Annotated in this window: 91 protein-coding genes and 4 pseudogenes (2 of these 95 cut by a window edge); 40 read left to right on the top strand and 55 right to left on the bottom strand. The window is 67.2% G+C overall.

Annotated elements, in window-relative coordinates; translation table 11 throughout:
* The 5 genes from JQX13_RS46930 to JQX13_RS46910 form a co-directional block, all read right to left on the bottom strand.
* Nucleotides 1-75, bottom strand: the start of a protein-coding gene (locus tag JQX13_RS46930) for a DUF6900 domain-containing protein (RefSeq protein WP_203412640.1). It extends 213 nt beyond the left edge of the window; only the first 75 of its 288 coding nucleotides appear in the window; its start codon is at nucleotides 73-75; its stop codon lies beyond the left edge, outside the window.
* A gap of 28 nt (nucleotides 76-103) precedes the next feature.
* Nucleotides 104-397 (bottom strand): hypothetical protein, encoded by a 294-nt coding sequence (locus JQX13_RS46925; RefSeq protein ID WP_203405893.1) that lies wholly within the window; start codon nucleotides 395-397, stop codon nucleotides 104-106.
* Between the two features lie 108 nt (nucleotides 398-505).
* Nucleotides 506-940 carry a hypothetical protein gene (locus JQX13_RS46920; protein ID WP_203405892.1) on the bottom strand — a complete coding sequence of 145 codons (435 nt, stop codon included), beginning with the start codon at nucleotides 938-940 and terminating at the stop codon, nucleotides 506-508.
* Nucleotides 941-947: 7 nt separating this feature from the next.
* On the bottom strand, nucleotides 948-1,196 hold the full coding sequence (locus tag JQX13_RS46915) for a hypothetical protein (RefSeq protein WP_239014288.1): 249 nt from the start codon (nucleotides 1,194-1,196) through the stop codon (nucleotides 948-950).
* Nucleotides 1,197-1,687: 491 nt separating this feature from the next.
* Nucleotides 1,688-2,620 carry a hypothetical protein gene (locus JQX13_RS46910; protein ID WP_203405891.1) on the bottom strand — a complete coding sequence of 311 codons (933 nt, stop codon included), beginning with the start codon at nucleotides 2,618-2,620 and terminating at the stop codon, nucleotides 1,688-1,690.
* A 347-nt stretch (nucleotides 2,621-2,967) separates the two neighbouring features.
* Between JQX13_RS46910 and JQX13_RS54985 the strand changes: the two are divergent.
* Nucleotides 2,968-3,201: pseudogene (locus JQX13_RS54985) on the top strand (S8 family serine peptidase); the annotation flags it as partial.
* Nucleotides 3,202-3,528: 327 nt separating this feature from the next.
* On the opposite strand, the gene JQX13_RS46905 reads toward JQX13_RS54985, so the two are convergent.
* The 3 genes from JQX13_RS46905 to JQX13_RS46895 all read right to left on the bottom strand — a co-directional run bounded on the left by JQX13_RS46905 (nucleotide 3,529) and on the right by JQX13_RS46895 (nucleotide 6,459).
* The gene (locus tag JQX13_RS46905) at nucleotides 3,529-4,818 is read right to left on the bottom strand and encodes a matrixin family metalloprotease (protein WP_203405890.1); all 1,290 of its coding nucleotides are present in this window, start codon (nucleotides 4,816-4,818) and stop codon (nucleotides 3,529-3,531) included.
* A 463-nt stretch (nucleotides 4,819-5,281) separates the two neighbouring features.
* A complete protein-coding gene (locus tag JQX13_RS46900; RefSeq protein ID WP_203405889.1) occupies nucleotides 5,282-5,860 on the bottom strand; it encodes a DoxX family protein in 579 nt (192 codons plus the stop codon).
* Nucleotides 5,857-6,459 carry a TetR/AcrR family transcriptional regulator gene (locus JQX13_RS46895; protein ID WP_203405888.1) on the bottom strand — a complete coding sequence of 201 codons (603 nt, stop codon included), beginning with the start codon at nucleotides 6,457-6,459 and terminating at the stop codon, nucleotides 5,857-5,859. Before JQX13_RS46895 ends, JQX13_RS46900 begins: the two co-directional genes overlap by 4 nt.
* A gap of 273 nt (nucleotides 6,460-6,732) precedes the next feature.
* Between JQX13_RS46895 and JQX13_RS46890 the strand changes: the two genes are divergently transcribed.
* On the top strand, nucleotides 6,733-7,035 hold the full coding sequence (locus JQX13_RS46890; RefSeq protein ID WP_203405887.1) for a hypothetical protein: 303 nt from the start codon (nucleotides 6,733-6,735) through the stop codon (nucleotides 7,033-7,035).
* A 307-nt stretch (nucleotides 7,036-7,342) separates the two neighbouring features.
* Here the strand turns inward: JQX13_RS46890 and pqqE are convergent, their stop codons facing one another.
* The 6 genes from pqqE to pqqF form a co-directional block, all read right to left on the bottom strand.
* Nucleotides 7,343-8,506, bottom strand: a complete 1,164-nt coding sequence (pqqE, locus tag JQX13_RS46885; RefSeq protein WP_239014287.1) for a pyrroloquinoline quinone biosynthesis protein PqqE — start codon at nucleotides 8,504-8,506, stop codon at nucleotides 7,343-7,345.
* Nucleotides 8,478-8,753 (bottom strand): pyrroloquinoline quinone biosynthesis peptide chaperone PqqD, encoded by a 276-nt coding sequence (pqqD, locus tag JQX13_RS46880; RefSeq protein WP_203405886.1) that lies wholly within the window; start codon nucleotides 8,751-8,753, stop codon nucleotides 8,478-8,480. Before pqqD ends, pqqE begins: the two co-directional genes overlap by 29 nt.
* Nucleotides 8,750-9,505, bottom strand: a complete 756-nt coding sequence (gene pqqC / locus JQX13_RS46875; protein ID WP_203405885.1) for a pyrroloquinoline-quinone synthase PqqC — start codon at nucleotides 9,503-9,505, stop codon at nucleotides 8,750-8,752. The genes pqqD and pqqC overlap by 4 nt, the downstream gene beginning before the upstream one ends.
* An 8-nt stretch (nucleotides 9,506-9,513) precedes the next feature.
* Nucleotides 9,514-10,425, bottom strand: a complete 912-nt coding sequence (gene pqqB, locus JQX13_RS46870; protein ID WP_203405884.1) for a pyrroloquinoline quinone biosynthesis protein PqqB — start codon at nucleotides 10,423-10,425, stop codon at nucleotides 9,514-9,516.
* Between the two features lie 70 nt (nucleotides 10,426-10,495).
* A complete protein-coding gene (gene pqqA / locus JQX13_RS46865) occupies nucleotides 10,496-10,567 on the bottom strand; it encodes a pyrroloquinoline quinone precursor peptide PqqA (RefSeq protein ID WP_203412532.1) in 72 nt (23 codons plus the stop codon).
* Between the two features lie 155 nt (nucleotides 10,568-10,722).
* Entirely contained in the window at nucleotides 10,723-13,167 is a 2,445-nt protein-coding gene (gene pqqF / locus JQX13_RS46860; RefSeq protein ID WP_203405883.1) for a pyrroloquinoline quinone biosynthesis protein PqqF, read from the bottom strand.
* Between the two features lie 464 nt (nucleotides 13,168-13,631).
* Here pqqF and JQX13_RS46855 point away from each other — a divergent pair, with 464 nt between their 5' ends.
* Nucleotides 13,632-14,765, top strand: a complete 1,134-nt coding sequence (locus JQX13_RS46855) for a M12 family metallopeptidase (RefSeq protein ID WP_203405882.1) — start codon at nucleotides 13,632-13,634, stop codon at nucleotides 14,763-14,765.
* A gap of 320 nt (nucleotides 14,766-15,085) precedes the next feature.
* Here the strand turns inward: JQX13_RS46855 and JQX13_RS46850 are convergent, their stop codons facing one another.
* Both JQX13_RS46850 and JQX13_RS46845 read right to left on the bottom strand, forming a co-directional pair.
* The gene (locus JQX13_RS46850; RefSeq protein ID WP_203405881.1) at nucleotides 15,086-15,724 is read right to left on the bottom strand and encodes a hypothetical protein; all 639 of its coding nucleotides are present in this window, start codon (nucleotides 15,722-15,724) and stop codon (nucleotides 15,086-15,088) included.
* Between the two features lie 831 nt (nucleotides 15,725-16,555).
* The gene (locus JQX13_RS46845) at nucleotides 16,556-16,891 is read right to left on the bottom strand and encodes a putative quinol monooxygenase (protein ID WP_203405880.1); all 336 of its coding nucleotides are present in this window, start codon (nucleotides 16,889-16,891) and stop codon (nucleotides 16,556-16,558) included.
* A gap of 698 nt (nucleotides 16,892-17,589) precedes the next feature.
* Here JQX13_RS46845 and JQX13_RS46840 point away from each other — a divergent pair.
* Nucleotides 17,590-18,210, top strand: coding sequence for a hypothetical protein (locus JQX13_RS46840; protein WP_203405879.1), 621 nt, complete (start codon nucleotides 17,590-17,592; stop codon nucleotides 18,208-18,210).
* A gap of 242 nt (nucleotides 18,211-18,452) precedes the next feature.
* On the opposite strand, the gene JQX13_RS56690 is transcribed toward JQX13_RS46840, so the two are convergent.
* Nucleotides 18,453-18,641: a hypothetical protein gene (locus tag JQX13_RS56690; protein WP_430384127.1), complete on the bottom strand. Its 189-nt coding sequence runs from the start codon at nucleotides 18,639-18,641 to the stop codon at nucleotides 18,453-18,455.
* A 374-nt stretch (nucleotides 18,642-19,015) separates the two neighbouring features.
* Here JQX13_RS56690 and JQX13_RS46830 point away from each other — a divergent pair, with 374 nt between their 5' ends.
* A complete protein-coding gene (locus tag JQX13_RS46830; protein WP_203405878.1) occupies nucleotides 19,016-19,687 on the top strand; it encodes a dihydrofolate reductase family protein in 672 nt (223 codons plus the stop codon).
* A 306-nt stretch (nucleotides 19,688-19,993) separates the two neighbouring features.
* Here JQX13_RS46830 and JQX13_RS56685 read toward each other — a convergent pair whose 3' ends face one another.
* From JQX13_RS56685 to JQX13_RS54980, 5 genes and pseudogenes are all read right to left on the bottom strand, one after another.
* A complete protein-coding gene (locus tag JQX13_RS56685) occupies nucleotides 19,994-20,212 on the bottom strand; it encodes a CBM35 domain-containing protein (RefSeq protein WP_430384126.1) in 219 nt (72 codons plus the stop codon).
* Nucleotides 20,164-20,487, bottom strand: a complete 324-nt coding sequence (locus JQX13_RS46825) for a hypothetical protein (protein WP_239014286.1) — start codon at nucleotides 20,485-20,487, stop codon at nucleotides 20,164-20,166. Before JQX13_RS46825 ends, JQX13_RS56685 begins: the two co-directional genes overlap by 49 nt.
* A gap of 592 nt (nucleotides 20,488-21,079) precedes the next feature.
* Nucleotides 21,080-22,780: a hypothetical protein gene (locus JQX13_RS46820; protein ID WP_203405877.1), complete on the bottom strand. Its 1,701-nt coding sequence runs from the start codon at nucleotides 22,778-22,780 to the stop codon at nucleotides 21,080-21,082.
* A gap of 409 nt (nucleotides 22,781-23,189) precedes the next feature.
* Entirely contained in the window at nucleotides 23,190-24,410 is a 1,221-nt protein-coding gene (locus JQX13_RS46815; protein WP_203405876.1) for a hypothetical protein, read from the bottom strand.
* Between the two features lie 443 nt (nucleotides 24,411-24,853).
* Nucleotides 24,854-25,457: pseudogene (locus tag JQX13_RS54980) on the bottom strand (SDR family NAD(P)-dependent oxidoreductase).
* A 518-nt stretch (nucleotides 25,458-25,975) separates the two neighbouring features.
* Between JQX13_RS54980 and JQX13_RS46795 the strand changes: the two are divergent.
* Nucleotides 25,976-26,272, top strand: a complete 297-nt coding sequence (locus JQX13_RS46795) for a hypothetical protein (protein ID WP_203405873.1) — start codon at nucleotides 25,976-25,978, stop codon at nucleotides 26,270-26,272.
* A 181-nt stretch (nucleotides 26,273-26,453) separates the two neighbouring features.
* Here the strand turns inward: JQX13_RS46795 and JQX13_RS46790 are convergent, their stop codons facing one another.
* From JQX13_RS46790 to JQX13_RS46780, 3 genes are all read right to left on the bottom strand, one after another.
* Complete coding sequence (locus tag JQX13_RS46790; RefSeq protein WP_203405872.1) at nucleotides 26,454-26,672, bottom strand: hypothetical protein; 219 nt, start codon at nucleotides 26,670-26,672, stop codon at nucleotides 26,454-26,456.
* A 203-nt stretch (nucleotides 26,673-26,875) separates the two neighbouring features.
* Entirely contained in the window at nucleotides 26,876-27,571 is a 696-nt protein-coding gene (locus tag JQX13_RS46785; RefSeq protein WP_203412530.1) for a zf-TFIIB domain-containing protein, read from the bottom strand.
* 114 nt (nucleotides 27,572-27,685) lie between these two features.
* Nucleotides 27,686-27,889: a hypothetical protein gene (locus JQX13_RS46780; RefSeq protein ID WP_203405871.1), complete on the bottom strand. Its 204-nt coding sequence runs from the start codon at nucleotides 27,887-27,889 to the stop codon at nucleotides 27,686-27,688.
* Between the two features lie 331 nt (nucleotides 27,890-28,220).
* On the opposite strand from JQX13_RS46780, the gene JQX13_RS46775 reads away from it, so the two are divergent.
* Together JQX13_RS46775 and JQX13_RS46770 are read left to right on the top strand one after the other, a co-directional pair.
* Nucleotides 28,221-33,497 (top strand): trifunctional serine/threonine-protein kinase/ATP-binding protein/sensor histidine kinase, encoded by a 5,277-nt coding sequence (locus tag JQX13_RS46775; protein ID WP_203405870.1) that lies wholly within the window; start codon nucleotides 28,221-28,223, stop codon nucleotides 33,495-33,497.
* A gap of 275 nt (nucleotides 33,498-33,772) precedes the next feature.
* Nucleotides 33,773-34,996: a vanadium-dependent haloperoxidase gene (locus tag JQX13_RS46770; protein WP_203405869.1), complete on the top strand. Its 1,224-nt coding sequence runs from the start codon at nucleotides 33,773-33,775 to the stop codon at nucleotides 34,994-34,996.
* Nucleotides 34,997-35,631: 635 nt separating this feature from the next.
* On the opposite strand, the gene JQX13_RS46765 is transcribed toward JQX13_RS46770, so the two are convergent.
* Complete coding sequence (locus JQX13_RS46765; protein ID WP_203405868.1) at nucleotides 35,632-37,827, bottom strand: M3 family metallopeptidase; 2,196 nt, start codon at nucleotides 37,825-37,827, stop codon at nucleotides 35,632-35,634.
* Between the two features lie 240 nt (nucleotides 37,828-38,067).
* Between JQX13_RS46765 and JQX13_RS55750 the strand changes: the two genes are divergently transcribed.
* On the top strand, nucleotides 38,068-38,757 hold the full coding sequence (locus JQX13_RS55750) for a hypothetical protein (RefSeq protein ID WP_275424936.1): 690 nt from the start codon (nucleotides 38,068-38,070) through the stop codon (nucleotides 38,755-38,757).
* Between the two features lie 159 nt (nucleotides 38,758-38,916).
* Here the strand turns inward: JQX13_RS55750 and JQX13_RS46755 are convergent, their stop codons facing one another.
* The gene (locus JQX13_RS46755; protein ID WP_203405867.1) at nucleotides 38,917-39,723 is read right to left on the bottom strand and encodes an MOSC domain-containing protein; all 807 of its coding nucleotides are present in this window, start codon (nucleotides 39,721-39,723) and stop codon (nucleotides 38,917-38,919) included.
* Nucleotides 39,724-40,053: 330 nt separating this feature from the next.
* On the opposite strand from JQX13_RS46755, the gene JQX13_RS46750 reads away from it, so the two are divergent.
* The 10 genes and pseudogenes from JQX13_RS46750 to JQX13_RS46705 form a co-directional block, all read left to right on the top strand.
* On the top strand, nucleotides 40,054-40,791 hold the full coding sequence (locus JQX13_RS46750) for a phosphoadenylyl-sulfate reductase (RefSeq protein ID WP_203405866.1): 738 nt from the start codon (nucleotides 40,054-40,056) through the stop codon (nucleotides 40,789-40,791).
* A 17-nt stretch (nucleotides 40,792-40,808) separates the two neighbouring features.
* Nucleotides 40,809-41,672 (top strand): sulfite exporter TauE/SafE family protein, encoded by an 864-nt coding sequence (locus JQX13_RS46745; RefSeq protein WP_203405865.1) that lies wholly within the window; start codon nucleotides 40,809-40,811, stop codon nucleotides 41,670-41,672.
* Complete coding sequence (locus JQX13_RS46740; protein WP_203405864.1) at nucleotides 41,669-42,310, top strand: precorrin-2 dehydrogenase/sirohydrochlorin ferrochelatase family protein; 642 nt, start codon at nucleotides 41,669-41,671, stop codon at nucleotides 42,308-42,310. Before JQX13_RS46745 ends, JQX13_RS46740 begins: the two co-directional genes overlap by 4 nt.
* The gene (gene cobA / locus JQX13_RS46735; RefSeq protein WP_203405863.1) at nucleotides 42,307-43,110 is read left to right on the top strand and encodes a uroporphyrinogen-III C-methyltransferase; all 804 of its coding nucleotides are present in this window, start codon (nucleotides 42,307-42,309) and stop codon (nucleotides 43,108-43,110) included. Before JQX13_RS46740 ends, cobA begins: the two co-directional genes overlap by 4 nt.
* Nucleotides 43,103-44,020 (top strand): sulfate adenylyltransferase subunit CysD, encoded by a 918-nt coding sequence (gene cysD, locus JQX13_RS46730; RefSeq protein WP_203405862.1) that lies wholly within the window; start codon nucleotides 43,103-43,105, stop codon nucleotides 44,018-44,020. Before cobA ends, cysD begins: the two co-directional genes overlap by 8 nt.
* A complete protein-coding gene (locus JQX13_RS46725; protein WP_203405861.1) occupies nucleotides 44,021-45,679 on the top strand; it encodes a GTP-binding protein in 1,659 nt (552 codons plus the stop codon).
* Complete coding sequence (locus JQX13_RS46720) at nucleotides 45,676-47,505, top strand: assimilatory sulfite reductase (NADPH) flavoprotein subunit (RefSeq protein WP_203405860.1); 1,830 nt, start codon at nucleotides 45,676-45,678, stop codon at nucleotides 47,503-47,505. The genes JQX13_RS46725 and JQX13_RS46720 overlap by 4 nt, the downstream gene beginning before the upstream one ends.
* A 12-nt stretch (nucleotides 47,506-47,517) precedes the next feature.
* A complete protein-coding gene (gene cysI / locus JQX13_RS46715) occupies nucleotides 47,518-49,233 on the top strand; it encodes an assimilatory sulfite reductase (NADPH) hemoprotein subunit (RefSeq protein ID WP_203405859.1) in 1,716 nt (571 codons plus the stop codon).
* A gap of 10 nt (nucleotides 49,234-49,243) precedes the next feature.
* A complete protein-coding gene (locus JQX13_RS46710) occupies nucleotides 49,244-49,945 on the top strand; it encodes an aspartate/glutamate racemase family protein (RefSeq protein ID WP_203405858.1) in 702 nt (233 codons plus the stop codon).
* A 160-nt stretch (nucleotides 49,946-50,105) separates the two neighbouring features.
* Nucleotides 50,106-51,311, top strand: a pseudogene (locus JQX13_RS46705) (AHH domain-containing protein); the annotation flags it as partial.
* 181 nt (nucleotides 51,312-51,492) lie between these two features.
* Here the strand turns inward: JQX13_RS46705 and JQX13_RS55745 are convergent.
* Nucleotides 51,493-51,624, bottom strand: coding sequence for a hypothetical protein (locus JQX13_RS55745; protein WP_275424884.1), 132 nt, complete (start codon nucleotides 51,622-51,624; stop codon nucleotides 51,493-51,495).
* Nucleotides 51,612-52,931 (bottom strand): IS1380 family transposase, encoded by a 1,320-nt coding sequence (locus JQX13_RS46700; protein ID WP_203405856.1) that lies wholly within the window; start codon nucleotides 52,929-52,931, stop codon nucleotides 51,612-51,614. The genes JQX13_RS55745 and JQX13_RS46700 overlap by 13 nt, the downstream gene beginning before the upstream one ends.
* A gap of 122 nt (nucleotides 52,932-53,053) precedes the next feature.
* Here JQX13_RS46700 and JQX13_RS56680 point away from each other — a divergent pair.
* Nucleotides 53,054-53,203: pseudogene (locus tag JQX13_RS56680) on the top strand (AHH domain-containing protein); the annotation flags it as partial.
* A gap of 8 nt (nucleotides 53,204-53,211) precedes the next feature.
* Nucleotides 53,212-53,781, top strand: coding sequence for an imm11 family protein (locus tag JQX13_RS46695; RefSeq protein WP_239014285.1), 570 nt, complete (start codon nucleotides 53,212-53,214; stop codon nucleotides 53,779-53,781).
* A 60-nt stretch (nucleotides 53,782-53,841) separates the two neighbouring features.
* Here the strand turns inward: JQX13_RS46695 and JQX13_RS46690 are convergent, their stop codons facing one another.
* The 3 genes from JQX13_RS46690 to JQX13_RS46680 all read right to left on the bottom strand — a co-directional run bounded on the left by JQX13_RS46690 (nucleotide 53,842) and on the right by JQX13_RS46680 (nucleotide 58,213).
* On the bottom strand, nucleotides 53,842-54,864 hold the full coding sequence (locus JQX13_RS46690) for a phosphotransferase family protein (RefSeq protein WP_203405855.1): 1,023 nt from the start codon (nucleotides 54,862-54,864) through the stop codon (nucleotides 53,842-53,844).
* Between the two features lie 149 nt (nucleotides 54,865-55,013).
* Nucleotides 55,014-56,180: a trypsin-like serine protease gene (locus JQX13_RS46685; protein ID WP_203405854.1), complete on the bottom strand. Its 1,167-nt coding sequence runs from the start codon at nucleotides 56,178-56,180 to the stop codon at nucleotides 55,014-55,016.
* 347 nt (nucleotides 56,181-56,527) lie between these two features.
* Nucleotides 56,528-58,213: a catalase gene (locus JQX13_RS46680; protein WP_430384125.1), complete on the bottom strand. Its 1,686-nt coding sequence runs from the start codon at nucleotides 58,211-58,213 to the stop codon at nucleotides 56,528-56,530.
* Between the two features lie 174 nt (nucleotides 58,214-58,387).
* On the opposite strand from JQX13_RS46680, the gene JQX13_RS46675 reads away from it, so the two are divergent.
* Entirely contained in the window at nucleotides 58,388-59,266 is an 879-nt protein-coding gene (locus JQX13_RS46675) for an alpha/beta fold hydrolase (RefSeq protein ID WP_203405853.1), read from the top strand.
* Nucleotides 59,267-59,503: 237 nt separating this feature from the next.
* Here JQX13_RS46675 and JQX13_RS46670 read toward each other — a convergent pair whose 3' ends face one another.
* The 8 genes from JQX13_RS46670 to JQX13_RS46635 form a co-directional block, all read right to left on the bottom strand.
* Complete coding sequence (locus JQX13_RS46670) at nucleotides 59,504-60,736, bottom strand: carbohydrate porin (RefSeq protein ID WP_203405852.1); 1,233 nt, start codon at nucleotides 60,734-60,736, stop codon at nucleotides 59,504-59,506.
* A gap of 110 nt (nucleotides 60,737-60,846) precedes the next feature.
* Nucleotides 60,847-62,142, bottom strand: coding sequence for a lytic polysaccharide monooxygenase (locus tag JQX13_RS46665; protein ID WP_203405851.1), 1,296 nt, complete (start codon nucleotides 62,140-62,142; stop codon nucleotides 60,847-60,849).
* 38 nt (nucleotides 62,143-62,180) lie between these two features.
* Nucleotides 62,181-65,126, bottom strand: a complete 2,946-nt coding sequence (locus JQX13_RS46660) for a glycoside hydrolase family 9 protein (RefSeq protein WP_239014284.1) — start codon at nucleotides 65,124-65,126, stop codon at nucleotides 62,181-62,183.
* A gap of 220 nt (nucleotides 65,127-65,346) precedes the next feature.
* Entirely contained in the window at nucleotides 65,347-67,932 is a 2,586-nt protein-coding gene (locus JQX13_RS46655; protein ID WP_239014283.1) for a glycoside hydrolase family 48 protein, read from the bottom strand.
* Between the two features lie 680 nt (nucleotides 67,933-68,612).
* Complete coding sequence (locus JQX13_RS46650; protein ID WP_203405848.1) at nucleotides 68,613-69,701, bottom strand: ABC transporter ATP-binding protein; 1,089 nt, start codon at nucleotides 69,699-69,701, stop codon at nucleotides 68,613-68,615.
* Nucleotides 69,702-69,711: 10 nt separating this feature from the next.
* Nucleotides 69,712-70,557 (bottom strand): carbohydrate ABC transporter permease, encoded by an 846-nt coding sequence (locus tag JQX13_RS46645; protein ID WP_203405847.1) that lies wholly within the window; start codon nucleotides 70,555-70,557, stop codon nucleotides 69,712-69,714.
* Nucleotides 70,557-71,504, bottom strand: coding sequence for a carbohydrate ABC transporter permease (locus tag JQX13_RS46640; protein ID WP_203405846.1), 948 nt, complete (start codon nucleotides 71,502-71,504; stop codon nucleotides 70,557-70,559). Before JQX13_RS46640 ends, JQX13_RS46645 begins: the two co-directional genes overlap by 1 nt.
* Nucleotides 71,505-71,587: 83 nt before the next feature.
* Complete coding sequence (locus tag JQX13_RS46635) at nucleotides 71,588-72,829, bottom strand: ABC transporter substrate-binding protein (protein ID WP_203405845.1); 1,242 nt, start codon at nucleotides 72,827-72,829, stop codon at nucleotides 71,588-71,590.
* Nucleotides 72,830-73,089: 260 nt separating this feature from the next.
* Between JQX13_RS46635 and JQX13_RS46630 the strand changes: the two genes are divergently transcribed.
* Both JQX13_RS46630 and JQX13_RS46625 read left to right on the top strand, forming a co-directional pair.
* On the top strand, nucleotides 73,090-74,421 hold the full coding sequence (locus JQX13_RS46630; protein WP_203405844.1) for a GH1 family beta-glucosidase: 1,332 nt from the start codon (nucleotides 73,090-73,092) through the stop codon (nucleotides 74,419-74,421).
* A 13-nt stretch (nucleotides 74,422-74,434) separates the two neighbouring features.
* Entirely contained in the window at nucleotides 74,435-75,550 is a 1,116-nt protein-coding gene (locus JQX13_RS46625) for a LacI family DNA-binding transcriptional regulator (RefSeq protein ID WP_203405843.1), read from the top strand.
* 24 nt (nucleotides 75,551-75,574) lie between these two features.
* Here JQX13_RS46625 and JQX13_RS46620 read toward each other — a convergent pair whose 3' ends face one another.
* Nucleotides 75,575-76,453 (bottom strand): pectate lyase, encoded by an 879-nt coding sequence (locus JQX13_RS46620; protein ID WP_239014282.1) that lies wholly within the window; start codon nucleotides 76,451-76,453, stop codon nucleotides 75,575-75,577.
* A 565-nt stretch (nucleotides 76,454-77,018) separates the two neighbouring features.
* Here JQX13_RS46620 and JQX13_RS46615 point away from each other — a divergent pair.
* From JQX13_RS46615 to JQX13_RS46580, 8 genes are all read left to right on the top strand, one after another.
* A complete protein-coding gene (locus JQX13_RS46615) occupies nucleotides 77,019-80,132 on the top strand; it encodes a X2-like carbohydrate binding domain-containing protein (RefSeq protein ID WP_239014281.1) in 3,114 nt (1,037 codons plus the stop codon).
* Nucleotides 80,133-80,389: 257 nt separating this feature from the next.
* On the top strand, nucleotides 80,390-82,066 hold the full coding sequence (locus JQX13_RS46610; protein WP_203405842.1) for a sensor histidine kinase: 1,677 nt from the start codon (nucleotides 80,390-80,392) through the stop codon (nucleotides 82,064-82,066).
* Nucleotides 82,063-83,406 carry a sigma-54-dependent transcriptional regulator gene (locus JQX13_RS46605; RefSeq protein ID WP_203405841.1) on the top strand — a complete coding sequence of 448 codons (1,344 nt, stop codon included), beginning with the start codon at nucleotides 82,063-82,065 and terminating at the stop codon, nucleotides 83,404-83,406. The genes JQX13_RS46610 and JQX13_RS46605 overlap by 4 nt, the downstream gene beginning before the upstream one ends.
* 203 nt (nucleotides 83,407-83,609) lie before the next feature.
* A complete protein-coding gene (locus JQX13_RS46600) occupies nucleotides 83,610-85,157 on the top strand; it encodes a SulP family inorganic anion transporter (protein ID WP_203412524.1) in 1,548 nt (515 codons plus the stop codon).
* A gap of 1 nt (nucleotide 85,158) precedes the next feature.
* The gene (locus JQX13_RS46595; protein WP_203405840.1) at nucleotides 85,159-85,869 is read left to right on the top strand and encodes a carbonic anhydrase; all 711 of its coding nucleotides are present in this window, start codon (nucleotides 85,159-85,161) and stop codon (nucleotides 85,867-85,869) included.
* Nucleotides 85,870-85,961: 92 nt separating this feature from the next.
* Entirely contained in the window at nucleotides 85,962-86,099 is a 138-nt protein-coding gene (locus JQX13_RS46590) for a hypothetical protein (RefSeq protein ID WP_203405839.1), read from the top strand.
* A gap of 10 nt (nucleotides 86,100-86,109) precedes the next feature.
* Entirely contained in the window at nucleotides 86,110-87,027 is a 918-nt protein-coding gene (locus JQX13_RS46585; protein ID WP_203405838.1) for an aldo/keto reductase, read from the top strand.
* 47 nt (nucleotides 87,028-87,074) lie between these two features.
* Complete coding sequence (locus JQX13_RS46580; RefSeq protein ID WP_203405837.1) at nucleotides 87,075-87,578, top strand: hypothetical protein; 504 nt, start codon at nucleotides 87,075-87,077, stop codon at nucleotides 87,576-87,578.
* Between the two features lie 3 nt (nucleotides 87,579-87,581).
* Here the strand turns inward: JQX13_RS46580 and JQX13_RS46575 are convergent, their stop codons facing one another.
* The 5 genes from JQX13_RS46575 to JQX13_RS46555 form a co-directional block, all read right to left on the bottom strand.
* On the bottom strand, nucleotides 87,582-88,580 hold the full coding sequence (locus JQX13_RS46575; protein WP_203405836.1) for a hypothetical protein: 999 nt from the start codon (nucleotides 88,578-88,580) through the stop codon (nucleotides 87,582-87,584).
* A gap of 218 nt (nucleotides 88,581-88,798) precedes the next feature.
* Nucleotides 88,799-89,983, bottom strand: coding sequence for a hypothetical protein (locus JQX13_RS46570; RefSeq protein ID WP_203405835.1), 1,185 nt, complete (start codon nucleotides 89,981-89,983; stop codon nucleotides 88,799-88,801).
* Nucleotides 89,984-90,058: 75 nt separating this feature from the next.
* Entirely contained in the window at nucleotides 90,059-90,232 is a 174-nt protein-coding gene (locus tag JQX13_RS46565) for a hypothetical protein (RefSeq protein ID WP_203405834.1), read from the bottom strand.
* Between the two features lie 283 nt (nucleotides 90,233-90,515).
* A complete protein-coding gene (locus JQX13_RS46560; RefSeq protein ID WP_203405833.1) occupies nucleotides 90,516-92,039 on the bottom strand; it encodes a tannase/feruloyl esterase family alpha/beta hydrolase in 1,524 nt (507 codons plus the stop codon).
* Entirely contained in the window at nucleotides 92,036-92,518 is a 483-nt protein-coding gene (locus JQX13_RS46555) for a heme-degrading domain-containing protein (protein ID WP_203405832.1), read from the bottom strand. The genes JQX13_RS46560 and JQX13_RS46555 overlap by 4 nt, the downstream gene beginning before the upstream one ends.
* Nucleotides 92,519-92,637: 119 nt before the next feature.
* On the opposite strand from JQX13_RS46555, the gene JQX13_RS46550 reads away from it, so the two are divergent.
* The gene (locus JQX13_RS46550) at nucleotides 92,638-95,283 is read left to right on the top strand and encodes a carboxypeptidase regulatory-like domain-containing protein (RefSeq protein ID WP_203405831.1); all 2,646 of its coding nucleotides are present in this window, start codon (nucleotides 92,638-92,640) and stop codon (nucleotides 95,281-95,283) included.
* Nucleotides 95,284-95,406: 123 nt separating this feature from the next.
* On the opposite strand, the gene JQX13_RS46545 is transcribed toward JQX13_RS46550, so the two are convergent.
* From JQX13_RS46545 to JQX13_RS46525, 5 genes are all read right to left on the bottom strand, one after another.
* Nucleotides 95,407-96,126, bottom strand: coding sequence for a S8/S53 family peptidase (locus tag JQX13_RS46545; protein WP_203405830.1), 720 nt, complete (start codon nucleotides 96,124-96,126; stop codon nucleotides 95,407-95,409).
* Nucleotides 96,123-96,413: a hypothetical protein gene (locus JQX13_RS46540; RefSeq protein ID WP_203405829.1), complete on the bottom strand. Its 291-nt coding sequence runs from the start codon at nucleotides 96,411-96,413 to the stop codon at nucleotides 96,123-96,125. Before JQX13_RS46540 ends, JQX13_RS46545 begins: the two co-directional genes overlap by 4 nt.
* A 24-nt stretch (nucleotides 96,414-96,437) precedes the next feature.
* On the bottom strand, nucleotides 96,438-98,219 hold the full coding sequence (locus JQX13_RS46535) for a peptidase domain-containing ABC transporter (RefSeq protein WP_203405828.1): 1,782 nt from the start codon (nucleotides 98,217-98,219) through the stop codon (nucleotides 96,438-96,440).
* A 17-nt stretch (nucleotides 98,220-98,236) separates the two neighbouring features.
* Nucleotides 98,237-101,221 (bottom strand): DUF1611 domain-containing protein, encoded by a 2,985-nt coding sequence (locus JQX13_RS46530; RefSeq protein WP_203405827.1) that lies wholly within the window; start codon nucleotides 101,219-101,221, stop codon nucleotides 98,237-98,239.
* Between the two features lie 166 nt (nucleotides 101,222-101,387).
* Nucleotides 101,388-101,606, bottom strand: coding sequence for a hypothetical protein (locus JQX13_RS46525; RefSeq protein WP_203405826.1), 219 nt, complete (start codon nucleotides 101,604-101,606; stop codon nucleotides 101,388-101,390).
* A 152-nt stretch (nucleotides 101,607-101,758) separates the two neighbouring features.
* Here JQX13_RS46525 and JQX13_RS46520 point away from each other — a divergent pair, with 152 nt between their 5' ends.
* Both JQX13_RS46520 and JQX13_RS46515 read left to right on the top strand, forming a co-directional pair.
* On the top strand, nucleotides 101,759-102,397 hold the full coding sequence (locus JQX13_RS46520; RefSeq protein ID WP_203405825.1) for a LysE family translocator: 639 nt from the start codon (nucleotides 101,759-101,761) through the stop codon (nucleotides 102,395-102,397).
* 112 nt (nucleotides 102,398-102,509) lie between these two features.
* Nucleotides 102,510-103,970: a lectin-like protein gene (locus JQX13_RS46515; protein ID WP_239014280.1), complete on the top strand. Its 1,461-nt coding sequence runs from the start codon at nucleotides 102,510-102,512 to the stop codon at nucleotides 103,968-103,970.
* A gap of 56 nt (nucleotides 103,971-104,026) precedes the next feature.
* Here the strand turns inward: JQX13_RS46515 and JQX13_RS46510 are convergent, their stop codons facing one another.
* Entirely contained in the window at nucleotides 104,027-104,440 is a 414-nt protein-coding gene (locus tag JQX13_RS46510) for a lysyl oxidase family protein (protein WP_239014279.1), read from the bottom strand.
* Between the two features lie 177 nt (nucleotides 104,441-104,617).
* On the opposite strand from JQX13_RS46510, the gene JQX13_RS46505 reads away from it, so the two are divergent.
* From JQX13_RS46505 to JQX13_RS46490, 4 genes are all read left to right on the top strand, one after another.
* Entirely contained in the window at nucleotides 104,618-105,922 is a 1,305-nt protein-coding gene (locus tag JQX13_RS46505; RefSeq protein WP_203405823.1) for an Ig-like domain-containing protein, read from the top strand.
* A 158-nt stretch (nucleotides 105,923-106,080) separates the two neighbouring features.
* A complete protein-coding gene (locus JQX13_RS46500) occupies nucleotides 106,081-106,617 on the top strand; it encodes a YceI family protein (RefSeq protein ID WP_203405822.1) in 537 nt (178 codons plus the stop codon).
* Nucleotides 106,618-106,647: 30 nt separating this feature from the next.
* Nucleotides 106,648-107,817, top strand: coding sequence for a porin (locus JQX13_RS46495; protein ID WP_203405821.1), 1,170 nt, complete (start codon nucleotides 106,648-106,650; stop codon nucleotides 107,815-107,817).
* Nucleotides 107,818-107,834: 17 nt separating this feature from the next.
* A complete protein-coding gene (locus tag JQX13_RS46490; RefSeq protein ID WP_203405820.1) occupies nucleotides 107,835-108,338 on the top strand; it encodes a thrombospondin type 3 repeat-containing protein in 504 nt (167 codons plus the stop codon).
* A gap of 48 nt (nucleotides 108,339-108,386) precedes the next feature.
* On the opposite strand, the gene JQX13_RS46485 is transcribed toward JQX13_RS46490, so the two are convergent.
* Together JQX13_RS46485 and JQX13_RS46480 are read right to left on the bottom strand one after the other, a co-directional pair.
* Nucleotides 108,387-109,826, bottom strand: a complete 1,440-nt coding sequence (locus tag JQX13_RS46485) for a hypothetical protein (protein WP_203405819.1) — start codon at nucleotides 109,824-109,826, stop codon at nucleotides 108,387-108,389.
* A gap of 67 nt (nucleotides 109,827-109,893) precedes the next feature.
* A complete protein-coding gene (locus JQX13_RS46480; RefSeq protein ID WP_203405818.1) occupies nucleotides 109,894-110,721 on the bottom strand; it encodes a hypothetical protein in 828 nt (275 codons plus the stop codon).
* Nucleotides 110,722-111,366: 645 nt separating this feature from the next.
* On the opposite strand from JQX13_RS46480, the gene JQX13_RS46475 reads away from it, so the two are divergent.
* Entirely contained in the window at nucleotides 111,367-115,245 is a 3,879-nt protein-coding gene (locus tag JQX13_RS46475; RefSeq protein WP_239014278.1) for a serine/threonine-protein kinase PknK, read from the top strand.
* Here JQX13_RS46475 and JQX13_RS46470 read toward each other — a convergent pair.
* A protein-coding gene (locus JQX13_RS46470; protein WP_203405816.1) for an OPT/YSL family transporter crosses the window boundary here: on the bottom strand, nucleotides 115,226-115,343 show its 3' end. 1,691 nt of this gene lie beyond the right edge of the window; the window shows 118 of its 1,809 coding nt (coding positions 1,692-1,809); its start codon lies beyond the right edge, outside the window; its stop codon occupies nucleotides 115,226-115,228. The two genes, JQX13_RS46475 and JQX13_RS46470, sit on opposite strands and share 20 nt — an antisense overlap.

Here is a 115,343-nt window from a genome sequence, read left to right as displayed (position 1 = left end):
TGGCGTGTGGCGCATGGGGTGTTTCGTCATGGCTTCCGTCCGCGCGCCTTCCGGGGTGAGGCGCGCGAGGGGCATACACGCTCTACTTCGGGCGCATGGCAAGTCATTGCGCGCCTGTCTTCAAACCCGTGAAGCACTCCAAGTCGACGGCGCGCGGGGCGACGTGGACGAAGCTGGTGCTGCCGTCCGCGCGAAGGGGCGCGACGTCAACGCAGTCCTCGGCGGTGACGCCGCCCAGTCGCGCCAGCGTGGCGTCCTCATTCACGTAGAAGTCCTCCGCGTCGACGTCGACGTCTGGCCGGACTGCGCCGCGAAGCACCGCGAAAATGCAGACTTTCGCGCCCTGGAGGCCGGGAATTTCGTCGCCGAGGTAGGTGGTAATGGTGCCAATAACCATGAGTGCGTCTCCTTGCTGGGGTGGCGCTGCGTGCAAGGACATACACGCTCTCCTCGGCCGCAATAGCAACTCGGCGGAGTGCGAATTGCGCCTCGAAGTCGCGCCCGGCTATTCGGAGGGTGCGCCTGGGTTGGGGGTTTTCTCTACATGGGGTGCCTCTATTCGCAGTCCTTTCGGAAACCAGCGCGCCAGGACGCCCCGGGGGACGGGGCGCGGGAGGACGGTGCCAGCGAGGGCCTTGGCCCGCGGGGCCGGAATGACGCGGCCCCGCTGCACCAACTCAGCATGGAGGTGGTTGACGAGGAGGCGGTGCAGGTGGCCGAAGCTGCCCGGCGCCAGGTGCGCCCCCTCTTCTTCGCCGGAGCGAATGAGGAATTCGGTGGAGCGGCACTGGGTGCATGGCGGCAGCGGGAGAATGTCCGCGTCGACGTGCCCGTCACGGGCGACGCCAACCTCCAACGACTTCAGCGAGAGGCGGTTGTCGCTACCGCACCGGGCGCAGCGCTGGAGGGCTTCTTCCTGGGTGACTTCGTGAATGGCCATGGTGTTCTCACACAACGGCGGTGTAGGTGCCGAACCAGTAAGCGGCGCCGAGGGCTGGCACAGTCTGGAAGCTGTAGAAGGCGAAGCCGTCCCTGTCCGGAAGGAAGAGGGTGGGGTTTCCGACGAAGCTGCCGCTGTTGGCCGAGGGCGAAAACGTAATGGAGGAGGGCGTCGCGGGAAGGCGGTTGCGGAAAGTCACCGAGCCGCCTCCAGCCATGTCGCTGTGTGCGACGGTGTCGCTGTTGGAGTACTGCATACCGAGTCGCCCCACCTCCCGAATGCTGCCCGTCAACTCGAAGGCGGAGAGCATAGGAAGGATTGAAGGCCTGTTGAGAGGTGGTGGACTGGAGCGGAGGAGCCGAGCAGGGCCGCTGACGGGGCCGCCCGAGCAGTGAGCCCGGCCGGTGGACAGGCCGCGCAGCCCGTTGGGGTACACGCCGGCCCTGGCCGCGCTCCCAGGAGGTGCGCGGCAGGGACCTGGCTCTCTTGGCTGGGGTGGCTCGAGCCTCAACACCACGCGGCGCAGCAGCCCGGCCTGGTCCAAACGGGGTGTGCGCTCCTTCCTCGGCTCCTCCTCCGTCGCGGCAATGGCTGGGCTCTCCTCCTCCAGCCCCGGCTCCGCCCCTGCTCGCGGGAGAGCTGGTCCCCTGAATGAACCAGACCATCGAGAGTCCCGCGCTGGATTATCCGGGGGTCCCGGCGGCGAAGGGACCCACTCCGGAGGCGTGAGCCGGGAAGCGGCGGGGCTCAGCGCCGGGCGCGGCGGCGCATCAACCCCAGCGCGCCGAGCAGGGCCAGGCTCCACGCCGAGAAGGCGGGGCCACTGGCGGCCGAGCAGCGGACGCCTTCCATCTCCGCCGAGGCCTTCCCATCGAGGCTCCACTGCACGGTGCTGGAGTCCTCGCAGTCCGTCGCGCCATCGTACTGGATGACGGCGGTGTGACCGCCCGATTTGACGGTGGTGCTGCCCGAGGCCGCCTCGGAGTCGCACACCGAGCCATCCACCACCTCCGCCTTCGTCTCCACCTCGATCACACCGGACTGGCTGTCGCCGATGCGGCCCGAGCCGTTCCAGGTCTGCCTTCCATCGCCGAAGGAGGTGTCCGCCCCGTCGACGTTCCCCTTGTACTCCCAGGCCGAGGTGGCGGAGATGGGCGTGCAGGAACTCTCCGACTGCCCGGAGGCCTCCAGGCGGATGTCGATCTCGAAGTCCCTCTTCGACTTGCTGCCGGTCATCTTGCTGGTGCCGTGGAAGATGAGCTTGGTCTTGCCGCCCGAGGCTTCACAGGCGGTGATCGCCTTCTGATAGCCGAAACCGTCATAGGTGATGAGGGCGGTCCCGGTGTCCTCGCCCTCGCCCACCTGCTCCATCGAGCCGAACCACTCCACCCCGTTCGTGTCGGTGCAGCCTCCGGTGAAGCGCGTGGTGTTGCCGTCCTTCGCCACGACCGGGCAGTTGGGATCCTGTCCGTTCGAACCACCCAGCAGGCCCACGAGCGCCACCGCGACGTTGGCACTGGCGTAGATGTTGGGCGCGCTGGCCCTCTGCGCCCACAACTTCACATCGGCCTCGGAGGAGAGGGAGGCCGCCTTGTACTTGTTGAGCGCTTCGGCCGCCGTGCCGCCACATCCCACCCACAGCCCGGACATCGCCACTACCGCCAGCAAACGTGAACGCATGCAGTCTCCTTCCCTGGAGATCATCCGGGGTTGCAATGAGATGGTCCGCAACCCTAGCCGGGAGGGAAGGTGATCCGGAAGGAGGGCGGGAATAGCAGCAATCTCCCGACATTCGGGCCCGGGGGTCTGGTCCGGCGAGCACTGAACCTGAGATGATTCGCCGACGGACCATCGAACGACCCACAGGGGGTTCCCATGCGCAGCCGGCTGTGCACCATCGTCCCTCTCGCCGCCTCGTGGTTCATCGCGGGATGTGAGCAACACCCGGAGATGGCCCCCTCGGAGGGCACCTCCTCCCAGAAGCTGCGGCTCGCGCAACCGGCCCGGGCCGTCCAGGACCGCTACACACGGGCGCCGGGGTGCTCGCGTACATCATCGACACCGGTATTCTCTCCACCCACGTCGAGTTCACGGGCCGGATCCGCCCTGGCTTCGACGCCATCGGGGATGGGCTCGGCACGGAGGACTGCCGCGGGCATGGAACCCACGTGGCCGGCACGGTGGGCGGCAGCACCGTGGGTGTCGCCAAGGACGTGCTGCTCCACCCCGTGCGCGTCCTCAACTGCGAGGGCGAGGGAACCCCCGAGAAGGTGTCAAAGGAGTCGAAACGAGGGAGCCTGCCGCAGTTGCTGGGGCCAGCACGGCGGCTGTTCCGGTGGTTCAACTGGACGAAGCGCTGGAGCAAGCGGGGAAGAGAGGAAATGGAGGCGGGGGAGGGGAGATTCGCCGAGGAATGGGCCGAGCCGGTGGAGTTGGAAAGAGAGCCCCTGCCGTGCTGGGAGGGATTGGGGCAGGAGGAAAGTTCTTTGACACCCCCTCGCGGACACGTCCACCCCGCAGAACGTACACGCGCCTCCGCGGCCAGGAGCCGGGAGGCGCGCTTGGTTCAGCTTGTCATCAGACCGCGCTCAGTACGGATAGCGCTCCGCCACCGCCTGCATGTCGCAGGTCGTGATGTTGGCCGCACACGCGGTGGGGTTGTAATACATGATCGAGTTGCAATCCTTGTGGTGATTGAGACCGAGGACGTGCCCGATCTCGTGGGTCGAGACCGTCTTCCCGTAGTGCCAGCCCGAGTAGTAGTAGGTGTTCAACTTGATGGTGGCGTTCGCAATGCAGGTAGAGCTGGCGGCGTTGTAGGTCGCGTACCCGTACCAACCGTTGGCGCCGTAATTGGCCTCGTACACCATGACGTCGGACGTGCCGCTGGAGCGCCAGTAGAGATACAGGCTGTTGTTGTAGTTGTTGTACATCCACTCGTTCATGCCGTCGCCGACGGGCCACTTCGAGCTGGAGTAGTCCGTGAAGGTGATGTTCGTGGGCTTGCGGCACCACTTGTGGGCGAAGTACGGAACCCCGCACCAGCTCTGGGCGGACGGCCCCTGCGAGGGGCGCTCATCCAACATGGCCAGCTTGGGCAGGTCGGGACCCAGGTACTGGACGGCCTTCGCGCGGGACGCGACCCGCTCGAGCAGCGCGCTGACCGGCTTGCCGGCGTATCCCTCGGTCGCGGCGGCGTGACGCTGCGAGCCCGCGTCCTGGATGAGGCCGTCCTTCACCTGGAACTGGCCCAGCGGGCCGCCGGTCACGGAGTAGATGCCCTCCATGGAGCGCGTGGCCAGGGGCGCGGTGCCCCCCTGCGGGACGAGGAAGAAGACCGCCTGCGCGCCCACCGCCGGCAGCGAGCTGTCCTGCGGCGCGATCGTGCATCCGTCGGAGAGCAGACCGCCCGGGAACATGATCTCCACGGTGGAGCCCTGCGCCACCGTGCCGCCCGAGGCGGTCTTGAGCTCCTGCGAGGAGCGCGCGATGTCGCCGATCCGCACGGTCGCGATGGTCACCGGAAGGTCGGAGTAGATGCCGCTCTCCGGTCCGGTGGGCTGCCCCTCCACCTTGGACTGCGCCCAGGCGCGGACGACGTCGTAGCGCGTGGACTCCACCCGGCCGCTGACGATCAACGCCGAGTGGTCGGTCAGGTCATCGATCGAACCGTCCCGGCGGATCCAGTCCATCTCCATCGTGTGCTCCGTTCCCTCGGCGTGCGCCTGGGCGGGCACCGGCGTCCCGGGCACCCACGCCGTCGCGTGAGCGTCCTCGGAAGCGGGAGCGGGCGCTTCGTCGGAACCGGGCTTGGCACATCCAGCCAGGCCCAGGAGGGCGAATGGAACGACCCAGGAACGCGTCAGTTTCTTGGTCACGATCATCTCCGCGGGGTGAACGCCGGAACTCAGCGCCAGCGTGGGTTCTCCTAAAAGACGAGAAAACGAGGCGCCTGTCCCACGCGGAGCCGAAAAAAAATGTGCGGGGGGTAGCCACGACGAAAAAAGGTGCTCGCGGCGGAACCTGGCGCTCACCGCGTCCATGGACAGGATTCTCGAAGCACTTCGTGGACTGGGTCCGTTCGGGTGCCCTCCGTGCGCTCGGCGAGCTGGAGGAGGAAGCCTGGGGACCGCTGCGGCACGCATTGGAGTCGAACCACTCGGAGCGGCCCTGGACACGCTCGGCGAGGAGCTGCGTCAGCGGCAGCGCCCGCTGCCGGACGGCACGACGCACCTGCTCTTCACCGGGCTGGAACTTTTACGGCGTGTGGCGTCCCTGGTGAAGGGAGCACCAGGGGTGCAGGCGATTGTGGAGCACCTGGGCTTGCCCACGAGGCGATGCTTACAGGTTGCCTGACACCTTCTCGGACACCTTCTCGGGGCGCCGGGCGAGTGCGCGCGACAGCACGGCGTCGAGGGAGAAGCGTCCCGGCCCCGTAAGCAGCAGCAGCACGGAGATGGCCGTGAAGAGCGTTGCCAGCTCGGAGGAACCGGAGCCCACGGCCGCCGCGCTGCGACCTCCCGCGCGCACGAGCCAGGTGGGCAGGCCCGCGAAGGGAATGCCGAGCCCTGGAGGAACCCCGCCCACACTGAGCCGGATGAAGGGGTCGCCGACGGCGAGGTGGCCGATGACGATTCCGACGAGCATGGTCACCACCACGCCCAGCGTGGCCAGTGGGGTGACGAGACCCAGCATCCAGGCGATACCCCCCCCGAACTCCGCCACCGCTGCGAGCAACTGGAGCACGCCGGGCACCGGGCTGTCCGGTCCCATCCAGCTGGTCGCGGTGAGCATCTTGGGAGCGCCGTGAAGGGTCATGGCGCCGCCGGCCAGCAACCTCAACACGAGCAGGCCCGTGGATGTGGGGCCGTCCACGGTGTGACGGCCGAGGAGAAGCTGCGAAACGTTGCGAGACGTCATGTGTCCTCCGGGTCCTTGCTATCGAGCATGGCCAACGCCATGCGCATGGCCGAGCGGACCAGCCCGGCCTCGGGTTCCGTCTTCCCCACCACGCTCATGCCCTGCACCAGGACGATGAGGTGCTGGGCGAGCGCCTTCGCGTCCCGGGCCGGGTCGATCTCCCCGTGCTCCTGGGCAGCCCTGACGGTGGCCTCGAGAATGGCCGCCATCTTCGCGTAGCGGCGGCCCACCAGGGCGCGCACCTCGGGGTCCTGGGGCGCCACCTCCGCGGCCGTATTGGCCAGGAGACAGCCGCGATGGTGGCTCGCGCCCGTGCAGTCCTTCATGCGCTTGCGCAGGTAGCGCTCGATGCCCGCCCGTGGGGTGGGGCCCTCCGCGAGCAGTTCCTCCAGATCCCGGGCGCTCAGGTCCGCATAGCGCTCGAGCGCCGCGAGGAACAGCGCCCGCTTGTCCCCGAAGGCCGCGTACAGACTTCCCCGGAGCAGGCCCGTGCCCTCCTCCAGGTCCCGCACCGAGAGCGCGTGGTAGCCCGTCTCCCAGAACTGCTTCATCGCACGCTCGAGGACCTCGTCTTCCTCGAAGGTCTTGGGTCTTCCCATGGAGCCTCCCGCGGCCCTGATTCTTGAACGGCCGTTTAAGTAATGATTTTTGTACGGACGGTCAAGTACATGTTGGAGCCCGGGCAGTGCTCCTGAGAGATCCTCCCATCACATCTCGGGTGTCCACGGAACCGGCTACTCCAGCCATACCTTCCCCTCCTTTGGGCGGGGATGGGCTAGCCGCTGAGGATGTTCCAGGAGGAGGGCTTCTATTTCGGCTCCTCCACCTTCGCGGCAGAGGACGGGCTCTCCTCCTCCGGCTCCGGGAAGGTGTTGAACATCAACGACCAGAACATCACCGACGCTCAGATGCGCGCCATTTCAGCCAAGACGATGGTCATCGTGGGTGATGCGGATGGCGTGAAGCTGGAACACGCGGTGGCGATGTTCAAGCTGCGGGGCGGAGGCGATGAGGAGGCGGCCGCGACTGGGATTCTCACGAAGGTTCCTGCGGCGCGGTTGGTGATCCTCCCCGCGACCTCTCCTATTGGGATCTCGGGGGAGGCGAAGGTACTCGAATCGATGGTGACGCCTTTCTTGGAGGACGCGCCTCCCGCCAACCCCTCTCTTTGGTAGTCAAGGCGAAGGCTGAGCTTGTCTCTGGCCGGTGGGCGTTCAATTGTCCACGAGAGATCGCACCCCACCGTGACGGGCGAACGTCTCGCAAAACCCGGCCCAGCTGTAGTAAGCCCTCCGGGGCCGACCCACGGTTCGGCGAAGTCGGTGACGGCCTGAACCCTCCCCTCATTTTCGCAAGTGCCCGAAATTACTGGGGTCTTTTACAATCCGCCTGGTTTATAACCCCTTGAAATCATTGGGCTTCGTCGAAATGAGGGGAGGGTTCAGGGTGACGGCGCCAACGGCCTGGGCGGCGCTGAAGGATTCAGCCCTTCTTGGTGATGAGGCGCGAGTTTCGTTCATTACGAAATGTCAGTTGTCCTATGCCCGCAGTGGCGGTTCCGGCTTCTTCGCGGGCCTTGAGAATGATGTCGTGGCGTGGAGACTTGCCGCACACCGGATCGGTGTTGCTGGCATCGCCCGTCAGCATGAAGGCCTGGCAACGGCAGCCGCCGAAGTCTTTTTCCTTTTCGTCACAGGAACGGCACGGCTCGGGCATCCACTCGTAGCCGCGGAAGCGATTGAAGCCGAAGGAGTCGTACCAGATGTGGTGCAGGCTGTGATCGCGCACATTGGGGAACGCCACCGGCAGCTGGCGCGCGCCATGGCACGGCAGCGCGGTGCCGTCCGGGGTGACGGTCAGGAACATGCTGCCCCAGCCTTTCATGCAGGCCTTGGGCCGCTCTTCGTAATAGTCGGGAGTGACGAAGATCAGCTTGACCGGGTTGCCCTCGGCGGCGAGCCTGGCGCGATATTCGTTGGTGATGCGTTCGGCGCGCTCGAGCTGTTCGCGGGTCGGCAGCAGGCCGACGCGGTTGAGCTGGGCCCAGCCGTAGAACTGACAGGTGGCCAGCTCGACGAAATCCGCCTCCAGCGCCACGCACAACTCGATGATGCGATCGATGTGATCGATGTTGTGCCGGTGGGTGACGAAGTTCAGCACCATGGGGTAGCCATGGGCCTTGACCATGCGCGCCATCTCGAGCTTCTGGGCGAAGGCTTTCTTCGACCCGGCGAGCATGTTGTTGACCTGCTCGTCGCTGGCCTGGAAGGAAATCTGGATGTGGTCCAGCCCCGCGTCCTTGAAGGCGCGGATCTTCTGTTCGGTCAGGCCGATGCCGGAGGTGATCAGGTTGGTGTAGTAACCCAGGCGCCGGGCCTCGCCGATCAGTTCGGCCAGGTCCTGGCGTACCAGGGGTTCGCCACCGGAGAAGCCCAGCTGCGCCGCGCCCATCTCGCGGCCCTGGCGCAGCACGGAAAACCACTCTGCGGTGGTCAGCTCCTTGCCCTGGGCGGCGAAGTCCAGGGGGTTGGAGCAGTAGGGGCACTGCAGTGGGCAGCGGTAGGTGAGCTCGGCGAGCAGCCAGAGTGGCAGGCCGACGGCGGGCTTCGGCGGGACTTCAGCCAAGTTCGATCCAGTGCTTTGCACGGGCGACCTCCATGAATTGCTCGACGTCTTCACCGAGCTCGGGGACGCCGGGGTACCGCTGGTCCAGCTCGTCGATGATCGCCTGCACGGAGCGGGCGCCGTTGATCAGACCGCCGATGGCGGCGGCGCTCTCGTTGAGCTTGATCATTCCTTCAGGATAGAGCAGGACGTGACCTTTCTGGGCCGGCTCGTACTGGAACCGATAGCCGAGACGCCAGCGGGGCGTCAGGTTGCGATCGAAACTCATAGGGCGATCCCCTTGTGCCAGGCGCGCTGGTCGGTGACGGTGTGGTAGGGCGGGCGGTTCAGCTCGTAGGCCATGCTCATGGCATCGAGCATGGTCCAGAGGATATCCAGCTTGAACTGCAGGATCTCCAGCATGCGCTGCTGGCCCTCGTAGGTGGTGTAGTGGGCGAGGGTGATCGCCAGGCCGTGCTCGACGTCGCGCCGGGCCTGGCCCAGGCGGGTGCGGAAGTACTCGTAGCCGGCCGGATCGATCCATGGGTAGTGCCGCGGCCAGGTGTCCAGGCGCGACTGGTGGATCTGCGGGGCGAACAGCTCGGTCAGCGAGCTGCTGGCCGCTTCCTGCCAGCTGGCGCGGCGGGCGAAGTTGACGTAGGCGTCGACCGCGAAGCGCACGCCGGGCAGCACCAGTTCCTGGGAGCGCAGCTGGTCGGGCTCCAGGCCCACGGCCTGGCCGAGGCGGAGCCACGCCTCGATGCCGCCGTCCTGGCCAGGGGCGCCGTCGTGGTCGAGCAGGCGCTGGATCCACTCGCGGCGGATCTCGCGGTCCGGGCAGTTGGCCAGGATCGCGGCATCCTTCATCGGGATGTTGACCTGGTAGTAGAAGCGGTTGGCGACCCAGCCCTGGATCTGCTCGCGGGTCGCGCAGCCTTCGTACATCGCCACGTGATAGGGGTGGTGGATGTGGTAGTAGGCGCCCTTGGCGCGCAGGGCCTGTTCGAATTCGGCGCGGGTCAGCGGTGTCTTGTCGCTCATGGTTGCTCCTACAGCTCGATGCTCATGCCGTCGAAGGCGACTTCCACGCCCCGGCGCTCGAGCTCGGCACGCTCGGGCGAGTCTTCGTCGAGGATGGGGTTGGTGTTGTTGATGTGGATCAGCACCTTGCGCGGCTTCTCGAATCCGTCGAGCAGTTCCAGCATGCCGCCGGGACCGTTCTGGCACAGGTGGCCCATCTCGCGGCCGGTACGGGTACCGACGCCGCGGCGCTGCATCTCGTCATCCGACCACAGCGTGCCGTCGACCAGCAGGCAGTCGGCGTCGGCCATGTGCTGCTCGAGCGCGTTGTCGACCTGGTACAGGCCAGGCGCATAGAACAGCTTGCCGCCAGTGCGCAGGTCCTCGACCACCAGGCCCAGGTTGTCGCCCGGGTGCGGGTCGAAACGGTGCGGCGAATAGGGCGGCGCGGCGCTGCGCAGCGGGAAGGGGGTGAACTTCAGGTTCGGGCAGGCTTCGATGGTGAAGCTACCTTCGAGCTCGATGCGGTTCCACTGAAGGCCACCGTTCCAGTGGCTGAGCATCTTGAACAGCGGGAAGCCCGTGGTCAGATCCTGGTGGACCATGTCGGTGCACCAGACCTGATGCGGGCAGCCTTCGCGCAGGCTCAAGAGGCCGGTGGTGTGGTCGATCTGGCTGTCGAGCAGGATGATCGCATTGATCCCGGTGTCGCGCAGGGCCCTGGCCGGTTGCATCGGTGCGAAGGACTGCAATTGAGCGCGGATGTCGGGCGAGGCGTTGCACAGGATCCAGTGCACGCCGTCATCGGACAGGGCAATGGAGGACTGGGTGCGGGCCTGGGCGCGCAGGGTACCGTCGCGGTAGCCCTTACAGTTGGCGCAGTTGCAGTTCCACTGTGGGAAACCGCCGCCAGCGGCGGAACCTAGAATCTGAATGTACATGACCACTCAATCGTGCGGCGGCTGAAACAACAACGCCCCGGCTGACCGAGGCGTTGTACTGCGGGGCTGCTCAGCGGTTGTCGGCGTACATGGTGACTTCGAAGCCGATGCGCAGGTCGGTGTAAGCAGGCTTGGTCCACATAGGAGTTGCTCCTTCTGAGGGTGGTTGCAAATCCGGTCTTCACATTCAGGCCAGCTCCAGGTGGAGATGTCCTGATGCTTGGGCCGTATGTTACTAGATTTCCCACGTAGCGGACTCAAATCTTATTGATGATCCTTATGTATTCCTGGCAAGAGTCAGACTGCCTCATACCAGGACGCACCCGGGCAAGGCCCGGTCGCCAGCGCGGTCCAGCTCACCTGACTGTCCAAAAGCCGATGAGTCGCCTCGACCAGCGTCGGCCCATCCAGTTGACCGACCCATTCTCTCAACATGTTGGAATAGCCCGACGAATGGCCGGCCAATCTTCCTTGCCACTGCATCTCGAGTCGCTGCGTCAGCCCGAGGTTGCCGCCGTCGAGGCTGTCGGCCAGCGCCACGCATTGCTCGCGCAGGCTTGTCCCCGGCCATTGCGCGAGGCGCTCGGGCAGGGCCTCGAGGAATTCGGCGATGTGCCCCCACAAGGCCGCGCAGTCGCTGCCGGGCGACTGCACCCCGAACATCAGTCCGGGGCGGCCGGCCAGCTGGCGGAATGCGCTGAACACCGCATAGCCCAACTGGAGCTCGGTTCGCAGGCGCTGGTAGAATGGCGCCTGGATCAACTGGGCGAGTGCGCGCCAGGCCACCTCGTCCTGGATCGACAGGCTCGGCGCCGGACACCACAGCAGCAGTGCATGCTCGTCCGAACCGCAGGCCACCTGGCTCCAGCTGGCTCGGTCTGGCAGTGTGGACGGCTGGCGGAGATCGTTCGAGGCGCTGCCCGGCAAGCGCGCGGCCACGGCGTCGAGGGCGAGCCGGTCGGTATCGTCGAAACCCAGCACCAGACCATCCCAGCGCGCCTGCTGCCACAGCCGTTGCAGCGCTTCGGGGTGCAGCTCGCTGCTGTCGTTGCGAGCCGGGCGGTGGTGGCCCAGGCCATGCTCGGGCCACAGGGCGATCAGCTCGCGGATCGGTACCTGCTGGCGCGGTGGTGGGCTGGCCTGGCGCCAGCTCTCCGGTGTCGGGCGTTGCAGTGATTCCACTGCCTGTTCGAGGATCGCCGGGATCGGCTCTCGTACGCCGCACAGGCGCAATTGCCAGTCCGGACCCAGGCGTGAGAATTCCAGTTGCACGCCAGCCTGGCGGGCTTCTTCGCCGAGCCGGCGCAGGCTGGCGTCGAGCATGTGCCACAGCGCGGCGTGATGCCGGTTGGCCAGGCGCCAGCGCAGGTGCACGGCGCCATCCAGGCCGCGATTCGGTTCGGGCTCGCCCTGCGCCAGGGCCGCGATTCGCGGGCTGGCCTGGGTCGGCCGACACTGGCCGCGCAGGAAACGGTTGCGCGGCGGCAGGCGCCAGGGACCGAATGGCGGCAGCCGGGGCGGTTCGTCCAGCGCCTTGGCGCCGGGAGCGAGCAGTGACTGGGGCGTGAAACGTTCGAGCAATGCCCGCAGGGCCGGGACGGCTTCGTCCGGCAGTTCCGAAGGTTGTCCATGGGCCAGGCGCCGGGCCAGCTCCAGCGCCCCCTCGGTCTGCGACTGGCGGCTGCGCAGCAGGCGATACTCCTCGCGCAGGGGCTCCCAATCGGCATGGGACTGGAAGTACTCCAGCCAGTCGAAGCACAGTGCCTGGGCCGCCGCCCGGGATTGCTGTCCGGCTTCGGTCAGCTGCACTTCGAAGTTGACCAGGGCCTGGTCGGCGTACTGGTACAGCGGACTCAGCGACAGGCTCTGGGCCCAGCCCAGGCGTCGCAGTTCGGCCAGCAGGCCGCCGGGATGGGCGGATCCGGCCCACAGTTCCAGGAAACGCAGCGCCTCGTCCGTGCCGGGCGGCAGGCCGTCGCAGGCGAACAGCAGGTTGAGCCGCCGCGGGTCACTGGCCGGCGGCGCCTCGCCCGGGTCGCCCAGCAGCGTTTCCACAGGCGCATTGGCGCTGCGCGGGCCCGCGGCCAGTGCGGCATCGGCGTCCCTGGCCAGCCCCGCGAGAATCCGCGGCGGCTGCGGCCCGATCAGTTGCAAGGTCATCTGCCCGGTGCGGTAGTAGCGCTGATGGAAGTCGTGCAGCGCCTGTTGGAACTCGGGGCTCTCCACCATCAGGCTGTCGCGGTTGCCGGCATGGCAGGCGCGCAGCGGATGGCGGGCCGAGACCCCGCCGGCCAGGCTGAACAGGTGCTGGGCCTGGGCATCGCGCGACCAGGCGATGAACTCGGCATGCAGCACTTCGCGCTCGCGTTGCTGGTCTTCGATGGCCAGGCGCGGCCGGGCTAGCATGTCGCACAGCCGCTCCAGGCCCTCGCCGAACACCGCCTGGGGCAACTCGAAGAAATAGTCGGTGGTGCGTTCGCTGGTGCGCGCGTTGACCTGTCCACCATGGCGCTGGACGAAGGCCATCAACCCTTGTTCGCGCGGGAAGCGCTCCGTGCCGAGGAACACCAGGTGCTCGAGGAAGTGCGCCAGCCCCGGCCACTGCGCGTCGACGTCGTGGCTGCCGGCCTCGACCCGCAGCCAGGCGGCGGCACGACGCAGGCGGGGCTCATGGCGCAGGCGCACGCGCAGACCATGGGCGAGGACAAGGCTTTCGCGGCCCTGGTCGCTGGATTCGGTCATGGTGGTTCCCGGCTGAAATGGATCGACTTCGACGAAGCGTCAGGCAAGCCCGATCCTACACGGCCACAACCTGCAGAGGGGACCGGGTTCATCCCGGCCCCATCGCGCCGGATCGATCGCCACGCGGTACAGCGCGATGGACGAGGTGGAGCCGATCAGTGCGGAGCCCTTCCACTGATACCCGGCCCGAGCATTTCAAGAGGAACCCGAAGCCATGGGGGTATGCCGCCACGCGTCAGGACTTCCTCACAGGCCCTCCAGACAGCCAGGCCCATTTTCAGTCTCAAGTAAAAATTTTCCAAGAAATCAAATAAAAAATTATAACGTTTCTGGCGGAATAAGCGATTATTGCTCGTTTAACCCGATTTCGTCGGTTGTTGCCTCTGTGGTGACAAATGGTTCGAGAAGGTGCGTGGCCTGCTCTCGAGGCGACGCGCCGAACCGCACAACCAGAAGGAGGCGAAATGTTCAATCGTGCAATGCGTCACACGGCTTTTCTTGCCTTGGGTTTGTTGAGCACCGCGTGTGGAGATCAGGCGGCAACGGAGCACGAGAGCGAGTTGGAAAACGACGCCGTGTACAACTCACAGTACCCGAAAGGCCAGTCCTTTCAGGTGCGGCTGGCCGGCCTGAAAGAGCCCGTTACGGCGGTGCTCAAGGGCGACTATGCCTTTGTCGGCGACCAGGTGATCGGCCAGGTCTCTGGCACGCAGGTGCTCAGCGTGGACAAGCAGGTGCTGTTGACGCTGGATGGTGAAGCGCGAGTCAGGGCCATGGGCTCAGGCATCGTCAACGCCAACGGTCAGAAGTGGCCAGGGGGTGTGATTCCGTACGAGATCGATCCCGCCGCGTCGGCGGCAACACGTGCGGCCTTCGAGGGCGCCAAGGCCGACTACGACGCGAAGACCTCCATCCGCTGGGTTCCCCGAACCAACCAGGCCGATTACGTTCGGATCATCACCGGCGACGGGTGTTGGAGCTACGTCGGCAAGATCGGAGGACGGCAGGATTTGTCGCTGGGCAACGGCTGCGGCGTGAACCCCGCCCGGCACGAGCTCGGCCACGCTGTCGGGTTGGCGCATGAGCAGGTGCGCCAAGACCGCGATACATGGGTCACCGTCAACGCGGGCGGCAGCCAGAACGCCATTGACTGGGGATCGGCGGGCACGCCCATCGGAGCATACGACTTCGAGTCGATGATGCACTACCGCAATTACTTCGTGAATGGCCGTTGGGATTACGTTCCCAAGAATGGCTTTCCGCCGGAGTGGGTTGGCAACGATCGCGTCAACACCTTTACCGCTGGCGACCTCGAGGCCATCCGCGCCATCTACGGCGGCACGACCACTGGAGTCTGCTTCTACTCTGACATCGACTACAAGGGCGAGAGCTTCTGCGCGACCAGCGACAGCTCCTGGGTCGGGACGCAATGGAACGACCGCATCTCCTCGGTCAAGGTGAGCCCCGGCTTCGAGTTCACCTTGTTCAACGACATCAATTTCGGCGGAGGTGGTCTGGGGTGTGGTTGTGACATCCCGAACCTGGTGCAGCACAACTTCAACGATCTCACCTCTTCGTTCCGGATCAAGCGGAAGTAACAAGACCATTTGTCCAAGCCCGGGCCGCTGAGCGGCCCGGGGATTCACAGGACGTCCGGCGAAGGAATCGGTGAACCTCCCGCCAGAGTAGGGGATGGTGCGGTTCTCGCCAATCACCTCGATGGTGCCGCTCGCGGGCAGGCCGGGCGGCAGGGTGAAGGTGTACGTCCCGCTGGCGAACTGCCACTTCTGCATGGCGAAGACGTAGGCGGCGTTGTCGCGGTACTTGAGCATCGTGCTCAGGTTCGGGTTGAACTGCCACACGTAGGACTGTGTGTTGAGCACCCACGCGAGCGACTTCACCTCGGCGTTGATCTTCTTCACCCGGTCACGCGTGGCCTGGTAGGCGGCGCGTGTGTCATTGAGCACGTCCGGGGTCGACGGGTTCGCGATGGAGTCAGAGAAGACGTGCGAGAAGTATGCGAGGAGGCTCGCCTCGTGGATGAGCGTGGACCACACCGCGCCCCCGATCTGGTTGGCGTTGATGACGCTCCCGGTGCCACTCCGCCGAGCTCGACGAAGACGCCCAGGGGGATTCGCGGGACGCCGTTGTTGCCGTAGGACGCGCCAGCGCGCATGTTGGCCATCAGGACTTCGCCGTAGTTCGCCGCGCGGCGCACCTCACCGGCGGGAATGTCGAACCAGTTGACCGCCTCGGCGCCGATGTTCTCGTCCGTGTAGAAGTAGATGTCCCCGGTGGCCACGCCGAGCCGCCACTTCGCCCGCGGGTCCGGCCCGTCCGCGCCGGAGCGGAACGTGGCCCGCTCCTCGTCCGACTGCCACATCAGCGCGCCCTTGCCGACGTTGGCGTAGATGAGGGCGTTCGGGTTGTTCAACTGCTCGTACGGAGTGTTGTAGACGGAGTAGCCGCAGGCGCGCGGCTGGTCCGGCACGCAGGTGTCGTACACCGCGTCGTTGACGTAGCCGGTCCACGGATTCCAGCCCGGGCCGCCCCACATGTCCACCTCGTCGTGGAAGGTCGTGCCGACCGACTCACCGCCCAGTCCGGTGCCGGCGAGGTTCCAGATGCCCCCGAGAAGGTGTCAAAGGAGTCGAAACGCGGGACTCGAGTCGGAAGGAGACGGGGTGTGGACGGTGGAAGCCTCCCGTTTCAAATGCTTCCGGGGACCTGCGAGTTGGCGCGCGAGGTGCATTCGGCCTGACGGAGCGCAAGAAGGGGGAAGGGGATGGGCTGGCCGCTGAGGATGTTCCAGGAGGAGGGCTACTACTTCGTCACGTCCAGGTGCTACCAGGGGCGGCTGTTGCCGCGCCCCAATGCGGAGGTGAATGAAGTGGTGGGAGGAGTGCTGGCGCGAGCCGTCCATCAGAGGGCCGACACCGTCCGGCTATATGCCTTCACCTTCGCCTCCAATCACTTCCACCTGAGTGGCCGGGTCTCACGAGCCTGCCGCGGTTGCTGGGGCCAGCACGAAGGCTGTTCCGGTGGTTCGACTGGACGAAGCGCTGGAGCAAGCGGGGAAGGGAGGACATGGAGGAGGGGGAGGGGAGATTCGCCGAGGAATGGGCCGAGCCGGTGGAGTTGGAAAGAGAGCCCCTGCCGTGCTGGGGGGATTGGGGCAGGAGGAAAGGCAGCGTGCGGTGCGGGGTTGGGTGGAGGAGGTGGAAGCCGAGGCCAGAAACCGGGGCACGCCCATGTTGGGGGGCGCATGCTTCCAAGAGGCAGGCGTTGAAGGAACTGCGCGAGCAGTACCGGGCCGTCGTCGCGGCATTTCGAGAGGCGGCGGCGCGTGGAGGCGGGGGGGACTTCTGTTGAGGCCGCTCGGGCGACGTCACAACGGCAAATTGACTGCAATTCCCTCGCGGCCGGAAATCCACTCGCGCAAGTATTGGTTGAGCTCCCCGTAGAATGACACCGACACCAGATCAGCCACCGCAAAGAGTTCGCGGAGCAGTGAATCCACATGGTTGTTATGCGTTTCGGCCGCGTCAGCGTCGACGTACTCCTCAATTATCGAATAATGACCGGGCTTCTGCGTGACGAACCACTGGTAGCGCAACGTTCCCGGCTCGGTCGCAGCGGCGGATGCCAATGCCCGCGCCACCCGCAGGAACTCCGCCTCCCCGTCGGTCCGTGCTCTGAACTCACATAGCACCAGAAGACTCATACGATTCTCCTCCGCAGGCCGCGCTTTGAGGGCCGGTTTTCGTCCTACCACTCGGCAGGCTAGAAGTCGTTCAATAACCTGCTGCGCGCCGCGATGGCGAGCAGAAGTTGCTAGCCGGGCCCCACGGTCAAGAGTTCTGCCCGTCAGTGCTCTTCGGTGGACGGAAGACGCTTCTACGAATTGCGCCAACTGCGTGGCGTCCAACTGCACCGACTGCGCTTCGGCGTCCACCGGAGGCAGCCGGAAGCGATACAAGGTGTTTGACACCTTATCGGAGGCTTCCTTTCCTGACTGAGCACGAGCGGGGTTTCACATCTTGGTCACCGGTGCCGAGATGGTGTCAAAGGATTCGAACGCGGGACTCAAGTCACGCAACGAGACTCGGCATGGACGGGGGGCCCACGGGTCCTCGTCAGTCTCTATAAGGCGCTCGGCGGGGGATGGCTGGCGAGCACGCGGTCCCCGGGGACGAGCGCGGGCGGGTAGGGGCTTGCCCCGGTTGGCACTCCCGCCCTTCATGTTGTTGCCTTGCGACTACTTCAACGGCAGCACCATCGACGTGGATGGCGGCCTCAACTTCTGAGGTGCCACCCGGGGCCTGTCCGGCGCAGTGAGGGCAGCCCTCCCTCGGTTCCCCACCGCTCCGGAGTGCTGGCATCATTCCCGCTGGCACTCCCGCCCCGTCCGCCGAGCACCGCATGGACCAGACCATCCACCCGGGGAACCTGCACCTCATCCACTCCACGGGGCTGCGCGAGGCCGCCGCCCAGGCGCTGGCGTCCGGGCGTGCCGTCCGGCGCTACGTGTGCCCGGCCGTCGTCGAGCTCCATGGCTTCGTGGAGACGCTGGTGGTCGGCGGCAACTGGGCGGCGCAGGCCAGCGATGTCGACCCCGTGGTCCGGTGGGGGCTCTGGGACGCGGGCGCGGAGACGCTGCGCCTGGATGGCGGAGCGCTGGTGTTGGGTCTCCGGGGAGAGTGCGTCGCCACGACCCGAGTGGAGGAAGCGCCGGTGGCGGGTGTCCAGGAGGAGCGCCGCGATGCGCTCTCGGCGCGGGTCTCGACGGAGGACGAGGTGCGAGCCCTCGTGTCCCGCTCGCGTGATCTCCTGGAGTTGTTCTTCGCGCTGCGCCAGAACTTCGCGCTCGTCGCCAGCCTGAGCGTGGAGCAGCGCCGGCGGCTCCTGCCGACGTTCGGTGACAGCGAGCCTCCCTGGAACATGGAGGGCGTCTGGAGCTGGGACACGTCCCAGGTCATCGTGCACCTGGGAGAGGGCCGTGACGGCCTGCAGCTGGTGGGCCGGCAGCACTGGGAGCACTGACGGCTCACCCCCGAGATGGCTACCATGCTCCACCTCGGGCGTGTTCCAGCTCGACTTCCATGCTCCCTCCGAGTGGTGCGGGTAGGCGGACTGGACCCTACCAGGGCGCGTCGCCCTTCAGCGCCGTGGGGGGTGAAGGAGGCGCATGAGAAGGGTGGGGGAGCAGTTCACTCTCATCGAGTGTGAAGGGGCTCGAGGGTCGGTGAGGGGCCCTTGGCTCACACTCCGCCCTCGTCACTGATTCAGGCGGCGGACTCGCCTCTTGCTGCTTCGGCTCCGCTCCCGCCGCTGGAGGGTGCCCTGGAGTCCTCCCGTCCGAGAATCTGGTCGCTCTCCTGCATCTGCCGCGGGGTCAGTGGTCCGAATTCCAGGGCACGGGCATTTTCCTCCGCCTGTGCCACCGTGCGGAAGCCCGGAATCGGCAGGATCACCGGGCTGTGTGCCCACAGCCCGGCCAGTGCGCCCTGGGCAAGGGTTGGGCTGACCGTCCTGAAGGTACTTCATCCATGCCATGTTGGCACTGCGGATGTCGGTGGAGTCAAAGCGTGCTCCTCTGGCGTATTGTCCGGTCAGCAGACCCATCGCCAGAGGACCCCGGCTGATGCTGGCCATTCAGTGATTCGAGGGTGTCCAGCACATCCTCCACCTGATCCGCGGGATGGCCGCCCACATGGAACTGAAACAGGTCGACCTCGCCCTCAACAGGGCTCCCTTCCCGCCTATACTCTCGCCAAGACGTTGATGTGGGAACATGTCGGATCGGAAGCAGGCCGTTCGTCCTAGGCTCAAACAAGGAGAGTGACCCATGCGGAAGATTATCGTCGGCGCCATGGTTTCCATGGATGGCGTCATGCAAGCGCCCGGCGGGCCGACCGAGGATCCGACCAAGGGCTTCAAGTTCGGCGGCTGGGTGATGCCCTATTTCGATCAAGAGTTCGGCGAAGAGCTCGACCGCGTCTTCAAGGAGAAATTCGACCTCCTGCTCGGCCGCAAGACCTACGAGATTTTCGCCGCGTACTGGCCCTACTACGAAGAAGACGCTCCCCATGGCGGCATCGCCAAGCTGTTCAAGGGCATCAAGAAGTACGCGGTTTCGCGCTCAGGCGCGGTCGATACGAGCTGGGCGGGCTCAGTGCTCCTGCGCGACATCGCCGACGTGAAGCGCCTGAAGCAGGAAGATGGCCCGAACCTCGTCACCCAGGGCAGTACCGAACTCGTCCACGCGCTGCTCGCCAATGACCTGGTCGACGCTATGAGCATCTTCACGGTGCCGGTCGTGCTTGGCGGCGGCAAAAAGCTGTTCGCCGACGGCTCGGCGCCGCATTCGTTCAAGCTGACCAGGTCCCGCGTCTCTCCAAAAGGCCTGATCGTCGGCCATTACGAGCGAGAGGGTGAGATCAAGATTGGCGACACTTCGCTCGATTCCCCCAGCGAACGTGAGATTGCCCGCCAGGAGCGCATGAAGCGCGAGGGCTAAAGGTTTGCCGACGCCGTCGATCCGGTGAGCACCAGAAGCGCGTCGAAGCCGTGGATGGTGCGCACCAGGTCGGCGTCGAGGGCTTTGTGGCGCTGGCCGAACACGAGCGGCCGGAACGGACGCAGATCGATCTATCAGCGTGAACGCGTCGGGATGAGCGGCGGCCATCAGCGGCCCCATGCCTTCGTCCGTATACGTGCCGGCGTTTGCCGGCCGGTACATCCATGCGCTCGGGTCGAACTGCGCATGCTGCGAACCGGCGCCGCTTCGATCATCTGCGCGCGGAAGCGAATGCTTGATCGGATCTCACATGCGGTGCACTAGTGAGACCGTCTTGGCCGAGCCGCTGCCGTTGCTGTACTTCAGGGTCGCGGAGTAGGTGCCCGCCGTGCTGACCTGCAAGGTGAACGCGGTGGTCGCTCCGGAGTTCCAGTACCCAGCGACGAACCCGCACCCGGAGTAGCCCGGGTGGTCGTTCAGGGCGATCGCGCCCGAGGACAGCGCCGCGTCCTCCGCCTCGAGCACGATCGTCGGGGGGGAGTGGGGGGAGTGCTCGGGGTGCCGTCGACCACGACCGTCCGCGCCACCCCGGCCGCGACGCGCACCGCGGTGTACGGACCGTAGACGTCGGCACCCGTCGTCCACCCCTCACCGGTGGCGGCCTTGAGCGCCGCGAGGTCGCCGTAGCGGGTGGGGGCGGTCCCGTTGATCCGAGCCGCCGTGCCCGCCGTGGCGTTGACCTTCACGATGTAGTGGGTGAGCGCCGGGCTGAAGCTGCCGGTCTTCGCCTGGGTCTCCACGGTGACGGAGGTGCTCGTGCGCTGCGCGGTGATGCGCTGACAGCTCGCTCACGCGGCCTGGGTGCAACGAATGGCGGCCCCGGAGACGGTGTCCGAGACGGTGTCCCCGGAGACGGGGAGACGGTGTCAAAGGACTCGAAACGAGGGACGAGATCGCCCGGTGCACGCATGAGGTACGCCAGCACCCGCCGCATTCCTCCGCACCTCGGGCAGGAGAAGAGGTCCACTGCGAGCCTCTTGGGAGCAACCCCGCCCAATCCAGCCTCCGGGCGCGCTGACGCTTCCGGCACATGGCCCGAGCTGCCGCGGCCGGATTCAGGGCAAACCGACGTCGCTTTCGGGAATCACGATCGGCTTCTCCGAATCGAACAAAGCGCACCCCTGCGACGACCTGCGGGCCTCGCTCACCTTCGGCGCGGAAATCGAGTCCCTTGATGCGAAGTGGGCAGGAGCGCGTAGTGGACGTGGGCAGTCCCAGGTGCTCCACAATATGGCGCGTACCCCACCGGGTGCCGTCACGACGGCATCGACACACCGCCACCAGTCCCCTACCGCTCACCCCATGGGAGGGCGGCCTGGGCAGGCGTGTCCCTCAAGGGGCTGCGCGGCCTCTCCACCAACCGGGCTCACTGCTCGGACGGCCCCTGTTGAAAGCCCGGGTTGGCGGAGGGCTCCACACGCCCGTGAAGGTGGTGTTTCCGAGGTACAGCCGCTTCACGTCCATCCAGCCCAGGGTGTCGTTGTGCGCCGGGTGGGAGACCGCGCCGAAACGCAGGACGAGGTTCCCGACGTAGTCGATCCGCCCGAAAGTGAACTCGAGCTCGTTGGTGCTCGCCGAGTAGAGGGACTGCTGGGGCGATCCACCGAGCCCCAGCTCGTACCAGACGGCGCCTGGAGCGCGGGTCCAGCGCGCGGTCAGGGCCGAGCCGGTCGGACGCGAAGACGGGCCGTCCAGGGTCAGGTCGAAGTCCCCCGGCGGCGTCAGCGTGCGGCAGAGCACCTCGCCCCCGCGCATCACGCGCAGCTCCACGGTCGCATCGATCATGGGCTCCCCCTCGAAGAACGCGTAGATGGATTCGTGAAAGGCGCCCACCTCGCTCCTATATGGCACGCTCCACTCGCCGAGCCGCACCCTCGCATCCGTCACCTGCACCCCCTCGTCCTTGACCACGACGCGCACCTCGCCCCATTCGCCGGCGTAGCTGTCCCACGGATGGTGCTCGAACACCCCCTCCACCGTGAGCCCGCTCCCCTCGGTCACCGTGTCACACCGCGTAAAGGAGATGGGCACCTCGCGCACCCGCCGCACGGCCAGACCGCCGCTCTCCTCGGCCACCCCGACGCGCAGCACCGCGGCCCCCTCGTGCGCCCGAGGTGTGAGCAGCAGCGCTCGCTCCCCCGTCACCCCGGAGGCGAGCACCTGGTCTCCAGCGAGCACACTCACCTCATAGCGGGATGCACCCTGGGACTGAGTCCACCTCGCCTGCACGGCCTCACCGGGGCTGTAGCTCATGGGCGTGGTGGGCCAGGTCACCTGGAAGTCCGCCGGCACCACCACGGTGTTGACGACCTCCTCGTCACCCTGCCGCGCCTTCACCGTGACGAGGCCGCTGTCGAGCAGCGCCGAGGCATCCTCCAGGTGGAGCGTGTAGCGCTCCAGCGCGGCGTCGTACGTCGCACTCCGGCCGCCCACCGTCACCTGCGCGGCTTCCACGCTCCTACCGTCCCGGCGCACCTCGAGTGACACCTCCGCCCATGCCTCGAGGAAGAGGAGCTCGCCTCCGAGCGTGAGCACGCCCTCGACGGGCTCCTCACCGGGCAGACCGCACGGGGACCGTTCCGCGGTGTCGTCCCACGACGCTTCGCAGACGAACGCGTCGAGCAACGGGTCGTCGTGCAGTGCCATCGGGATGGGAGTGGTGGGGGGCACCACGCCGGACATGAGGTTGTCGGCGATGCGAACCAGGTTGAAGCCCTGCTTCAGCCCCGTCGCGGGAGATTGCACGGAGTCGAGGTAGACCACCATGAAGGCGGGCAGCCGGGTCCAGTCGAGCGACGCCCCCAACACACGGTCTACCGGAGTGCCGTCCGCGGGGATGGTGTCCAGCAGGGCATTGCCATTGCGATCGCTGTAGGCGAGCAGGATGCCCACCGCGCCCTTGCCCTGCATGCCGTCGCCGAGCTGCACCATCGCCTCGGCCGGCGGCGCGCTCGTCACGTCGAAGGAGTAGTCCGCGGGGAAGCCGCCCGAGTACGCGACATCCTCGGTGACGATGCCGACGGGCCCGGTCATCCGTCCGGAAGTATCGGAGAGCAAGGCGGGGTACCACGCGAGCGCGAGACGGACAGGACCTGGCACCTCCGTGCCCGGCGTCGGCGCCAGTTGCCCATGGAGTGTGGCCAGTGGTTTCTCGGTGGGCGGTGGTTTCTCGACAGGTGGCGGCTGGGACTGCAGTCCTCCGCTTCCACATGCGGAGGAAAGAACGAGGAGTGCGAGCAGCAGGAGGTCACGGGGACGGCGGGGTACGGCGGTCATGAAATGCTCCGGTTCAAGAAAGGCCCCGGAGGTGCGGGGCGCTCGTGTCTTGAAGACCGGGCGCCCCCTTTTTTTTGGGAACTGCCTCTTTCAGCTGCCCGAAGTCGAGCCCGGCGAGCCACGCCTCGCCGACCTACAGAGGATCCGCCCGGGTGACCCCGGAGCCTCAGCGGATATCGGAGAACAGGGCGGAGAGGAGATCGCTTCCGCGCAGCTCGCGCCAGGCACTCGAGAGCTCCGCGGGCCGGGCCTCGGGCCCCGCCGTGGCCAGAAAATCGCCCTCGGTCTTGCCCGAGAACAGCGCGCGCAGGGCCACGCCCGCCGCGGGCGTCATCTCGAACCCCAGGTCCCCTCCCATCGCCGCGCTGAGGCGGGAGAGGAGGACGCGGGTCTTCTCCAGCGGCTCCTCCTCGGGAAATCGCTGCCGCATGGCCTCGAGGAACCGGCCCCGTTGCGTGCAGAAGAAGAGCAGGGCGGCCAGATAACGCAGGTCCGGCTCCCGGGCGATCGCGCACTTCGCGCGGGTGATGCGATTGACCCGCTTCACGTCGCGCAGCACCGGGAGCAGGGTGTCGAGCACCTCCTCCTGCGCCGGGTAGACTTCGTTCAGGAGCTCCGCGAAGCCCTGCCAGTCATTCTGGAACATGGACCTGGACTCGAGCAGCAGATGCGTGAAGGTCAGGGGATCCGCGGTCCGCAGCCCCGCCCGCAGTTGCGCTCGCATTCGAGCCGGCTCCACCAGGCCCATCATCTGCAGGAGCTGGACCCGGCGCCGCAACGGGTGCGCACAGAAGCCCAGGGGCAGGTAGGAGAGCCCCGGCATCTTGTAGCTGTGCTGCGGACCCGACTCCGGGACCTCGGCGCGAATCAACAGCGTCACGGTGGGATGATCCAGGTGCAGGACGCTGTGGAGGAAGCGCTCCCCAGCGGCGAGGGGCTGGATGTCGCCGGGCTTCATGAAACGCAACGACTCCAGGCGGAGCTGGCCCTGGATGAGCCGCGGATGGAGGACGCGGCCCTTCTCGAACGTGTAGATGCCCTGGAGGCTCGTCCCCTGGAGGACGGTGAAGGCGCCGCAGAAGGCGTGCTGGTGGATGTCGGTATCACCCTCCAGCCAATAATAGACATCGATGTGGAAGCCCCGGCCGCGAAACACCGTCACGGGCGGATTGCCGAAATGGGCGGCGATGTCCATCTGCTGCGGAAGCGCGTCCGTGCCATGCACCCACTCGACGACGTCCATCGCCGAGAGGTGCTCGGCCGGCCGGCACGCCTCCAGCGCCCGGACAGCGGTCTCCTGGAAGGCGGCGAGGTCGAGCTCCGACCGGCGCCAATCGCGTTCGACCCATTCGCCAAGACGTTGAAGGAATTGAGCGACCTGTTCCATTTCGACTCCGGGCCGTCAGGGAGATGACGGCGAGCACCCTCATCCAAGAACCCACGTGCGGGGATGCCCGCTCGCGCGGGCACCCTCGCGGAAAAGATCCTGCTCAGCCGCGAGGCCCCAGCGGACCCCGCGGCTTCGGCGTCACATCGTCCACTACCAGGGGGTCCCCACCGGCGCCGTCGGAGGCCCCGGAGGCCCCGGGTGGCCCGCGTGCATCGGGGGGACGTCGCCGCGAACGTCGTCCACGGTAATCACTTTCTTCCTGGGCTCTTTCTGCGTCCCGACCTTCTGCTGTGCTTCGTGCATCATGGACCTCCCATGGGTTTGCGGGGTGTTGACACGACCCGGCAATGCGAAGGACCCCGGGCTCTTCGCCGCCGTACTCTCGAAGCGTCCGTCTGAGCTCGATGAACCGGAGCCCGCTCCCTCAGCGGTATTGCGCCTCACATGCCCATGCCGCCGTCCACCGGCAGGCCGATCCCCGTGATGAACCGCGAGGCATCCGAGGCGAGGAACACGGCGGCATCCGCCATGTCCGGCACCTCGCCGAGCCGGCCCAGCGGGGTCTGGCCAACGACGTCGCGGACGGCCGCTTCCATGCTCGGCGCGAGCCCGAGCTTCACCATGCACTCGGCGAGCCCGGCGCCCATCGCCGTGGGGACGAGCCCGGGGTAGATGCACTTGACGCGTACGCCGTAGCCGAGCTTGCCGGACTCCTGCGCGGCGATGCGGGTCATGCGGTCCACGGCCGACTTTGAGGCCGAGTGCCACTCCCACCACGTTGACGTCCAGCATGCGGCGCAGGTGCTCGGGGTCGATGTCCGCGACGAGCGCGGAGATCTCGATGCCCGCGTTGTTGACGAGGACGTCCAATCCTCCGAACTCCTCGAGGGTGCACGCGATGCCGTGCTCTCAGTCCGCCTCGGACGTCACGTTGAGCTTCACGAAGGCGGCCCAGGCCCCCTCCTTGCGCAGGGCGTCCACCGTGGCGAGCCCCTCCTGTTCGAGCAGGTCGGCCACCATCACGTCCGCGCCCGCGCGTGCCATCGCCCCGGCGATGCCGGCTCCCAGGCCGCGCGCCCCGCCGGTGACCAGTACCCTGCGACCTTCCAAGCTGTAGCTCGTCATTGCATCCTCTTGCGGCACGGGGTGACGACACCCATTCACATGTCGTGCTCGAAATGCGTTTGGAGTCAGCAATGTCGATGCCACCGGACCCGCTCGGAGGGGGCGAGGAGCCCCGAGCAAAACCAGCCCTGTCCGGGTCCGACGCGGCGGTTCTTGACGCGTCAGCCATGTCATTTGGCGCGTCAGCGTGTCGCTTGACGTGTCACGAGGTCGCGCTCACCGGATGCCGCATCCCGGCGTGAGGGCGCTCGCCTGCTCCCGTGCGTCCCCATTTGCGCGGCACGCGCCTCGCGGCCCAGACTGCGGCCTCGGAGGAAACTCATGGTCGTGAACCAACAGGCCACCCAGGTTGCGGCTTCGGCCGAGCGGGTGTGGAAGCTTTTTGCTACGTCTCGGCAATGGAGTTCGAAGGTCAAGGGCTCGGCATGGTGCGTACCATGCGCACGGAAGGCCATCTGGGCGTGGCCTACGTGAAGGAGCGCTGCGACCACTACGACGAAGCGAACATGGAGATGATGTATCAGATCATCGATACGGGCGGCCTCGTGCCGTTCGCCGATTACCGTGGCTTCGCGAAGGTGATTCGCGCCGGCTCCGAGGCCTGCATCGTGATGCTGCGTTCGACCTTCATCCCCGTGGACATGTCCGAAGCGGAGGCGAAGAAGATCTCGGAGAGGAACTTCGAGCTCTTCTTCCAGAACGTGAAGGCCGCGGTCGCGGCGAGCGAAGTCTGACGCGGAGACAGGCACCCATGGGTGCCTGCCTGGCGGGCCACGTCGACACTCACCTGGAAGAGGTTGCTGGCGATGCCCTTCTTGGCGAACCGGCTCCCCGGGGTGACACCCACCATCCACAGGTCCTTCACCTGTCCCTGTTGGAGGCCCGGACGTTGCCTCTCGTACTCCTCATCGATGCTCACCAGCGCGTCGACGATGGGGGTGAACCGGGGACTCCATCCGGGAAACCCGTCGGGAGTGGGGCCTTGAAGTCCCGGTTGATGAAGACGCCCGCGCGCTCATCCGGGCTGTCCTCGGGGACGGCAATGACTGACAGTCCGTTCGTGGTGCACTCGGGGATGAAGTAGGCGGCGAAGTCGAACCAGTCCTTCTCCGTCGGCCCCAGTGCCTGCCCCATCGGCTCATGGAAGAAGCTCGCTCCCAGCAACTGGTTGATGGAGGGGGCATGCTCCTCTCCGGCGATGCGGTAGCTGAATCCATTCTCCCGGTGAATCCCACGGGAACGCTTGGTGAACCTCCTCGCTCACGGCTGAAGCGAGGGCTTCGGGCGGCGCCACTGCCCCCCGGAACAGGACTCCGCTACCGGGGACCAGTTCGAATTCATCGCCGTGAACCCAGTACCTTCGAGAAGAACCAGACCAGGGCGGACTCCAGCTGCTGGGTTCTCTTCTTCTTCGAAAAGTACTGTTCGTTCTCGGTGATGTAGGGGTCCCAGAGGCTGGAGGGAAGGAAGGTGTCGTCGGTGTCCGGGTCATACGGGGTGAGCTTGACCTCCACCGGGCTCGCCTCCGAGGGAGCGCAGCTCCCACACCAGGTCTTGTCCTGCCACGCGAAGGCATGTGCCGGCTTCAGCACCCGGCGACAGCCGGCACAGGGCTTCATTTCCAGGTCCTGCTTCAGCCCGTCCGGTTCCTCATCGTGAGCCTGTGGCCCTGCGTCCCGGGCTCGAGCCACCACGCGCTGGAGCTGCTCCAACTCTCCGGCATCCAGGCCCACGCCTCCGCACCGGGTGCAGACATCCACGGGCACCCCGAGCACCGGTGTCACCGAAAGCGGCCCGATGCCACACTCCGGACAGTGGGGTGCTTCCTCTCCGCACGCGGGACAGCTCGAGGCGAGCTCCACCAGCTCGGCCTGGCAGTGTTTGCACTGTCCGGCTCTTCCCCGGGCCCGCCGCACCAGCTCCTCGCCCGTCGCCCCCCCCGCCAATCTGGCCAGCGAGCTGCGCTCCAGCCACACCGCCTGACACGAGCCACATCGCTCTCGCAGGAGCCCTCCGAGGAGGGTGGTTCGCATGGAGCTACGACAGAAGGGACAGGTGCTCATTCGGAAGCTCCGGCGAGAACAGCGAGGCGGAGCGAGTCTATCCCGTTTCTCCTCCTCGGCTGGCACACGCCCGCCCGGACCCACTCAGGCCACCGGGTAGCCCTTGGCCTTCCGCGCGAGTCCGCCGTGCGCATCGAGCATCCGCTCGCGCCAGGCGAAGAGGGGAGCCTCGGGATCGAGCGCGACGCGTCGCAGCCGGCACGGCTCGCCGAGCTCCTGGCGGGCCTCAAGGAGGGGTGAGCCCGAAGCGACTGCTCTTTTCCTCGACCGGGCGTATCGAACCTCCACTCCGTCGTCCCGTCGATCCTGCCGATGAAGTCATGGTCCGCGAGGTCCGCGACCGAGGTGGGTGTACCCAGCGCTTTGAGATAGGAGGGGCTGGCGCAAAGCCATACTTCCAGCGGCGGCAGACGGCGTGCACCTGGAGCGCATGGGCTGTTGCACTCACCGTGAATTCCCCGTGGGACACTCGTCGGCCATGGTCGCCCTGTCCCTGCCGTGCTGGGCCCCCGCTCAGGGGCCCGCCGCGCAAGCCGCGTTCCGGTTCCGGCTCCGCACCCGTGCGAGAGCGGCTCTTGCACTTCAAGGAATCGCGCCTGAAACGGTAGACTTCTCCTAGATGCTGAACATCCCTGGTTATACCCTGCTCGGAGTGCTCAAGACCACGGGCACGAGCCTGCTGTTCCGGGCGGTACGTGATGCCGATGGCTTGCGGCTCATCCTCAAGACGCCGCTGGTTTCAGCTCCTGGTCCCCGTGAGTGCGAGAACTACCTCCGCGAGTTCGGCATCCTGCAGCGGCTCCAGGACGTGCGCGGCGTCATCCGCGCCCACGCATGTGAGCAGCTCCAGGGCCGGCCGGTGCTCCTCCTGGAGGACGTAGACGGCACGCCGCTGTCCGAGTCCACCGGCGAGCCGCTCGAGGTGACCCGGGCCGTGGACCTCGCCATCGCCGTGGCCTCGACGGTCGCGGAGCTGCATCGCCGCGGCATCGTCCACAAGGATCTCAAGCCCTCCAACATCATCCTCACGCCCTCGGGGGAGACGCGCCTCATCGACTTCGGCACCGCCAGCCTCCAGCTCGTCGAGCACGTGGACGTGACGCAAGCCCCCCTGGTCGAAGGCACATTGGCCTACATGTCCCCGGAGCAGACCGGGCGGATGAACCGCTCGGTGGACTACCGCACCGACCTCTATTCCCTGGGGATCACGCTCTACGAGCTGCTGGCGGGCCAGCGGCCCTTCCACGGCCGCGACGCGCTCGAGTGGTTCCACGCCCACATGGCGCAGGCCCCGCTGCCCCTGTCGGCACGGGTGAAGAATCTGCCGCCCGTCCTGTCCGCCATCGTGATGAAGCTCCTGGCCAAGGTCGCCGAGGAGCGCTACCAGAGCGCCGAGGGCCTGAAGGCCGATCTCGAGCGATGCCGGGAGGGCCTGAGCCGGGGTGTGAGCGAGGACTTCGTGCCAGGCCGGCACGACTACCCCAGCCGCTTCCAGCTCCCCCAGCGGCTCTATGGGCGCGACAGCCACGCCAAGGTCCTGCTCCAGGCCTTCGAGCGCGTCGCCGAGCGCGGCCGCTCGGAGCTCGTCCTGGTCAGTGGCTACTCGGGGATCGGCAAGTCCTCGGTGGTCAACGAGCTGCACAAGCCCGTGGTGAGGCAGCGGTCCTTCCTGCTCAGCGGCAAGTTCGACCAGTTCCAGCAGGACATCCCCTACGCCACCGTGGCGAGGGCCATTCAGGGGCTGGCGCGGCAGCTGCTCGGAGGCACCGATGAGGAGTTGGCGCGGTGGCGTCAGGACCTGAGCGACGCCTGGGAGGGCCAGGGCCAGGTCCTGGTGGACATCGCCCCGCAGCTCGAGCTCGTCACGGGCAGACAGGCGCCCGTCCAGGAGCTGCCGCCCTCCCTGGCCCAACAGCGCTTCCATCGGGTGCTCTGCCGGTTCTTTGGCGTCTTCGCCACGTCCGGGCATCCGCTGGTGTTCTTCATGGATGATCTCCAGTGGGCCGATCTGGCCAGCTTCCAGCTGCTCCAGCATCTACTGACCCACCCGGAGACACCGCCGCTCCTGCTGATCGCCGCCTATCGCGACAACGAGGTCCATTCCACCCATCCGCTGACGCAGACGCTGGAGCAGCTACGCCAGGCGGGTGCGCGGATGGCCCACGTCCAGCTCGAGCCGCTGAGCCTCGAGGATGTCCGGCAGCTCGTCACGGACACGCTCCCCGGCGCGAGCGCGGAGCTCGTCGGGCCGCTGGCGGCGCTGGCCCGTGAGAAGACCGGAGGCAACCCCTTCTTCCTCCTGCAGTTCCTGCAGACGCTCCACCAGGACGGGCTGTTGGTGCGCACGCCCGAGGGCCCCTGGCGCTGGGATGCGCAGGGCGCCCAGGCGAAGGGCTACTCCGACAACGTCGTCGACTTCATGGTGGCCAGGCTGCGCCAGTTCCCCTCACGAACGCAGCACCTGCTGCGGCTGGCGGCATGCGTGGGAAATACCTTCTCGCTGCGGACCTTGCTCCTCATCTCGGGAGTGGAGGATCCGGGCGAGGTGGAGCAGGGCCTCGAGCTGGCGCTCCAGGAGGGGGTGCTGGCCACCACCGGCCCGGAGCAGTACCGCTTCCTCCACGACCGCATCCACCAGGCGGCCCACGCCCTCATCCCCGAGGACCAACGAAAGGCCGTCCACCTGCGCGTGGGCCGTCTGCTGCTGGCGAGCCTGTCGCCGGAGGAGGTGCGCAAGAACCTCTTCGAGGTGGTGGGGCAGCTCAATACCGGCGCGGAGCTGCTCACCGAGCCCGAGGAGCGCCTGCGCGTCGCACGCCTGAACGCCGAGGCTGGCGCGAGGGCCAAGGCGTCGACCGCATACCGCTCGGCCATTACCTATCTGGTGATGGGCTTCCAGCTCCTCCCCGGAGATCCCTGGGCGGTGGATCACGCGCTGGCCTTCAAGCTCCGGCTGGATCACGCGAGTTGCGAGTTCATGAGCGGCAACGCCGCCCAGGCGCGCCGCATGGTGGAGGAGCTCCGAGGCCGGACGCGCACTCCGGCGGAGATGGCCGCGCTCTACCGGCTGAAGTGCGACCTCCACGTTGCCGCCGGCGAGAACCAGGTGGCCGTCGCCAGCCTCCTGGAGGGCCTGTCGATGATGGGAATGCCGCTCTCCCCGCGGCCCTCCTGGGAGGAAGTAGTGGCCGCCCACGAGGAGGTGGGGGCGCTGTTGGGGGAGAGGTCCATCTCCAGCCTTGTCGAGCTGCCCCGCCTGAGCGATCCCGTCAAGGAGGCGGTGATGAGCCTCCTGGTGGCACTGTACTCGCCGGCGCTCAACACGGACCCTCACCTGCACCTGCTCCACCTGTGCAAGTTGGTCTGTCTCAGCATCCGGCATGGCAACACGCCGGCCTCCGTCCACGGGTACTCCTCGTATGGGATGGTGCTGGGGCTTGCCTTCAAGCGTTACCGGGAGAGCCTGGCCTTTGGCCAGCTCGCCTGTGCGCTCGCCGAGCGCTACGACGCGGTCGCGCTCCGGGCAAGGGCGTTCTTCGGCATGGGGATGATCAGCCACTGGCTCCAGCCCATCTCCGACTCCCTGGGCTTCCTGCGCGGGGCCTTCCAGTACGCGCTCCAGGCCAGCGATTTCCTGGTCGCCGGCTTCTGCTGCACGCACATCGTCTCGCAGCGGCTCACCCTGGGGCACTCCCTGGAGGAGGTCTATCAGGAGTCGATCGCGCGGATGGACTTCGTGCGGATGAGCGGCTTCGTGGACGTGCGGGACGTCGTCCACATCTACCAGCGTTTCACTCAGCAGCTCCGGGGGCGCACCGTCTCGTTCCAGTCACTGAACGGAGATGACTTCACCGAGGAGGCCTTCGAAGCCAGGCTGACGCCGGAGCGCACGAGCATCGCCCGGTGCCTGTACTGGCTCCTCAAGATGCAGTCGCGCTTCATGGGCGGGGCGTACGACGAGGCGCGGGAGGCTGCGGACAGGGCCGCCCAGCTGAGCTGGTCGTTGCTGGGCCGCATCCAGCTCCTGCAGTTCCACTTCTTCCATGCCCTGACCCTGGCCGCCTGCTACGGGAAGATGGCGCCGGAGTCGAGGGGCACCGCCCTCGAGGCCATCCGTGGGCACCATGCGCGGCTCTCGGAGTGGACGGGCCATTGCCCCGAGAACTTCCGCGCGCTCGAGCGAATGGTGTCCGCGGAGCTGGCCCGCCTCCAGGGTCATGACGTCGAGGCCCTCCGCGCCTACGAAGAGGCCATCCAGGCTGCCCGCGAGCAGGGACGCATCCATGACCTGGCCCTGGCCAGCGAGCTGGCGGCCCGCTTCTGGACCGAGCGCGCAGTGCCCACCATCGCCGAGGCCTACGCCCGCAAGGCCCGGGAGGCCTACCTGCGTTGGGGCGCCTTGGGCAAGGTCCAGCACCTGGATGCCCAATGGCCGCCCCCGCCCGCCCTCTCGCCCGAGGAGGCGACCACCACGGACACGAACTCCGCGCACATCGACGCGCTCACCGTGGTGAAGGCCCAGCAAGCCATCTCAGGGGAGATCGTCCTGGACAGGCTGGGGGACACGCTGCTGCGGGTGGCCATCGAGAACGCCGGCGCCCAGCGGGGCGCCCTGCTGCTCCCGCAGGGTGACGCTCTCTCGGTGGTGGCCCTCGCGGACTCCTCGCTGGATGAGTCCGCCGGCCCGCGGGACGAGCGCCTGCCGTGGACCCTCATCTCCTACGTCCGGCGCACACGGGAGCACGTGCTCATCGGCGATGCCTCCCAGCCCCACCCGTTCTCCGCCGATGCGTGGCTCCAGCGCGGCGGGGCTCGCTCGGTGCTGTGCCTTCCCCTGGTGCGCCAGGAGGAGTTCCGGGGGGTGCTCTACCTGGAGAACAGCCTGGCCAGCAACGCCTTCACCCCCGCGCGCACCTCCCTGCTCGGACACCTCGCCTCCCAGGCCACCATCTCCATCGAGAACGCGCGGCTGTACACCGATCTCCAGCGTGCCGAGTCCGCCCTGCGCCGCGCCAACGACGAGTTGGAGAAGCGGGTGGAGGAGCGCACACGGGAGCTCCGGCACGCCCAGACCCAGCTGGTGGACACGGCGCGCGCGGCGGGTATGGCCGAGGTGGCCACCAACGTGCTCCACAACGTGGGCAACGTCCTCACCAGCGCCATCATCAACGTCCAGGTCCTGACCCAGACGGTGAGAGCCTCGCGCATGCGGCGGGTGAAGCAGGTCTCCTCGATGTTCGAACAGCACCAGGGCGCCCTCTCCGACTTCCTCACCCGCGATCCCCGCGGCACCCAGCTGCCGGGTTACCTCTCGGTCCTCGCCGACGAGCTGCTCCACGAGCACGCGGCGCTGCAGGAGGGCCTGGACGCGATGAACAAGCACATCGACCACGTGCGGGCCATCGTCCAGGTGCAGCAGACCTACGCCCGCAGCACGATGGTCACCGAGGAGTGCGATCTGTCGAGCCTCGTCAAGGACGCATTGAGCATCCAGCTGCCCGCGCTCAAACGCCATGGCGTCAACATCGTCCAGGAGCTGTCCACATTACCCGAGGTGCGTGTGGACAAGCACAAGGTGTTGCAGATCCTGATCAACCTCATCAGCAACGCCAGGAACGCGATGGCCTCGGTCCCCACCAGTCAGCGCAACCTGCACGTGCGGCTCGATGCCGTGGACGACATGGCGCGCATCCAGGTGGTGGACAGCGGCATGGGCATCGCACCGGAGTTGCGCGCGCGGCTCTTCACCCAGGGGTTCACCACCCGCGAGGGGGGCCATGGTCTGGGCCTGCACTCGAGCTCGTTGGCTGCGCGAATGCTGGGCGGGCAGCTCACGCTGGAGAGTGAAGGGCCGGGGAGGGGGGCAACGGCCACACTGAAGTTGCCGCTGGCATAGCGGTGTGACGCGGTCCCGGGAAGTTGCGGCCCTCCGGATAACACTGTCATCATGGCGCGGGATCAGCGGAGGCTGGCGAGGGCTCCTGTCCGGGTCCTCCTCGCCAGCTCGCGCGCGGAGTTTCGCCGCGCTGGCTGTCTCATGAACACATGGCTCTGGGAGGAACGCCAATGACGCACGTCGTGGCTGCATGGGGAAGAGTTTGGGAACAAAGGCCTCGAGGGAAACCTCGTCACCGCCAGGGAGCCCTGGCTGCGGTGCTTCTCGTGGGGCTCATGGTCGCCGCGCCATGCGCGGCCCATGCCAACGTGGTCGCCGAATGGAACCACCTGATGTTGAGGCTCGAGCCGACGCCGCGGTTCACGCCACACACGCGCGGCGCGGCCCTGATGCACGTCGCGATGCATGACGCGCTCAACTCCATTCCCGGCTCGCGGCGATACACCACCTATCTGCCCCCCGTGCCCGCCTCCGCCGGTGCGTCCCCCGAGGCCGCGGCCTCCGCCGCCGCGCATTGGACCCTGCGCCGCTACACCCAGACGGTCCACCCGGAGAACACCGCGCTGCTCGGGCAGATCGAGACGCTCTATACCACCTCCCTCGCGTCCATTCCGGACGGTCCCGCGAAGGAGGAGGGCATCCGGGTCGGCGAGGCGGCGGCGGAGCAACTCTGGACGGTGCGCGCCAATGATGGCTGGAACAACCCGGACAATCTCCAGTACACCTTTCCCGCTCCCGCGCCCGGTGTCTGGCGGCCCGTGCCGCCCTGGCCGTCCAACAACCTCCCGCCCTTCTTCTGGTGGAACCGGGTGACGCCCTGGACGCTGATCCAGGCCTCGCAGTTCATGTCGCCCCCTCCTCTGGACATCACCAGCGAGCGGTTCCAGAGGGACGTCGCGGAGACCCGGGCTTATGGTGACATCCAGAGCACGGTTCGCACCGCGGACCAGTCCCTCGCCGCGCATTGGTGGGGCACGTGTGTGGAGAGCAACTTCGGCTCGCCCGGCCTGATCGCCCAGCAGCTCGTCCTGGATCATGGCACCGGGTTGTACGAGAGCGCTCGCATCTTCGCGATCCTCGCGCTCGTGCAGGCTGACGCGATCATCTCCAACATCGAGAACAAGAACAGGTGGAACTTCTGGCGCCCCATCACGGTGATTCGTGAGAACGGCGATGTGAGCTGGACGCCCTTCCTCACCACCCCTCCGAATCAGGAGTATCCGGCGGGCCATCCCATGGTCAGCGGCGCCGGGGTGTACGTGCTCGCGAAGTTCTTCCCTGGCCGGCTGAAGCAGCCCTTGCGTGTCACGAGCGCGTCCTGCGGCACCCGGACCTTCCTCCACGTCTCGGATGCCGTCGATGAGGTGGTGAGCGCTCGGGTCTGGGGCGGCATGCACTTCCGCCACTCGGGAGAGGTGGGGGCGGGTCTCGGCAAGAAGATCGCCCACTGGGTGTACAAGCGTTATCTGCTCCCGCTCGACGAGCCCCACTTGCCGTAACGCGGCTCCTGCTCCCCCTCCGCTCTGCTTTCACGAAAACGACCCGTGTCAGGCGGGCCCGACGTAGGCTTCCGGGCCAGGAGGGGGAGCTGTCGATGCGCGGTCCCTCATCCACCCAACGCAGGGCAGGGCTCGTGCCCGTGCCGGGACGTGTGGGCTCCATCGGGGTGCTCGTGTTCGTGGCGGTGCTCGGCGCGGCGGGCTGCGGCGAAGACGTGCCACCGCTGGACGTACCCGAAGACGCCGCCCGATTCCGCCCACGACCCCGCCGACCGCACCCTGCGGGTGTGCGGTCCGGGCACCGAGGGGGGCACCCTCCCTTTCGGCACACGCCTGCTCAGGCTGCGCTCCCCTCAGGGGAGAGGCAGAGGGCTTGGGCCTGTGGGCAACCGCGGCCCTGCTCTCAACACCACGCGAGCTGAGGTGGCCCCTGCGCCGGGGACCGCTTCGCAGGCCGCGTGGGTCGTTCCAAGTGCTTGCGCCGGTACTCCCACTCGCGCTCCCCCACCTGCCCCTCCCCAGCCATACCTCGCCGGGATGACGAACCCGAGGAAAATCAAGGCGATAGCGGGTAACAGCGCGTCCTGCTTGGGGTTTTCTATCGCCTCGTCTACGGGTTCGAATCCCGTCGGGGCTCAGTTCGCCTTCTTGTTCTTCACCGGGACCGGGAAGCCGCGCTTGCGCATCAACGCGTCGGTGCCGGCCTCCTTGCCGCGGAAGGAGCGATAGGCCTCGGCGGGATCCACCGTGTTGCCCACCGAGAAGACGTTCTTGCGCAGCCGCTCGGCCACGTCCCGGTCATAGGCGCCCTTGCCCTCGGTGAAGGCCTCGTAGGCGTCGGCCGTGAGCGTGTCGGACCAGAGATAGCTGTAGTAGCCCGCCGAGTACCCGTCGCCCGCGAAGACGTGGCCGAACTGCGGCGTGCGATGCCGCATGACGATCTCCTTCGGCATCCCGAGCGCTCCCAGCGTGTCGCGCTCGAAGGCATCCGGATCGATCGTCTTGTCGCCCGCCAGGTGCAGCTTCATGTCCACCAGGGCGCTCGACAGGTACTCGACCGTGCCGAAGCCCTGGTTGAAGGTGGCGGCCTTCTCGATCTTCGCCACCAGCGCCGCCGGGATGGGCTTGCCCGTCTGATAATGCACGGCGTACGTGTTCAGTACCTCGGGCGTGGAGAGCCAGTGCTCCAGCAGCTGCGAGGGGAACTCCACGTAGTCACGCGCCACCGACGTGCCCGAGAGCGTCGGGTACGTCACGTTGGAGGCCAGGCCGTGCAGTGCGTGGCCGAACTCGTGGAACAGGGTCTGGGCGTCGGTCCAGCTGATCAGCACCGGCTCGCCCGGCTTGCCCTTCATGAAGTTGGAGTTGTTGGAGACGATGGTGGAGATGTCGCCCTTGAACCGCTCCTGGTTCCGGTAGGCGTTCATCCACGCGCCGGAGCGCTTGCCGGGCCGCGCATACGGATCGAAGTACCACAGGCCCACGTGCTTGCCGCTCGTCTTGTCCTTCACCTCCCAGACGCGCACGTCGGGGTGGAAGACCGGCACGTTGCTCACCGGCGTGAACGAGAAGCCGAACAGCTCGCCTGCCACCCAGAACATGCCCTCGCGCAGCTTCTCGAGCTGCAGGTACGGCTTCACCTCGTTCTCGTCGAGGTCGTACTTCGCCTTGCGGACCTTCTCCGCGTAGTAGCGGTAGTCCCAGGGCTCGATCTTCAGCTTCGCGCCCTCCTTGTTGGCGATCGCCTGCATGTCGGCGACCTCCTCGCGGACGCGGGCCACGGCGGGAGTCCACACCGCCTCCATCAGCGCCATGGCGCGCTCGGGCGTCTTGGCCATGGTGTTCTCGAGCCGCCAGTGGGCATGCGTCGCGTAGCCCAGCAGCTTCGCCCGCTCGGCGCGCAGCTTGAGGATCTCGGTGATGAGCTTGTTGTTGTCGCGGGCGTCGCCGTTGTCACCCCGGTTGACGTAGTTGCGCCAGACCTTCTCCCGCAGGTCCCGGCGGGACGAGTACGTCAGGAACGGCTCCATGGAGGAGCGCGTGTTGGTGATGACCCACTTGCCCGGCATGCCGCGCGACTCGGCGGCGGCCGCGGCACCGGTGCGGACGGACTCGGGCAGGCCGGCCAGGTCCGCCTCCGACTCGAGGACGACGACATGGTTCTCCTCGTCGGCCAGCACGTTCTGGCTGAAGTCGGTGTAGAGCGAGGCGAGGCGCTGGTTGATGTCCGCCAGGCGCTTCTTCGCCGCCGCGTCGAGCTTCGCGCCCGAGCGCACGAGGCCCGTGTAGTGGACCCAGACGAGCCGCTGCTGCTCGGGGGTCAGCTTCGCCTTGTCGGGCGAGGTGTAGACCGCCTCGACGCGCTGGAAGAGCTTCTCGTTCTGGGCAATCTCATCGGCGAAGGCCGCGAGCCTGGGGGCCATCTCCCGCTCGATGACCTGGAACTCGGGCCCGTTCATGGACGAGCTCCAGATGCCGAAGATCGTGCTCACGTCGTTGTAGGTCCGGCCGGCATCCTCCAGCGCGACGATGGTGTTCTCGAAGGTCGGCGCGTCCGGGTTGTTGGCGATCGCGGCGATCTCCCGGCGGTTCTCCTCGATGGAGGCCTCGAGCGCGGGCTTGAAGTGCTCGACCTTGACCTGGTCGAACGCGGGCACGCCGCCGTACGGGCCGGACCACCGGGCCAGCAACGGGTTCGTGGCCTTGGGGGCGGGCGCGCTGGACGCGGTGGGCTGGTTGTCGCCCGTCGTGCGGACCTCCTGGGTGGTCGTCGCGCACGAGGCGGACACGAGCGCGGCCACACCCGCGCCGGTGAAGAGGAGCTTACGCATGCGGTGATATCTCCAGAGGAGAGGGGAATACGGAGGGGTGGGAGCCTGGAGGGGAACGATCCCGGAGTCGAATGACGGAATCTCCCTGCTCCCACGAGCATTTCTACCCGGAACCTCGCGCTGGCCCGCCTGCCCGCTCCTCACTTTGGCCCCAAATGATGTCGCGTTGCGTCACGGTCTGTTGACGGAGTTGACGCGATGCGTTACCTCTCCATGCGTCCAGCAGAGGAGAGAGCAATCATGGCGAAGAACAAGAATGCGAAGAGCGAGGCGTCCAACCAGGAGAACGCGGCCCAGGCGAAGACCGAGACGGTGACGGTCGAGGTCGTGGCGAAGGCCGATGCGCCGGTGGCCGAGAATGCGGCCGAGCCCGTGAAGACCGAGGCGGTCAGCGTGACGGTGGAGGCGCCGGTGGCCGAGAATGCGGCCGAGCCCGCGAAGGCCGAGCCCGCGAATGTCGAGGCACCTGTGGTGGAGAAGGTGGCCGAGGCGGTGAAGGCCGAGGCGGCGAAGGCGGAGACGGTGGTGACCGAGACCGCCGGCCAGGTGGCGTCATTTGTGAAGGTTCAGCTGGAGCACGCGCAAAAGCAGATCGAGCAGCTCGAGGCGGAGGCGCAGAAGGCCTTTCAGACGCTGGTGTCGCGGGGCCGTGAGTCCGGCCGCGAGGTGCTGCAGCGGCTGAACGTGAACGAGCTGCGCGAGAAGCCGGCGGTGAAGGAGCTGGAGAAGAAGGCGACGTGGGTGGGCGGCGAGGTCCGCCAGCGCCTCACGGTGCTGCAGAGCCGGATGGTGAAGGTGGTGGGCGGCGTGGCGAGCCAGTCGCAGGTGGAGGCCATCAACCGCGAGCTGGATCGCCTGACGCGGAAGATCGACTCGATCATCTCCACGAAGAAGCCGGAGCAGCAGCAGCAGGAGACGCCGAAGGCGTAGTGGGACTCCACGTGCCCTGGCGTCACGCCTCGCGCGAGCGGCTGCCGTGACGCCGGGCGTAGGCCTGGGTGAGCTCCGCACCCAGGTACAGGCCGATGGCGAACCTGCCCAGGCTGAAGAGCAGGGACGTCACGGCCGCCCCGAGCCACACACCCCGAGCTACTCGAGGATCTCCACCGCGTCGCCCACGCGGATCTCCCCCGGACGCCGCACGATGATGTTCTGACCGAACATCACCCCATTCGTGGGCCCGACGCGCCGGTAGGTGGCGAGGGTGCGCAGGGGCTCCTGCTGGGGATCGGCCCGGGTCGTCTCGGGGTCCACGGTGGTGAAGACGCAGCGGGCGCACGGTTTGACCGCGGCCAGCTCGACGGTGCCGATGCGCAGCCGCTTCCAGCCGTCCTCGGCGAACGCCCCACAGCCCTCCACCACGAGGTTGGGACGGAACCGGCTCATGGGCACGGGCTGGGAGAGGCGCTGGTTCAGATCGGCCAGCGAGGCCTCGGAGATGAGCAGCAACGGGAAGCCATCGGCGAAGCCGACCCGGTCCTCCGGGGTGGCGTACTTCGGGTCCACCGGGCGCTCCATCCGCGCGTCCACGTACACGAGCCGTGCGGGCTCTCCGAGGTACTCGGAGAGCCACCGGTCGGCGTCGGCGTCGGCGCGAGCAGCCGAGCAGGTGTCATCCCAGACGGTGACGTCGAGCCGGGGCGCGCTGGCGGGCGGGACGGGGACCCCGAGCTCCGGCATGCCCGGAGCCGACAGGTGCAGCCCCGAGGGCCCGGGCACGGCCTTCAGCCGCACGAGGGCGGGCAGCTCGCGTCCGGTCATGCAGGAGCCATCCGAGCGCACCGCCATCCACCGGCGGTCATGCTGGATTCCGAGCGGCTCCACCGTGGCCTGGGTCAGCGGGAGACCCGCGCACGACTTGAGGGGATAGATGGTGAGGGAGGTGAGGGTCGGCACACCGCGTGTTCTGCCCCATTCGGCCTGGAGTGCACCAGCCGTCATTTCACCGGCTCGACACTCCCGGGGCTGCAGGTGGGCGAGCGTCCCAGGTCGGCATCCGCCATATTGGCATCTCGTCCACCTTGACGGATGGACCGCACCAGCGTTAGTAGTAACCCCACGATGACGCTCCCCTGAGTGGGAGCGTGTGACAACACCTTCTCGCGCTGTCCCTGACTCGTGCGGCCCGCTTCTCGATGGAGAGGCTCGGGTCGTTGCGCTTTCCCCTCGGCAGGTGCGGCCCGCCCTCGCGAGAGGTGCTGGGCCGTTTTCTTTCACGGAATCGCCATGTCTCACTCTTCATCGCTGTCGCTCGCTGTCCCGCAGGAAGAGTTGGGTGCCGCCTCGAAGGAGCTGCTGGAGGCTCCCGCGGAGGAGGTGCTCGCCTGGGTCGAGCGGCGGTTCGGCTCGCGCGCGGCCATTGCCTCCAGCTTCGGTGCCGAGGACATGGTCCTCATCGATCTCGCCCGCACGCATGCTCCGAGCGTGCGCCTGTTCACCCTCGATACCGGCCGGCTTCCACCGGAGACATACGAGGTGATGGACGTGGTGCGCCGCCGCTACGGCATCGAGATCGAGACGTTCTTCCCGGAGCGCGCCCGCGTCGAGGCGCTCGAGTCCAGCAAGGGCTACTTCTCGTTCAAGCAGAGCATCGAGGCGCGCAAGGAGTGCTGCGCCATCCGCAAGGTGGAGCCGCTCGGGCGCGCGCTGGCGGGACGGGAGGCCTGGGTGACCGGGCTGCGGCGTGAGCAGTCCGTCACCCGCACGGAGGTGCAGACGGTCGCGGTCGATGCCGAGCACGGGCTCATCAAGGTGAACCCGCTCGCGCGGTGGAGCACCCGGGAGGTGTGGGCGTACATCAAGGCCCACGGCGTCCCCTACAACGTGCTGCACGACCGGGGTTACCCCTCCATCGGGTGCGCGCCCTGCACGCGCGCGGTGAAGCCCTACGAGGACGAGCGCGCCGGCCGCTGGTGGTGGGAGTCCCCCGAGAACCGCGAGTGCGGATTGCACGTCCGCCGTTAGCCCCCTGAGGAGAGCCCATGCCTTCCTTCACGCCCGCGGAGCTCACCCTGTTCCTGACCGCCTTGCTGGCGGCGCTCGTCAATGGAGCACTGGGCTACGGCTTCTCCTCCATCACCGTGCCGGTGGCGCTCGGGTTCGTGGCCAACCGGGTGCTCAACCCGGCCCTCGTCCTGCTGGAGCTGGTGCTCAACCTCGCCTCCCTGTTCCTGAACCGGCGATCGCTCCCCGCGGTCTGGCGGCGCATGCTGCCGTTGATGGTCGGCCTCCTGCCGGGCGTCATCGTGGGCGGGCTGTTCCTCACGATGGTCGCGGCCGTGGTGCTCAAGGCGGCCACCTATGCCGTCCTGCTGCCGCTCATCCTCCTCCAGGCCGCGGGGGTGCGCTGGCCCATCCGCAACGAGCGGACCATCGGGGTTCCCTTCGGCCTGGGGCTCGGGCTGCTGTACTCGACCACCACCATCTCCGGTCCTCCGCTCGCCCTGCTGCTCAACAACCAGGGCTTTGCCCAGGACGAGTTCCGTGCGGCCATCGCCCTCATCCGTGTGGCAGAATCGAGCCTCACCCTGGTGACGTACCTCTTCCTCGGACTGTATGGCTCGTCGAGTCTCGGCCTCTTCTGGCTGTTGCTGCCCGCCGTCGTGATCGGACTGCCCCTGGGGCGCGTGCTGTTGCGGCGCGTCAGCAAGGATGCCTTCCGCCGGCTGTGCATGGGCGTGGACGCGGCGCTCGTCAGCGTGGGACTCGGGTTCGCGCTCCAGCAGCTCGGTTGGATCGACCGCGCGGTGAGCTACGCGGTGACGGCGGCGATCGGCGGCTTCATCGTCGGCTCCGCCTGGCAGCGCTTCCTCCTGCTGCGAAAGAATCAGGTGACGTCGTCGTGAGCACGCATGTGGATTTCCCCGTCTGCCTGCGCCTGCGGGGCAAGCGGGTCCTCCTGGTCGGAGCGGGCACCATCGCCGACGAACGGAGCCAGCAGCTGGTGGACGCGGGTGCTCGGGTGCGTGTGGTGGCCCCCGGCATCGGCACGACGATCCGCCGCCTCGCGGAGGAGGGCCGGCTGGAGCTGCTCGAACGCGCCTATGTCCCGGGTGACGTGCGGGGGCACGACGTGGTGTTCGTGGCCACGGATGATCGGCGGGTGAGCCAGGCGGTGGCGGACGATGCGCGCGCGCTCGGCATCTGGGTGAACGCGGCGGACATCCCCGAGCTGTGCGACTTCACGCTGCCGTCCGTGGGGCGGCGTGGCCCCATCGTGGTGGCGGTCTCCACCTCCGGGCAGTCGCCCGCGCTGGCGCGTCAGCTGCGGCGGCGGTTCCTGGATCAGGTGGGCCCCGGGCATGTCCAGCTGGCCCGGCTCAGCGGATGGCTCCGCAAGCGGCTGCCCTGTGGCTCCGAGCGGATGCGGCTGCTGAAGCAGCTGGTGGAGGGCGAGGCCGGGGAGCTGTTGGCGCGAGGTCAGCGCAGGGCCGCCTGGGCCCGGGTGCGCTCCGCGCTCGAAACTTTTGGAGAGACGAGATGAGCAAGCAGCACGTCAACGGAAAGGTGTACCTGGTGGGGGCCGGGCCTGGAGATCCCGGTCTGCTCACGCTGCGCGCGGCCCAGCTGCTCGCGAGCGCGGATGCGGTGGTCTACGACCGGCTCATCCACCCCGAGGTATTGAAGCACGCCCGGCCCCGGGCCCGGCTCCTGTTCGTCGGCAAGGAGGGAGGGGGCGAGTCGGTGCGGCAGGAGGAGATCAACGCGCTGCTCATCTCCCAGGCGCGGCTCGGCCGCTCGGTGGTGCGGCTCAAGGGTGGGGACCCGTTCGTCTTCGGCCGTGGCGGCGAGGAGGCCCTGGCGCTGGAGGAGGCGGGCATCGCCTACGAGGTGGTGCCGGGCGTCTCCAGCGGCGTGGCGGCGCCCGCGGCGGCGGGGATTCCCGTCACCCACCGGGGCGTGTCGGGCTCGGTGACGTTCGCCACGGGGCACCGGGCCGGGAAGGAGCCGGACTGGGCGCACCTGGCCGGGGCGGAGACGCTCGTGCTGTTCATGGCGGGCGGCAGGCTGGAGGAGGCGACGCTGGCGCTCATCGCGGCGGGACGCGCTCCGAGCACTCCGGCGGCCATCGTGGAGGCGGGCACCTGGGAGCACCAGCGGGTGCTCGAGGCCCCGCTCGCGGACATCGCCGCGCGCGCCCGTGAGGCTTCTGTCGGCTCGCCGGCCCTGTTGGTGGTGGGCGAAGTCGTTTCCCTGCGCTCCCAGCTCCGCTCGCTGGTCGAGTCGCGACCCGTGGTATCCGAGCGCGAGCAATTCCTGAAGGCGGAGGCTGGCCATGAGTGAGACCCTGTCCGCACGACTCTCCCACCTCGCGGTGCTCGAGGCGGAGAGCATCCACATCATCCGAGAGACGGCGGCCGAGTTCGCCAATCCGGTGATGCTCTACAGCATCGGCAAGGACTCGCAGGTGCTGCTGCACCTGGCCCGGAAGGCCTTCCATCCGGCGCCCCTGCCGTTCCCTCTCCTCCACGTGGACACCACCTGGAAGTTCCGGGCGATGTATGAGTTCCGCGATTCGTTCACGGCGAAGCACGGGCTGAAGTTGATCGTGCACCAGAACAAGAAGGCGCTCTCCGAGGGCATCAACCCCTTCGACCACGGCAGCCAGAAGTACACGCACGCGATGAAGACGCAGTCGCTGCTCGAGGCGCTCTCGCTGCACGGCTTCGACGCGGCCTTCGGTGGCGCCCGGCGTGACGAGGAGAAGTCCCGCGCCAAGGAGCGCGTCTACTCCTTCCGGGATCGTCACGGGCAGTGGGAGCCGCGCAAGCAGCGGCCCGAGCTGTGGAACCTCTACAACGGCCGGATCGACGCGGGCGAGAGCATGCGTGTCTTCCCTCTCTCCAACTGGACCGAGCTCGACGTGTGGCACTACGTCCTCAAGGAGCGCATCCCGGTCGTCCCTCTGTACTTCGCCGCCGAGCGCCCGGTGGTGAACCGCAACGGCCAGTGGATCATGGTGGACGACGAGCGCATGCGCCTGCGGCCGGGCGAGCGGCCCACGCCGAAGCGGGTGCGCTTCCGCACGTTGGGTTGTTACCCGTTGAGTGGCGCGATCGAGTCCTCCGCCGAGACGGTCGAGGACGTCATCACCGAGATGCTGGAGGCCCGCGTGTCCGAGCGTCAGGGCCGCCTGATTGATCACGACGAAGAAGGCTCGATGGAGCTCAAGAAGCGCGAGGGGTACTTCTAGATGACCGCCGCACTGCAGCTTCAGGACAAGAAAGACCTCCAGCGGTTCCTCTCCGAGCACTACGAGAAGGAGCTGCTCCGGTTGGTGGTGGTGGGCTCGGTGGACGATGGGAAGTCCACGCTGATCGGCCGGCTCCTCTACGAGTGCAATGGCCTCTTCGAGGACCAGGTGGCCGCGGTGAAGCGCGCCAGCGCGGGTGAGGAGATCGACTTCTCGCTCTTCACCGACGGGCTGCGCGCCGAGCGCGAGCAGGGCATCACCATCGACGTGGCCTACCGGTACTTCTCCACGCGCCGGCGCAAGGTGATCGTCGCCGACACGCCAGGACACCTGCAGTACACGCGCAACATGGCCACCGGCGCCTCCACGGCCGACGCGGCGGTCATCCTGGTGGACGCGCGCCTGGGCATCCTCCCGCAGACGCGGCGGCACGCGTACATCGCCTCGCTGCTGGGGATTCCCTACCTCGCGGTGTCCATCAACAAGATGGACCTGATGGACTTCGACCACGGCGTCTACGAGCGCCTCACCACGGAGTTCAATGCGTTCGCCCGTACGCTGGGCTTCGAGCAGGTCCGCTACTTCCCCATCAGCGCGCGCGGGGGCGACAACATCACCCAGCCGAGCGCCCGCACGCCGTGGCACGACGGCGAGACGCTGCTCGGGTGGTTGGAGTCGCTGCCGCACCAGCGCCGGTTGGATGGCGCGGCCCTGCGCTTCCCCGTCCAGTACGTGCTGCGGCCGAACCTGGACTACCGCGGGTTCGCCGGGCAGCTCGCCTCGGGCACGGTGCGCGTGGGCGACGAGGTGGTCGTCTTCCCCTCGAAGCGGCGCACGCACATCGCCGCCATCGACACCTTCGATGGCAGCCTCCCGGAGGCCAGCGCGCCGTCGTCGGTGACCCTGCGTCTGGCCGACGAGGTGGACGTCAGCCGGGGTGACATGATCGCCCATGCCGAGCAGCCGCCCGTGGCGCTCCAGGATCTGGAGGCCATGCTGGTGTGGTTCGGCGAGGAGCGCCTGGACACCTCGCGCCGCTACCTGGTGAAGCACACCTCGAAGTACGTCCCGGCCCACATCGAGCAGGTGCTCTGGCGCAAGGACCTGGAGGCGCTCTCCGAGGTCCCCGCCGAGTCCCTGTCGCTCAATGACATCGGCAAGGTGCGGATCGTCTGCAAGCGCCCGCTGATCTGCGATCCCTACCAGGACAACCGGAAGACCGGTGCCTTCATCGTCGTGGACCCGCTCACCAACGACACGGTCGCGGCGGGGATGATCCTCGGGGCCGCGGGCGGGCAGGGCGAAGGGGAGACGAAGTCCCTCATCTCCGCCGAGGAGCGGCGCGCGCGCCTGGGGCAGTCGGGCGCGGTCATCCTCCTGGCGGGCACTCCGGAGGTGCCGGAGTCGGCGCGGCGCCTGGAGCGGGCCCTGTTCGATCAGGGCCGGCACGTGGTCACCGTTCGCGGCGACGCGGAGGCCGCCCTGGCGCTGGCCGGGGCGGGGCTGCTCGCCATCCTCTACACCCCCGTTCCGCAGGCGCGGCTGGCGCTACGTGATCAGCTGCGCGGCACCGGTATTCCCTCGGTCGAGCTGGATCCCACCCACGACCTGGAGCGCCAGGTGAAGCAGATCCTGGACGCTCAGGAGACGACGTCGTGACACCTTCCGTGAATCCCTCCGCCGTTCCCTCGCTGGCCGCGTCGCTCGGCGAGGAGAAGGGCGCGCTGGTGCAGCGCCTCTCCGAGGGGCTCGACGCCCCGTCGCTCACCTGGTTGAGCGGGTACTTCGCCGGGCTCGCGGCCCGGCAGTTGCCCGGCTCCGTCCAGGCCGCCGCGCCCTCCGTGGCGGCGCAGGCCACGCCCCAGGGCTCGTTGACGATCGTCTATGGCACCCAGACCGGGAACAGCCGGCTGCTCGCCGAGCGCCTCAAGCAGCGGGCCGAGGCCGCCGGGCTCGCCGTGCGCTGCGTGCGTGCCAGTGAGTACCCCACGCGCGAGCTGAAGAACGAGCGGCTCCTCTACGTGGTGATCAGCACCCAGGGAGATGGAGATCCGCCCGACGACGCGCGCGGCTTCGTCGATTTCGTGCTGGGCAAGCGCGCTCCGGCGCTCGGACAACTCCGGTTCGCGGTGCTGGGCCTGGGCGATTCGAGCTACCCCAAGTTCTGCGAGATCGGCCGCGTCCTCGACGAGCGCTTCGCCGAGCTCGGGGCCACGCGGCTGTTCGCGCGCGCCGAGTGCGACGTGGACTTCGAGCCGGTGGCCGAGCCGTGGCTCGGTCAGGCCCTGGAGCACGCGAAGAAGGAGCTCGAACCGCAGACCTCGCTGGCGACCGTCACGCCGCTGCGAACGGTGCCGGTCACGCCCACCTTCAGCCGCGAGAATCCCTATCCGTCCCAGGTGCTGGCCAACCAGCGCATCACCGGGCGCGGGGCCATCAAGGACGTCCGCCACCTGGAGCTGTCGCTGGAGGGCTCGGGCCTGACGTACGAGCCGGGCGATGCCCTCGGAGTGGTGCCGCGGAATCCGCCGGAGCTGGTCGCGGCGGTGCTCTCCGAGCTGCGGCTCGATGGCGCCACCGAGGTCACGCGCGAAGGGCGCATCCTGCCGTTGAAGCGCTGGCTGTCGGAGGGGTTGGAGATCACCCGTCTGAGCCGTCCCTTCCTGGCGAGCCACGCCGCGCGCTCCGGAAACGCGGAGCTCCAGCGCCTGCTCACGCCGGAGGGCGCCGAGGGCCTGCGGGCACTGCTCGCCAGCCATCAGGTCATTGATCTGCTCCGCCAGTACCCCGCGGCATGGGGCGCGGAGGAGCTGGTGGGCGCGCTGCGCCGCCTGACGCCGCGGCTCTACTCCATCGCCTCCAGCCAGAAGCGGGTAGGGGAGGAGGTCCACCTCACGGTGAGCCTGGTGGAGTACGAGGCCTTCGGCTTCCGTCACGTGGGGACCGCCTCGAACTACCTGGCCACGCGCGAGGCCGGCCAGGAGCTGGTGGACGTCTTCATCGAGGCCAACGAGCGGTTCCGCCTCCCGAAGGATCCGAGCCGCGACGTCATCATGATCGGCCCCGGCACGGGCGTGGCGCCGTTCCGCGCGTTCGTGCAGGAGCGCGCCGAAGTGGGAGCGAGTGGCCGCAACTGGCTCTTCTTCGGTGAGCAGCACTTCCGCACCCAGTTCCTCTACCAGCTGGAGTGGCAGGAGGCCGTCAAGAAGGGTGAGCTGCACCGGCTCGACGTCGCCTTCTCACGCGACCAGGGCCAGAAGGTCTACGTCCAGCACCGCCTGCGCGAGAAGGGGCGTGAGCTCTACGACTGGCTGCAGGGCGGCGCCCACCTCTACGTCTGCGGCGATGCCACGCGCATGGCGCCGGACGTCCACGAAGCCCTGATCGACATCATCGCGACCCACGGCGGCAAGAGCCGCGAGGACGCGAAGGCCCACCTCGAATCCCTGCGCGAGCAGCAGCGTTATCTGCGCGACGTCTACTGAGTGAGGAGCTCCATGAGCACCAAGAATCCGACGACTCCGCCCCTGAGCGAGGTGGAGCACATCAAGGCGCGCAGCCGCCTCCTGCGGGGCACCCTGGCCGAGAGCCTCGCCGATCCGCTCACGGGCGCCATCGCCCCGGCGGACACCCAGCTGATCAAGTTCCACGGCAGCTACCAGCAGGACGACCGGGACATCCGCGAGGAGCGCCGGCAGCAGAAGCTCGAGCCGGCCTACAGCTTCATGATCCGCACCCGCCTGCCGGGCGGCGTGTGCACCCCGAAGCAGTGGCTCGCATTGGACGAGCTCGCCCGCACCCACGCCAATGGGACGCTGCGGCTGACCACGCGGCAGGCCTTCCAGCTGCACGGCGTGCTGAAGACGGACCTGAAGCGCACCATCGCGGGCATCAACGCCACGCTGCTCGACACCATCGCCGCCTGCGGCGACGTCAACCGCAACGTGATGTGCAACCCGAACCCGGTGGAGTCACGCGCACACGAGGTGGTGCACCAGTGGTCCGTGCGTCTCTCCGAGCACCTGCGTCCCAAGACGCGTGCCTATTATGAGATCTGGCTGGACGAGGAGAAGGTCGCGGGCGTCGAGGAGGAGGAGCCCATCTACGGCCCCACCTACCTGCCCCGGAAGTTCAAGGCGGCCATCGTGGTCCCGCCCCTCAATGACGTGGATGTGTATTCGCAGGACCTGGGCTTCATCGCCATCCTGGAGGCGGGAGAGGTGGTGGGCTTCAACGTCGCGGTGGGCGGAGGCATGGGCGCCACGCACGGTGACAACGCGACCTTCCCCCGGCTCGCGGACGTGATTGGCTTCATCCGCCCCGAGCAACTGCTCGAGGTCGCGGAGAACGTGGTGAAGGTCCAGCGCGACTTCGGCGATCGCACCAATCGCAAGCACGCGCGCCTGAAGTACACCATCGAGGATCGGGGCATCGCCTGGTTCGTGTCCGAGCTGGAGAAGCGGCTCGGCTATACGTTGCAGCCCGCGCGCCCGGTCGTCTTCGAGCACAACGGCGACCGCTTCGGGTGGATCCAGGGGCACGATGGGTGTTGGAGCCTGACGCTCTTCATCGAGAGCGGCCGGGTGGCGGACCGTGAGGACCATCGGCTGCTGACGGGACTGCGGGAGGTGGCCCGGGTGCACAAGGGAGACTTCCGACTCACGCCCAACCAGAACCTGATCATCGCGGGCATCGCGCCGGAGGATCGCCCGGCCATCGAGGCGCTGCTCGAGACGCACGGCATCACCCGGACCCAGCGCGCGAGCCCGCTGCGCAAGAACGCGCTGGCCTGCGTGGCCCTGCCGACGTGCGCCCTGGCCATGGCCGAGGCCGAGCGCTACCTGCCGGACCTGGTGGGACTGTTGGAGACGCGCCTGGCGGCCCACGGGCTGGAGAAGGAGAACATCCTGCTGCGCATCACCGGCTGCCCGAACGGGTGCGCCCGGCCCTACCTCGCGGAGATCGCCCTCGTGGGGAAGGCACCCGGCCGCTATAACCTGTTCCTCGGGGGAGACAAGCGGGGTCAGCGCCTCAACCGGCTATACCGCGAGAACATCGACGAGGCGGGCATCCTGGCGGCGCTCGAGCCCCTGTTCGCCGCGTACGCACGCGACAGGCAACCCGGGGAAGGGTTTGGTGACTTCACCGTGCGCACCGGCCATGTTGCCCCGCCGCCGGGTGCCGAGCGAGGTACTCCCTCCGCCCGGGCCTGAACGCGTCCCCATGCCCCAGCACGTCGGCATCGTTGCCTGCTCCGCCGAAGGCGCGGCGCTTTGTTATCGGACCCTCTGCGTGGAAGGTGCGCGGCTTCTCGGCGCGCACGCCCATCCCGAGATCTCGATGCACACGCACTCGCTCGCCGAGTACGTGAAATGCATCGACCGGGGTGATTGGCAGGGAGTGGGGGAGTTGATGCTCTCCTCCGCGAACAAGCTCGCGAAAGCCGGTGCCGACTTCCTGATCTGCCCCGACAACACCATCCACCAGGCGCTTGCTGACGTCGAGTCGCGCTCACCGCTGCCCTGGTTGCACATCGCCGAGGTCGTCGCCGCACAGGCCGTGGAGAGCGGATTCCGGCGCATCGGACTGACGGGAACTCGCTGGCTCGTCGAGAGCGAGATCTATCCGGACAAGCTCACGGCGCGCGGACTGGAATATGTGCGCCCGACTACCGCCGAACGCGAGGAAGTCAATCGCATCATCATGGATGAGTTGGTTTACGGCGTCCTCGAGCCCGAGGCGGTTGCTTGCTTTCAGCGAGTCATCAAACGGATGAAGGATGAGGGCTGCGACGCCGTCGTTCTCGGCTGCACCGAGATTCCGTTGATCATGAACGATTCGAACTCTCCGCTGCCGACGCTCGACTCCACACGCCTGCTCGCGCGGGCGGCGCTGCGCCGGGCGGTGGAGAGTTCAGCACCGTAGGTGTCGCTGCCGCTCCAGTCCTCCCGGCGGGTGCCCCGCTCGAGCGTCATCCAGGTAGGGCCACCCTCATGGGAGGTGGCCGGTTCTGGTTCTCCGGCCCTGAGGGGAAGGACAATGACCGTCGACGTCTTTGGATGTTCGAGAGACGTAGGCGCTGATCATGCACTTGCGTGTCATTCTCGTCCTCTGCCTGCTTCTGGTGCCGCTCGCGGGGCGGGCCGCCCCGGACGAGGTCGAAGCGAGGCTCCCGGTGTTGGAGCCCGTGGGGGTGAGCAGGTACCAGGGAGATGAGGGTCTCGGTCTGAGACTTGGCTTCAAGGCGCTGAGTCCCGACCCGGCTCTGACTCTGTTGCGGTTGGAAGACGCTCGGGTGGTGGTGGATGCCCTGGAGGAGGAGTTCCAGCTGGAGGAGAGGAGAGCAGGGCGGCGGCTGGTCGGGAAAGCCCACCCGGAGGCGATGGTGGTGGGCCTGTTGACCCTGTCGCCGCCGGATGCCCGGCCCTCGGACCTGGAGAGACGTGTGCGCGAGGCCTACGAGGTGCTGTACGGGCCCTCTCTGGTTGAGCTGCCAGCGTCACTGGAGAGCGCCAGATGGTTCCAGGCCTTGAAGCTCTCGCCTCGTTACATGGGAGACGGTGTGCGCGAGGCAGCAGTGGAGATGTTCAGCTCTCCGGCTGTGGTGCTTTCGGTGGGCATGTCGATGATGCTCTACATGATGGCGTGGGCGGCGCCCGAGCCCGTTTTCTCGAAAGCTTTCGCGGCAGCGGTGTCGCTGGGGCTGTTGATGACGTACACGGCGGCGGAACTCTACAACGTGGGGCTGGCCTGCCTGAACCTGTACCGGGAGGCGGAAGCGGCGAGGACGCAGGCGCAGTTGGAGGTGGTAGCCGGTCGTTTTGGGAAGGCGATAGGGGAAGTTGGACTACGGGTGCTGGTGACGATAGCGGGAGCGAAGCTGGCCAAGGGGCTGCCGGAGGTACCCAGGGGAGGGCTCTGGGCGCGACTGTCACCTCCGCGCTTCGCTTTCGCGGGAGGGCGAGGAGGTTTCAAGGTGGGGACAGGGGCTCGCGCGCAGGTGCACGTGGCGAACGGCACGGTGGTGTTCATGGGCGTGTCGGCGAACACGATTGCCTCGGCGGTGTCCTCGGCTCGGACGACGGGAGCCTGTGCCGGGTCGAAGGAGGATGACAACCATGCCCACCACCTGTGTACCAACAAGAATGACAAGTCCGAGAGCAATGGAGGCCCTTGGACACCTGTGTTCGAGGAACTTTTCGAAAAGGCGGGGATGAGTCTCAATGATCCGGAGAACATCGTCTATCTGCGAGGCCACAAGGGACCTCATCCCAAGGAGTACCACAGTGATCCCACCATATTCGCGACGACTGGCTCAAGACATGCATGAAGGCTGAGGTCGAGCGCGTTGGGTTGAGTTATCGGGCACAAGGCAGAGGAAGCCCGCCCCGGGGCAGCGGGTAGCAAGCAGGAGGAGATGGAGAGGGGAGTGGGGAGAGTGCGACACGTGAGCTGCAATTGACTCCAGGCAGCTACGTGATTTGCGCTGTGCTCAGCGAGCCCAGCTTCGTCCACAGCTTCTGCCAGAGGCTGGCCGACTCCCGGCCAATGACCAGCACCACTCTTCTGGCGTGTAACAGCACCCGCGCGGCTACTTTGAGCACCCGCTCGCGCACACGGAGCAGCCCCAGCCCTCGCCCGTGGCCTGCTCCATCAGCACGCGCGCGGCGTGCACCAGGTTGTAGGCCAGGGCATTGAGCAACAGGCGTACCTCGTTGTTGGCGAAGGCGTCGATGGACACCGCGCGCTGGACGGGCGGCTGCCCCCGGTACTTGGACTTGGGCCGTCTGGCCGAGGAGAGCGCCGGGGCCAGCACGTCCATGAGCTCTCCGAAGTGGCCCTCCGCCGTGCCGCGTTGGCGGTAGTGCTCCAGCAGCGCCTGTGCCGGCATCTGCTCCTTGCTCCAGCTCGTCACCAGCCAGAAGGCGTGCGGGAAGAGCTCGTCCTTCCTCTCCAGCACTACCAACACCACGCGCCGCGCACGGCTCCAGCCCTGCGCCTGGTACTCCCATTCGTACAGGTGGGTGCCCGGCTCCCCCAGCGGCACTCCCGAATTCATGAAGCGCGGCAGCGCCGCCTCCCGCTGCAACACGCTGGTGTTGCGCACGCGCGCCACGTAGGGCGTGCCTCGCTCCTCCAGCTTCGCCAGCAGCTTCTCCTCGGGAAAGCCCGCGTCGAAGCGCACCGCCGCCACCTCACACACCTCCTTCTCCACTCGCCCCAGCAACTCGTCGATGAATTCCAGCGCTCCATTGGCGCTGTGCACGTTTCCCTCGCGCAACCTCACGTCCAGCAGGTCTCCCGTCTCGGCGAGACTGGCGACAATCGGGTGGTACATGCGTACTCCGTAGTGCCCGTTGTACGCGCTGCCCTCCTGGTGCCCATGCACCTCCACCGGCAACCCGTCCACGTCCACCGTCACCTGCTTGAGCTTCTGGCCCTTGGGCTGCTGCGCCCTCAGCCTCCGCCCCGTCTGCCACACCAGCGCCTCGTGCAGCACCTTCCGGTTTTCCTCTCGCGCCAACATGGCCGTCAGCCGCGACAAGGTGGGCTGTGAGGCCAACCCCTCCGCTCCCCCCTCTTTCCCCCTCAGCGGCACGCTGCTCTTGCTGTCCGACACCGCCAACCTCAACGCCGCGTCCCTCCTGAGCGCGTCCGCGTCGTCGTGGTCTCTCCACCCTTGCCCCAACAGCAGAAGGTCCGTGCGCACCAACTCCCTCAGCGAGTGGGTTATCCGCTTCTCGTCTCGCGTGTCCGTCAACATCTCCCCCAGCCAGCGCGTCAGCCCCAACCGCTCGTCCACCTCCCTCAGCAGCACCGCACCTGCCTCCGACGTCAACCGCTCCGCCCTCGCCTCCAGCTTCACGGAGCCGTTGAACTCCAGCCCGAAGTCGTTGAGGATTTCACCCATGACGCGCCTCCTGCCTTGTGGTGGTGGATGTCTGAACAACACCCCTCTACCACTCGGGAGGTCAGGCGCGTCACCCTCCTTTTCCGGTCATCCTCCTGCACCTCTCGTGAATAAGGCGGGGTGATATCTTCGAACGAGTGAGCAGTGCTGTTGTGCACTGTAGGAGTCGGGCCAAGTGTCGAGCCATGCTCGTGGACGAGCTCAGTAAGATTGCAGGGGAAGTGTGTACGCCGGGCTCCAAGCTCAACAAGCTCGCCACCAGAAAGCCATGACAGCACAAATGAAGTATTACAAGCTATCCGATGACAAGTATGTGCCGGGGCGGTGGTATCTGAGGATGCCTCTCGATGATGAAGAGGGACGGGAAGAACTGTTCGACGTCTGGCGATTCAACGAGGGACGGGTCCTGAGCATCGAGCGGCCGATTCGGATAACCGTGAAGCCGGCGGGCATTGCGATCGAATTCTCTCATGCCCTGGGGATTCCCATCGTCCACCGTCGTGTGGTCTCGCTCTTCGAGCGTCTGGGCCTTCAGAAGGAAGTCCAGTTCATTCCTGTAGAGGTGGAGGGGCAGACGGAGCCCTGGTTCATCCTCAATGCCCTGCGAATCATCCGATGCATCGACGATGCCCGATGTAAGGAGGTTCTCTATTGGCTGCCGGAGGACAACCGTCCGGACAAACAGGGCCAATACCGGAATGTTCGGGGGTTGAAGGTGGACCCGGCGAAGATAGGCGATGCCAACATCTTCCGACCCTGGGGCTGGCAGGTTGTCCTCATCGTCTCCGAACACATCAAGCGGGGCATGGAGGAGGAGGGCATCACCGGCGTTGAATTCCTCGAGGTATGAGGCCACTCGTCTTGGGCATACAGTCGACTGGCCGGAGCTGGTGCTCCTCTCGCGCTGGGGTCATCCCCGTCCGCGAGCGGCGAGCTGCTTCAGCTCGCCCCTCAGTTTGAACAGGCAGTACTGGCGGATGGCCATGTACTTCAGGCCCGAGTACCCGCGGGGCACCCCCTCGATGACCATGATGAGGCAGAGGTAGGCGCGGTAGAGGTTGAGCCGGTGCCGCACCCCCTCGGTGAAGACCAGGGGAGTGCCCGTGGCCTCCTGGTACCCTCGCAGGAAATCCTGCTCCTGTTCCGCGTCCCGGAAGAGGGCCGTGGACACCAGCTCCGCGATGGGGTCACCCCAGAAGGCGCGCTCCCCATCGATGAGGGCCTCGATGCGAGGGACTCCCTCCACACGGTGGACGAAGACGTTGCCGTCCCAGAGGTCGAAGTGCGTGAGAACGGGCTCCTTCACCTGTTCGAGCACTCTTGCCCCGGCCTGGAACAGAGCGAGGATCTCTCGCGTCGGCAGAGGCAGGCGCACCTCGAGCCGCTCGGCATCCTGGAGGAGACGGTCGACCATGGCGAGGAACGCCTCGCGCCAGGTGGCCGCCTGGGTACCAGTCCCGTGCTGTGGATAACCGAAGAAGCGGCCCCGGATGGCCCCCAGTCGCCCGACCAGCTCCCCGAGCTCGGCCTGGAGGCGTGCCCGCTCCCCGTCGGTCAGCTCCTTCTTCATCTTCTCCAGCGGGGCGCCCCGCAGCCGCTCCATGAAGAAGTAGTCGCTGCCGATGCGCGAGCGCGAGAAGTCGTGGGCCAACACGCGGGGCACGGGGCAGGTCGTCTCCTTCGCGACGCGCTCGTAGAACTCGACCTCCGTTCGCATGAGGTCCCGCTCGTATGTCAGCAGGGGCTGGCCCGGTGGGGGCGCCACCTTCAGGACGACGGGGGCCTGTCCCTCCAACTCCAGCGCATACGCGGCGTTGAACATCCCATCCGTGAGCTCCTCGGCGGAGCGCACCCGTGAACTCGAACCAAAGGCGTGGTGCACGAGTGACTCGAGTTCCTCCCGCCGCAGCGTCACTTTCGTCCGACTACGCATCGTGCATCTCCCGTGGGCCGACGAGCGAGCCGTGTGGTTTTTCATCTCGGCTCGTCGGGCGCAAGGGGCACGAACCCATCGTCCTCACGAGATTCCGCCGCGGGGGCCGGGGCGAGCCGGCGCACCCGTGGGGTGGATGGCTTCGCTTCTCAGTAGGAGGTCGCGTGCACCCTCACGCCGGAGAAGTCGGAGTAGCCCTGGACCGAGATGAACCAGGTGCCCGCCGCCGGGTTGGGGATGCTGCAGGTCTCGTTGTTGCCGCCCGAGTACGGCCGGCAGGTGAAGCTGCTCTCCGTCGGCTGGGCGCCGTGCTGGATGTAGAGGTCGGCGTCACCCGTGCCGCCGGAGATGTGCACGTTGAACACCTTGAGGCCAGACGGAATGCTCACCCGGTAGTGCTTCCAATCGCCCGCGCTGCCCGACTGATTGGTCGTGTTGAGGCGGATGGTGGGCCTCTTGTTCAGGAAGGAGGAGATCCACGGCTGGAAGGACGAGACGCGCGCGTACATGCCGGGGAACTCGGGCTCGGCGCATCCGTAGCCCCAGCTCACCACGCCCGCGAGAATCTTCTCGCTGCCCTTGCTCACGATGAGCGGGCCGCCGCTGTCACCCTGGCACGAGTCCTTGCCGCCCACGCCCATGACGCCCGCGGCGAGCTGATCCTCGGAGAGGGTCAAGCCGTAGGCGGCGCCGGCCTCCTCGTTGGAGACGAGGGGCACGTCGACGGCCTGCAGCGTATCCGGCGGTGAGCCATTGGCGGCGAGGTCGCCCCAGCCCGTCACGGTGGAGAGGATGCCCGCGGCCGTCAGGCCCGCCGCCTCATCTTCCGGGGTCGCCAGCGCGATGGGCGCCACGCTGCCATTGAGCTTGAGCGGCTTGGACAGGTGCAGCAGTGCCACGTCCTTGCCCTGGCTCACGGTCTCGTAGCCCGGGAAGGGGATGACGTCGTCGACGGTGCGGACCTGTCCCTCGGTGATGATGGTGCTGAGCTGGGTGCCGCCCGCGGCGATGCGGACGCTGCTCGGGCTCCTCACGGAGAAGGAACCGCTCTGGTCCACGCAGTGCTGAGCGGTGAGGATCCAGCTCTCGTTCAGGATGGAGCCGCCGCAGAAGTGGAAGCCTGACGCGAGTTGGAAGGAGATCTGCCAGGGATGGGTGGAGATGCTCGTGTCGCTACCACCGACGATCTCCTGGCCCTGCGAGCCGAGGGACTGCTGCTGGGGAGCGAGGGACTCCTCGGGACCACAGCCTACGAGCAGGGCCGTGCTGGCGGTGCCGAGCAGGAAGAACTTTCGAACGAAGTGACGCTGCGACATGGGGGGACTCTCCTCTTACGGGGGTGAGCATCCGGGTGGGTTCGCCCGGTCGAAACGTGCTCCTCGCGGAGCACGAACGGATTCACGAGAGAAATGCCGAACCCGCCGACATCTTCGTCGGTTGATGACTGCTCATGCCAGTCAGGGGTCCCGCCTCGAGTCGCAACCCACCATGCAACTCTTTCTCTCGGTCAGGAACGCAGAACAGATAAACGTTCCCCTCTCAGGTTGTCAAGCCAGTCTCAACAAGACTCTCGCTCATGCTCGAGGCATCTCGGATTCTCATGCAATGAGGTTGCAAGTGGCCTCGCGAGAATTGGACGACATGCCTGTACGAGTGCTTCGCTTCAGGGCTTCCCGGAAGGCTCATTGCCCGAGGCCCTGGGCGAGGTGAGGGAGTCGCCTTTCGGGTCGGGGCCGCCGGTTGGAGGCCGGAGGTCCTCCGGCGGGATGCGATCCTTCAGCGAGGCGGGGAGGGTGCTTGGAACGGAGAGCCCCAACCCCGTGGCCACCCGTCTGCCGTATTCCTGATCGCACTGGCTGAAGTGCCAGAGCATGCGCTCCTGGATTTCCCGCGTGCAGCCCTTCAGCGCGTCGACGAGGTTGTGGATGAGATCATCGCGCTCCCAGTCCTCGAACTTGCGGAAGCGCTCACCGGCCTGGCGGTAGTTGTTCTGCCGGTCGATCTTCTGCTTCACCAGATTGCCCGCGACGTAGGGCGTGTGGTCCGGGCCGTCCTGCCGGGCCTCCCTCAGCCCGCCCAGGCTCGAGGGCTCGTAGTTGACGTGCGGGTTGCGGGTGCGCTCGGTCTCCTCCGTGTATGCCATCAGCCCCGCCTGCTGGTTGCTGGCCACCGGCCGCTTCGGCGCGTTGATGGGCAGTTCCAGGTAGTTGACTCCCACCCGGTAGCGCTGGGTGTCCGAGTACGAGAACGTCCGGCCCTGCAGGAGTTTGTCGTCCGAGAAGTCCAGGCCGTCCACCAGCACGCCCGTGCCGAAGGCGGCCTGCTCCACTTCCGCGAAGAATTCCACCGGATTGCGGTCCAGCACCATCCGCCCCACGGGTCGCAGTGGGAACGAGTCCTCGGGCCAGAGCTTGGTCGCGTCCAGCGGATCGAAGTCGAGCTCCGGGTGCTCCCCATCACTCATCATCTGCACGCAGAACTCCCACTCTGGGAACTCGCCCCTCTCGATGGCCTCGTACAGGTCCTGCGTGGCGTGGTTGAAGTTCTTCGCCTGGATCTCCTCGGCCTGGGATTGGAGGAGGTTCTTCACGCCCTGCTTGGGCACCCAGTGGTACTTGACCAGGACGGCCTCGCCCCGAGCGTCGACCCATTTGTAGGTGTTGACGCCCGAGCCCTCCATGAAGCGGTAGCTGGCGGGGATGCCCCAGGGGCTGAAGAGGAACGTGATCATGTGCATCGCCTCGGGCGAGAGGCTGATGAAGTCGAAGATGCGCCGGGCATCCTGCCGGTTCGTGACAGGGTCCGGCTTGAAGGCATGGACGAGGTCCGGGAACTTCATCGCGTCGCGGATGAAGAAGACCTTGAGGTTGTTGCCCACCAGATCCCAGTTGCCGTCCTCCGTGTAGAACTTGACCGCGAAGCCACGCGGATCTCGCAGCGTCTCGGGGGAGTGGCCGCCGTGGATGACGGAGGAGAGGCGAACGAAGACCGGTGTGCGCTTGCCCTTCTGTTGGAACAGCTTCGCGCGCGTGTATTTCGAGATGGGCTCGTCACCCACCGTCCCGTAGGCCTCGAAATAGCCGTATGCCCCGGTGCCCCGGGCATGCACCACGCGCTCGGGGATGCGCTCCCGGTCGAAGTGGGTGATCTTCTCGAGGAAGTGGTAGTTCTCCAGCGTGGTCGGACCGCGCGCTCCCACGGAACGCACGCTCTGGTTGTTGGAAACGGGGTGCCCCTGTCGGGTGGTCAGGATGCTCTCCTTCGCGTCCTTCGCCCCGTCGTTCACCGTGCCGTGCCCCGTCCCCATCGCGAGCTGCTTCAGCAAGGCCGCGTCCGTCTTCCTGTTCATCGAGTCTCCCCTTGGTGACTCCCGCGGAGTGCACCATTCGCGGCGAGGGGGCGGGAAACCATCGGTCCGAGGTGCATGGAGCCAGAACCCGACACGGATTCCGCGAAAGCGTCCGCCACTCGTCATGGAGAAAAGTGACACCCTCGCACCCGATGAATATGCGAGGCTGATCGCATGGAACGCTTCGTCAAGGTCGCCGAGGGGATCTCGCTCTGGGTGGAGTCACGAGGTCCAGAGGATGCGCCCACTGTCTTGCTCATCATGGGGGCCAATGCCTCGGGGCTGGCCTGGCCCGATGCTTTCGTTGACCTCCTGGCCCGGAAATACCGGGTCATCCGTTATGACCACCGGGATACCGGTGCGTCCACCTGGGCTTTCGACACGAAGCCCTATCCCCTGCACCGGCTGGCCGAGGACGCGCTGGCCGTCCTCGATGCATTCGGCATTGGCCGCGCGCACGTCGTGGGCCTGTCCGTGGGGGGCTTCCTCACCCAATGGCTCATGGTCGAGCATCCCTCGCGTCTGCTCAGCGCGACGGTCATCGGAGCGGCCGCTCTCCAGGGGACGCCCGCCCTCGAGGACGGGACGCAACAGGCTCCCATCGATCCGGAGCTGCTCGAGTTCTGGAGCCACATGTTCGAGCCGCGCGACCTCGAGGCGGAGATCGAATGGCGGGTGGAGAACTGGCGCCGGCTCAACGGGCGGGTGATCCCCTTCGATGCCGAGGAATTCCGTTCGCTGGAGCGGCGCATCATCGCCCACGCCGGCCGTCACGACAATCCGGGAGCCCACGCGCGAGCCGACTACTCCGCGCTGGCTCGTGGGGCGGAGCTCGTCCGCTCCACCGTACCCACGCTCGTCATCGCCACCCCGGAGGATCCCACCAATCCCGCGTCCAATTCACGGCACCTGGCGGCGAACCTGCCGCGCTCGACGCTCGTGACCATCGAAGGAATGGGGCACGCGATTCCGCACGCGGTCGTGCCCCGGCTCGCGGCGGCGATCCTGGACCACCTCGAGGCCGTGGAAACGGAGGCCTCGAGAGTTTCGTGAGGCCTTATCTCCGAGTGGGAGGGTCGCCAGCCAGCGGACCATGTCCATCGCGCTGAGGACGCCCACCACCATGCGTTCCTCCGCGAGCATCTCCTCGCCGACGCAGTAGAGGTCCCGGGTCATCAGTTCGTCCACGCGGGTTTGGTCGAGCAGTGGAGGGAACAGGGGCTCGTCCGCCTCGCCAGGAGGGGGTGTAGGGACTCCTCTCTTGGTGTGGCAACGGATGCGCTGGGCGGCTCACCACCAGGCTTCGGCCTGGAGACCCACCGAGGTGCCAGCCCTCTGGTCACCAAACACCTGACGCAGACGCGACGTCGGGTCGAAGCTCAAGCGAGCCGCCTCGTCCCAGATGGCGTGCGTGACGAATAGACGGACCGTCGGGCGGGAGCTGGCCTGATCGCCCGCGGACACCGCCGTCGCCAGGGTGAGCTTGGTCATGTTGCGGGTGTGCCCACCGTTGTCCGGCTTGACCACGTCATGGCCAGCCTCGGCCAGCACGCGGAAGGGACCGATGACATGCGTGTCGGAGCGGACGCCGATGCCAAACCACTTGTTGCCAGCGTTACCAGCGGCCTTGTTGATGCGGTACTCGGCCAGGCCCTCGATGATGGTGCCACCCAGGGAAGCCGACTGCTGAAGCACGACGCGGCTGTTGCGCGTGGTGCCGTACCAATCCATCTTCAAGCCGACGAGCGTGTTGCCCCCGAACAGGACGCCGTTCAGGGTCTGGTAGAGACCCACGGCCAGTCCATTCGCTTCCTGGGCCGGAGAGTCGGAGGACACCTGGTCATCGCTCCGGAGCTGCACGGACGGAGTGACGTACATGGCGAGCTCGCCGCCGGGCAGGTCCTTGATGCCAGTCAGTCGTACGGGCACGCTGATGCGGTTGTTGTTGGCACTCCCGCGAGGGTTCAGCATGGCGGCCACGCTGAGCTTGCCCACGACGACGTTCATGTCCTCGATGCCCGCACCATCGCCATCGTTGATCTCGAGGAACTGGTCGTTGATGCCGGTCTGGAGACGGTTGTAGAAGCGCCGGCCCACCCAGATCTTGCCATTGCCGAGCGCCGCGATGTTGGTCCCATAGGCATAGACCTGACCGAAGCGGGCCACGAGCTCGTCCGTACCGCTATCGGGAATGACCACCCCTGAGTTGTAGGTTTGAAACTCCTTGCCTCCCCAGGCGCGATAGATTCCGGGCATGAAGTGCACATGCCAGTCAGAGCCCGAAGCCGAGACGAGCCTGGCATTGAGGCTCGGCTCGATGACGTAGTCACACTCGTTACCCAGACGCCATTTGGTGTCGGCACCGGGCAGGCCGGCGCAAACTTGCGTACCACCCCGAACGTTGATGCCAGTCCCGGCGCGCATGTAGCCCGAGAAGATGATGGGGATGGGAAGCGGGTCGGCATGCGCCGTCATGGCGGCACAGGTGGCGGTGATGGCCGCGAGCAGGGCTTTGTTCGTCATCAGGGTTCTCTTCACTGGCTGTAGGGGATTCACGTCTGTTCTGGGGAGCCACGGCTCCGGGGTGGGCGCGGTGCGGCAGGGAGCACCCACCCCGGAGTGTTGCCCTCAACTCAAGGAGTGGAGCAGAGGGTTCCGTTGAGGGTGAAGGCGGACGGTGCCGGCAGGTTGGACCCCGACGCGTTCGCGTTGAACCCGAAGGTGACCGAGCCGTTCGGCGGGATGGTTCCGCTCCAGGCCTCGTTCTCGGCGGTCACCGTGGTGCCCTGCTGGGAGAGCTTCGCGCTCCAGCCGTTGGTGACCGTCTGGCCATCCGTGTAGTCCCACTGCAGCTTCCAACCGGAGATCGTGCTGGAGCCGGTGTTGGTGATCTGGATGTTGCCGGTGAACCCACCGAACCACTTGTTGGGCTCGCTGTAGGCCACCTCGCAGTTCCCGGCGGGCGGGGTCTCGGCCGTGGTGAAGGTGACAGCGGGAGACGCGGGAGAGCGGTTGCCAGCGGCGTCACGAGCGACCACGTAGAAGGTGTACGAGGTCGAGGGCGTGAGGCCCGTGAGGCTGGTGGAGGTTCCGGTGGGCGAGGCCACCAGCTCACCGGAAGCGCCGTTCGCCCGGTACACCTCGTAGCCGGTCACGCCCATGTTGTCGCGCGCGGCGGACCAGCTCAGCTGGGCGGTCGTGCCCGTCACGCCGCTCGCGGTCGGCGCCCCGGGTGCGGTGGGCGCCTCGTCGTCCGGCGCCCCGCTGTCGAAGACCACGTCGGAGCAGTTGTAGAAGGCCTCCGGGCTGTCCGAGCGCTCCCAGATGGAATAGATGATGTGCTGGCCGCTCTTGCCAGTCGGCAACTGCGCGCTCCACGTGTACTCGGGACCCTCGGGACCGCTTCCGTTGATGGGGGGGTTGGTGACCGTGTTGAACAGCTCGAGGTCGGACCACTTCAGGGGCTGGCTCGGATCCCACCCATCTTTGGTCACGTACTGGTACCAGGTGCCGGGGTGCGGTGCCCACGCGTTGTACCGGATGGTGATGGTGGTACCGGCCTGCAGTGGGGTCGCTGGCCAGTCCGGGTGGACCATGTTGTAGGCATCGAAGAGCGGGGTGGGGCCGCACAGCTTCCCATCCGGGATGATCTCCTGGTGCCGGCCGGCCGCGTTGCTGATGAGGTTCCCGAACCAGTTCCAGAGCGGATTCTTGCCACCCTCGGCCACGGCGGCGACGCAGGCCGGGTTGGTGGGCTGGAGGTCACCGCCATTCCCGCCGGCCTTGCCATCCAGGTAGCAGGCATAGGTCCTGGTGGCGGGGTAGGTCATCCCTCCGTGGGCAGATGCGTCCTGGAGCGGCAGCACCGCTCCCAGGGTGGTCAATCCGATGACAGCGGCACACGAAACACCATTGCTTCGCTTTTGCATGGCTATCCCTCCTTGGTGCTCAATGCGTGAGTGCTGCTCTACGGCTCGGTGCCCCAGGCCAGGACGCCGCTGCGGTACACGGTCATCTTGCTGGACGTGGAGAACGAGGTCTTGGTCGGGTCGAACGAGTAGTCATTCGTCTCGTCGAAGTTGGACCAGTTGCTCTTGTTGAACCGGATCTGGATTTCACCCGTGTCGCGGCCCCCGGCAAGCGAGCCGGCTCCCGCGGTGAAGCCGAACTCGATGTAGTGCGTGGCGCCCGTCTTCGGAGCGGACATCTGAACCACGGTGGAGGTGATGTTCGCGCAGTTCAGGGTGGCGTAGTCACACGCGACCTGGATCTGCTCTCCGGAATCCGGTGTGAAGTAGTAACGGACCTTCAGCTCGCTCAGGGGGACGCTGGTGGTTCCACCATTGGCGACCTTGAAGTGGGGCCGGACCTGGTTGTTGGTCGGCGTGTTGCCATCACCATCGCGGTATTGGACCGAGAGGCTGGACGCTGGCGCCTGCTGCGTGGTCGCGGAGGCCTGCGAGGACGCGGAGGACTCATTGCCGGACGTGTCGACGGCCGTGAGCTTGTAATAGTAGGTCGTCGAGGCGTTCAGCCCGCTGTCGGAGTAGGAGGCGGCCGTGATGCCGCTGGCGATCCGGTTGGACGCGGAGGGCGTGAAGCCGCTGGTCGTGGAGCGGTAGAGGTTGTAGCCCTTCAGATCGGCCTCGGCGTTTGCGGCCCAGGTCAGCTGGATCTGGCTGGAGCTGGCCGCGGTTGCGCTCAGGCTCGTCGGAGCCGCGGGCGGTACGCTGTCCGGGGCGGACGTGGTCGCGGAGGCCTGCGAGGACGCGGAGGACTCATTGCCAGACGTGTCGACGGCCGTGAGCTTGTAGTAGTAGGTCGTCGAGGCGCTCAGCCCGGTATCGGCGTAGGCGGTAGTCGTGAGGCCGGTGGCGATCCGGTTGGACGCGGAGGGCGTGAAGCCGCTGGTCGTGGAGCGGTAGAGGTTGTAGCTCGCCAGATCCGGCTCCGTGTTCGCGCTCCACTGGAGGTTGAGCCGCGACGGATTGGACGCGGCGGCCAACAGACCGACCGGAGACGCGGGAGGGATCGTGTCGGTCGAGACGGGACCGGGCTCGGTGCCGAAGACCCGGACGCCGTTGTCATAGACGGGGATGTACGGGGTCTTCGCCGCGGACGAGGTCAGGTTCTTGTAGGACGGGTCGTTGGTCGGATCCCAGGGCGAGCCCACCGCGTTGGCGATACGGAACTGGACTTCCTTGCGGTACGCGGACTGCCCTCCGGGGTAGATCAGGGTGCCGGTGAAGTCGGCCGTGACGTAGTAGATGTTTCCAGACCACTGCTTGAGTGGCAGGACCCTGGCCCCCTGGTGGTAGTTCGTGGTGACCGTCAGATCCGAAGGAGAGCCCCCGGCGGCGATGACCTCGGAGAGATCGACGAAGTACCGGAAGGAGAGCTTGTCGCCCACGCGAGCCGGCCAGCCGGAGATGTTGTGGAGGTACGCCCGGATCTCCGTGAAGTTGGAGCTGGATACGTTGATGCCAGCCTCCACGTAGAACTCATCCGTGTTCGGCGTCTCCCGCTTCGGGAAGGTCGGGTCCGGCGTACCGCCGTAGAGGAGGTACATCTTGGCCAGCGCACCGGTGAAGGCCGCGTTGTAGTCCGTGGCGACCTCGTTCGAGACGTAGTTGGTCCGGTCATCCACATACGCATCCGACGCGTCCGGGCCCCCCACCAGCGCGCCGTACAGGATGTGCCGACTCTCGGCCGGGCTGGAGAGGGAGTCGGCCCAGGCGCCGTGCGCCGTGCGGTGGTGCGGGTTGCGGGGTGGGTTCACACCGAAGCCCACCACGTAACTCGAGTTCCGCGGGTTCTCTCCGAGCATGTAGCGGATCTGCCGGGAGGCGAAGTCGCGGTAACGCGTGGACCTGGCCGGATCGCTGGCGGCGATGTCGTCGGAGTAGACGAACGCGAGGAACGAAGCGTTCGCGGTGTAGCGGAGGCTGCCCCACTGATCCAACCAGGCCAGCCCGCCAGGGGTATAGCGGACCCGCTCGTTGTTGTAGCCGGTGGTCCAGTAATCCAGGTTCCGCTCCATGGAGGACTTGTAGATGTCCTTCCCCGTCAGACGGGCGAGCAGGAGCTGGGCACCGAAATGCTTGTCATCCCAGTTCTGCGTCCACTTGTAGCTCCAGTAGGACGTCTGCCCCTCGGAGCCCCAGTTGGCGGTGTAGCTCTCGGCCTTCGTCAGGTAGCTGCTCTCGTTGGTGGCCAGGTACAACCAGGCGCCAGCCCAACTCAGCTCGTCCCAGTAGCCGCTCCAGGAGTTGTAATAGGACTGAACGTCCTTGATGCAGTCGGAGTACTTGCCCCGGTACGTGTCCGCGAAGGCGAAGAGCTGCTTCGCATGCGTCAGCAGGGTGGCCGAGTAGGCCGGATCGGAGGCCCTGAACACGATGGACGAGGCGGCCATGGCGGCAGCCGTCTCACCGGCCAGATCGGAGCCGGGACAGGATGCATCGATCTTGAATGCGGGCCGGGCCATCTGCATCACCTCGGCCGGTCCCCACCAGGCGTGATCCGGGCCTCCCGCCCCGACCTGACCATACAGCTCGTTCGGAGCGGTATGCGCCTTGATGAAGTAGTCGTTGACCCAGCGGAGGTTGTCCAGAATGGCATCCAGCTGTCCGCTCTGCTGGAATCCCTCCTCGTACTCGTAGACGGACCAGGCCAGCAGCGTCGCGCTGGCGGCCATGGGGAGGCCGAACTTCACGTGATCACCCGCGTCGTACCAGCCGCCGGTCAGATCCTTGCCCACGTCGGCTCCGTCCTGCAGGCCGGAATCTCCTCGCCAGCTCACCCGGTTGGTGGCGGGCAGGGGACCTGAGCGCTGGGCCTCGTAGAACCAGATGGACTTCTGCAGGGCCTCCGCGTAGTTGAACGTCTGCGCCTGCGCAACCAGAGGGCTCACGACCGACGACAAGCCCATCAGGAGTGCGGCGGGTGTTGCCAGTAAATGCTTGCGCATCTCGGGTCAGCTCCTTCGATGTGTTCGTTGAGTGAGGGCCTGGGAGGCCTGGATCATCCGCGCGGCGGAGCGCGATCCGCGCCCCGCCGCCGTGCACGACGAGAAAATGCAGCTCGACGGTCCCCATGCCCCGTCGAGCTGCATTCAGCTCACTTCACACAGCTCACTTCACATTGATGGTGCAGTTCTGCCCTTCCACGCGAGCACCGCTGGGCACCGGCTTCGCGCCGCTGTAGTTCGCCACGAAGCCGGCCTCGATGCTGCTGCCGGGCTGGACCGTGGAGTTGCCCTGGGGCGTCACCTCGAGCGAGCGGCCCGTCTTCGTGAAGACTCCGTTCCAGTAGTTGTTGATGGTGAAGTCGTTGGTGGCCGTCCAGCTGACCTTCCAGTTCGTCAGGGGCTGCGTCCCATCGTTCTGTAGGATGACCCGTCCGACATGACCGGAGCCCCAGTCATTGCTGGTATCCACGGTCAGCGTGCAGGTCGGGGGAGGCGCGATGTCATTGTCGATCTCCGTCGCGTTGACCGACACCGCCGGGAGGCCGCTCGCCGTCAGCTTGAACTGCGCGGTCCCGTTGAGCTCATCCGCGTCCTCCACCGCACCGAGGGTGACGGTCTGACCCACGTTCCAGTTCGCGGGCGTGAAGGTCAGCGTGGACCCGGACGACACGAACAGATCCGCGTCACCGGAGGCCTTGGCCACGGAGACCGTGACATTGCTCGTCGGCGCCGCGGACAGGCTCACCGTGAAGCTCGCGGACGCGCCCTCGGGCACGCTGACGTCGCTCGAGGAGGTCACGATGCCCGCGGGAGGCGGGGTGGTGCCTCCATCCAGCAGCCGCGCGTAGTCCGCCATGGCCATGGCGATGTCCGCCTGGGCCCAGAAGCGGTGGTAGGTGAACTCGGGCACCGGGCCGCCGTTCAGGAAGCTCTGAACCTTCGGCCAATCCGGATCCTGCCGGTACTTCGGACGCAGGCTGATGAACGTCGCGTTCGAGTCGATCGTCGCACCCTGCGCGTTCGTTCCCGTCCAGCCCGACGGGATGAAGACGCCGTCGCCCGTCGTCGGGTTGTAGGTGTCGTCGAAGCGCTTGTAGTCCTCACGCTTCTCGGGCACGGCCACGCCCTTCGGGGTCTGGTAGTTCGCCCACATCCGGTCGAGCAGTTCCTTGGCCAGGGTCTTGGCGCTCGTGTTGCCGGACTTGGCCGCGTAGAAGATCAGCGTACGCGCGTAGGCCGCGGTCACACCGACGTCGTTGGTGTAGTCCAGGACCGTCACGTGCAGGTTGCTGTTGCTGCCCGGGTTGGCCGGGTTCCAGGTGTCCGGCTCACCCGTCCACTGCAGGGTGCTCGGAACCTGGAACTTGCCGTCCGCGGTGAGCGTGGTGTGCTGGGACGCCCAGGCCACCCACTTGTCGAGCATCTTCTTGGCCTTGGCGTCACCCGTGACGTAGTAGTACTCCGCCACGCGCTGCACGGACCACGCCTGGAAACCGAACCACTGGTTGCTCGCGGGGTCGTGGTAGACGGGGCGCCAGTCGTAGTACATGCCGTAGAAGGACGACGCGCTCTCCGGCTGAGCGTAACGGCCCTTCCAGCTGTTCGTGGCGCCGCCCGCGAAGCCACCCTCGGCCGACTGCAACCACGTGTAGAACTCGATCTGCCGCTGCAAGCTCGTCGCCCAGTCGGCGGCGCCGGTCGCGGACTGGGGCCGCAGGAACGACGCGTTGCTCAGGACGTAGGCCGCCATCGGATTCTGGTACCCGAAGTGGCTGTGGCTCGAGCCGATACGCCAGGCCCAACCACCACTCGTGTCAATGGCACCACCCCACGAGTAGTACCACGACAGCAGGTAATGCATGCTGTCCTTGCCAGTGCCCGCGGGGCAGGCGGTCTCTCCAATGCACTGTCCGATACGCTTGAAGTACTTGTCGAACATCGCGTAGCGGAGATAGTCGCCCATCTTGGCCGCCTTCTTCATCACGTCAGCGACCTGGCTCTCCTTGCCCTGCTCCTTCGCCCAGGTGTAGGCCCAGTACGCGGCCTGAACGGCGCGGGCATCCGCGTCCGGCGCGTTGGTGTAGCGCCACTGGCGGGAGTAGTTGGCGTCTCCCGTGAAGAGGCTCATGAAGCCCTGTCCCGGCTTGCCCCAGGTGAAGGTATCGCACGAGGGATGCGGAACCGTCTCCCACACGGACTCCTGTGAGCCGCGCTGGAAGGTGTTGATGTACGACGGAGAGGTCGTGCCATCTCCGCACCGGCCGTAGCCATACCAGTTGTCCACGTCCAGCAACCAGTGCATGCCATAGATGTCGCTGGTGCCATACGTGGCCTTCAGCTCACCCGCGATGGGATCGCTTCCGACCGCCACATCCGCGCGCAGCGGGGAAGGGTACTGGCTCGGCAGATCCCACTCACCGGCATACGTGGCCGGCTTGCTCGCCTGGTAGAACGAGTTGGTCGGCTGATCCGCCTGGGACGGGATGATGTACTTCTCCATGTTGGCCCAGGCGGCGTTGAAGGGCGCCCAGTCGCCCGTCACATGGCCATACTCCGCCTCCAGCCACAGCCAGTAGCTGTAGGCCTCCGAGGTGGTCTCGTGCCCATGGTCCGGAGCCTCGACCATCAGGGTCTCGACGGAGTGATAGGGCACGCCCTTGGGACTGAAGTACCCGTTCGCCGGGTCCTTGATCTTGTTGTACTGCTCGAGGAACCGCTGCGTATAGGTGGACTCTCCAGCGAGAGCCACGGCCAGGGGGCGCGCTGGCTTGTTGTGCGTTGCGGCAATGGCTTGCGCGGGGGCGGCAACCGCTACCGTCAGACAGAGAGCCTGCGTCACAGCTGATTTGAGAGAACGCAAGAACATCACTTCCTCCTCGGGGTTGACTGCGCGAACGACGAACGACTGTCTGCTCCCCACTTGCCTCCAGCGCTTCCAGAAGCCATGACGAGATGACTATCGAGGTGCCAGCCTTTCAGACGGTGTCCGAAGACACCGTTTCTGCTGGAAGCGCTCGGTCCCTGGAGAGGATCGTGTTGGAGGTTCAGGCGGGAATCAGAGGGGTGGAGATGAGCACGACTGTCGGGGTGACTCAGGGCTCCGCTGATTCTTCTGGTACACCAATCAATTCTGAGATGCAAGCGAATACGGTTTTTCCATGTTCATGGATATGTATGAGAAAAAGCGAAGGAGGAACGACCGCGGGAAGCACAAACACCACCAAACCCGTCCTGGGTTGGTGGTGTTCGCCAATGATGAGGGTTGTGGAAGACGGTCCGCTCGAGCCGCTGCTGGCGGTGCTCCTCGCGTGACCCCGCGTCAGAGCTTCGCGCCTGGCTGTCCGTCAGAGCGCGGGGCTTGCCCTGGCGCTCGTCGCTCCTGAGCTGCTCACGCGGCCTGCCCGGAGCGGCAGGCAGGCCGCGGAGACTTCACGAGATCAGCCGACGACCGTTGTCCGGCGAGAAAAGAGAGACCCGCCGGCCATCGATCCGGATGGGGAGTGGCGCATTGCGTTCGACCTTCTCGTCGGTCGACAGGCGGGCCGTGATCTCGTTACCGCCGAGCGTCATCCGCACGAACATGTCGGGGCCCGTCGGCTCCGACATCAGAGGCACTGCCTGAATCGTGCCGGCGCCGCCCCTCTCGGCGCGCTGAACGTGCTCGGGCCGCAGGCCCAACACGATGGGGCGTCCCTCCTTCAGCTCCGAAGCGCTGTCCAGCCCGGGCAGGGGGATGACCGCGTCGTGGCAGGCAATCGCCGGGCAATCGCCGCTCCGGGTCAGGCGCCCGTCGAGGAAGTTCATGGTCGGTGCGCCGACGAAGGATGCGACGAAGCGGTTGGCGGGTTGCTCGTAGATGACCTCCGGCCTGTCGCATTGCTGGATGCGGCCCTGGTCGAGCACGACGATGCGCGTGGCCATCGTCATCGCCTCGATCTGGTCATGCGTGACATAGACCATGGTGCGGCCGACCCGCTCATGCAGCTTCTTGAGCTCGACACGCATGTCGGCGCGCAGCTTGGCGTCGAGGTTGCTGAGCGGCTCGTCGAAGAGGAAGACCGACGGTTCGCGTACCAACGCGCGGCCGATGGCGACACGCTGCTGCTGGCCTCCGGACAGATTGGCCGGCCGACGATCCAGGAGGTGCTCGATGCGCAGCAGGCGTGCCACGTCATCGACCTTTCGGTCCATCTCCTCCTTGGGCGTCCCGCGCATCTTCAAGCCGAAGCTGATGTTCTTGCGCACCGACATGGTCGGGTAGAGCGCATAGGACTGGAACACCATGGCGATGTCGCGCTCGTCTGGCTCGAGCCCCGTCACGTCTCGGCCGCCAATGAGGATACGGCCGCTCGTCACCGGCTCGAGGCCCGCGATCATGTTGAGCAGCGTGGACTTGCCGCAGCCCGACGGCCCGAGCAACACCAGGAATTCGCCGTCCTCGATCTGCAGATCGATGTCATCGATGATGACCTGCGAACCATATGCCTTGCGGACGGATTCGAGTCTGACTCCATGCATTGCCAGGTCCTCAGCCCTTGACGGCGCCGGCTGCGATGCCGCGAACGAAGAGACGGCCGGAGAAGAGATAGACGAGCACGGTTGGAAGTGCCGTCAGCATGGTCGCGGCCATGTTGAGGTTGTATTCCTGCTCACCGAACTGCGAGCCGACCAGGTTGTTCAGCGCCACGGTCACCGGCTGGCTCTCCGGGCTGCTGAAGGTCAAGCCCAGCAGGAAGTCGTTCCAGATGTAGGTGAACTGAAGGATCATCGCGACGGCGAAGACCGGCAGTGACAGCGGCAACATCACGTACCAGAAGATCGCGAGGAAGCCGGCACCGTCGATCCGCGCGGCCTTGAGCAGATCCTGCGGCACCGACTGGAAGAAGTTGCGGAACAACAGCGTGACGAAGGCCAGGCCCCAGATGACGTGGACCAACACGAGTCCGGGCACCGAGCCGAACAGGCCGAGCTCCCGGATCATCACGATCATCGGGTAGAGCGTCACCTGGGGCGGAATGAAGAGGCCGACGAGGATCGCGCCGAACAGGATATTGGCGTAGGGGACACGCCACAGGCTGAGTGCGTAGCCCGTCAACGCGCCCAGCCCGACCGACAGGAAGAGCGACGGCAGGACGATCACGAAGGAGTTGGCGAACTGTCCCGAGAGCCCCTCACAGGAAGCACCAATGCAGGCGCTGCCCCAGGCCTTTCCCCAGGCGGCCAGTGTCGGGGCCTGAGGCAACGCGAACAAGCTGCCGTCGCGGATCTCGTCCATCGGCTTCAGCGAGGTCGAGACCATGATCAGGATCGGCGCCAGCATCGCCAGTGTGGCGGAGGTCAGCAGAAGATAGAGAACGAGCCGCTGGTAGCGCATCAAGCCTCCTTCCGCGGCGTGCGGAGCTCGTAATAGACGTACGGGGAGACGACCGCCGCGATGGTGCAGAGCATCATGAAGGCACCAGCGGCGCCCAGCCCCAGCTCCTGGCGATTGAGGATGTGATCGACCACGAACCGCGCCGGCAGATCGGAGGAGAAGCCGGGACCACCACCGGTCAGCGCCACGACGAGATCGAAGGACTTGAGGACCAGCGCGGACAGCAGAACGAACACGGAGAAGAACACCGGCCTCAACATCGGCGTGATGATGTTGGTGTAGACGCGCCAGGTGGGGATGCCATCGACCCGTGTCGCCTTCCAGATATTGGGGTCGATGCCGCGCAGGCCCGCGAGGAAGAGCGCCATGCACAACCCGACCTGTTGCCAGATGCCAGCGATGGCCAGCGTGTAGATCGCGCGGTCGGGCCGGACGATCCAGTTGAAGACGAAATCCGTCCAACCGAGATCACGCACCGCGTCCTGGATGCCGAGCGTCGGGTTGAGCAGCCATTGCCAGATGGCACCGGTGACGATGAACGACATCGACAACGGCAGCATGAACACGGTGCGGAACAGGCTCTCGCCCCGGGTGATGCGGTCGAGCATGATGGCGAGCGCATAACCAATCACGGTGCAGCCCAGGATGAACAGCGTGCCGTGGATGGCCAGGTTCTCCATCGCCGTCCACCACCGGTCGTTGGCGAACAGGCGCTTGTATTGATCGAGCCCGACGAAGTTGTAGACCGGCAGCAGCCGGGACCGCGTCATCGAGATGAGGATCGTCCAGCCGACGAAGACATAGAAACATACGACCGTGATGAGCGCGGCTGGAATGAGCGCGATCCTGGCCGCCGTGCTGGACGACAGGCGAGAGCGCCTACCGGCCGGAGAGCTCTCCGCGCGCGGCATCGTCACCGCGGACGGCTGTTGTTGTGCGTTCATCATGAGATGGTCCGTCCGCCGTTGAATGCCAGGGGTAGGGGAGGGCGGTCTCCGGGGTGGGACTCATCCACCCCGGCGACGCTGTCTCACTTCGCGCTCGCGATCGTCTTGATGAAGAGCGCGCGTCCCTGCTCGGGCGTCATCGTCCGGGTGTTCCAGAACTGGGAGATCGCATCATCGATGGCGCCAGAGACCGCGCTCGGCAGGCCGAACAGGCCGGAGCTCGCCAGCTGCGCCTTCGGGTCCTTGAGCGTCTCCATTCCCAGTCTGGCGCAGACGTCGAAGGAGTCGCTGGGCACGTCGGTCCGGACGGGAATGGAGCCCTTGCTCTTGTTGAAGGCGATCTGGACCGCCGGGTCCATGATGATGTTCGCCATCAGCTTCTGGGCCTCGCGGCTCGCCTTGTCCTTCGCGTTGGAGAAGGCGAACGCGTCGATGGTCATGATGTAGCCCTTGTCCTTGGCCGGGGCGAGCGCGCAGCCAACGGCCGTTCCGGGCTCGATTCCAGCCGCCACCAGCTCACCCTTGGCCCAATCCCCCATGAACTGGAAGGCCGCCGTGCCCTTCATCACCATGTTGGCCGCGATGTTCCACTTGCGGCCCGGGCTGCCCTCGTCGACGAACTCGCGCAGTGCCGCGACGGTCTTGAAGACCTCGAGCATGGTGGCGGACCTCATCGCCGCGTCGTCGAGCTGGCCGTAGACCTTGAGGTAGTGGTCACGGCCGCCCACACCGAGCAGGACGGAGTTGAAGAGGATCCGCTCCTGCCACGGCTCGCCACCGAGCGCGATCGGGGTGATTCCAGCCGCCTTGAGCGCCTTCGCGGCCGTGATGAACTCCGGCCACGTCTTCGGCACCTGGACCTTGGCCTTCTCGAGGGCGGCGGTGTTGTAGAACATCCAGTTCTCGCCGTGGATGTTGAGCGGCGCGGCGATGTACTTGCCGTCGTACTTGGCGACCTTGGCGATGAGGGGCGGCAGCACGGCGTCCCACTTGCCCGTGGTGGCCGCGTCCTGGACGTCGCCAACGAGCCCCTGTTCGGCCAGCTCCTCGAGCTGCTTGCCAATCGAGAACATGAAGACGGTGGGCGGCTTGCCTCCAATCATGCGATTGACGACCGCGGCGCGGGCATTGTCGCCACCTGCCACCGGAGTGTCCTTCCAGGTGCCACCCTTCGCCTTGTAGGCGGCGCGCACCTTGTCGAGCGCGGCTGATTCACCTCCCGACGTCCACCAATGCAGCACCTCGGCCGTCTGGGCCTGGGCCGCGGCCGAGAAACCGAGCAGTACGGCGGAAACCAGCCCCACGGATGCATTGAGCGCTCGCATTACGATCCTCCCCGTTGGTATAAGACTCAGAAATCGTAACGTTTCGATTCCACGATTCGTCCCACAGATAGACTCGGCAGTCAACGCCGTTCTCGCGGGTTTCTCGTCGAAAGAATGAGTCGGGGAAATAAAATGACAACGTTACGATTCTCGGGGCGGTTGGCGACGCGATGCGGCAAGGAAATGACCACGACGCGGCGCGGCAAAGACAGACAGTGACGCGGTGCGGTAGGAATGAAGACGGTGTTCTGGAGATGACAATGCGTTTTCCTGAAGGCTTTGTGTGGGGGGTCTCGACCTCCAGCTACCAGATTGAAGGCGGGGCCCCGGACGACGGACGGGGTCGAAGCATCTGGGACACCTATTGCGCGACGCCCGGCAAGGTCGCCAACGGAGACACGGGCGAGGTCGCGTGCGACCACTACCACCGCTATGCCGAGGACCTCGACCTGATGCGCGACCTGGGCGCGAAGGTCTACCGCTTCTCCATCATGTGGCCGCGGGTGTTTCCAGAAGGGGGCGGCGCGCTCAACGCCAAGGGGCTCGACTTCTACGATCGCATCGTCGATGGCCTGCTCGAGCGCGGCATGCGCGCGTGGCCGTGCCTCTACCACTGGGATCTGCCGCAGGCGCTGCAGGACCGCGGCGGCTGGGCCAATCGCGACATCGCGGGTTGGTTCGCGGAGTACACGGCCGTGGTGGCCAAACGGCTCGGAGATCGCGTCGAGAACTGGGTGACCTTCAACGAGCCGAGCGTCTCGGCCTGGGTCGGTTACGAGGAGGGACGCCACGCGCCGGGGCTGACGGATCCCCGCGCCGCCGTTCGCGCCGCGCACCATCTCAACCTGGCGCATGGGCGGGCCGTCGCGGTGCTGCGCGACCTGACGCCCAGGGCGGGCGTGGGGACCGTGGTACCGATCCACAAGGCCCGGCCGCTCCCTCAGTTCAAGGAGCGCGATGGCCACCTGGCGGCGCTCTTCGAGGACAAGTGGAACGGCGTCTTCCTCGACCCGATCTACCGCGGACGCTACCCTGACTCGGTCGTGGAGCGCTTCGCCGAGCACGTGCGCGACGGTGACCTCGAGGAGATCCACCGGCCGATCGATTTCCTGGGCGTCAACCACTACTTCCCGAGCTACATCAAGGCCTGCCCGAACGGTGCCTGGCCCTTCATGCATGCCGACCCGCCGCTCTACTTCCGCCGGACCGAGATGAACTGGGCGATAGACGGCCACGCCTTCTACGAGGTCCTCAAAATCGTCCAGGAGCGCTGCGGCAACCCGCCGGTCTATGTGACGGAGAACGGTGGTGCCTTCATCGACGTGGTCGGCGCGGATGGCCGGGTTGACGATCAAGACCGTATCGCCTATTACCGGGAATATCTGGCCGGACTGCAACGCGCTGTTTCGGAGGGAGCGGATGTCCGTGGCTTCATGCCCTGGTCGCTGCTCGACAACTTCGAGTGGGCGCATGGGTATGGAAAGCGCTTCGGCCTCGTGCATGTGGATTACCGCACCCAGAAACGGACACCGAAGGCTTCCTTCGACTTCATGCGGGAAGTGATCGCCGCGAACGCCTTGCCAGGCATCTAGACTCGGATTCGACGTGAGCGCCAAACGCAGCAAGCGCCAGGAGAACGACGGGGTCGCTCGGACGGCCGGGGCTCGAGCGAACCTCAGGACGTTGGCGACACATCTGGGCCTGTCGATCAGCACCGTTTCCCGGGCGCTGAAGGACGGTCCGGAGGTGAGGCCGGAGACGATCCAGCGGGTGAAGGAGGCCGCCGCCAGGTTCGGCTACGTGCCGAACATTGGCGGCATCCACCTTCGCACGGGCCGGACGTTCAAGGTCTGCTCCATCCTCTACGCGCCCGAGGTTGGCGACTACGGAGAGCCGGGCTTCCTGGCGCAGGTGGAGACCCTGTCGAACGGCATCGAGCCCGCGGGCTACAACCTGATCGTCCTGGCTCAGACCGGCCAGCAGACGCCGCTGGATCCGGTCCGCAAGATCTACGATCAGCGGCTCGCCGATGCCGTCGTCTTCTCGCGCACCACGCCCATGGATGAACGGGCCAGGTTCTGCCTGGAGAAGGACTTCCCGTTCGTGAGCTTCGGGCGCACCGAGCTGCAGACGCCGCACGCCTTCGTCGACCACGACGACGAGTACGCGGTGTTCGATGCGGTCATGACCCTGGCGCGCGGTGGGCACCGGAGGATCGTGCTGCTCAACCCGTCCGGAGGGTTCAACTATGTCGGCCTGCGCCTGCGCGGTTATCGGCGGGCGCTGGCCGAAGCCGGACTGCCCTGGGACGAGTCCCTGGTCTACCATGGCGACCTTTCGGTGCGGGGAACCCGCGAGGCGATCAAGCTGCTTCTGGAGCGCGTTCCCTCGGTCACGGCGATCGTCTGTGGAAACCAGATGTCGATCGTGGGCACGCTGGAGGGGCTGCTCGAAAGCGGGAGGGACACCAAGAAGGACGGCCTGAGCGTGGTCGGTTTTGGTGGCATGCCGTTCCTCACGCTCTCCGAGCAGCATGTCACCTATTACTACCAGCCACAGTCGCGCGTCGGTACGGTGCTGGCCAGCCATCTGAAAGCGCTCCTGAATGGCCAGCCAGCCGAGAACCTGCAGACGGTTCTGCCCTATGCGCGGATCGATGACCTGCGGCTGTTCCGCACACAGGACGAGGTCGATCTGACCCGGATGACTCCGCGGACGTGAGGGCCTCCCCTCACCCCGCTGTCATCACCAGCTCAGCACGTCGGTCTGCTTCACGCGGCAGGTCGCGGTGTTCCACTGGCTCTTGCCGTTGTTGACCTTCTGCGACTCGCCGTTGTGATTGGTGACGCCGATCCACTCCGTGCAGATCTTCGGCTTGTCCTTCGAGGCGTTGTAGCCGCCCTTGACGAAGAGGTTGGTGAGCGTGACGGTGTCCCCGTAGTTCTGGTTCGCGCCGGCGAGGGCCGACTTGATGCCCTCGACCTTGACATTGTCGATGATGAGGTTGCGCGGGCCGCCATTGTTCGTGCAGTCACCGCAGGAGCGCCAGAGCTTCCCGAAGTCGCTGATGTAGGAGTTCTTGATGATGGTCTTGGAATTGCCCTTGGCGTTGTGCTGGAAGACCTTGTCGCTGGCGTGCAGGGCGATGACGTGGTTGAGCGTCATGGTCGCCCCGTCCTTGGTGAGCGTCGCGGCGTCCTCGCAGATGTCCTCCCAGTAGACGTGGTCGAGCGTGCAGCTGCCCAGGCAGACGATGCCGTTGCCGCCGGCCTTCCCACCCGCGATGATGAGGTTCTTGACGGTGACGCCGTCCTCGACCTCGAACACCGTCTTCTGGCCCTCACCGTCGCACGAGGCGGTGTTGTTCACGCCGATCTTCTTGTTGGCGAAATCGTAGACGTTCGAGCCGCCGTTGGCGGCGTTCTTCAACCGGGTCGTGCTGGTCCGGATCTCTCCAGAAGAGCCGTTGCTGGGCGTCGGGATCGTGGTGGAAATGGTCTCCAGCGCGCTGGCCTCCTCGGCCAGGAGCTCCTCCTCCGTCATTCCTCCATTCAGGCATCCGCTTCCGAAGACACTCACTGCGAGCAACAGGGTAGGCGTACGCAGAGTCTTGTGGGTGAGCATGCTTCACTTCTCCTTGCCTGTTCGGCGATGGGAACTCGTGCCGCATCCGGCCAATCTTTTTCTTATGCAATGAGGACCGCGGTCCCCTGGCCGAGGCGGGTATTTCATTCGCGGCATTCTTTATAATGGGTCAAAGCTGGAATTCAATGAGGACCAGAAGTCTCCTTGAACTTCGTATATTCGTATATCCGTAGAATCGCGTAGTTGGAGATTCAGTTCCTTGAATGGGATTCTGAATCCCGGTCGATGGGTGATTCAGGAGATGGGGTGCGCGGGCGCATTCCTTGGTTCTGGCTGTGAACCTACAATCGCAGTGCAATCAATGCGGTAGGCCGAAGTGATTCGGCACGTCGTGCCACGAAGAGATTGTCTTCAGTCTCTTTTCCCTGGATTTTACAGATTATCCGTCTCAACATGTAATGGCTGGATACCCTGCTGGCGGGGTCTTTGCTGTAGGTGTATCGAGCGAGCCTGCTCATCAGGGAGCCGTTCACCGCCAATCCAGCATCCTCGTGGCGGCGGATTGCTGATGAGAGACATGGCAAGGATGTGGTGAAGCGAAGCAGTGGTGGTTTTGTTTTCGCACGTCAACCTGACGGTGGGGGTCACGGCTGTGTGTAAGAGATATCTCAATGGACGCAGTGTTGCTTTGGTGCTGGCTGTCGTCGTCAGCTCGATTCTGGCGGCTGCCGTGCCGGAGGCGCAGGCGGCGCCAGGTGCCGCATACACCTGGCGCAACGTCGTCACGGGCGGTGGTGGCGGTTTCATCCCGGGGATCGTCTTCAATACGAAAGAGAAGGATCTGATCTACGCCCGAACCGATATTGGCGGCGCGTACCGCTGGGATGCGGCGACCTCCAGCTGGATTCCGCTCTCCGATTCGACGGGCTGGGTGGATTGGAACAAGAACGGCGTGGATGCCCTGGCGACCGACCCGGTCGAGCCGAACCGCGTCTACATGGCGACCGGCACCTATACGAACGATTGGGATACGAACGGCCAGATCATGCGTTCGACCGACAAGGGCGATACGTGGCAGGTGACCCCGCTCCCATTCAAGGTCGGCGGCAATATGCCCGGGCGCTCCATGGGTGAGCGTCTGGTGATCGATCCGAACAAGAACAACATCCTCTTCTTCGGCGCCCGGAGCGGCAACGGACTTTGGAGGAGCACGGACTACGGCGCGACCTGGACCAAGGTCACCAGCTTCCCCAACCCCGGTACCTATGTTCAAGACCCCACCAACTCCTACGGGAACGACATCGTGGGGCTGGCCTGGATCACGTTCGACCCGCGAACGGGTTCAGCTGGCAGCGCGACGCAGACGATCTACGTCGGCGTAGCGGACAAGGAGAACAACGTGTTCCGAAGCACGGATGGTGGTGCCACCTGGGCGGCGGTTCCCGGACAGCCCGTGGGCTATCTGCCGCACCATGGGGAGCTGTCCTCCAATGGCAACCTCTACATCTCCTATAGCGATGGCGTCGGCCCCTACGATGGCACCCAGGGAGACGTGTGGAAGTTCAATACGGCGACGGGCGTCTGGACGAACATCAGCCCCGTTCCGAGCAGCAGCTCCGACAACTATTTCGGCTACGGCGGCCTTGCCGTCGATGCGCGGAACCCGAACACGATCATGGTCGCCACCCTGAACTCCTGGTGGCCGGATGCCATCATCTTCCGGAGCACGGACGGCGGTGCGACCTGGAGCCGGATCTGGGACTGGGATGGCTACCCGAGCCGGAAGCTTCGGTATACGCATGACATTTCGGCCGCGCCCTGGCTGACGATGGGCATCGAGCCCATCCCGCCGACTCCCTCTCCCAAGCTGGGTTGGATGATAGGAGATCTCGAGATCGACCCGTTCAACTCCAACCGGATGATGTACGGGACGGGCGCGACCCTGTACGGCACGAACAACCTGACGGACTGGGATGTCGGCGGCACGGTGAAGATCTCCGTCATGGCCAGGGGAATCGAGGAAACGGCCGTCATGGAGTTGATCAGTCCGCCGTCCGGTGCGCCGCTCATCAGCGCGCTGGGCGATATCTCCGGCTTCCGTCATGACGACCTGACGACGCCTCCCGCCAAGACGATGTCCGTCCCGCAGTGGAGCACGACGTACGGCATCGACTACGCGGAGCTCAACCCGGGCTTCATGGTTCGTGTCGGGATGGCGGATTACGCGTCGGACTCCAATGCCAGGTCGGTGGGCCTTTCCCATGATGGAGGCGCGAACTGGTACAAGGCCTCCTCCGAGCCGACGGGAACGAAAGGCGGAGGTACGGTGGCGGTCGCGGCCGATGGCACCTCCATCGTGTGGAGCACGTCGGATGTCGGGGTGTACTACTCGAAGTCGGGCGGCAATGGCTGGACGGCCAGTGCCGGTATTCCGGCGGGTGCGAAGATCGCCTCCGACCGCGTGAACCCGAACAAGTTCTACGCCTACTCGGCCGGAAGGTTCTATGTCAGCACGAACGGTGGCGCCACATTCACCCTGACGGGCGCGGCGGGTCTTCCCAGCAGCGGAGCCGCTTCACTCAAGGCCGTACCAGGCCGCGAGGGCGACGTCTGGTTCGCTGGCGGCAATGAGAATCCCGGGCCCCATGGCCTGTGGCACTCGACCGATTCCGGCACGAGCTTCACGAAGCTGGCGAACGTGCAGGAGGCCGATGGAGTCGGTTTCGGCAAAGCGGCGCCGGGACAGAGCTACATGGCGTTGTACGTCATCGCGAAGATCGACGGGGTGCGCGGCTTCTTCCGTTCGGATGATGCGGGAGCTTCCTGGGTGAGGATCAACGACGATCAGCATCAGTATGCGAGAGTCACGACCATCACCGGGGATCCGAGAGTGTACGGCCGCGTGTACGTGGGCACGAACGGCCGCGGTATCGTCTATGGCGAGCCGGCCGGCGGTGAGCCGCCGCCGCCGGTCAATCAGTCGACCATCACTCCGACGAGTGCCTCTTTCGACAAGAAGACGGACAAGCAGGCCGACCTTCCGGTGACGATGACGCTGAATGGGAACACGCTGGTCCGCATCAGCAATGGCGCGGCGACGCTCGTGGCCGGTACGGATTACACCGTCTCTGGCTCGACCGTCATCCTTTCGAAGCGCTATCTGGCCAACCAGCCTGTCGGGACGACGAACCTGACCTTCCATTTCAGCGCGGGCTCATCTCCCGTTCTGGCCGTCACCGTGACCGATACGACCTCCACTGGCTCGGGGAATCTCAAGGTGCAGATGTACAATGGGTCCACCGCGGCGTCCCTCAATTCCATCAACCCGAGATTCAAGCTCGTCAATACCGGAACGAGCGCTGTAGCGCTTTCCACGGTCAAGCTCCGGTATTACTACTCCATCGATGGGGAGAAGGAGCAGAGCTTCTTCTGTGATTGGTCCCAGGTTGGTGGTTCGAATGTGACCGGGACCTTCGTCAAGATGACGACGCCAACGCCCGATGCCGATCATTATCTCGAGATCGGTTTCACGAGCGGAGCAGGCGGTCTCGCGGCCGGGCAGAGCATCGACGTTCAGGTGAGGTTCGCGAAGTCCGACTGGAGCAACTATACGCAGACGGGTGATTACTCCTTTGCTCCGACCGGCACGGCCTATTCGGACTGGAGGAAAGCACCCGCGTACATCTCCGGCAGCCTCCAGTGGGGCCTCGAGCCCTGACGGCGCATACGTGAAACAAGGGGGCCGGGGCCCTGTTTCAGGCCTCGGCCGTCTCCTCGCTCAGCTGCGCCAGCATCGCCGCGTCCATGGCGCGCAGCTCGTTGCGCTCGAAACCATGGAGGGCGGTGAGCCATGCTGGCCGACCGGGCGTCGCTCACTTCTGGTGAAACCCGAGCACCGGGGACCTCCGGACGCCCCCCGGCAGCGGCTCGCGGAAAGAAGCCATCCGGCCGCCTGTTTGGCGCATGATGCGCCCCATGTCGTCACGGCCGCCCCCTCCGTCCGTTCCATCCCAGTCTGTCGCGCTCGGGGAACTTGCTCGCGCGCAGCGGCGTGCCGGCCGCTCCGCCATGCTGGGGCTGGCGCTGCTCGGTATGGCGGCGTTCGCCAGTCCCCTGCTCGCCTACCGTGAGGACCTGCAGAACGCCCGTGAGGAAGTGCTCGGGAGCCTCTCCAGTCAGGCCCGGGTGCAGGCCGAGGCGTTGGGTGTGCACCTGGGCCTGTTGGAGGCGGAGCTGCGCCGTCTGGCCGAGAACCCTCAGCTCACTCCCGAGGATGGCTCCTCCGGCCCGGAGATGGCCGTGTTGGACAGCGCCTTCCACCACTCGCACCTCTTCTCGGAGGGGGTGGCACTGCTCTCCCCCTCGGGACGCCGTGTGTGGAGCGACCCGCCCCAGATGTCACTGGGAGACTCGCCCCTGCATACCCGGCCCTGGTTCCGCCGGGTGCTGGCGGAAGGTGTGTCGGACATCAGCCTGCTGGAGGGAAAGGACGGGCCGCTGGTGGTGGCGGTGCCCATCCTCCGCGCCGGGGAGGTGGTGGGCCTGTTGGTAGGCGAGCTGCGGGCGGGAGCTCGTCCGCTGCCGGGCGTCCAGCCGGGGGGCGCGGACATGACGCTGTTGCTGGATGAAGGCGGACAGCTGCTGCTGCCCGTTCCCTCGCCGCGCTTCGCGTGGACTCCGGAGCGCGCCGCGCGCATGCACCTGCTGGCCGAGGCTCCCGGTCCCCTCATCCTGGATGGCAAGCGCATGCTGGGCGCGGCGGCTCCGGTTCCGACACCGGAAGGTGTCAGCGGCATGTTGCTGGCCGTGCTCGAGGACGAGGAGCGGGACATCGAGCGCCTGCGCCACCGCTTCCTCGGGCAATTCCTCTTCCATGTCGCCCTGCTGGGCAGCACCCTGCTGATCTTCACCTTCCTGCTGCGGCGCTCGTACCATTCGTTGATGGCCGCGGAGGAGCGGCTGCGGCACCAGGAGACGATGGCCGCGCTGGGCTCGGCCAGTCAGCTCATCGCCCACGAGGTGAAGAACGCCCTCAACGGCATCCAGGCGGCCCTCTCCCTGTTGCGGCCCGCCGCCTCCGCGGGGGAGGTGGCCTTGCCGGCCCTGCGTGCCCAGGTGCAACGGCTGGGGCATCTGGCGCGCTCGCTGCTGTCCTTCGGCACCCCACCGCGTTCCGCCGCCATGCGCCACGCCTGCGAGCTGCGCCTGCTCGTGGAGGAGGCCCTGCAGCCGGTGCGCCTGCTGCCAGAGGCGGAGGACGTGCACCTGGAGGTGTCGCTGGCGGAGGGCATCACCGTGCAGGCGGACCCGGCGCTGCTGGTGTCCGCCATCGACAACCTGCTGCGCAACGCGGTGGAGGCGGGCGCGGTGGCGCGCGACACGGGCCTGCGTCCCTCCCCGTGGGTACGGGTGACCCTCTCGCGCGAGGCCGGGGAGGCCGTGGTTCGGGTGGAGGACAACGCGGGTGGGGTGGACCCGAACCTGGAACCCCGTTTGTGGGAGCCCTTCGCCACCGCGCGCGCCAAGGGCGTGGGTCTGGGGTTGCCCATGGCCCGTGCTGCCGTCGAGGCCCACGGCGGGAGCCTCACCTATACCCGATTGCCCGATGGCAGCCGCTTCACCCTTCGGCTGCCCCTGGAGAGCACCACATGAGTTCCTCCCTGCTCCTGGTGGACGACGATCGCACCTTCTCCTCGCTCGCCGCTTCCGTGCTGACGCAGCAGGGCTTCCGGGTGCGGACGGCCCGCTCGCTGCACGAGACGCGCATGGCCCTCGCCCGCGAGGCGCCGGATCTGATCATCCTCGACCGCCGGCTGCCGGATGGCGACGGGCTCTCCTTCCTTCCCGAGCTGCGCGCCCAGGTTCCCGGCACCGTGGTGCTGATGGTGACGGCGCACGGGGACATCGCCAGCGCGGTGGAGGCCATCAAGGCGGGTGCTCGCGACTACCTGTCCAAGCCGGTGGAACTGGACGACCTGGTGCTGCGCGCGCGCCGGGCCGCCGAGGACGCGCAACTCCAGGAGCGGTTGCGCCGGGCCGAGAGCGCGCTGGAGGGCCGGCGGCGTCTGTTGGTGCCCCGCTCGCCCGCCATGCAGAACACCCTGCGGATGCTCGAGCGCATCGCCACCTCGCCCCGCAGCCCCGTCCTCCTGCTGGGGGAGACGGGCGTGGGCAAGGAGGTCATCGCCCGTCACCTGCACCTGCTGCGCGAGGAGCAGGGGCCCTTCGTCCACGTCAACTGCGCGGCCCTGCCGGACACCATGGTGGAGAGCGAGCTGTTCGGCCACGAGCGGGGCGCCTTCACCGACGCGCGCACCGCCCGGCGGGGTCTGGTGGAGGTGGCCAACGGCGGTCTGCTCTTCCTCGATGAGGTGGGCGAGCTGCCGCTGCCGCTGCAGGCCAAGCTGCTCACCTTCCTGGACAAGGGCGCCTTCCGGCGGCTGGGCGGCAGCACCGAGCTGACCAGCAGCGCGCGCGTGGTGGCCGCCACCAACCGCAACCTCAACGAGGAGGTGGCCGCCGGCCGTTTCCGCGAGGACCTCTACTTCCGCCTGAGCGTCTTCAAGGTGGAGGTGCCCCCGCTCCGGGTGCGGCGCGAGGACGTGCTGCCGCTGGCCGAGTCGCTGGTGGTCGAGCTGTGCGCGGAGTTGGGCCGCCGCCCGGTGGGCTTCTCCGCCGCCGCGCGCGAGCGGCTCGAGCGCTACCCCTTCCCCGGCAACGTGCGCGAGCTGCGCAACGTCCTCGAGCGCGCCCTGGTGCTGGAGACCGGCCCCGCCCTGGAGTTGGAGGCGCTCGCGTCGGGCACCCCGGGTTCCGCCTCTCCATCCGACCCCAATGCCTTCGTGGTATCCGGCCCCCCGCTCCCCCTGGAAGAGGTGGAGCGCCGGTATGTCCGGCATGTCCTCGAGCGCCTGGAGGGGCGCCGCATGGATGCCGCCCGTGCCCTCGGCATCTCCTATCCCACCTTCCTGCGTCGGCTGGGTGAAGAGTAGGGAATAAAGGGGAATTCAAGAATTTTTAAGTCCCTGACGCGCCGCTTCAAAATTCTTTAAGTCCTCCTCGGACGTCCTCGACCCTCGTCAGAGGGAAGCCGGGCTCCATCCCCCCGGCACGCTCCTTGCCAAGCGAAGGGCGAACCGCGCCGCGCCCCCGGAAGGAGTCGCGACGCTTTCGTTACGTGGAGGCTGAGAGAGTGATGAAGTCCAATGAGCAGAAGGCCGGCTCCGCCGGCTCGCTCCAGGACGTGCTGGCCAGGGATGTGCCTGCCTCCCTGGTGGTCTTCCTGGTGGCCCTGCCCTTGTGCATGGGCATCTCCCTGGCCTCGGGCGCTCCCATCATGTCTGGCCTCATCGCCGGCGTGGTGGGCGGTCTGGTGGTCGGGGCGTTTGGTGGTGCGCCGCTCCTGGTGAGTGGCCCGGCGGCGGGTCTGGCGGTGATGGTGTTCGGCTTCATCCAGGAGCTGGGCTTCGCCGCCACCTGTGCCGCGGTGGCCGCCGCGGGTTTGGTGCAGGTCGCGCTCGGTGTGCTGAAGGTGGCGCGCACGTCGCTGGCCATCTCCCCGGCCGTCATCCACGGCATGCTCGCGGGCATCGGCATCCTCATCGTGCTGGGCCAGCTGCACATCGTGCTGGGCGGCGCTCCGCAGTCCAACGCCTGGGCGAACCTGCGCGAGCTGCCGCAGCAGATCTCCGACCTGCACGGTCCCGCGACGATCCTCGGACTGCTCACCATCGGCGTGCTGGTGCTGTGGCATGTGATGCCCAACAGCCGTCTCAAGCGGGTGCCCGGACCGCTGGTGGCGGTGGTGCTCGCCTCGGCGGCCGCCGCGATCTGGGATGCGGACGTGAAGCGGGTGGATCTGAACGGTGATTTGTTCAGCAGCCTCCAGCTTCCCTCGCTGCCCCAGGGCAACTGGGGCGCCTTCCTGACGGCGGTGTTCTCCCTGGCCCTGGTGGCCAGCGCCGAGTCGCTGCTGAGCGCGGTGGCCACCGACAAGCTGCACACGGGCGCGCGCGCCAACCTGGACAAGGAACTGGTCGCGCAGGGTCTGGCCAACACCGTCTCGGGTCTGGTGGGGGGTCTGCCCATCACCGGCGTCATCGTGCGCAGCGCCGCCAACATCGCCGCGGGCGCCAAGACGCGCGCGTCCGCCGTGCTGCACGGCGTGTGGATGTTGCTCTTCGTGTCCCTGCTGGGCTCGTGGTTGGGGCTGGTGCCCCTCACCGTGCTGGCCGGTCTGCTCGTCTTCGTGGGCGGCAAGCTGGTGGACGCGCACCACATCCGGGAGCTGCGCCGGCGCGGGGAGCTGCCCGTGTATCTGGTGACGGTGGCCGGTGTGGTGGGTGTCAACCTGCTGGCCGGTATTGGCATGGGCCTGGCGCTGGCCGTGCTGCGCCTGCTGTGGCAGCTGGGCCAGGTGCAGGTGCAGGTGCGCCGGGAGGGCGAGGTGCACCAGGTGCGCGTGGGCGGTGCCCTCACCTTCGTGGGCGTCCCCAAGCTGTCCACCGCGCTCGCCCAGGTGCCCGCGGGCGCCCAGGTGGAGCTGGATCTCGCGGTGGAGTCGATGGACCACTCCGGCTACGAGGCGCTGGAGAGCTGGTGCCAGACGCACCGCAAGACGGGCGGCAAGGTGTGGATGGAGCCGCTCGAGGATGTCTGGACGCGCAAGGGCGCCATCGCCTCGTCGAAGTCCGCTGTTCCCGTTTCGTCTGCCCCCACTGCTCTCACCTCGGAAGGTGCGTGAAATGAAGAAGCTCATTCAAGGTCTACTCGATTTCCAGCGTCACGGACTTCCCGCCTATCGCTCCACCTTCGCGCGTCTGGCCCATGGGCAGTCGCCGGATTGCCTCTTCATCGGGTGCTCCGACAGCCGCGTGGTGCCCAACCTCGTCGTGTCCACCCACCCGGGTGACCTCTTCGTCACGCGCAACGTGGGCAACATGGTGGCGCCCTCGGACTCGGCCGGCCAGTCGCTGGGCGATCGGTCCGAGGCGGCGGCGGTGGAGTACGCCCTGCTGCATCTGCCGGTGGTGGATGTGGTGGTGTGCGGGCACTCCGGCTGCGGCGCCATGAAGGCGGTGCTGGCGGGGTACAACGATCAGCGGACCCCCAACCTCGGCAGCTGGCTGGCGCTCGGCCGGCCCGCCCTGGAGGCGCTCGAGCGCGGCGGCGGAAAGCTGGGCGAGGGGTTGCCCCCGGCGGATCGGCTCAGCCAGCTCAACGTGCTGCAGCAGCTCGAGCACCTGCGCACCTATCCCCTGGTGCGCGAGCGCGTGGAGGCCGGCACGTTGCGGCTGCACGGCTGGTGGTTCGACATCGGCCGCGCGCAGGTGCATGTCTACCGTCCGGACCTCGAGCGCTTCACCCCCATCGATGAGCAGGAGGGGGAGCGGCTGCTCGCGGAGCTGAGGGACAACGACGGCTCGGGGTCGTCGTTGTCCACCTCGGCCGCCTGACGGCTTCCTGGCGGCGGCCCCGTTCATGGGGGCCGCCGCGGTGGCGTCGAGCTCGAGGGCCATGGGAGATCCGATAGAACGGGCGCGGCACCGTGGCGGAGATCGAACGTCTGACGGGCCTGGACTTCGGCCCCCTGCGCCATCACGACACGAACGGAGCGGACGGCGGCGAGTCCCGCGCCAGGGCGTGGCTCATCCAGGGCTACGAGGACTTCACGGCGGTGATCTAGGGTAGGGCGCATGAGCATTCCCATGCGCGTGAGGATGGCGCCCTCGGGCCCCGAGGTCTCCCGGGTGGCCTACGGCTTGTGGCGGTTGATGGCCGTGCCCGGTGGCGCCGAGGTCCAGCAGGTGCTGGCCAGGATCCAGACCTGTCTGGATCACGGCATCACCACCTTCGACCATGCCGACATCTACGGCGGTTACCAGTGCGAGGCCGCGTTCGGCGCCGCGCTGCGGGCCCACCCCGGACTGCGTCAGAAGATGGAGCTGGTGACCAAGTGCGGCATCATGCTGGTGAACCCGGCGCGACCGAACAACCGGCTCAAGCACTACGACTACTCGCGGCGGCACATCGTCGAGTCCGTGGAGAGCTCGCTGCGCAACCTGGCCACGGACCATCTCGACGTCCTGCTCCTGCACCGGCCGAGCCCGATGTTGGATCCAGATGAAGTCGCCGAGGCGCTGCAACAGTTGGTGGGGCAGGGGAAGGTGCGCCACCTGGGCGTGTCCAACTTCACCCCGTCCCAGTTCGACATGTTGGCCTCCCGGTTGACGGTGTCCCTGGTGACGAATCAGGTGGAGATACACCCACTTCGGCTGGCGGCCTTCCAGGATGGGACGCTCGACCAATGCATGCGGGCGCGGATCTCCCCCATGGCCTGGTCGCCGCTGGCCGGGGGGCGGCTGGCGACGGGGCAGGGCGAGGCCGAGACGCGGGTGCGCGCGGTACTGGCGGAGCTGGCGCGCCGGTACGGAGCGGATCAGGAGCAGTTCCTCCTCGCCTGGCTGTTGCGGCATCCGTCCCGGATCATCCCGGTCGTGGGCACCAACCGGCTCGAGCGCATCACCTCGGCCGCGGGTGCGCTCTCGCTGGAGATGGAGCTGCAGGACTGGTTCGCGATCTGGAGCGCGGCCCTGGGCTCCGAGGTTCCGTGACGCAGACGGGGATTCCGGTGCAGACTCGCGCCACCGAGGAGGCTTCCATGGATGCATTGAACGCCTTGAAAAAGGGTCTCTGGACCCTGCCGTTCGAACAGCGCAAGGAGATCTACCGGGACCTGCGTCAGGTGCTCGGCCTCTCCGAGCAGGAGCCGCTCCTTCCCCTGCCCGAGCCCGCCCTCCGCGCCTGGTGCCAGCGCTTCGCCGCGCTCCTGGCCCCGAAGCTGGCCCAGCACCCGGCCACGCGGAACATGGCCGACACCACGCGCATCGAGTCGATGCTCCTGGCCTACGGCCAGCGGCCCGACGACGCCTTCTTCGAGTCCCATGTGGTCGCGGGCAACCGGCTCCTGAACGGCGGGTTGCCCGGGCTCTACCTGCATGTCCTGCTCAATGGCGCCGGCGTTCCCACCGCCCGGCAGGCGGCGCGCGAGGTTCTCACGCCCGAGCAGGCCGCGCTCATCGAGGAGCGCTACTCGGGCCTGATGCTGCTCCGCCACGCGCTGCTGCAGGAGGTGGCGCTGGGCACGGGGGGAGTTGTCTCCTGACCCTCAGGCCAGGTCCTTCATGTGGACTTCCAGGTGGGAGCTGTTGGTCCCGAGCGTGCTCGCGTCATCGGTGGGGATGACGTAGCCCTCGTCGGCGCCCACATGCTTCCGGTAGAAGTCCACCACGCTCGGGTCCTGAACGTTGGACGTGGTGGTCTTCTTGATGCCGTAGACCGTGCCGTCCGCCGTCCTGGCCTTGACCGAGTCGGGGGCCGACGCCAGGAGGCTCTCCTCCGTGCCGGACTTCTTGCCGCCGCCCTCGGGAGCGATGGTCATGGCGGCATTGGCGCCCTCGATGTAGCTCACGTCGTAGTACGTCTGGCCAAAGCCTCCGTCGAACTTGACCTCGCCGAGCGTGGCCGCCGCTCCATCGCCAGACGTGCTGCGGAAGTTGCCGGACCAGCCCTCGGGGAACTCCAGCGTCTTCTTCTCACCAGGCTTCAGTGTCACGGAGTCGATCGCCTTCTCACCGGCGTTGGGCGTGAACTGGATGGTCATCGGCGATTTGCCATCGTTGGTGAAGGTCATCGTGTTGCCGTTCTTCGACGACCCGCCAGCCGGAGCGACTCCCTCCGCCTTCGCGGCCGGAGCTCCCTGTGCGGCCGGTGCCTGGGGCGCCGCCGCTGCCGCCGGTGCCTGGAAACCAGGGGCATCGCCGCCAATCTCAGGCACTCCGCCGCCCAGGCCTCCCAGCGGCGAATCCAGGCCCGACAGGCCCTGAACACCCGCGCCACCCTCGCCGCCCAGCAGGCTCGTGGCCATGGACAGCACCTGATCCATCTGCGCGAGCACCTGCGCCAGCACCTCGAGGCCCACCGCCTTCTTCAGGTCCGTCGGAGCGTCGAAGCCATCGGTCGCGAACAGCTGCCGCAGGGGATTGCTCCGCTGCGTGTCCTGGAGGTCCGGCAGGCAGCCCCTGGCCGGGGTGGAAAGCGGCTCGAGGCTGGAGGTGCGCGGGCTGCACGTGGAAACGGGCGACCTGGAAACGGGCGAGAGAGACATGATGGGCGTTCCTCGGAAATGAAGTGGAGGTCAGGGACCGTGTGTCGGGGGCACGTACGGCCAAGGAGCAGGAGGTGTGCCAGCGTCTCACCCCCTGTGTTTCGTCCCGAAAGGGGGCCCGTCCTGGTGACAGCGGTCACTTCTTGAGGCCTCGGAGCTGGTGACTGCCGTCATCCCCTGGTGACTGTTGTCACCACCTCCGGGACCCCACGGGGCGCTCAGACGAAGAGCAGCTCGACGGCCTGGAGCCGCAGGAGCTGGCGCGCCAGTTCCTGCACCTGCTCCACCTCGGCCTGTCCCAGGAGCTTGCGGCTCGCATTCTTCAGGTCCGTGGAGGCGAGCAGGAGGAGCTGGCACAGCTGCCGGTTGGTGAGCCGGGGATTGAGGCGGCGCAGGTGGGCGACGAGCGTGCCGAGCTGGGGCACCGTCAGGCCGGCGACCATGACCTGTTGGGTCGAGCCCTCCTCGGCGCTGAGCCCCACCGCGAGCAGCCGCGGATCCACCAGCAGCGACTGGGAGAAGTCCTTCTCGTGGGCGATCCCGAGCCGGGCGAGCTCGGCCAGCAGGGGTCCGGTGTCGTGGCCCGGCACGATGGGCAGCACGTTCACCGCCTCATAGCGCTGGAGCACCGCCTCGTACTGCTGCCGTATCTCCTGGCCCGGGCGGCTGGCCTGGAAGTCGACGAAGGCCTGGTGTACCTCGGCCATCACCGCCTGCAGCAGCGAGGCCTCATCCAGTGCCGGATCGAGGCCCAACATCCGCGCCAGGTGGGCCCGGCCCTCGGCGGTGGCACCCGGCTCCTTCCACAGCTCGTGGGTGATGGAGCTCTCGCTGAGCACCAGGCTCAGGTTGACGACGCCCAAACGGCCGGGATTCTTGAGGAATTGGCTCAGCCGGGCGTGGACGTCCTTCATGCCGGCGAGGAGACGATCCATCACCGCGGCGCGCAGCTTCGCGCGGCTCTCCAGGGCCTGGCGCTCGGCGCCGGAGTCCTCGCGGCCCACCACCTTCCGCTCCCGGGAGAGCTCGGGCGCCGCCGCCATGGACGCCGCGCGCTGAGGGACACCCTGGCCTTGCTGGGGGGGAGGAAGGGGCGCCTCTCCCTGGATGAGCTCAAGCCGGGCCCGGGCCTGGGGCTCGTTCTTGTCCGGCATCCCGTCGAATCCACCCGCCCGCGCTCCGACGGAGCCGCCCGCCTCCATTCCCTCCTGGCGCTGCGCGCCCCTGGCCCCGCCGCTCTTGCCCGCTCCACCGGACTTCGCCGAGGAGGAGCCCCCGGCCGAGGAGGACTTGCCGCCGGATTCGGACTTCGAGGACTCCCGCCGTGGCTGCTCCTGGGGTCCGCGAACCGACGCGCCCGGCCGTGGAATCATCGCCTGTGCCTGTGCCAACCGGACGCTCATGAGGGATGCCCTTTACGTGGTGAGTACGGCATCCGGTCATTGCACGGGGTGTGCCAGCCGGCGGGGGCTGATCGCCTACTTGTCCGCCTCGCGGGCCTCGGCCTTGCCCGCTTTCGGGCGCCCGGCCTCCGGCTTCTTCTCCTCCTTCAGCGTGCCCAGGCTCGTGCTCCACCACTCCGGGCAGAAGATCAGGAAGAGGCCGCCAAACGCCAGCATGCCCAGTAACGACACCACGAGGACTTCTTCCATTCGTTCCTCCGTACCGCGGTTCTCGATATCAAATCCAAAAAAGAGGGGGCGCCCAAAGAGGGAGGACAGCCTGTCCAGGACGAACAGGCTGTCCGGAGCCCCTATTCAGGAGGTGGAGGCCTGGCAGGCTTCTCGCAGGGTCACGAGGGCGCGGACGTCATGGGCCTTGAGGTCGATGTGCTCGAGGGTGTCTCGGAGCAGTTCGGTCTCGAGGGGAGCCATTGCTGTTCGCCGCCAGAGCGACCGGTGGAACGTCCCGGGGGGGCCTTGACAACCCGGCGTGTCAGGGGTCGACGCAGGTGAAGCTGTCGGCCGAGTTGATGTCTCCGGTGCCCTTGTACCTGGGATAGCGCGGGTACTTGCACAGGGGCCTGGAGAGGACGCTCTCACCTGTCTGGGGATCGAGCTTCGTCGCCACCAGCTTCGCCTGCGAAGGAGCAACGCCCTTCTCGACCCAGTTCTCCAGGGCGGTGAGCAGATCCACCGTGTCGGCGCCGGCTCCACCCGCGCAGTGATTGACCCCCGGGGCGGGGAAGTACTCGACGAACGCATCCGCCGCGGCCTGCCCGCCCGCGCTCTGGACCACGCCCTCGTAATACGCCGCTGTTCCCTTCTGGCTGATGGCCGCATCGGTGCCACCGTGCCAGAGAATCAACTTCCCACCGCGCGCCTGGAACCGTCCCAGGTCCGTGCTGTTGGCCGACACCAGCGCGGACATCTCGTTGATCCGTGGCAGCCAGTCGTTGGGCTCGAAGGTCAGCGGGTCGTAGTTCGGATCCCGGGTAATGAGGTATTTGACCAGGCCGCTCCCGAAGAGGCCTCCAGCGGAGGCCGTGGCGTTCCCATTTCCCGTGAACCACGCGGCCCAACCTTCCGGATCGGCCTCTCCTCCGGCGGGCCATCCCGGATAGAGGGTCGTGCCATTGAGGCTCGTGGGGGAGTAGATCGTCTTCGCGGAGGCCACCTGCTCGGCCGTCAGACAGTCATTCTGCTCGGCCCCGGCGCATTGGAGGACAGCGGGATCGAACTGGCAGGCCGCGGGATGGGAGATGATGCCGTCCGCGACGCCATCCTTCGCATCACACGCATCGAGGACCGCCTTGCCCAGGACCTGGAGCTTCGCGGAGGGAAGACTGGCACCGGGCCTCATGAGCTGCCGGGTGTTCCGGTTGTGGGCAATCAGCAACTCCACGAAGTCGTAGGCGGGGGCCCGGGCGATGATTCCATCGAAGTCCTCCGGCCACCGCTGCGCTTCGATCAGCGCCTCACGGCCGCCATTGGAGCACCCCTCGAACCAGGTCTTCGCGGAGCTCTTGCCGTAATTCTCCTGGATGATCGCTTTCGCGATGGGAAGCACGCGGTGGATGGAGAGGTACGCGTAGTCGTCGAGCTTCTGGGGATCCAGGGCGAAGGAGGCGTCCAGGACATCACCCGTATGTCCGCCATTGGAGGCGATGGCGGCATAGCCTTTCGCCGTGTAGACGTCCGTGCTGGGAATGGAGCCGTCGAAGCCGCCGCCTCCGGCGTAGACCGTCTTCTCGTTCCACTCAGAGGGCAGACGCACCTCGAAGTCGAGGGCGGGCGGAAGCGTGCCCGTGACCTTGCAGTACTCGGGCAACTGGCCGGATGCGGCGACGAGCTCGGCCCCGGTGATTCGTGCCTCCTCGAGGGTCCTTCCACGGAAGCTCTCGCACCGGGACTGGGGCGCCGGCTCGGGAGTGGTACTGCATCCTCCGAGCGTGAGCAGCAATGCCGCCGCCGAAATACTCCAGGGAATCGTGTAGCGCACAGGGGAAGTGGATGTCATGACATTGTCTCCTTCGCGCGGCTCGTCAGCCATTCGCGCAGCACTCCGACTACCAGGGCGTGGTCCTCCTCCTGCACGAGTCCTGACACCGTGATGCTTCCGACACAGCCGGTGCCCCGTAGCAACAGAGGGAAGCTTCCGCCATGGTCCGCGTACTCGGCCGGATCGATGTGTGGCTTGTCGGACAGGCTCGTTCCCTTGGCGGCGTAGTAGCGGCCCATGTAGTACGAGCTGTGCCAGAAACGGCTCACGGTGTTCTTCTTGCGCCGTACCCAATCATGGTTGTCGGGGCGGCTACCAGGGAGGGCGCACTGCAGGACGGTGAGCCCCGCGAGCGTCACGTCGATCACCACGGGCAGCCGGTCGCGCCGGGCCCGATCGAGCAACTTCAAACCCAGCGTGAGTGCATCCTCCTGACTCAGCTGATCGAACTGCAATTCGGATTCTTCCGCCAGCAACTGCTCGAGAGCTCCGGACACGATTCCTCCTGGGGCGCTCAGGATAGGGGTAAAGGCGCCGAGGCATGGACCGCTTTTGTCGCGAGAGCGGGTAACGTTCGGCCCGGCTCACGTCACTCCCGGCTCGAGGAATCGCGGACATGCGCAGGCGCATCATCGTGGCAATGGTCCTGGTGGGAGTGGGACTCGCGCTTCTCTGGTTCTCACATTCCGGAGGGCCACGTGCCACGGAGGGCAATGCCGGGGAAGTCTCGGCCGCGCGGCCGCGGGGGCCGGTGTCGCAGCCGGAGGAGCCCGGGCAGGTGGGCGCGCGGGGCCATGCGAACGCGAGCGGCACGCCGTCCCTGGCCCAGGCCCCCACCGGAGTGGACGGGATTCTGGAGGTGGAGGTGCTCGCGGGCGAGCGGCCGTGGCCCGGCGCCAACGTCCGGCTCTACTGGCACGCGGAGGGAGCGCCCCTCCGCGGGGACAACGCCTGGCGCCTGGCGGGCTCTGGCACCACGGATGAGCGAGGACGTGTCCGGCTCGCGGCACGGCCTGGCGCCTATCTGGTGGCGGTGCGCGCCAGGGGCCATGCACCCCTGCTGCGCGACGTGGTGCGTCCCCATGGAGAGGCGCGGACGACCCTGCGTCTCATGCTGGAGAAAGGCCACTCCCTTTCCGGCCACACGGTGGTGCACGGCACGAATGAACCGCTGCCGTTGGTGGAGCTCGTCTTCACGGCCCACGGTCGCCAGCAGGAGCCCTGGCCGCGCGCCGAAGCTCCCGCCGAGGAGCGCGTGTACGTCACGAGTGACGAAAGGGGGAACTTCCAGGTGGACGGGCTCGCCCCCGGTGGCTACCTGCTGGAGGCCCGGACGCCAGGGCACGCGCGAGCGGTACTGAGCCACGTGGAGGTGCCCGCGGAGGGGCCGCTGACGGTGTCGCTCCGGGGGGCGGGCGTCATCGAGGGTTTCGTCGTGGACGCGCGGGGCCGCCCGGCGGCGGACGCCGAGGTGATGGTGCGTGGAGACCCGGCCCAGGTGGTCACCACCGGCGCGGAGGGGGGCTTTTCCGTCGAGGTGGAGCCCGGAGCTCACACCCTCTCCGCGCGGCGCGGCGAGGAAGCGGGCTCGCTGGACTCGCCGGTCGTCGTGAACGCGGGAAGGACGGTGCGCGACGTGCGGATACGGCTCGGCCAGGGGGGGGTGCTGGAGGGCCGCGTGGTGGAGCGGGCCTCGGGGGGCCCGGTGGTGGGCGCCCGCGTCGAGGTCGGCCCCCAGGGTGGCTCAGGGGACTCCGGCCGCGCCCTCACGGACGGCGAGGGCCACTTCTCGGTGGGTGGGCTCGCTCCTGGCAGCTACGACGTGAGGGTGAGCGCCTCGGGCTTCTCGCCGACGCTGCGGCGCGGACTGACGGTGACCTCGGGCGAGCGCTTCCCCGTCAGTCTCGTGCTCGAGGGCACCGGCTCGGTGGAGGGCTTCGTGCGGGATGGGGCCGGACGGCCGGTGCCGGGCGCGCGGGTGATGGGCGTCAACCGTTGGGACGGTGGCGCGGACACCTCTCCGGTCGAGTCTCGTACCGATGCACGGGGACACTACCGGCTCCAGGGACTCGCCGTGGGCCGCATGTATCTCACCGCCCGCCGGGAGGGCTCGACGCTGGGGGTCCGCCAGCCAGTGGAGGTGATGGAGATTGGCACGGCCCGGGTGGACTTCACGCTGGAGGGGACGGGCACCGTGGAGGGCGTGGTGCGAGCGATCCGGGGTCCGCTCCCCTCCGAGCCGCTGGATGTGACGGCCCTCGCGCAGGGGGGGCTCGGCTCCGGCGCGCCGGACATCGGCCGGGTCGAGGTCGGGACGAATGGAAGCTTCCGGATGGAGCTCCCGCCGGGAACCTACGGTCTGCTGCTCACGGCGCGCCGGGGCCTCGGCTCCGGCGGACAGCAACAGGTCCAGGTGGAGGAGGGGAGGACGGTGCGGGTCGAGCTGACCTGGGAGGAGAAGCACGGCGCGAATGAGATCCGGGGCATCGTCCTCGAGCCGGACGGCACACCCTCTCCAGGGGCCTTCGTCACCCTGGCCTCCGGGGATGGCCGGGGTGTTCCGTGGATGATGGCTCCCGCGGATGACGAGGGCCGTTTCGCCATCGGTGCCCCGCGTGTGGCGGACGCGGCCACGCGCGGCCTGAATGTGAGCGCGCGCAATGGCGGGCGCGCGAGCGAGGTGCGGCGCGTGAAGCCCGGCGAGCAGGAGGTGGTGGTGAAGCTGCGGCCCGCGGCTTCGATCCGGGGCAGGGTGGTGGGGACTGGCGAGCCCGTGAGGGGCTTCACCCTCGGCCTCCAGGTCCAGGAGGGATTCCTGCCCCAGGGCCATGGCCCCTGGGAGTTCCCGGGAGATCGCTTCGAGCTGAGGGAAGTACCGGCCGAGCCCCTGAAGCTGGTGGTGCGGACGGCGGACGGCTCGAGCGGCGAGGCCCTGGTCTCCCCCGGCACCGGTTCGACGGCCGAGGTGGAGATTCCCCTGCGGGCCACGGCGGTCGTGCAGGGGCGGGTGGTGGATGCGACCACGAAGGCCCCTCTGGCCGGTGTGCTCGTCTTCATCGAAGGGGAGGTGCCCTTGAAGCCCGACGACGGGACGAGCGCCGATGGACGGTTCTTCGTCGGGGGCGTGCGCGCGGGCGAACGAATCCTGGTCATCATCGGGGGGCAGTCCAGGGTACGCGCGAGCCGTCCGGTGAAGCTGAAGGAGGGCGAAGTGCTCGACGTGGGGGACATCCCGCTGGGGGCCGGATCCGTACCTCCGTGAATGTCCCCTCTCCCTCTGGGAGAGGGCTAGGGTGAGGGTATGTCCCTCCCAATGTGGTCCCCTGGGAATCGGGACATGGGGCGATCCTGGACGAGGTGAGCACAGCCACGGTGACGACTACCCTCACCCCCCGCCCTCTCCCAGAGGGAGAGGGAGCTTGCGTCGCCAACCGGGTGGGCAGCCGTCACGCAAGACGCCGGCCACTGCCACCGCGCAGGCGAAGCTGGTCGTCATGGGCGCCTCGCACCAGCTTCCTCCCATGTAGAGCTTCACCCCGCGCTCCCGCACGACATGGTCGACCTTCACCTCGGAGCCAACCCTGTCCATGAGCGTTGGATCCCCCACCGCCACCACCGACTCCAACTGCGCGGGCAGCGTGGGCACTCCACCCGCGGCGCAAGCGATGATGGCCCCCCGCGCCACCGCGCGATCGATCACCTCGCGCATCGGAGCTTCCAGCGCACGATGGGTCGTGCCGAGGCTCAGGTTGAGCAACTCCACGCCCACCTCGTCGAGCATCCACCGCAAGGCCTCCACGAGGCACAGCGAGTACCCACGCACCTCCTGGTCGAAGATGCGTGCCACGTAGAGCTCGACGTCCGGCCAGGGGCGGACCCGGTCATAGAGGATGCTCAGGACGGCGGTGCCGTGTCCGTGCTCGTCTTGCAGGTCCAACTCTCGCGCTCCGTCCCGCCACGCCTCCAGCTCGTCCCGGTCATAGCTGCGCGTCTCCAGCACCTGCGCGTCCAGGTCGAGCGTGAAGCGAGCCCCACCCGCGAGGCCGAGCGCATGCTCGCGCAGGAACTTCACCTCCACACCGCTGTCGATGATCCCCACCTTCATGGGGCCGCTCCTTCGGACCCCAGGGGTGTCCACAGCCCGAGCTGCCGAGCCACATAGGCGCCCAGGGTCATCGACTCCATCCGCGTCGCGCCCTCTGCCTGGACGGGCACGTCCAGCCGGACGAAAGAGCCCGCGAGGAGCAGCGCCGTGCAGAGCCCTCCGACGAGCAGGGCCGTGAGCATGCCGATCCGCTTCACGACGAAGACGCCCGGATGATCGGGATCCTCCAACAACGGAAGCCGAGGGGGGCTCGGAAGCTCGATGAGGCGCGGGGGCTCGTTCGCCATGACAGGTCGCTCCAGGGCGCCGCGCTAGGCGGCATCCGCCTCACCCACGCCCGCGCGATACAGACGCTGGTAGGGGACACAGCGCGCCAGCAGCTCCGGATGAGACCCCTGGCCCACCAGCTGGCCTCCGGCGAGCATCCACACCTCATCGGCCAGCGGCGCGTTGGCCAGCCGATGGGTGATGAACAGCACCGTCTGTCTCCGCTCTCGAGCCCGTGCGAGAAGCCCGCGGACGACGGCGGCCTCGGTCTCCACGTCGAGCTGGGAGGTGGCCTCGTCCAGCAGAAGCACTGGCGCGTCGCGCAGCACCGCCCGAGCTAGCGCCAGGCGTTGCCGCTGTCCACCGGAGATGCTCGCTCCCGCCTCGGCCACCGGGGTGTCGTAGCCCTTTGGCAGCGAGGCGACGAGCGGCTCCAGCCCGCACAGCCGTACCACGCGCTCGACTTCCTCTGCTGGCACGGGCGGAAGGCCCAGGGTGAGGTTCTCGCGCAGGGTGCCGTGGAACAGCTCCACGTCCTGCCACACCACGGCGAGCTGCCGGCGCAACTCGGAGAGCTCCAGCGCACGTGCGTCGCGTCCGTCGTACAGCACGCGCCCACGGCCGGGCTCCTCCAGCCGGGTCAGCAGCCGCGCCAGCGTCGTCTTCCCCGAGCCGCTCGGCCCGACGATGGTCACCACCGCTCCGGGCTCGATGCGCGCGCTCACCTCGCGCAGCACCTCCTCGCCGGGCGAGTACGCGAACGACACGCCCTCCAGCTCCACTCCACCGCGCAGCCGCCTCGAGATGGGGGCCGGTGGACCCAGGGCCTTCGAGGGCTCCTGCTCCGGCGGCTCCTCCAGGTACTCGAAGAAGCGCCGCAGGTGGATGCCACTCCGCTGCATGCTGGTGACGAAGGAGACGACCTCGATCACCGGACCGCGGAGATACGCGGCATAGGCGACGAAGGCCATGTAGCCACCGAGGCTCATCTCTCCCGCGAGGATGAGCCGCCAGCCCAACCACGTGAAGAGCGCGGTCTGGGCCGCCTCCACCGCGCGCTCGAACAGCCGGAGCAGTCCATCCACCCCGTGCGCCCGCAGGTGCGCCCGCAGCAACGACCTCATCTGCTCCGCCGCGCGCTGATACATGAGCGGCTCGAGCGCCAGCACCTTGCTCGTGCGGCTCTGCCGCAAGACCTCCATCTGGAGGGCGTTGATCGACGTGTACGCACCCACCACGTCCTGCCACGCCCGGCCCATGGCGCGCCCGATGACGAGCGGCACCAGCACGACGAGCGGCAGAGTGGCGAGCGCCGCCATCGCCAGCTTCCAGTGGAGGGAAGCCAACGTGAAGGGGATGATCAGCAGGTAGGCGCCCTGCGAGAAGACGAGCCGCACCAGTCCCACCACGAGCGCCAGGCCGGCCTTCGCGTCATCGAAGCGGCTGGTGATCTCCCCCACCTGCCGCTGGGTGAAGAAGCGGTCCGGCAGGTGCTGCACGTGGTTGAAGAGGTAGAGGACTGCGGAGCTCTCCAACTTGATGTTCAAGTAGGACGAGTAGTAGCCCAGCAGCGTCTCCGCGAAGACGGATGCCAGGGCCGCCGCGAAGATGCCCGCCACCAGGACCTCGAGCAGGCCCACGTCCCGCGTGGCGGCGACATGGTCGAACAACAGCTTGGTGAGGTAGGGGGGGACCAGACTGAGGAGGGTGATGACGGGGCCGAGCATCGCGCCACGGGCCAGCGCTCCCCAGGCGGGGCGCAGCAACCGCACGAGCGCGGCGAGGTACCGCGCCGACTGCCCCAGCCCGGGAGAGGACTCCTGCATCGCGCCCACCTTCTCCATCACAGGTGCGAGAGCACGGCCCGAGCGAGCGCGTCCGCTTCCTCGGGGATGGCATGGACACGCAGGCCGGTGTGCTGCTCCAGCCGGTGTCGCGCTCCCTCCAGCACCTCGTCCCGGACGCCCAGGAACCAGGTCTCGGTCCACCGGCTGCCGTGGAGCTTGCGCCCGCCCATCATCGCCAGACCCACCACCGTGCAGGGCACACCGTGCTCCCGGGCCAGCGTCTCCAGGTACTCACGCGTCGCCAGCACATCCTCCGCCTGGGTGTCCACGGAGACGGTCAACACCACCAGCCGAGGCAGGAACGTCTCGTAGATGAGGGTGGAGGCGTTGGCCCGGCGATCACCTCCGGGCGGCGTGTAGAGCAGCCCGTTCTGCCCGCCGGTGATGACCAGCTCGCAGCCCTCGGCCAGCTCCGACATGAGCCGCCGCTCGAACGCCAGACGTTGGGCGGGCTCCACGCGCAACACGCGCGAGTAGCCGGTGTCCGCGCCCAGCAGGATGCCCGTCGGCTCCGTGGAGTGGTGGCGCACGCGCACGTGCCGGGCCAGTGCCTCGCGCAGGTAGAGCTGCGTGGTGAACTTGCCCTGCACCGTGTCCGTGCCGAAGACGCCCAGCAGGTTGCGCGGCCGGTAGTCCACCGGGGCCTGGGAGGCCAGCGCGTCCTGCTCGGGCACGGCCACCCGGTAGAAGAGCGCCGGGTCCACGTCCAGCCCGTCGAACAGGTCGTAATACAGGATGTCGTCGTACAGCGAGACCACCGGCAGCTTCCGGCGCGTGGCCACCTCCAGCAACGCGCGGACGTGAGGCACCTCGGACTCGAAGTTGAGCGAGCAGGTGAAGATCACCGCGCCGAAGTCATGCCGGGTGATGTCCGCCGGATCGCTGCTGACCGGCACGGACATCGCCCCGGCCTGGATGTACGTGCCCGCGTCCTGGAGCGAGACGGTGTCGTCGAAGACGACCACGGGTGGGGCCAGGGCCTGCTCGCGGAAGCGCAGCAGCGCGTACCCTTCCTTGTTGTACTTGAAGACCGCGGCCCGCCGACCCTCGAGCACTCCCATCAGCGCCTCGCGCGTATACGCATGGCGGCTGCGCTGCGAGGGCGCCGTCTTGATCGGCAGACGCTCGTCCCCCTCCCAGATCTCCCCCAGCTTCCGGTAGAGCACCTCCGGGTCGTACTTGGGGTAGGCGCGAGCGTCCTGGGCGATGAGCAGGGGCACGCCGTAGTCCGGCATCTGGAAGGTGTGCTGGCGCTCCGAGCCCTCCACGCGCAGCGCGTAGCGGCCCTGCGGGTGCAGCAGGAAGTACTGGAAGCAGACGCGCAGGCCCTCGACGTCGAGCACCTCGGGCTCGAGGGTGATCTCCCGGCGCCGCTCCATGCGCTCGTCCTCGCGCGACAGCCGGCGAAGCTGGAAGAGCGGCGCGGACCCGTCTCCCGGCTTCATCACGTGGATGAGCAGACACTTGAACGGGTCCACCGGGAAGGCGGCGAGCAGCTCGGGCGTGAAGGAGGGCAGGCGCGAGACGACGTCCGCGTAGCGGGCCAGGAACAGCGAGCGAGCCCGCTCCCGCTGCGTGGGATCCGGCATCATGAAGAGCAGGTCGCTGCCGCCGAGGACCTCGAAGCGGCGCCACAGCTCCAGGGCCTCTTCGCCCACCGGCTCCGGCAGGTGGGCCTCCACGAGCTTGATGAGCGCGTACATCCAGCAGTTGCCCGGCGTCAGCCAGTGCTCGCTGTAGAAGTCCCGTCCCCACGTCGAATAGTAGAGCCGCGGCAGGGGAGGCGGCGGCGATGGCGCGGCGGTGACGGTGCCCTCACGAGGCAGCGAGGGCTGCATCACCCCCTCGAGCCACTCGATGCCCTCGTGCCACCAGTGACCGAACAGCTCGGTGTCGAAGGCCAGCACGAACGTCTGCCCGTCCTGGACGAGCGCACGGCGGGACTCGAGCAGCTCCCAGAACGCGCGCACGTGCTGGGGTACCTGGGCGCGCGCCGCCTCCACGTCATAGAGCGCCTTGTGTCCCAGCCCCACGTCCCGGCCACTCACCGCGTGGTACTTGAGACCCGTCCACACGTGCCCCCGCTTGTGGGCGGGCACGGGCACGCCGAGCTCGTCGAAGTATTCGGGCACGACGTCGAAGCCCACGTCCCGGAAGAACTCGCGGTAGACGGGATGCGCCGGGAAGGTGGACTCGGGTGACTTCCACAGGTGCAGGCCGATCCGGTAGTCGTGGACGAGCACCTCCAGATCCCCGTGGCGGTACACCCCGCTGGGGTCATTTGGCTGATAGGCGCCGATTCCATGCAGGCTCAGCGCGGTGCGACGGACGCCGTGGCGCGTCAGCAGGCGCTCGAGCCCGGGCTGGAAGGCGCACTCCGGCAGCCAGAAGCCGTCCGGCTCTCGCCCGAAGACGGCCTCGAAGTCCTCGACACCCCGAGCCACGAGTCGATCCGCGGTGGCGGGCTCGAAGAAGGGGAGGAAGTTGTGCTGAGGGGAGGACGTCCAGAGCTGCACCCCCGGCAACCGCGAGCGCCCGAGCTGGCCGAGCACATCGCGCAGGCGGTGCTCCCGAAGGAAGGCCAGACTGTCCTCCACGCGCCGCAGGTACATGCCCGAGGTGCGGTGGAGCCGGTGCAGCGCCTCGTCGGTGATCGGCTGGGGGTACTTCTCGTAGCGGTTGTAGAGCTCCAACCGGGAGGTGCGCTCCAGCTCGCGCGTGGCGATGCGCCCCAGCAGTTGCAGGTAGCGCGTGTAGCGCTCCTCGCAGGCGAGGAGCTGCTGCACCAGGCACGGGGTGAAGGACATCACCAGCGTGCCGGAGAAGCGCTGGGGCTCCCAGCGCGACAACATCCGCAAGAGCGGGATGTACGTCTCCGTCAGGGCCTCGAAGAGCCAGTTCTCCGGCTCATCGAAGAGGGGTCCCTCGCTCAGCACCTGGGGCATGTGGGTGTTGAGGAGGAGGACGAGTCTCGTGTTCATTCCGGTGCCGCGGGACGGAGAGCTCCGAGCGAGTGGCGTGACGCCTCAGCGCAGGGTGCAGTCGGCGTTGATGGTCCGGTGGGCATCCTCGGGAGCGGGAACGGTGCCGTCCTCGCAGATGCGGTGGTTGGGGTTGTAGATGTCCTGCCAGGCCGTCCCACCGTGCTCAGATGCGGCCGCCGCAGTCCTCGGTGGGAGAGGTGGCGCCGTCTTCCGAGCAGAGCCGGTGGCTCGAGTTGTACATGTCCTGCCAGACCGTGCCCGGGCCGGAGGCGACCAGCACGTACGTGGTGGAGGAGAAGTTCGACGTCGAGAAGCCGGAGACGTCAGGGCCCCCGTTCACCACATCCAGCAGCTCCGAGACATCCTTGCGCGAGTAACGCATCCGTGGCCTCCACCTGCTGCGGTGTAATGCTGAAAGGTTCGAAATTCTAGAAAGCCGCGCCGGGGGCGTCAAGCGGGCAGGTGGGCCAGGCCCTGGGAACCCTCTCCAGCAGCCAGAAATGTCCTTGCGCGAGTCACGCATCAGTGACCTCCATGAGTCGGATGAACACGCTCATCACCTCTCTCGTGGCGTTCGCGTTCGGGTTCATCGGCTCCATGCCCCTGGCGGGCCCGATCGCGGTGATGGTGTTCTCCACGAGCGTGCGGAGGCACTACGGCGCGGCCCTCCGTATCGGCTTCGGGGCCGCGTTGGCGGTGTCGCTCTATGCCGCCGTGGCCTTCTGGGGGTTCTCGACCTTCCTCGCGAAGTATCCCGTCATCCTGCCGGTGTCTCATGGGTTGAGCGCCGTGGTGTTGACCGTGCTCGGGGTGCACTTCGCCCGGTGGAAGCTCAGGGACGAGGCGAAGCCCGAGCAGGAGCCGCACCGCGAGGGGCTGTTGCTCGGCTTCACCATCGCCGCGCTGAATCCCACCCTCCTGGCGACCTGGAGCACGGCGGTGGCATTCCTCTACTCGCTGCAGCTCGTGTCCTTCTCCGGGCTGCTCGCGCTTCCCTTCGGTGCCGCCGCTGGCGTGGGGGTGGCCAGCTGGCAGTTGGCGTTCGTCGGGCTGATCCGGCGCTACGAGCGCCGCTTCCCCCGCCACGTGTTGACCTGGGGCGTGCGGATCATGGGCCTGCTGCTCATCGCCGGAGGAGTCCTCGCCGGGATCAAATTCTTTCAGGAAGTGTAGGGCGGACGGAAATTCCTGTCAGGCCTCGAAGTAGGAGAAGGCGCGGTATGACGGTTGATCCGGGATGGGTCTGGGAATATCAACTCCTGCTTTCATTTCGAAGGAGGTTCCCGTGTCGCGTGCGAGCATCCCCGGTCTCCTGTCCCTGCTGTTCCTCGCCGCATGCGCGGAGGAGCCCGTTGCTCCCGAGCCGGAATCACCCGGTGTCTGGCGCCAGGAGATTGAGCTGAGGGATACGTGGGCCGCGAAGGCCGCCGTCATCCAGCAGCGCGACCTCCAGCGGGATGTTCCGCTCGATCGCTGGCAGCGGCTCGGGACCCACAACTCCCATGTCAGCACGGTCTACACGAAGTGTGGCGCGGGCCTGTGTTACTACCTCCGCTCCAACCAGCATCGGAGCCTCGCCGCGCAGCTGGACATGGGCATCCGGACCCTGATGTTGGATGTCTATGATGATGCCAATGGCAACTCCACGGGCGACTGCCAGTTCGGCTGGAACGTCTGCTTCAGCCACGAGGGCGAGCCCTTCGGCCAGTGGAGTGTCTCCCTCGAGGAGGAGATCGCCGGGTGGATCAACGCGCCGGAGCACCAGGAGGACGTGCTCCTCATCCTCCTCGAGGACTATTTCAACGAGGGAGAGGCCTACAAGCGGCAGTTCTTCAACGAGCTCCGCTACCGCTTCGACAAGGACTTCCGGCCGGGTGCGAGCACCTCGCTCACCTCGGGAGACCTCATCTTCCGGCCGAGTGACAAGCAGCTCCTCTTCCCGAGCCGTTGGCCGACGCAGCGCGAGCTCGTCCAACTGGGCCGGCGCATCGTCATCGCGGTCAAGGACCGGTCGGCCTACAACATCGACCTCGGTGCCGACGGCAACATGCGGGATTGGTTCTTCGCCTCTGGCAGCCTGGACACCCTGTCCATCCAGTACCCGGCGTGGGCCGCCAACTTCGCGCCCCAGTTCGACGCCGCGCGCTGTGGCTCGAAGGATATCCGGGATGCGTCGCAGCTCCCACAGCCGTTGCCCCATCGGTTCACCCAGTTCGAGGAGCGGCAGATCTGCGACCATTTCGAGAATTGCTACAGCGGCTCGGGCCTGAGCGATCGCATCGATGTCGCGGCCGTCATGGCGTGTGGCTTCAGCGTCGCCATGGATCAGGCCGAGGCCGACCCCGGCTATTCCCCGAATGGTGAGTCCTACTTCGCCCGCGGCCTGAAGGGCGCCATCTGGAGCTTCGACGAGGGCGAGCCCAACAACGCGGGTGACGAGGACTGCGCCGCGATGTGGAGCAACGGGCGCTGGAACGATGACCTCTGCTCGAAGTCGAAGCGCTACGCCTGCGTGAAGGCGGGCGCCACGTGTGATCCATCCTCCTGCCCGGGTGATTTCTGGGTGCTGTCGGCGAACGCGGGGCCCTGGTCCGGCGGCACCGCGTCCTGCCCGGCGGGGTACAGGTTTGGTGTTCCGCTCAATGGCTTCCACAACCGCAAGCTGCGGGAGCTCGTCGGCGGACGGGAGGAGGTCTGGCTCGCCTTCACGGATGCCCGCGTGGAGGGGCGTTGGGAGAGCCCGTGAGGCGAAGCCGGCGTGCGACCTCCCAGGGGGAGCGGGCACGTCGGCCACGAGGCCCGCTACGGGAGGACTTCCACGGCGTTGGCGGAGATCTCCACCTTCACGCTCACGGTGTTCGGCTGTACGTCCTGCTCGTCGACGAGGTCGTTCTTGTCCACGCCGACGCGCAGGGTGTAGGTGCCGTCCGGCACGTCCGTGATGTCCAGCCACTGGCACGGGTAGTCCGCGGCGTACACGTCCGCCCAGCCCGGCGAGATGCCTTGCGAGCCGTCGATGTTGACGGTCTGGGGCCCCGCGTCCCCGCAGTAGGGCGCGTAGTCCACCAGGAAGAAGCCCTGCTTGCGGCCCACCGTCACCACCGTGTTCTGGGCGTCGAGCAACTCGTAGCTGGCGAACCCGATGAGGTGATCATGCTGGTGGCACTCATCGAACTCGTAGAGGTCCGGCCGATCCTCGGGGGACGGAATGTTCACCGCGGCGGAGCCCAGGTTCGGGATGGAGACGCCGAAGCGCAGCAGACGCCCCCTCAGCTTCCGAGGAATCGAGATGAGCGCCTGAACACCTCATTGCGGGGAGCTTCGCGTCGAGTCGGCATACGATGGTCGAAAGCTCCGGGCGCCCAGGACGGGCACCCGGGCATGAGGAGAATCATGCACGCGTATCCGTGGACCCGACGGGCTCCGAAAACATTGCTTCCCGCGCTCTTGCTCCTGGGCGTGAGCTGCGGTCCTGGCGGGGATGCCAGGGACACCACTGCTCCGGAGAACGTCCGGGTGACGGGCGGCGTGTCGGCTGGGGAGACCGTCTCTGGCCGGCGCACGTTGCAGGCCACCGCCGCGGACAACTCCGGCACGGTGACCCGGATGGAGTTCCATGTCTCCGGCGCGCTCGTCTGCTCGGACGGCGCGCCGAAGAGCTCCGGTGCGACCTTCTCCTGCTCCTGGGATGCCTCCACCGCCGCGCAGGGAGAGAGCCAGCTCACCGCCAGGGCCTACGATGCCGCGGGCAACGCCACCGCCTCCGAGCCGATCTCCTTCACCGTCGCGCCACCCAATCGCATCCCCATCATCGGCAAGGTGTCCGCCACATCGTCCTCGCTCGACGAAGGCGCGAGTACCTCCCTCTCGGTGACCGCCTCCGACCCGGATGGCGATCCGCTCACCTACGTCTGGACCCAGTCCCCGTTCTCTCCGGCGGGCACCTTTGATCTCGAGGCCGGGGCGGCCCGCACGTGGACGGCGCCCTTTCTTTCGCGCGACACGGCCTTCACCTTGAAGGTGACGGTCTCGGATGGAAGGGGAGGCTCGGCCCAGGCCACGGTGGCGGTGTCGGTGGCGAACGTCCCCGGCCTCAACCAGGCTCCCGTCGTGGACGACACCCTCACCGTCCCCACCACACCGGTGCTCGCGGGAGACACCGTCAGCCTCTTCATCGGGGCCAATGATCCGGACGGCGATCCGCTCACCTACTCCTGGACCACGACCCCGGCGGGGATCTTCGCGGATTCGCCAGCCGCTGTCGCGCAGTGGCGCTCTTCCGACATTGGCGCGAACACGACCTACTCCTTCGAGGTCACCGTGTCCGATGGAACCGCTTCCGTGACACGTTCGGGGCTCGTGCAGGTCAACGTCCCGTCATACTCCCGTGACATCCAGCCCATCTGGAACACGACGTGTACGGACTGCCACCACGACGCGGGCGGAACTCCCGAGGGATTCTCCCTGCAAGAGGGCAGCTCCCACGCCTCGCTCGTCGACAAGATGGGAGCCGGCGCCTGTAGCCCCATGCTGCGTGTGCGACCGGGCCAGCCCGACAGCTCCCTGCTGGTACAGCGGCTCAGTGGCGAGGACTGTGGCCGCAGGATGCCGCAGTTCGATTCGGACTACTTCGACATGAATCCCGGCGAGCTCACCCGCATCCGTTCCTGGATCCTCGCCGGAGCCCTCAACGACTGATCCCGGGCTTCGTGGTCCGACTTCCTGGAATCGCCCGCTGCTGTGTCATTCGCACTGTGTTGCCTCAAATTACGCGCGCGCTCTCTCTGTCGCCAGAGCGCGTCAGGAGGTGATATGCATCCTTCCGAACGTTGTTCAACTGCACCAGGAGTGCCCCCATGAAGCTCAAGCATGCGTTGATGGCGGCGATGCTGCTCGCGTCTCCTTCTTTCGCCGGTGTGGAGCGGAGCGGTGATGCGACCGCGGCGTTCACCGGGAAGGGTCCCGCCGGGTTCAAGCTCGAGGGAAAGACCAACGAGGTCGTCGTCAAGGACCAGGGAGATAAGGTGGTCTTCTCGGTGCCGCTCGCGACGCTCAAGACGGGCATCGACCTGCGCGATCGCCACATGCAGGAAAAATATCTCGAGGTGGCCAAGTACCCGGAGGCGGTGCTGGAGGTGCTCTGGACCGCCATCAAGCTGCCGGAGAACGGGCAGACGGTCACCCAGACGACCAACGGCAAGATGACGATTCACGGCAAGACCAAGGAGGTGCCCGTCACCTACACGGTCAAGCGCAACGGGGATGTCTACGAGGCGAGCGGAAAGGTGCCCCTCAACCTCAAGGACTACGACATCAACATCCCCAACTACATGGGCGTGACGGTCAAGCCGGACATCGAAACGGCCGTCTCCTTCTCCTTCAAGAAGACCTAACGAAAACCCAAGCAGATTCAGACCGCCCGCATGCGCTCGGCCCTTCTCCTCTTCGTCCTGCTCGGGCTCTTCGCACCCCTCGGTGCGCAGGCCTACCCGTGGATGATCCGCCACGGTTACACCAGTTGCGCCTCCTGCCACACCGACCCCTCCGGGGGCGGTCTGCTCACCGCCTACGGACGTGCCCAGTCCGAGCTGCTTCTCGCGGCCTCGTACGGCAAGACGAAGGAGGAGGTCAGTCCCAGCACGAGCTTCCTCTTCGGCGCGGTGACGCTGCCCGAGTGGCTGAACATGGCGCTCTCCTTCCGTGGCGGAGCGCTCGTCAACCGGGCCTCCGAGACGACCAACGTGCGGCCCGTGCAGATGACGAGCGACGTGCGTGCCCAGGCGACGCTCGGCCAGTTCCGCGCCAATGGCAGCCTGGGGTTCGCCATCCGCCGCGCCCGTGCCGCCGCCCTGACCTCCACGGAGACGAACAACCTGGTGTCCCGCGAGCACTGGCTCGGCTGGGACAACGAGGCGCAGACGGTGACGGTGCGTGCCGGCCGGATGAACCTCCCCTTCGGCTTGCGCAACGTGGAGCACACCTCATGGGTCCGTGAGCGCACGCGCACCGACTCCAACGACCAGCAGCAGTACGGCGTGGCCGTTGCCTACAACGGCGAGGGAATGCGTGGCGAGCTGATGGGCATCGCCGGCAACTTCATGATCCATCCCGACATCTATCGGGAGCTGGGCTACTCGGGTTTCTTCGAGGTGGCGCCGAGGTCGAACCTCGCCCTGGGCGTGAGCAGTCTGGTGACCCGCGCCAACTATGACGTGGAGAGCCGCCAGCCCCTCTTCTGGCGCCAGGCCCATGGCGTCTTCGCCCGTTGGGCCGTGACGGGGCCGCTGGTGCTGATGGGCGAGGCGGACATGCTCGTCAATTCCTCGAGGGACCAGCGGATGGCGGTCGGCTACACGGGTCTGCTCCAGGCGGACGTGGAGCCGATTCAGGGCCTGCACCTGCTGGTGACGGGAGAAGCGTTGAGGACGGTGGGCGGGGAAGGGGTGAACCTGGGCGCTGGATTGGGCGCGGCCTTCATCTTCCTGCCGCAGGTGGAGCTGCGGGTGGATGGCACGGCGCGGCGGTTGGACTCCGGGAGCGGGAGTACCACCGACGTCCTCTCGGTCATCGCTCAGCTGCACCTCTTGATTTGAACGTCTCCGGAATCCCCATGTCCGTCCATTCCTTGATTCGTACCGTCTCCGTCGGCCTCACGCTCCTCGGCTCCGCCGCGGCCTGGGCCTCTCCCGCCTATCCAGGCGTCATCCGCACCGAGCTGAGCTCGGCCTCCGAGCCAGCCTGCAACGTCTGCCACCAGGGGGGCGCCGTGGGTTACGGCACGGTGACCACGCCCTTCGGTCAATCCCTGCGCTCCCGGGGCCTGGTGGCCAACAACGAGGGGACCTTGCGCACGGCCCTGGGGGCGGTGCGCAGCGAGCGTGTGGACAGCGATGGGGATGGCACGCCGGACACCGATGAGCTGGCGGCGGGCCGGGACCCCAACGTCAGCGACAGTGGAAACGGAGGCGATGAGCCCGAGGACGTGCTGCCCGATGTCACGTACGGCTGTGGTGCGGCGCCAGGGGCACCCGTGGGGCTCCTGCTCGGCGGGCTCCTGCTCGTGACGGCACGGCGCCGCGAAACGCGCACGGCGCGCGAGTCACGTCCTCGCTAGCCGGGACGAAGGAAGGCGCCAGGCTGGGATGAGCCTGGCGCCGGGGTGTCAGCGCACGCGCGTGGCGAGCCCCAGCTGCACCGTGAAGTATTCGTCCACCGCTCCGCCGGCCACGCGCACATCCTCAGGCTGGGCGTTGAGCGTGTGGAGGTAGCGCCGGTACTGGCCTCCCAACCGCAGCTCCATCGTCGGGTTGAGGCCGAAACCCAGGGTGAGCGCGCCCTCAAGGCCGTTGGTGGAAGCACGGGGGAAGTAGTCGGGGCCACCCATCTCGCCCGTGCGCAGCACCGCGAGCCAGGCCGCGTCGAGCAGCACCGCGAGCCGCTCGGTGACCTGCACGCGCCCCCCGAGCCCGCCACGCACGTAGCGGTAGTCCATGTTGGGCAGCCCCTCGAGGTCGGCCCCGCCGTAGGTACGGAAGGCGAAGGTCTGCTGGCCGTAGTCGGCCTCGAGCAACAGCTCGCTGGCGCCCAGGGGCACGCGACCCACGAGCCCGGCGGCCAGACCGTACGCCGAGGCGGAGAAGAGCGCACCCGTGGGGGTGGTGGACAGGGCCCGCGTCCCCGTCCCCTCCACGTGCAGGCCGATGTGGGCGAGCACGCCCCGGCTCCCGATCGCACCGGGGAAGAAGGAGACCGAGACCCGGCCGCTCGGGGCGGCCATCAGCTCATAGCCGAGGAGACGGCCTGTCTGCTCGCCGGTGTAGCCCAACCGCCGCCCCAGTGTGCCGCCACCGAGGACGACCTCGAGAGCCACCGGCTTCGCGCCCGTGCTCTTCGCGGGAGCCGTCGCCTCCGTGCTGGCCGCCTTGGGCTCCAACTTCCTGGGCGGTGGGGGCGGCTCGGGAGGACGGGTCGCCACGGCGGGAGGTGGTGGCGGAGTGGGGGAGGGCGCGTCGGGCGGAGCGCTGTCCGGGCTCTTGACGGGCGGTGGACTCTCGGTCGGCGCGGAGGGAGGTCGGGCGCTGAGGAGGGCCTTGGACAACTGGGGCCAGACAGCCCGCTGCGTGGCGCTGGCCGATCGCAGCCGGACGGTACTCGAGGTGAGCACCTTCCCGGTGTCGGCGCTCACCACCTCCAGCACCAGTTGCTTGCGGTCCGCGCTCACCTGGCCCGTGACCAGCGCGGTGGCATTCAGCCGTCGCGCGAGCTCCTGGCGCTGTTTCTCCGACTGGGGTGCCCCGGCGCTCGCCACCGCGGCATCCACCGTGGAGGCCGGCAACACCCGCACCTCCTTCCTGCGCTTCTGCAACGCGGCACGCACCTGCTTGCGCTGCGCCTCCGCGCCAGGTCCGCTGAAGGGCAGCAGCGCCACCGTTACCGGTGTGGCGACACGGGTGGTTTTCCGGCTCGATTGGCGCGTGTTTCGAGCGCCCCAGGCGGGGCCGTTCGCGAGCAGGGCCAGGAGCAACAGTGCGAGGAGTGCCCCGAAGGGGGGCGTTCGCGCGGCCAATCCGAGTTGACGAAAGGGGTGTGGGGTCGCGGTCACGATTCCCGGACCCTAACACGGACTCCGGACCCGCTCGTCCTCCTCGCTGGGGGCCCCATCACTCCCGTCACGCGCCGCAGACACCGCAGTCGGCATTGCAGTTATCATAGGAGATGCCCGACCGGGTCTTGGTGCTGTCGCAGGACTCGGAGAGCTGGCAGGTGCCATCACCGCACTTGTAGATGTCCGAGGGCTTGAGGTGGGTGGTGAGGGGCAGGTAGGCCTTCCTTCCGATGGTGCACCTCGCGTAGTCGCCCCTGAGCTTGTCGATGACGCAGATACTGGAGCACTGCCCGGTGTGTTGGATGGGAGGGCACTCGATGCTCGCCCCGGTACCCTGTGAGGACAGGCCGCAGGCCCGAGCGCTGCTCTCCGTGGGGTTCAGGGGACCACGGTTGTTGCACGCATAGATGCCCTCGCCCGTGAAGAGGTTGCCGAAGAAAGCGGCCTCCGGCTCCGAGAAGGTGCTGGACTCCGAGGTGGTGACGGGGATGGGGTTGCCGAGCGCGTTCTGCCCGCGGATGGAGATGTTGACGTGGGCACCGAACTTGTTCACGTGCGCGGCGAGGCAGGCGCTGATGATCTGTTGCTCGTTCTCCGTGGCGGAATTGCCGCTGGCCCAGCCGGGCGTGAGCCCCAGCCGGCCGTACCAGGTGAAGGTCGTGACGCCGTTCGAATAGGAGAGTGTCTGACCCTCGGCGTAGGCGCACGCCACCACGTACTTCATCACCATGTCCGAGTAGCCCACCGGGTTCGAGCTGAACCAGGTGCTGAAGTCGGTGGTGCTCAGCCCATTGGTGGCCAGTCCGTTGAGGGCCAGCCCGTTGGTGGCCAGCCCGTTGGTGGCCAGCCCGTTGGTGGCCAGCCCGTTGGTGACGGCGAGGGCGCCAGCCATGCTGTCTGGCTGCACCTCCTCGTCTTCGGGGAGCCCCGTGGCACAACCGAGGACGAGGGTCGCGAGCCCCGCCAGCAGGGCCTCCCTCGGGAATCCCCTTGCCCTGCTTGGGTGGGACGCGGAGGTGAGATGGGGGAGCTGATAGGCAGACAGTGGCAATGACATTTCAACCAGGCGCGTCCTCATCTCTTCACTCCTACGAACGGGTGTGGAGCCGGGTGTTACGAATTGGAGGATGAACTTTCTGGTAGAGACGAGGAATACTGCTTATGTCAGAATTCAATGGAGAGTTCTGGCTTTGACAGCTCAAGGGTCATGGTTCGGAAGCCAGGGAGAGCCCAGTCCAGTACCGGACGTTGTCCTCGCCTGGAAGTCCTATCCGGTGCAACCTCGATGGCAGGCCATCCGGAGTCGCGGGGGGCCGGTCGCGCACAGGACGTGATGACGATTACGAACAAGGGCAGGATGGACCACGAACATCCGAGCCGGATGACGTAGACTCGTGGCGTGCCACGTTGCGAGAGCTGTGGACGGCGTTGGGAGGGGGCCCACGCCGACTGTCCCCTGGGAGCCTCCCCCGATGGCGCTCCGCGCGCCCCGACTTCGCCCTCGCTCTCCCTCCCTGGTTATTCGCTGGAGGGAGCGGTGGCGCACGGTGGTTTTGGCACCCTCCTGGCCGCTCGACGCGAGTCCGATGGCCAGAAGGTCGCCATCAAGGTGGCCCACCCGGACTCACCTCTGGCCTGGCGCCATCTCTTCACCGAAGCCGCGGCCCTGCGGGCCATCGGTGCGCCTCTCGTCCCGGAGGTGTACGAGACAGGCTCACTCTCCCGAGGCGAGCCGTACCTCGTCATGCGGTTCATCTCGCATCCCACCCTGGCCAGAGTGCTGGCCCTCCAGGGTGGCCCCATGCCGATGGAAGTGTTCGCACCCGGGGCACTCGCGCTGGTGGACACACTCGGTGCGGTACACGCCCGCGGCTTCCTCCATGGCGACCTCAAGCCGGAGAACATCTTCCTCGACGACACGGCGCCCACCGCCATCCTCTTCGATTTTGGCCTCGCGCGTCGGCTCGGAGCACCCGCCTCGTTGCCCATCCCCTACGCCGCGACGCCTCCGACCCACCGCGTCCTCGCGGGGACGGTGGAGTACATGGCTCCGGAGCAGTGCGAGGGTGAGCCGGACCTGGATGTGCGCACGGACCTCTACGCCCTGGGGGTCATCCTCTACGAGATGCTCACGGGACGGCCGCCCTTCTTCGGCACCCTGTCCGATGTCACCCAGGCCCACGTCTCCCGCCGGCCGGCACGTCCCTCGGAGCTGGCCGCGGTGCCGGTGGCGCTCGAGCAGGTGGTGCTTCGCTGTCTCGCCAAGGAGCGCGACCGCCGCTTCCAGTCCGCGACGGAGCTGCGGGAGGCACTCCAGCAATCCCTGTTCAGTCACGCCCCTCCGCCGCCGCCTCCTCCCGCGACCCTCACGCCTCCCGAGCGCGTCACGCCTCCCACGTCCACCCACCGCTCCGTGGCGGGACTCTTCTTTCGCTCGGGCTCCAACCCCGTCGTCCTCCAGAAGGAGCTCGCCGGCTTCGGTGGGCAGCTCGTCTTCCAGGAGGGCTCCCGCTTCGTGGGCGTCTTCGATCCGGACGTGGGGGAGAACCCCATACGGCGGGCGCACCAGGCCGTGCGGGGGTTGTCCGCTCGGGGTCTGGTCTCCACCGCCCTGTTGGACGTGGTCTCGGTGACGGTGCAGCGCCGCCCCGGTGGGGCCATCCGCTACCTGAGCCCCACCTTCTCCCGGCAGGAGCGCTTTCCCTCCGGGAACGAGCCCCGCCTGTTGCTGCTCACCGCCGCGGCGGCGGAGGCCCTTCCGGAACAGCCATGCGTTCCGGTACCGGACCGCGACGGACTCTTCCAATGTCTGCCTTCATCGGCCGTGAGCGGTGCTCCCTTCCAATTCCAACAGCACAAGGAGCTGGTCGGCCGCGACGGCGAGCTGGCGGAGTTGATGCGAAGCGCGAAGCAGTCGGTGGCGGAGAGGGTTCCCTCGCTCATCACGGTGCTGGGAGACCGGGGACAGGGAAAGACACACCTGTGCGCCACGCTCGCCGAGCAGCTCCAGGTGGGTCTGCCCCAGGCCCGGGTGTATGTGTGGCGTGCCCGGGAGCCGGTGCAGGGAGATCCGGAGGGCACCTTGCGTCTGTTGCTCCAACAGGCGCTGTACGGAGTCCACGCCTCCGGTGCCTCGTTCTCCGGCTCCGAGGGGGAGGGCCGCGGCATCTGCGTCGAGCTGTTGGGGCCGCGATTGGCCATGGAGCTGTGGCCCGGTGTGGCCGCCACCCTGGGGTGGCGCTCCCCGAGCGACGCCCGATTGCAGCACTGGGCCACGGCGCCTGGCGCATTGCGCTCGCTGGCCATGCGCGCCACCGGGGAGTTGCTGGTCGCGCGCGCCCGCCAACGGCCGCTGTGCATCCTCCTGGATGACGTGCATTACGCGGAGGAGACGGCGTTGAACGCGTTGGAATACGCCACGCTCGCCGAGTCGCGCCTCCCCCTGTGGGTGTGCGTGCTGGCTCGTCCGGGCTTCGAGCGCCACCGTCCCTCGTGGGGCTCTCGTGCCGCCCATCAGAGGGTGCTGTCCCTGGGTCCCCTGCCTCCCGCCAGTGCCACCGAGCTGTGCCGCATCCTGCTGCGCCCGGCCGAGAACGTCCCCACCGAGGCCATCGAGCGGCTCGCCGAGCGTGCCCAGTACATCCCCCTCTTCCTGGTGGAGTTGGTGCGCGGTCTCAAGCGCCAGGGCCTGGTGCGCCAGCGCGCCGGCGGGGAGAGCTGGTACCTGGTCACGGACGAGCTGGAGCGCATGCCGGAGCTGCACCTGGTGGAGTGGCTGGTGGATCGCGAGCTCGGTGCCCTGCCACCCGAGCTCGCGGCGCACGCGAGGCTGTGCGCGCTGCTCGGTCCGGACTTCACCGCCGCCGAGGCCGAGGGGGTGGTGCATGTCCTGGAGTCGGACGGGGGCGCGGTGGACTTCCCGTTGGATCCGCGTCACGCCACGCGCCGGCTGCAGGAACTGGGCTTGCTGGTGGACCACGAGGAGGGGCTCTGCTTCCGCAACGAGCTGCTGCGCGCCACGGTGGAGCGCTCACTGCCCGAGGCGGACCGGGTGCGCTTCCACCACGCCGCCTTCCGCTACTTCCTGAGCGAGGCGGGCGCTACCCGGCGTCAGCGCCTGCCCCGCCTGGCCCTGCACGCCTCCGCCGCGGGCCTGCGCAGCGAGGCCGTCGCGCTCTACATCGACCTGGCCGAGTCCGCGCGTGGGCACCATGCCTACCTGGAGGCCGAGTCCACCTACACCCGTGCGTTGGAGTTGCTGGATGTCGAGGACACGCGGCGCCGCTTCACGGTGCTTCGGGGGCGGGGCCTCATGCGCTACCGGGTGGGCCGCTCCGAGGACTCGCTGGCCGACTTCGCCGCGGCGCGCGAGCTGGCCCGGCGGTTGGGAGATCTCTTCGGCCAGGTGGAGCTGCTGCTGGACGAGGCCATGGCCTACGATTGGCGCAACGAATACGTGCGTGCCGAGATGCGGGTGTCCCTGGCGCAGGAGCTGGCCTCCTCCGCCAATCTGCAGTCGCCGCTGCTCCAGGTGAGATTGCTGCTGGGGCTCGGGCGCGCGCTGTTCCGCAACGGCCAGTGGAAGGAGGCCTGCACCCTGCTGGAGGACACCGTCCAGCGCGCTCGAGGCCTGGGCGACGCGGGCTATGAGTCCCTGGTGGTGGCCCAACTGCTGCTGGGCTTCATCCTCCCCAACCTCGGCCGCATCGACGAGGCGGAGCGCATCCTCGAGGAGGCCATCACCTCCTGCACCGAGCGCGGTGACCGGCTCCACCTGGGCAGCATCCTCAACAACCGCCGCAACCTCTGGGTGGCGCGCAACGACCTGAAGGGCGCCCTGCGGGATCAGGAGCGCTTCATGCAACTGGGCCGGGAGCTGGGCCTGGCGAGTTGGGAGTTCTTCGCCGAGCACAACATGGGCGAGCTGCTCTACCAGTCGGGGGCGCCGGAGGCGGCGGCGCCGCACATCGCCCGTGCCATCGAATTGGAACGACGCCATCCGGAGGTGGCCCCTCGGCCATGGGCCCTGCTGCTGCAGGCCCGTCTGCATGCCTACACCGGGCGCGATTTCGAGGCGCGCGCGCTGCTCACCGACATCCAGATCAAGCTGGAGGCGCGCGGCGCGGAGTTCAGCTCTTCCGAGGAGGTGCTCGTCTCCCTGGTGGAGCTGGCCACCCGGGAGGCCAGCGCGGAGGAGTGGCTCGCGTTGGGGCGCCGCTCCGACGCGTGCTCCGTGGAGCAGGAGCCCCTGGAGGTGCTGGAGGTCCAGGCACTGGCCCGGTGGCGGCGAGGCGAGCGCAAGGAGGCCCTGCGCCTGATGGATGAGGCCCTGGCGCGGGCCGCCCGTGTTCCCAACATCATGGGCAAGCGGCTGCGGCGCAGCCGGGAGCGGGTGCTCACCCCGGCGAGGCGATGAGGCCGAGCGCGAGCAGCGCCGCCACCAGGAGGCCGATCAGAGACTCCCCCATGATGGCGCCCGTCCCCACCGCCTGCACGTGCGGGCTCGTGGAGGGC

The organism is Archangium violaceum, assembly GCF_016859125.1.
Classification (GTDB): domain Bacteria; phylum Myxococcota; class Myxococcia; order Myxococcales; family Myxococcaceae; genus Archangium; species Archangium violaceum_A.
This window is presented reverse-complemented; position numbering and strand designations above follow the sequence as displayed.

What these genes read in the sequence shown, in the direction of transcription:
- JQX13_RS46925 (WP_203405893.1), bottom strand. Translation starts at nt 397, where the DNA reads ATGGTTATTGGCACCATTACCACCTACCTCGGCGACGAAATTCCCGGC.
- JQX13_RS46920 (WP_203405892.1), bottom strand. Translation starts at nt 940, where the DNA reads ATGGCCATTCACGAAGTCACCCAGGAAGAAGCCCTCCAGCGCTGCGCC.
- JQX13_RS46915 (WP_239014288.1), bottom strand. Translation starts at nt 1,196, where the DNA reads ATGCAGTACTCCAACAGCGACACCGTCGCACACAGCGACATGGCTGGA.
- JQX13_RS46910 (WP_203405891.1), bottom strand. Translation starts at nt 2,620, where the DNA reads ATGCGTTCACGTTTGCTGGCGGTAGTGGCGATGTCCGGGCTGTGGGTG.
- JQX13_RS46900 (WP_203405889.1), bottom strand. Translation starts at nt 5,860, where the DNA reads ATGACGTCTCGCAACGTTTCGCAGCTTCTCCTCGGCCGTCACACCGTG.
- JQX13_RS46895 (WP_203405888.1), bottom strand. Translation starts at nt 6,459, where the DNA reads ATGGGAAGACCCAAGACCTTCGAGGAAGACGAGGTCCTCGAGCGTGCG.
- pqqD (WP_203405886.1), bottom strand. Translation starts at nt 8,753, where the DNA reads ATGAGTTTCGATCGCAACCTGACGCCCCGCTGGCGTCTCGGCTATCGG.
- pqqC (WP_203405885.1), bottom strand. Translation starts at nt 9,505, where the DNA reads ATGAGCGACAAGACACCGCTGACCCGCGCCGAATTCGAACAGGCCCTG.
- pqqB (WP_203405884.1), bottom strand. Translation starts at nt 10,425, where the DNA reads ATGTACATTCAGATTCTAGGTTCCGCCGCTGGCGGCGGTTTCCCACAG.
- pqqF (WP_203405883.1), bottom strand. Translation starts at nt 13,167, where the DNA reads ATGACCGAATCCAGCGACCAGGGCCGCGAAAGCCTTGTCCTCGCCCAT.
- JQX13_RS46855 (WP_203405882.1), top strand. Translation starts at nt 13,632, where the DNA reads ATGTTCAATCGTGCAATGCGTCACACGGCTTTTCTTGCCTTGGGTTTG.
- JQX13_RS46850 (WP_203405881.1), bottom strand. Translation starts at nt 15,724, where the DNA reads ATGTGGGGCGGCCCGGGCTGGAATCCGTGGACCGGCTACGTCAACGAC.
- JQX13_RS46845 (WP_203405880.1), bottom strand. Translation starts at nt 16,891, where the DNA reads ATGAGTCTTCTGGTGCTATGTGAGTTCAGAGCACGGACCGACGGGGAG.
- JQX13_RS46840 (WP_203405879.1), top strand. Translation starts at nt 17,590, where the DNA reads ATGGACCAGACCATCCACCCGGGGAACCTGCACCTCATCCACTCCACG.
- JQX13_RS46830 (WP_203405878.1), top strand. Translation starts at nt 19,016, where the DNA reads ATGCGGAAGATTATCGTCGGCGCCATGGTTTCCATGGATGGCGTCATG.
- JQX13_RS46820 (WP_203405877.1), bottom strand. Translation starts at nt 22,780, where the DNA reads ATGACCGGGCCCGTCGGCATCGTCACCGAGGATGTCGCGTACTCGGGC.
- JQX13_RS46815 (WP_203405876.1), bottom strand. Translation starts at nt 24,410, where the DNA reads ATGGAACAGGTCGCTCAATTCCTTCAACGTCTTGGCGAATGGGTCGAA.
- JQX13_RS46795 (WP_203405873.1), top strand. Translation starts at nt 25,976, where the DNA reads ATGCGCACGGAAGGCCATCTGGGCGTGGCCTACGTGAAGGAGCGCTGC.
- JQX13_RS46790 (WP_203405872.1), bottom strand. Translation starts at nt 26,672, where the DNA reads ATGGGGCAGGCACTGGGGCCGACGGAGAAGGACTGGTTCGACTTCGCC.
- JQX13_RS46785 (WP_203412530.1), bottom strand. Translation starts at nt 27,571, where the DNA reads ATGCGAACCACCCTCCTCGGAGGGCTCCTGCGAGAGCGATGTGGCTCG.
- JQX13_RS46775 (WP_203405870.1), top strand. Translation starts at nt 28,221, where the DNA reads ATGCTGAACATCCCTGGTTATACCCTGCTCGGAGTGCTCAAGACCACG.
- JQX13_RS46770 (WP_203405869.1), top strand. Translation starts at nt 33,773, where the DNA reads ATGGTCGCCGCGCCATGCGCGGCCCATGCCAACGTGGTCGCCGAATGG.
- JQX13_RS46765 (WP_203405868.1), bottom strand. Translation starts at nt 37,827, where the DNA reads ATGCGTAAGCTCCTCTTCACCGGCGCGGGTGTGGCCGCGCTCGTGTCC.
- JQX13_RS55750 (WP_275424936.1), top strand. Translation starts at nt 38,068, where the DNA reads ATGGCGAAGAACAAGAATGCGAAGAGCGAGGCGTCCAACCAGGAGAAC.
- JQX13_RS46750 (WP_203405866.1), top strand. Translation starts at nt 40,054, where the DNA reads ATGTCTCACTCTTCATCGCTGTCGCTCGCTGTCCCGCAGGAAGAGTTG.
- JQX13_RS46745 (WP_203405865.1), top strand. Translation starts at nt 40,809, where the DNA reads ATGCCTTCCTTCACGCCCGCGGAGCTCACCCTGTTCCTGACCGCCTTG.
- cobA (WP_203405863.1), top strand. Translation starts at nt 42,307, where the DNA reads ATGAGCAAGCAGCACGTCAACGGAAAGGTGTACCTGGTGGGGGCCGGG.
- cysD (WP_203405862.1), top strand. Translation starts at nt 43,103, where the DNA reads ATGAGTGAGACCCTGTCCGCACGACTCTCCCACCTCGCGGTGCTCGAG.
- JQX13_RS46725 (WP_203405861.1), top strand. Translation starts at nt 44,021, where the DNA reads ATGACCGCCGCACTGCAGCTTCAGGACAAGAAAGACCTCCAGCGGTTC.
- cysI (WP_203405859.1), top strand. Translation starts at nt 47,518, where the DNA reads ATGAGCACCAAGAATCCGACGACTCCGCCCCTGAGCGAGGTGGAGCAC.
- JQX13_RS46710 (WP_203405858.1), top strand. Translation starts at nt 49,244, where the DNA reads ATGCCCCAGCACGTCGGCATCGTTGCCTGCTCCGCCGAAGGCGCGGCG.
- JQX13_RS46700 (WP_203405856.1), bottom strand. Translation starts at nt 52,931, where the DNA reads ATGGGTGAAATCCTCAACGACTTCGGGCTGGAGTTCAACGGCTCCGTG.
- JQX13_RS46695 (WP_239014285.1), top strand. Translation starts at nt 53,212, where the DNA reads ATGAAGTATTACAAGCTATCCGATGACAAGTATGTGCCGGGGCGGTGG.
- JQX13_RS46690 (WP_203405855.1), bottom strand. Translation starts at nt 54,864, where the DNA reads ATGCGTAGTCGGACGAAAGTGACGCTGCGGCGGGAGGAACTCGAGTCA.
- JQX13_RS46685 (WP_203405854.1), bottom strand. Translation starts at nt 56,180, where the DNA reads ATGTCGCAGCGTCACTTCGTTCGAAAGTTCTTCCTGCTCGGCACCGCC.
- JQX13_RS46680 (WP_430384125.1), bottom strand. Translation starts at nt 58,213, where the DNA reads ATGAACAGGAAGACGGACGCGGCCTTGCTGAAGCAGCTCGCGATGGGG.
- JQX13_RS46675 (WP_203405853.1), top strand. Translation starts at nt 58,388, where the DNA reads ATGGAACGCTTCGTCAAGGTCGCCGAGGGGATCTCGCTCTGGGTGGAG.
- JQX13_RS46670 (WP_203405852.1), bottom strand. Translation starts at nt 60,736, where the DNA reads ATGACGAACAAAGCCCTGCTCGCGGCCATCACCGCCACCTGTGCCGCC.
- JQX13_RS46665 (WP_203405851.1), bottom strand. Translation starts at nt 62,142, where the DNA reads ATGCAAAAGCGAAGCAATGGTGTTTCGTGTGCCGCTGTCATCGGATTG.
- JQX13_RS46650 (WP_203405848.1), bottom strand. Translation starts at nt 69,701, where the DNA reads ATGCATGGAGTCAGACTCGAATCCGTCCGCAAGGCATATGGTTCGCAG.
- JQX13_RS46645 (WP_203405847.1), bottom strand. Translation starts at nt 70,557, where the DNA reads ATGCGCTACCAGCGGCTCGTTCTCTATCTTCTGCTGACCTCCGCCACA.
- JQX13_RS46640 (WP_203405846.1), bottom strand. Translation starts at nt 71,504, where the DNA reads ATGATGAACGCACAACAACAGCCGTCCGCGGTGACGATGCCGCGCGCG.
- JQX13_RS46635 (WP_203405845.1), bottom strand. Translation starts at nt 72,829, where the DNA reads ATGCGAGCGCTCAATGCATCCGTGGGGCTGGTTTCCGCCGTACTGCTC.
- JQX13_RS46630 (WP_203405844.1), top strand. Translation starts at nt 73,090, where the DNA reads ATGCGTTTTCCTGAAGGCTTTGTGTGGGGGGTCTCGACCTCCAGCTAC.
- JQX13_RS46620 (WP_239014282.1), bottom strand. Translation starts at nt 76,453, where the DNA reads ATGCTCACCCACAAGACTCTGCGTACGCCTACCCTGTTGCTCGCAGTG.
- JQX13_RS46610 (WP_203405842.1), top strand. Translation starts at nt 80,390, where the DNA reads ATGTCGTCACGGCCGCCCCCTCCGTCCGTTCCATCCCAGTCTGTCGCG.
- JQX13_RS46605 (WP_203405841.1), top strand. Translation starts at nt 82,063, where the DNA reads ATGAGTTCCTCCCTGCTCCTGGTGGACGACGATCGCACCTTCTCCTCG.
- JQX13_RS46600 (WP_203412524.1), top strand. Translation starts at nt 83,610, where the DNA reads ATGAAGTCCAATGAGCAGAAGGCCGGCTCCGCCGGCTCGCTCCAGGAC.
- JQX13_RS46595 (WP_203405840.1), top strand. Translation starts at nt 85,159, where the DNA reads ATGAAGAAGCTCATTCAAGGTCTACTCGATTTCCAGCGTCACGGACTT.
- JQX13_RS46585 (WP_203405838.1), top strand. Translation starts at nt 86,110, where the DNA reads ATGAGCATTCCCATGCGCGTGAGGATGGCGCCCTCGGGCCCCGAGGTC.
- JQX13_RS46580 (WP_203405837.1), top strand. Translation starts at nt 87,075, where the DNA reads ATGGATGCATTGAACGCCTTGAAAAAGGGTCTCTGGACCCTGCCGTTC.
- JQX13_RS46575 (WP_203405836.1), bottom strand. Translation starts at nt 88,580, where the DNA reads ATGTCTCTCTCGCCCGTTTCCAGGTCGCCCGTTTCCACGTGCAGCCCG.
- JQX13_RS46570 (WP_203405835.1), bottom strand. Translation starts at nt 89,983, where the DNA reads ATGAGCGTCCGGTTGGCACAGGCACAGGCGATGATTCCACGGCCGGGC.
- JQX13_RS46565 (WP_203405834.1), bottom strand. Translation starts at nt 90,232, where the DNA reads ATGGAAGAAGTCCTCGTGGTGTCGTTACTGGGCATGCTGGCGTTTGGC.
- JQX13_RS46560 (WP_203405833.1), bottom strand. Translation starts at nt 92,039, where the DNA reads ATGACATCCACTTCCCCTGTGCGCTACACGATTCCCTGGAGTATTTCG.
- JQX13_RS46550 (WP_203405831.1), top strand. Translation starts at nt 92,638, where the DNA reads ATGCGCAGGCGCATCATCGTGGCAATGGTCCTGGTGGGAGTGGGACTC.
- JQX13_RS46545 (WP_203405830.1), bottom strand. Translation starts at nt 96,126, where the DNA reads ATGAAGGTGGGGATCATCGACAGCGGTGTGGAGGTGAAGTTCCTGCGC.
- JQX13_RS46540 (WP_203405829.1), bottom strand. Translation starts at nt 96,413, where the DNA reads ATGGCGAACGAGCCCCCGCGCCTCATCGAGCTTCCGAGCCCCCCTCGG.
- JQX13_RS46535 (WP_203405828.1), bottom strand. Translation starts at nt 98,219, where the DNA reads ATGCAGGAGTCCTCTCCCGGGCTGGGGCAGTCGGCGCGGTACCTCGCC.
- JQX13_RS46530 (WP_203405827.1), bottom strand. Translation starts at nt 101,221, where the DNA reads ATGAACACGAGACTCGTCCTCCTCCTCAACACCCACATGCCCCAGGTG.
- JQX13_RS46525 (WP_203405826.1), bottom strand. Translation starts at nt 101,606, where the DNA reads ATGCGTTACTCGCGCAAGGATGTCTCGGAGCTGCTGGATGTGGTGAAC.
- JQX13_RS46520 (WP_203405825.1), top strand. Translation starts at nt 101,759, where the DNA reads ATGAGTCGGATGAACACGCTCATCACCTCTCTCGTGGCGTTCGCGTTC.
- JQX13_RS46505 (WP_203405823.1), top strand. Translation starts at nt 104,618, where the DNA reads ATGCACGCGTATCCGTGGACCCGACGGGCTCCGAAAACATTGCTTCCC.
- JQX13_RS46500 (WP_203405822.1), top strand. Translation starts at nt 106,081, where the DNA reads ATGAAGCTCAAGCATGCGTTGATGGCGGCGATGCTGCTCGCGTCTCCT.
- JQX13_RS46495 (WP_203405821.1), top strand. Translation starts at nt 106,648, where the DNA reads ATGCGCTCGGCCCTTCTCCTCTTCGTCCTGCTCGGGCTCTTCGCACCC.
- JQX13_RS46490 (WP_203405820.1), top strand. Translation starts at nt 107,835, where the DNA reads ATGTCCGTCCATTCCTTGATTCGTACCGTCTCCGTCGGCCTCACGCTC.
- JQX13_RS46480 (WP_203405818.1), bottom strand. Translation starts at nt 110,721, where the DNA reads ATGGCTGGCGCCCTCGCCGTCACCAACGGGCTGGCCACCAACGGGCTG.